General features: G+C 68.1%; 56 protein-coding genes and 9 pseudogenes. 24 read left to right on the forward strand and 41 right to left on the reverse strand.

All coding sequences use genetic code 11. The features are described from left to right. Nucleotides 1-409 precede the first annotated feature (409 nt). The 5 genes from C5N14_RS28320 (at nt 410) to C5N14_RS28340 (ending at nt 5007) form a co-directional block, all read left to right on the forward strand. Nucleotides 410-1012 (forward strand): hypothetical protein, encoded by a 603-nt coding sequence (locus tag C5N14_RS28320; RefSeq protein ID WP_165878257.1) that lies wholly within the window; start codon nt 410-412, stop codon nt 1010-1012. A 2-nt stretch (nt 1013-1014) separates the two neighbouring features. Beyond that, nucleotides 1015-1356: a nuclear transport factor 2 family protein gene (locus C5N14_RS28325; protein WP_165878258.1), complete on the forward strand. Its 342-nt coding sequence runs from the start codon at nt 1015-1017 to the stop codon at nt 1354-1356. Nucleotides 1357-1548: 192 nt separating this feature from the next. Next, nucleotides 1549-2379 carry a TIGR02452 family protein gene (locus C5N14_RS28330; RefSeq protein ID WP_117672584.1) on the forward strand — a complete coding sequence of 277 codons (831 nt, stop codon included), beginning with the start codon at nt 1549-1551 and terminating at the stop codon, nt 2377-2379. 190 nt (nt 2380-2569) lie between these two features. Then, nucleotides 2570-4579 (forward strand): hypothetical protein, encoded by a 2010-nt coding sequence (locus C5N14_RS28335; protein ID WP_117672586.1) that lies wholly within the window; start codon nt 2570-2572, stop codon nt 4577-4579. A gap of 32 nt (nt 4580-4611) precedes the next feature. After that, complete coding sequence (locus C5N14_RS28340) at nt 4612-5007, forward strand: hypothetical protein (RefSeq protein WP_117672512.1); 396 nt, start codon at nt 4612-4614, stop codon at nt 5005-5007. A 297-nt stretch (nt 5008-5304) separates the two neighbouring features. Here C5N14_RS28340 and C5N14_RS32460 read toward each other — a convergent pair whose 3' ends face one another. Both C5N14_RS32460 and C5N14_RS33505 read right to left on the reverse strand, forming a co-directional pair. After that, complete coding sequence (locus tag C5N14_RS32460) at nt 5305-5463, reverse strand: IS110 family transposase (RefSeq protein WP_165878259.1); 159 nt, start codon at nt 5461-5463, stop codon at nt 5305-5307. Nucleotides 5464-5892: 429 nt separating this feature from the next. Further along, on the reverse strand, nt 5893-6084 hold the full coding sequence (locus C5N14_RS33505) for a hypothetical protein (protein ID WP_243640125.1): 192 nt from the start codon (nt 6082-6084) through the stop codon (nt 5893-5895). Here C5N14_RS33505 and C5N14_RS33510 point away from each other — a divergent pair. Together C5N14_RS33510 and C5N14_RS28350 are read left to right on the forward strand one after the other, a co-directional pair. Further along, entirely contained in the window at nt 6078-6746 is a 669-nt protein-coding gene (locus C5N14_RS33510; RefSeq protein WP_243640127.1) for a transposase, read from the forward strand. The genes C5N14_RS33505 and C5N14_RS33510 overlap by 7 nt on opposite strands. 237 nt (nt 6747-6983) lie before the next feature. Further along, complete coding sequence (locus C5N14_RS28350; protein ID WP_117672514.1) at nt 6984-7805, forward strand: ATP-grasp domain-containing protein; 822 nt, start codon at nt 6984-6986, stop codon at nt 7803-7805. Between the two features lie 134 nt (nt 7806-7939). Here C5N14_RS28350 and C5N14_RS28355 read toward each other — a convergent pair whose 3' ends face one another. The 4 genes and pseudogenes from C5N14_RS28355 to C5N14_RS28370 form a co-directional block, all read right to left on the reverse strand. Continuing rightward, nucleotides 7940-8320, reverse strand: coding sequence for a DDE-type integrase/transposase/recombinase (locus tag C5N14_RS28355; RefSeq protein ID WP_117672516.1), 381 nt, complete (start codon nt 8318-8320; stop codon nt 7940-7942). Continuing rightward, a pseudogene (locus C5N14_RS28360) lies at nt 8302-8607 on the reverse strand (transposase); the annotation flags it as partial. The pseudogene C5N14_RS28360 and the gene C5N14_RS28355, both read right to left, overlap by 19 nt. Nucleotides 8608-8805: 198 nt before the next feature. Further along, complete coding sequence (locus C5N14_RS33515) at nt 8806-9267, reverse strand: DUF5956 family protein (RefSeq protein ID WP_243640130.1); 462 nt, start codon at nt 9265-9267, stop codon at nt 8806-8808. A 99-nt stretch (nt 9268-9366) separates the two neighbouring features. Further along, a complete protein-coding gene (locus C5N14_RS28370; protein WP_165878260.1) occupies nt 9367-9630 on the reverse strand; it encodes a hypothetical protein in 264 nt (87 codons plus the stop codon). Nucleotides 9631-10146: 516 nt separating this feature from the next. On the opposite strand from C5N14_RS28370, the gene C5N14_RS28380 reads away from it, so the two are divergent. Then, nucleotides 10147-11493, forward strand: coding sequence for a helix-turn-helix transcriptional regulator (locus tag C5N14_RS28380; protein ID WP_117672522.1), 1347 nt, complete (start codon nt 10147-10149; stop codon nt 11491-11493). Between the two features lie 866 nt (nt 11494-12359). Here the strand turns inward: C5N14_RS28380 and C5N14_RS28390 are convergent. The 3 genes and pseudogenes from C5N14_RS28390 to C5N14_RS28400 form a co-directional block, all read right to left on the reverse strand. Continuing rightward, complete coding sequence (locus C5N14_RS28390) at nt 12360-12932, reverse strand: hypothetical protein (RefSeq protein WP_117672524.1); 573 nt, start codon at nt 12930-12932, stop codon at nt 12360-12362. A gap of 204 nt (nt 12933-13136) precedes the next feature. Then, nucleotides 13137-13796 (reverse strand): annotated as a pseudogene (locus C5N14_RS28395) (IS5 family transposase); the annotation flags it as partial. Between the two features lie 49 nt (nt 13797-13845). After that, nucleotides 13846-14286, reverse strand: coding sequence for a hypothetical protein (locus C5N14_RS28400; protein WP_117672525.1), 441 nt, complete (start codon nt 14284-14286; stop codon nt 13846-13848). A gap of 285 nt (nt 14287-14571) precedes the next feature. On the opposite strand from C5N14_RS28400, the pseudogene C5N14_RS28405 reads away from it, so the two are divergent. Then, nucleotides 14572-16081 (forward strand): annotated as a pseudogene (locus C5N14_RS28405) (ISL3 family transposase). A gap of 228 nt (nt 16082-16309) precedes the next feature. On the opposite strand, the gene C5N14_RS28410 reads toward C5N14_RS28405, so the two are convergent. Next, nucleotides 16310-17029 carry an IS6 family transposase gene (locus C5N14_RS28410; protein ID WP_117672527.1) on the reverse strand — a complete coding sequence of 240 codons (720 nt, stop codon included), beginning with the start codon at nt 17027-17029 and terminating at the stop codon, nt 16310-16312. Nucleotides 17030-17067: 38 nt separating this feature from the next. Between C5N14_RS28410 and C5N14_RS28415 the strand changes: the two genes are divergently transcribed. Next, nucleotides 17068-17580, forward strand: coding sequence for a phosphotransferase family protein (locus tag C5N14_RS28415; RefSeq protein WP_117672529.1), 513 nt, complete (start codon nt 17068-17070; stop codon nt 17578-17580). Nucleotides 17581-17932: 352 nt separating this feature from the next. Here the strand turns inward: C5N14_RS28415 and C5N14_RS32465 are convergent, their stop codons facing one another. Then, nucleotides 17933-18151, reverse strand: coding sequence for a hypothetical protein (locus C5N14_RS32465; protein WP_165878261.1), 219 nt, complete (start codon nt 18149-18151; stop codon nt 17933-17935). Between the two features lie 21 nt (nt 18152-18172). Then, a complete protein-coding gene (locus C5N14_RS28420) occupies nt 18173-19186 on the reverse strand; it encodes a hypothetical protein (RefSeq protein ID WP_117672531.1) in 1014 nt (337 codons plus the stop codon). Nucleotides 19187-19253: 67 nt separating this feature from the next. On the opposite strand from C5N14_RS28420, the gene C5N14_RS28425 reads away from it, so the two are divergent. Continuing rightward, on the forward strand, nt 19254-19835 hold the full coding sequence (locus C5N14_RS28425) for a TetR/AcrR family transcriptional regulator (RefSeq protein ID WP_117672533.1): 582 nt from the start codon (nt 19254-19256) through the stop codon (nt 19833-19835). A gap of 470 nt (nt 19836-20305) precedes the next feature. Continuing rightward, nucleotides 20306-21358 carry an IS701 family transposase gene (locus tag C5N14_RS28435; RefSeq protein WP_243640132.1) on the forward strand — a complete coding sequence of 351 codons (1053 nt, stop codon included), beginning with the start codon at nt 20306-20308 and terminating at the stop codon, nt 21356-21358. Nucleotides 21359-21513: 155 nt separating this feature from the next. Here C5N14_RS28435 and C5N14_RS28440 read toward each other — a convergent pair whose 3' ends face one another. The 4 genes from C5N14_RS28440 to C5N14_RS28455 all read right to left on the reverse strand — a co-directional run bounded on the left by C5N14_RS28440 (nt 21514) and on the right by C5N14_RS28455 (nt 24654). Continuing rightward, nucleotides 21514-22401: a response regulator transcription factor gene (locus C5N14_RS28440; protein ID WP_128763681.1), complete on the reverse strand. Its 888-nt coding sequence runs from the start codon at nt 22399-22401 to the stop codon at nt 21514-21516. Nucleotides 22402-22502: 101 nt separating this feature from the next. Then, the gene (locus C5N14_RS28445; RefSeq protein ID WP_165878262.1) at nt 22503-22736 is read right to left on the reverse strand and encodes a hypothetical protein; all 234 of its coding nucleotides are present in this window, start codon (nt 22734-22736) and stop codon (nt 22503-22505) included. A 381-nt stretch (nt 22737-23117) separates the two neighbouring features. After that, complete coding sequence (locus C5N14_RS33520) at nt 23118-23756, reverse strand: IS110 family transposase (RefSeq protein WP_243640133.1); 639 nt, start codon at nt 23754-23756, stop codon at nt 23118-23120. Then, nucleotides 23638-24654: a LuxR family transcriptional regulator gene (locus C5N14_RS28455; RefSeq protein WP_117672538.1), complete on the reverse strand. Its 1017-nt coding sequence runs from the start codon at nt 24652-24654 to the stop codon at nt 23638-23640. The genes C5N14_RS33520 and C5N14_RS28455 overlap by 119 nt, the downstream gene beginning before the upstream one ends. Nucleotides 24655-24846: 192 nt before the next feature. On the opposite strand from C5N14_RS28455, the gene C5N14_RS28460 reads away from it, so the two are divergent. Next, nucleotides 24847-28890, forward strand: a complete 4044-nt coding sequence (locus C5N14_RS28460) for a S8 family serine peptidase (protein ID WP_165878263.1) — start codon at nt 24847-24849, stop codon at nt 28888-28890. Between the two features lie 323 nt (nt 28891-29213). Here the strand turns inward: C5N14_RS28460 and C5N14_RS28465 are convergent, their stop codons facing one another. Both C5N14_RS28465 and C5N14_RS28470 read right to left on the reverse strand, forming a co-directional pair. Continuing rightward, nucleotides 29214-29393 (reverse strand): hypothetical protein, encoded by a 180-nt coding sequence (locus C5N14_RS28465; protein ID WP_117672542.1) that lies wholly within the window; start codon nt 29391-29393, stop codon nt 29214-29216. 78 nt (nt 29394-29471) lie between these two features. Beyond that, a complete protein-coding gene (locus tag C5N14_RS28470) occupies nt 29472-30275 on the reverse strand; it encodes a transposase family protein (RefSeq protein ID WP_117672544.1) in 804 nt (267 codons plus the stop codon). 175 nt (nt 30276-30450) lie between these two features. Between C5N14_RS28470 and C5N14_RS34335 the strand changes: the two are divergent. Further along, nucleotides 30451-30645, forward strand: a pseudogene (locus tag C5N14_RS34335) (ISAs1 family transposase); the annotation flags it as partial. Nucleotides 30646-32013: 1368 nt separating this feature from the next. Here C5N14_RS34335 and C5N14_RS28485 read toward each other — a convergent pair. From C5N14_RS28485 to C5N14_RS31860, 6 genes are all read right to left on the reverse strand, one after another. After that, on the reverse strand, nt 32014-42600 hold the full coding sequence (locus tag C5N14_RS28485) for a LamG-like jellyroll fold domain-containing protein (RefSeq protein ID WP_117672546.1): 10587 nt from the start codon (nt 42598-42600) through the stop codon (nt 32014-32016). Between the two features lie 348 nt (nt 42601-42948). Beyond that, a complete protein-coding gene (locus C5N14_RS28490) occupies nt 42949-43416 on the reverse strand; it encodes a BMP family ABC transporter substrate-binding protein (RefSeq protein WP_117672548.1) in 468 nt (155 codons plus the stop codon). Nucleotides 43417-43614: 198 nt separating this feature from the next. Then, complete coding sequence (locus C5N14_RS28495) at nt 43615-44712, reverse strand: IS630 family transposase (protein ID WP_117672550.1); 1098 nt, start codon at nt 44710-44712, stop codon at nt 43615-43617. 275 nt (nt 44713-44987) lie between these two features. Then, entirely contained in the window at nt 44988-47543 is a 2556-nt protein-coding gene (locus tag C5N14_RS32750; RefSeq protein WP_207892902.1) for a DUF2510 domain-containing protein, read from the reverse strand. Then, nucleotides 47536-49614 carry a DEAD/DEAH box helicase family protein gene (locus C5N14_RS28505; protein ID WP_117672552.1) on the reverse strand — a complete coding sequence of 693 codons (2079 nt, stop codon included), beginning with the start codon at nt 49612-49614 and terminating at the stop codon, nt 47536-47538. The genes C5N14_RS32750 and C5N14_RS28505 overlap by 8 nt, the downstream gene beginning before the upstream one ends. Next, on the reverse strand, nt 49614-50237 hold the full coding sequence (locus C5N14_RS31860; RefSeq protein WP_128763682.1) for a hypothetical protein: 624 nt from the start codon (nt 50235-50237) through the stop codon (nt 49614-49616). Before C5N14_RS31860 ends, C5N14_RS28505 begins: the two co-directional genes overlap by 1 nt. Nucleotides 50238-50823: 586 nt before the next feature. Between C5N14_RS31860 and C5N14_RS33865 the strand changes: the two are divergent. Together C5N14_RS33865 and C5N14_RS33530 are read left to right on the forward strand one after the other, a co-directional pair. Further along, a pseudogene (locus C5N14_RS33865) lies at nt 50824-51636 on the forward strand (recombinase family protein); the annotation flags it as partial. Between the two features lie 256 nt (nt 51637-51892). Then, nucleotides 51893-52045, forward strand: coding sequence for a recombinase family protein (locus tag C5N14_RS33530; protein ID WP_243640152.1), 153 nt, complete (start codon nt 51893-51895; stop codon nt 52043-52045). 193 nt (nt 52046-52238) lie between these two features. On the opposite strand, the gene C5N14_RS28525 is transcribed toward C5N14_RS33530, so the two are convergent. The 3 genes from C5N14_RS28525 to C5N14_RS28535 all read right to left on the reverse strand — a co-directional run bounded on the left by C5N14_RS28525 (nt 52239) and on the right by C5N14_RS28535 (nt 66604). Then, nucleotides 52239-58190, reverse strand: coding sequence for a hypothetical protein (locus C5N14_RS28525; protein WP_128763683.1), 5952 nt, complete (start codon nt 58188-58190; stop codon nt 52239-52241). 153 nt (nt 58191-58343) lie between these two features. Then, on the reverse strand, nt 58344-60758 hold the full coding sequence (locus tag C5N14_RS28530) for a hypothetical protein (RefSeq protein WP_243640135.1): 2415 nt from the start codon (nt 60756-60758) through the stop codon (nt 58344-58346). Then, nucleotides 60755-66604 carry a DEAD/DEAH box helicase gene (locus C5N14_RS28535; protein ID WP_243640137.1) on the reverse strand — a complete coding sequence of 1950 codons (5850 nt, stop codon included), beginning with the start codon at nt 66602-66604 and terminating at the stop codon, nt 60755-60757. Before C5N14_RS28535 ends, C5N14_RS28530 begins: the two co-directional genes overlap by 4 nt. Before the next feature lie 1109 nt (nt 66605-67713). Between C5N14_RS28535 and C5N14_RS33535 the strand changes: the two are divergent. Then, nucleotides 67714-68361, forward strand: a pseudogene (locus tag C5N14_RS33535) (SNF2-related protein); the annotation flags it as partial. Between the two features lie 307 nt (nt 68362-68668). Continuing rightward, nucleotides 68669-69307 carry a helicase-related protein gene (locus tag C5N14_RS33540; protein WP_243640139.1) on the forward strand — a complete coding sequence of 213 codons (639 nt, stop codon included), beginning with the start codon at nt 68669-68671 and terminating at the stop codon, nt 69305-69307. A gap of 511 nt (nt 69308-69818) precedes the next feature. Here the strand turns inward: C5N14_RS33540 and C5N14_RS28560 are convergent. From C5N14_RS28560 to C5N14_RS28570, 3 genes are read right to left on the reverse strand one after another with little or no spacing between them, the layout of a single operon-like run. Beyond that, on the reverse strand, nt 69819-70202 hold the full coding sequence (locus C5N14_RS28560; protein WP_128763684.1) for a hypothetical protein: 384 nt from the start codon (nt 70200-70202) through the stop codon (nt 69819-69821). Continuing rightward, the gene (locus C5N14_RS32760; RefSeq protein ID WP_117672562.1) at nt 70196-70390 is read right to left on the reverse strand and encodes a hypothetical protein; all 195 of its coding nucleotides are present in this window, start codon (nt 70388-70390) and stop codon (nt 70196-70198) included. The genes C5N14_RS28560 and C5N14_RS32760 overlap by 7 nt, the downstream gene beginning before the upstream one ends. 4 nt (nt 70391-70394) lie before the next feature. Continuing rightward, nucleotides 70395-71399: a hypothetical protein gene (locus C5N14_RS28570; RefSeq protein WP_117672564.1), complete on the reverse strand. Its 1005-nt coding sequence runs from the start codon at nt 71397-71399 to the stop codon at nt 70395-70397. A 283-nt stretch (nt 71400-71682) separates the two neighbouring features. On the opposite strand from C5N14_RS28570, the gene C5N14_RS33545 reads away from it, so the two are divergent. Together C5N14_RS33545 and C5N14_RS28580 are read left to right on the forward strand one after the other, a co-directional pair. Next, complete coding sequence (locus tag C5N14_RS33545; protein WP_243640141.1) at nt 71683-71985, forward strand: transposase; 303 nt, start codon at nt 71683-71685, stop codon at nt 71983-71985. Nucleotides 71986-71987: 2 nt separating this feature from the next. After that, nucleotides 71988-72578 (forward strand): annotated as a pseudogene (locus C5N14_RS28580) (IS3 family transposase); the annotation flags it as partial. A gap of 13 nt (nt 72579-72591) precedes the next feature. Here the strand turns inward: C5N14_RS28580 and C5N14_RS28585 are convergent. The 6 genes and pseudogenes from C5N14_RS28585 to C5N14_RS28605 form a co-directional block, all read right to left on the reverse strand. After that, a pseudogene (locus tag C5N14_RS28585) lies at nt 72592-73990 on the reverse strand (IS30 family transposase). A gap of 322 nt (nt 73991-74312) precedes the next feature. Continuing rightward, nucleotides 74313-74657, reverse strand: a complete 345-nt coding sequence (locus C5N14_RS28590) for a hypothetical protein (RefSeq protein ID WP_117672568.1) — start codon at nt 74655-74657, stop codon at nt 74313-74315. Nucleotides 74658-74741: 84 nt separating this feature from the next. Further along, nucleotides 74742-75374 carry a hypothetical protein gene (locus tag C5N14_RS28595; RefSeq protein WP_117672570.1) on the reverse strand — a complete coding sequence of 211 codons (633 nt, stop codon included), beginning with the start codon at nt 75372-75374 and terminating at the stop codon, nt 74742-74744. Next, on the reverse strand, nt 75371-75985 hold the full coding sequence (locus C5N14_RS28600) for a hypothetical protein (RefSeq protein WP_117672572.1): 615 nt from the start codon (nt 75983-75985) through the stop codon (nt 75371-75373). The genes C5N14_RS28595 and C5N14_RS28600 overlap by 4 nt, the downstream gene beginning before the upstream one ends. Next, nucleotides 75982-76179 carry a hypothetical protein gene (locus C5N14_RS31865; RefSeq protein ID WP_128763686.1) on the reverse strand — a complete coding sequence of 66 codons (198 nt, stop codon included), beginning with the start codon at nt 76177-76179 and terminating at the stop codon, nt 75982-75984. Before C5N14_RS31865 ends, C5N14_RS28600 begins: the two co-directional genes overlap by 4 nt. A gap of 161 nt (nt 76180-76340) precedes the next feature. Beyond that, a complete protein-coding gene (locus C5N14_RS28605) occupies nt 76341-76730 on the reverse strand; it encodes a hypothetical protein (RefSeq protein ID WP_128763687.1) in 390 nt (129 codons plus the stop codon). Nucleotides 76731-77090: 360 nt separating this feature from the next. Here C5N14_RS28605 and C5N14_RS28610 point away from each other — a divergent pair, with 360 nt between their 5' ends. Next, complete coding sequence (locus C5N14_RS28610; protein ID WP_243640143.1) at nt 77091-77543, forward strand: hypothetical protein; 453 nt, start codon at nt 77091-77093, stop codon at nt 77541-77543. Nucleotides 77544-77601: 58 nt separating this feature from the next. Beyond that, nucleotides 77602-77808 carry a hypothetical protein gene (locus C5N14_RS28615; RefSeq protein WP_117672578.1) on the forward strand — a complete coding sequence of 69 codons (207 nt, stop codon included), beginning with the start codon at nt 77602-77604 and terminating at the stop codon, nt 77806-77808. A gap of 221 nt (nt 77809-78029) precedes the next feature. Here C5N14_RS28615 and C5N14_RS28620 read toward each other — a convergent pair whose 3' ends face one another. Further along, nucleotides 78030-78872, reverse strand: coding sequence for a TRM11 family methyltransferase (locus C5N14_RS28620; protein ID WP_117672580.1), 843 nt, complete (start codon nt 78870-78872; stop codon nt 78030-78032). Then, complete coding sequence (locus C5N14_RS28625; RefSeq protein WP_243640144.1) at nt 78865-79440, reverse strand: hypothetical protein; 576 nt, start codon at nt 79438-79440, stop codon at nt 78865-78867. Before C5N14_RS28625 ends, C5N14_RS28620 begins: the two co-directional genes overlap by 8 nt. A 284-nt stretch (nt 79441-79724) precedes the next feature. On the opposite strand from C5N14_RS28625, the gene C5N14_RS28630 reads away from it, so the two are divergent. After that, nucleotides 79725-80060 (forward strand): hypothetical protein, encoded by a 336-nt coding sequence (locus tag C5N14_RS28630; RefSeq protein ID WP_243640146.1) that lies wholly within the window; start codon nt 79725-79727, stop codon nt 80058-80060. A 127-nt stretch (nt 80061-80187) separates the two neighbouring features. Here the strand turns inward: C5N14_RS28630 and C5N14_RS28635 are convergent, their stop codons facing one another. After that, complete coding sequence (locus tag C5N14_RS28635) at nt 80188-82080, reverse strand: exonuclease domain-containing protein (protein WP_243640148.1); 1893 nt, start codon at nt 82078-82080, stop codon at nt 80188-80190. 1 nt (nt 82081) lies between these two features. Then, the gene (locus tag C5N14_RS28640; protein ID WP_243640150.1) at nt 82082-83452 is read right to left on the reverse strand and encodes a DUF4041 domain-containing protein; all 1371 of its coding nucleotides are present in this window, start codon (nt 83450-83452) and stop codon (nt 82082-82084) included. Between the two features lie 416 nt (nt 83453-83868). Here C5N14_RS28640 and C5N14_RS28645 point away from each other — a divergent pair. Then, nucleotides 83869-84640, forward strand: a pseudogene (locus C5N14_RS28645) (hypothetical protein). Nucleotides 84641-85300: 660 nt separating this feature from the next. On the opposite strand, the gene C5N14_RS28650 reads toward C5N14_RS28645, so the two are convergent. Beyond that, complete coding sequence (locus C5N14_RS28650) at nt 85301-86341, reverse strand: serine hydrolase (RefSeq protein WP_207892904.1); 1041 nt, start codon at nt 86339-86341, stop codon at nt 85301-85303. Nucleotides 86342-86560 lie beyond the last annotated feature (219 nt).

The raw sequence follows: 86560 nt of genomic DNA on the forward strand, positions 1-86560 counted from the left end.
TACCAACGCCGTTCAGTTAGGCGGTTGGTGTGGGCGTCAAGGGTCGGGGATGACGACGTCGATGTTGGTGGTGGCTTGATACAGTAACGGCGGTTGATCTTCGCAAACAACTGGGGACGATCACCCGCCGATAGAACGCGCGGGGCCGATCGATGTCCCGGACGATCAGCAGGTGCGTGAGCACCCGCCCCGCCCTCGGGCTCGAAGTAGTCAGGTGTCTCGTCTGCCATCACCGCTCCCCTGGGTAGAAGCATCGGTTACGCGGGTGGCGGGCGGCGAACCGCGGGCGCCGCAACGAACGGCGGACCATACTGGCACGGTGGAGGAGGACCTCGTCGAACTACTGGCCTCGACCGGAGTCACCTGCCGGTTGTTTGTCGAGCAGACGCGAGGCCCATACCACCGAGCTGTGCATCCCGAGCGTCGGGAGATCACCGAGGACCGCGATGGTCTCCCACTGCGCCTCGGACTACGCCTACTGGCGGCGGACGCCACCACCCCCCTCGCGGACGTCCTCGTCGAGGTCTGGCAGGCCGACCACGTGGGCCGATACTCCGGCTTCCAGCCATTTGAAGCGAGGCCGGGACAGGTGGTCACCTCGGAGTCGGTGCCGCACGATGTGATCGCCGCCGGTGAGACGTACCTGCGGGGCAGCCAGCGCACCGACGAGCGCGGGATGTGCGCGTTCAACACGATCTACCCGGGCTGGTACGCCAGCCGCACCGTGCACATCCACCTCATCGCACACCTCGACGACCGCTCGGTGACCACGCAGCTCTACTTTCCCGACACGGTCACCGACGAGGCTTTCAGTCGCCCGCCCTATCAGGGCCGGCCGCAGCGCGACACCATCAACGCCACCGACAGCATCTTCGCCGACGGCGGTGAGCAGATGATCCTGGACCTGCGAGGAGATCCGACGACCGGCTACACCGGGGTCCTCTGCGTCGTCCTCGACAGGCAAGCGCGACCTGCCTCGGCTGCGGGTCCTTCGGCGGAAAGCGACGGTTGATCGTGGCCAGCACGGAGCAGATCAGGGCCACCATCGAGGCTCACCTTGCCGCCGTCGGCGCCGCCGACGCTACCGCGCTGGCAGATCTCTACACACCGGATGCCCGCCTGCATGACCCCGCTGGCGGACCCCCAGTCACCGGCCGAACGGCCATCGAGCAGCACTTTGCCGGCGTGCTCACCGAGCAACGGACAATGGAACTCGTTATGGTGGCGATCGCCGACCGCCACGCCGCGTTCCACTTCCGCGCCACACCAGCCGACGGCCCCACCAGAGAGGTCATCGACACCATGACCTTCGACGACCAGGCCATGATCACTTCAATGCAGGCGTACGCGAGCTAAACCACGTACTCAACTTGGCATGTCCGGACACTCCGAGGGCTGCTGCTGGATGGTCACGCTTTGCAGCACTCGGATCGCGGCATGACCGGATGCTCTTGTGCATCCTGCACCGCAACGGCGGGTGTTGTTCCCGGAGCCGAGCCGTGGCAATACCGGTCGCGGAAAGTTGGACTCACCGCGATGATGCCGGTCGTGAGTAGTCGACTGCGGGCGATCGCCCGCGACACGGTGGCCATTGTCGGGCGTGGCGCCTACCGTAGCGCTGACGGCGAGGTGGCCATCGGATCGCAGGTCGCGCGGGCGGTGGCCAGCACCCGGTTATACCTACCCGACGACGCCATGGCGGCGTCCTCGCCAATCGACGCCGCACCCGCCATCGAAGTGACCAACGAATCGACCCTGGAAGCGACCCGCCGGCTCGGCGGCAACCTCGCATGCCTGGTCTTCGCCTCGGCACGCAACCCCGGTGGTGGCTTCCTCAACGGCGCCCAGGCACAGGAGGAGAGCCTGGCCCGCGGTTCAGCGCTGTACCCCTGCCTGCGCGCGGCCGGCGACTTCTACGCCCACCACCGCACCCACCCAGAGCTGATTTACAGCGATCGGGTGATCTACTCGCCGGCCGTGCCGGTGTTCCGCGACGACAAGGGGGCTCTGCTGCCGGCGCCCTACCCGGTGTCGTTTCTGACCGCCGCCGCACCCAATCGCTCGGCGATCGTGCGCAGCCAGCCGCAACATCTGCCCGACCTACCAGTGGTGTTGACCCGCCGGGCGATGCGGATCCTTCAGGTAGCCGCCACCAACGGCCACCGCAGGCTCGTGCTCGGCGCATGGGGCTGCGGCGTGTTCGGCAACGATCCGGTCACCGTCGCCAGCGCGTTCGCCACCGCCCTGCACCACAGCCCCTGGTTCGACACGGTGGTGTTCGCCATCCTGGACCGCCAGCCCGCCACTCCGACCCACGCCGCGTTCGCCGGCGCCCTGCATCATCCGACGCCCGGCCAGCCGCCCCCCACGACACCCTGATGCACCAGCCACCCGAGAACACCACGCACCCCAGGCAGTCGACGCCTTCGGACCCCTACCGCCGTACGCGAATCCGGTCGACTGACCGCCGGCCACCGGCGCCCGTCCGTGACCGTGCGGACAGCCGGAAATGCGTTTGTCCGATTGCAGGCACTCCATAGGATCTCTGGTGATCAAGGAGGATGACACGGTGGGCGATTTCCAGCAGTTCGTGACGGATGTGACTATACGTCTGTCCGCGATGTCCAAGGGCGAGTTGTACGTCGTCGGCGACGGTCTCGACGGGGACTCACTCTGGCTCACCTTTCTCGATTCCTTCCCCGCCGGCACCAATCTCCGGTTCCGTGAGCGGTCCGAGTACGACTGCTCGACCTGCCGCGGGTTCATCAAGAGCTTCGGTAACATCGTCGAGATCCACAACGGACAGGTTCGCTCCGTCTGGTCCGGGGTGTCTGCGTCCGACCCGGTCTTCTCCGTCGTCGCCGCCGCAATGGACGAATTCGTCAGCACGCTGCCGTTGTCCACCATTTTCCGGTCCACCGAGGCGCAGTACGGGACGAGGACGACCCGGACGCTGCGCGACGGCCAGGTCGAGGTGTGGCACCACCTGCATGGCCGGGTGGAGAAGCGGCATCGCATCAAAGACGTCGGCGCGGCACGGGGCACCTTCGACGCCGCGGTGCAGGTGTTCCAGCGTGGCCTGGCCGAGCTGACCCAGCACGCTCTGGACACCGTCGTCGACCTCATCGACGACAACGCCCTCTACCGCGGCACTGAGCATCGTCGGGCGGTGACCGAGTTCCGGTCACTGCAGAACCGGTGGACGAAGGCGACCGACGGACAGGCCTTCATTTTCGCCAACGCCATGAATCCGGCGGCCCGGTTCCGCAACACGGTGATCGGCACCCTCGTCCAGGATCTCTCCGCGGGCGTCGACCTAAAGCAGGCGGTCCGGTCGTTCGAGACGAAGGTGGCACCGCAGAATTACCAGCGCCCCACGGCGTTGATCACCCCGGCCATGGTCAAGGCTGCCATGAAGACCATCGACGAGTTGGGCATCGAGGAGTCGTTGCAGCGACGGTTCGCCCGGCTGTCCGACGTGTCGGTCACCAACGTGCTATGGGTCGACAACGACACACAGTCGCGAATGAAGGACGGCATCGAAGGGCTGCTCATGCAGGCGGCCACCATGAGGTCGGCAGGTGCACGCCTTCGTGACGCGAAGCCGGAGGAGATCCCCGTGGTCACCTTCATGAAAGACATCCTGCCTGGCGCCGCGACCATCGACCTGTGGGTCGCCAACAGCCACGAACCGCACTTCGTCAGTCTCACCACCGGCCGGCACCCGGCCGCCCCGCGGCTGTTCACCTGGGACAACGATTTCGGCTGGTCCTACAACGGCAACGTCACCGACTCGATCAAGGAGAAGGTCAAGCGGGCCGGCGGCAACGTCACCGGCAAGCTGCGGGTGAGCCTGTCCTGGTTCAACCACGACGACCTCGACCTGCACGTGTTCGAACCCAACGGCGACCACATCTGGTACAAGGACAAACGCAACAAGCTGGACGTCGACATGAACGCGGGCGGGACGTTCTCGCGCGAGCCGGTGGAGAACGTTACCTGGACCGACAACGTCCCCGACGGCGAGTACCGGATCGAGGTGAACCAGTTCAACAAGCGGGAAAGCACCGAGTTCGGCTTCGTGATCGAGACCGAGAGCAACGGGAAGATCGAGCATTACAGCCACGAGCGGGCGGTCGGCCACAAGGAGACCGTCGAGGTGGGCCGGATGACGGTCGCCGACGAGGTGATCACCGCTTTCCGGCCGGGTAAGGACATGCAGCCGGGCAGCGCAGGCAAGGACCTGTGGGGAATCACCACCGAACAGTTCGTGCCGGTGTCCACCATCATGTACTCGCCGAACTACTTCGACGACGGCGAGGTCGGCAACCGCCACTACCTCTTCATGCTGAAAGGGTGCGTGAACGACCAGCCGACCCGGGGAATCTACAACGAGTTCCTCCGCGGCGACCTGCAACCGCACCGCAAGGTGTTCGAGGTTCTCGGCGATCGCACCAAGTGCGAGCCGTCCCCGGATCAGCTGTCCGGCCTCGGCTTCAGCTCCACGGTCCGCAGCTCGGTGGTCGCCAAGGTGACCATGACCGACGGCCGGCGCCACCTCATCAGTATCCAGTTCTGATTTCCTACCCAGAAAATCTGAGAGAGGCCATCGTGACCATTTTTGAAAAGGCCACGCGGGAGAAATTCCGCTACCCGTCGGCCAAGGGACTGCTGACCACGGAACAGCTGTGGGAGCTTCCGCTGACCGCCAAGTCCGGCTTCAGCCTCGATGACGTGGCCAAGGCGGTCAACGCCGAACTCAAGGCCATCGACACCGAGTCGTTCGTGGCCACCGAGACCAATCCGGCCAAGGCAACCTTGGAGACCAAGTTGGAGGTCGTCAAGCACGTCATCGCCATCCGCCTCGCGGAGGACCAGTCGGCGAAGGCAGCGGCAGCCAAGAAACTGGAGAAGGAAAAGCTGCTGGCAGTCCTGGGCCGCAAGCAGGACGCGGTCCTGGAAAACCTGACCGAGGCAGAGCTGCTGGCCCGAATCAACAACCTGTAGCCCGCTGACAATCAGCGTCTGCCAGCAGGCCCGCACATCGCCGAGAAGTACGGTCGCCATGCAAGACTTGCGCGACCAGGCCGGCGCCCACGGCCACTTCTCGGCGAACTCACATCGGTACGACAGCGAGCGCGACGCCCTCTCATCGGCTACTTGTTTCATTGACCTGCGACCGTGGCCCGGCCAGGCTTCGGTCGAGGCGCCCGGGCTGTCGCTCTCACATCGGCTGCCCACGTTGGTCGTGTGGCTCTCATCTGGCCTGCGCGGCCCGGGCGTCGCTGCAGGGCGGGGAGAGGCTCAAGAGCGGCGTTGCGGCCAGCGGGCGGCCCAGTCGGTCAGCGTCTTGTATGCGGCGGTGTTGACGGTGATCCGCCTTGTCGCCAGCAGGTGACCGGTCTCGTCGAGGGCGACAGCGGTCAAGGCGGACTTGTGCGGGTCGATACCGACCGTGATCACGGAGAGCCGGGTTCCTCCCGTCAAAGCGAACGAGGATCACCGTGGCGGGCAGCCTGACTTGGGGAATCCTTGAGCACGCCTCTGTTGAGCCACGCCACGGCCGGTCGCCGGCCAGCGGCGGCACGCTCTTGAAGCGCCAACCCGAGGGCGGCAAGGGGTATGCGAGCCAGTGCCGATCGGCGCCCTGACGCTACGGGCTGCAGACCCGCGCATCTGACTCCAGTAGACAAGTCAGGGTTTTGCTCGGCTCGAAGTAGCGTTGCCCTCCCGGCTCGACAACCCAGGTGGATCGAGCATCGGAGGACCCATTGAGCGGCACGTCGACCGTGTGGTCATCGGTATGGATCCGCACAAGCGCTCTGCCACTATCGAGGTCATGGCCCGCGACGAGACCGTCGCCGGCGGCCGGTTCGACACCGACTGCGACGGCTACACGGCGATGAGGAAGTACGCCAGACAGTGGCCGAACCGGGTCTGGGCGATCGAGGGCTGCCAGGGCATCGGCCGGCACATCGCCAACCGGCTACTCGCCGACGGCGAGCAGATCGTCGACGTGCCACCGAAGCTGTCCGCCAGGGCGCGGATGTTCGCCACCGGGCAGGGCCGCAAGACCGATGCCACCCGGCGCCCACTCCATCGCGCTGGTCGGCACCCGCATGGCCGGGCTGCGCCCGGTGGTCAACGACGAGCAGCTGGCCCTGCTGCGGATTCTGGTCGACCGGCGCCGTTCCCTCGGCGAGGACCACACCCGGATGGTGTCCCAGCTGCATCAACTGCTGCTGGAACTGATTCCGGGTGGGGCGATGAAGAGTCTGTCCGCCGCCCAGGCCAAGGTACTGCTGGCCACTGTCCGGCCCCGTGACGCGGTCGGCAAGGCCCGCCGCCGGGTCGCCGCGGAGCTGATCGGTGACCTCGAACGGGTCTACCGGCGCTCCAAGGACGCAGACAAGGAACTGACCGAACTGGTCGCCTCTACCGGCACCACGTTGATGGACCTGCACGGCATCGGGCCGTCCGGCGTCGCCCGGCTGCTGGTCGAGGTCAGCGACATCACCCGGTTCCCGAACCGGGCCCACTTCGCCTCCTGGAACGGCACCGCCCCCATCGACGCGTCCTCGGGCGAGCAGGTACGACACCGGCTCTCCGTGCCGGGAACCGGCAGATCAACCGGATGCTGCACATCATGGCCACCGTCCAGCTGCGCAATCCCACCGAAGGACGCGCCTACTTCGACCGCAAGAAGGCCTCCGGCAAGACATCGATGGAAGCGATGCACGCCCTGAAACGACGCCTGTCCGACATCGTCTACCGGCGCATGATCAACGACGCGGTGGCCACGGCGACGGGCCCGAGAGGACAACAGGGAACGGCAACTGGCTCCAGCGTGACCGGCTCGCATCCCCAAGCCGGCTCTTCGGAGAAGTCACTTCCCGGACCCGCCGAGACCCAGGATAGAACTCTACGGGCGGCGGTAGAATAACAGTTCGAGGCCGAACGGCCGCGCGTAGCAGGATGTAAGCGTGATCCTGTTGGTTCCCGCGGACCCTCTACGGCCGCGCCACCCGGACGAGCACTTCGCGGCGGAGGCGCAGGCCGCACGTGCTGCCGGTCTCGATGTGGCGGTGGTCGACCACGACGCGTTGGCGCGGGGCGGAGATGTGCGTCGGGCGGTCGCATTGGTCTCGGGCAGCGGTATGGCCGTGTACCGCGGCTGGATGTTGCGTAGCGAGCAGTACGCTACGTTCGCCGAGTTGCTCGCTGAGCGCGGTGTGGTGTTGCGGACTGGTGGTGAGCAGTACCGGCGGGCACATGAGCTGCCTGGCTGGTATGCCGCTCTGGCTGCGGTCACCCCGCCGTCGGTGTGGACCACGGGCTCGGAGCAGGCGGACTTCGACCGCGCGCGTGTCGAACTGGGCGCGGGACCTGCGGTGCTGCGTGACTACAGCAAGTCGATGAAGCACTACTGGGACGAGGCCGCGTTCATCCCCGACCTCGAGGACGGCGCGGCTGCGTGGAGCGTGGCGAGCCGGTTTCTGGAACTGCGCGAGGACGACTTCGTGGGCGGGTTCGTGCTGCGCCGCTTCGAGCGGTTCGCCTCGACCGAGATACGCACGTGGTGGGTCGACGGCGTATGCGTCCTGATCGGACCGCATCCCGACAGCCCGAACGATTCCGCGCCGGTCGAGGTCGACCTGGCCCCGATCGCACCGTTGATCGCCGGGCTCGGCCTGCCCTTCGTCACCGTGGACCTCGCTCTCCGCACGGAGGGCGTATGGCGGGTCATCGAACTCGGCGACGGGCAGGTTAGCGACCGACAACCACCATCGAACCCCAAACGATGATCACAGCCCTGCTTGCTCAAGCCCGCTGATCGGCAACACTGTCTGCCTGAACATTCGCTCTTGCGGCTCTGTTGCATTGGCGGGTCGGTGGGCACACCGAGCCGCGTCAGCGGGCATTGGTCAGATCGCTCGCGTCAGTTCGGTGAAGGCGGCGACCACCCGTAGCGCGGGTGGGACGTCGGGTCCGAGTTCGTAGTGTCCGCGTCGGAGGTTCTGCACGAAGGCGCGTGGCCGGTGATGATCGTCTGGGCGGTGCGGTCGGTGCGGAGCCCGCGCTTCGGTCTGAGCCGGTGCGTGAGCTGGCTGTGATCAGTCTCGATCGGATTGTTGGCATGCCGCTCGACGTGGTGCCACGCCGACGGAACCAGCTCGTCGAGCACCCTCGGGTAGACCGGGTTCGCGTCGGTGACAACCTCGCTGGGCGAGACCTTCAGCGAGTTCAGCGCTCGATGGAAGAACCGCCGGGCCGCGGCGGCGTCCCGACGTGCCGAGACGAGCGGCGGCCTTCGGTCCATTCGTCGGTCTGTTCGGCGAGGACGGCGCCGACGAGGCGGATGATCGACGGCCGGTTGGGAAAGATCCCGACAACGTCGGTGCGGCGGCGGATCTCCTTGTTCAACCGTTCCTGCGGATTGTTCGACCAGATCTGGCGCCAGATCTCGCGGGGGAAGCCGGCGAAGGCGAGCAGGTCGTCGCGGGCGGTGTCGAGATGGTCGGCCGCGGCAGGGAACTTCGCCTCGATCGTGGCCACGACTCGGTCGAACTGGGCTCGGACGGCGTCGGCGTCAGGCTGATCGAAAAGGCGCTGAGGTCTCGTCCGGGGTAGAGCTGCGTGAGGGCGGAGTTGATGACGTCAGCCAGCTCAGCCCGAGACATGGGCTGCTCGGGTCGCTGCGGGGGTGGAAGCTGTTCGCGGGCCTTGATGAGCAGCGTGTTGGGCGTGATGATGGTGTCGGGGTGGCGGGCCATCCCGTACCTCCCTCCGAAGCCTGGGGCGCAACTACCGCCCGGCGTCGGCGTAGATCCCGCGCACGATGTCGTCGACCCGGGGGGCGATGTCGGCCGGGTGGATCGCCGATGAGGGTAGGCCCCCGATCAGGTCGGACCACAGCCGGTCCTCGCTGTAGCCGGCGGGTAGGCGCAGGAACCACCGGTAGCCGGTCGGGCGGGCGGGAGCACCGCAGGCGTGCAGGTAGTCGTTGATGTCGGCGTCGGCGATGGCCTGCTCGTCGTAGGTGCGCGGCCGGCTGTACTGCTCGTCGCCGGCCGGGCTGCTACGGGTCACAGTCGTAATGTGCGCCTCAACTTGGTCGGGGACACGAATGAGCCTGGCCGGGCCTGCGCACCAGCCCACCAGCCCGCCCCAGCCGCTCTCGGGCAGTTCGATGTACTCGTCGCCTATGGGGGGCGCGGGTGACAGCGGCACGTCGTCCCAACGGCCGGCGTTCGGATGGCTGTTCATGATCACCTCTTGGCACGAGGGCTGGGGCCGCCATGTGGCGGCCCCAGCCCCAGTGTGACCGCGCGGACTGCGAGGGTTACGGGAAAACGCAGATGAGGGTTACGGGAACACGCACCCCACGTTGCCGGTGCCGCAGTGCCAGGACTGCGACCGGAGCTCCGCCGCCGTGTAGGACGGGTACCCCTGGGGGGTGAACTGCCCGGTCACGGTCGCGAAGTAGTCGTTGGCGTCGACCAGCTTGTTGCCGTAGGTGAGGCCGCTGTCCCATCGCGGGGTGGACGGGCTGATCACCGGCCCGCCGACGGGGTGCTGGCCGCAGTCGGCGTCGGGGCCGACCTGGTCCTCACGGCAGTTGACCCTCATGTTGTTGAAGTCGAGGTTGGGGCCGCTGTCGTAGATCAGGGTGACGCGCCACTGGGCCTGCCGGCCGTTGAGGTTGGTGCGGATGACGACGTCGTAAGTGCCGAGGACGCCGGAGCTGTTGCCGTAGGCGGCGTTTCCCTTCGTCTCGGCGATGTAGTCGGTGATGGTGCGGCGGCAGATGGAGCCGGTCTCGCACCAGGTGTCGTAGTCGTCGTTGGGGGCGTGGTCGGTGGCGACGGGGGTGGCGGGGGCGACGGGGGGTGAAGGTGGTGGTGGTCAGGCCGTCGGGGGTGTGGGTGGTGGTGGTCAGGCCGTCGGCGGTGCAGACCCACTGGGTGGGCCTGCTCCTTCGTGGCGAGGGTGATGCACGGCGCGAGCGCCGTTGTGGTGCTGTCGGGCTTCGGGGGTGCTGCGGTGGCCGCAGTAGGGGCGGTGAGTAATCCGGCGGTGATCAGGATGGCGGGCGAGCATCGTTGTAGCCGCCTTGTGCATGTTGATCCCTTCTCGTGAGGGAAAGTGCTGATCAAGGGGGTTTTCTGGCTGGCCGGCCGTAAGATGAGCATCAATCAATTTGGCGGGGAGGTCCATGTGTTGCCTGCTGCCAAAACCCCGGCAACCGGTGGCAACCAGCCCGTCGTCAGCGACACGCTCGGCGAGGAAGTGCGGCGGCTCCGCACCGTGAAAGGGTGGGGGCTGGCGGCCCTCGCGGCGGCGGCGCACTGCGACCGCGGCTACCTCAGCCGGGTGGAGCGCGGGCTCCGGCGGCCGTCGCAGACCGTGGTTGCGGCGCTGGACACGGCGCTGGACGTCAACGGTCGGCTACTGGCGCTGGCGAGAGAGGGAGACGACATGCGGCGACGAACAGTCCTCACCGGAGCGTCGGCGGTGGCCGCCGCCGTGCTGGTGCCCTCGCCGGCGGCGGCCACCGCCGGCGGCTTGGGTGAGGTGCTGTTCGCCTCGAGGCCCGAGGTAGGGCCGGTAGGTGTTGGTCAGCTCCGCGCGGCGGTGACCGCGGCCACCGCTGAGTTCCATCAGGTGCGGTATGGGGAACTCGCCCGCCGCCTGCCCGGGCTGGTACGCGCCGTTGAGGCAACCCGCGACGCGGCGGTGTCAGATGATCCGGCCCAGGTGGAGGGCGTGCTGGCCACCGTGTACGGGGTAGCGGCCAACCTAGCCGTGAAGCTTCACGAGACCGGCCTCGCATGGTCGATGACGGACCGGGCCGTGCAGACCGCGCGGGCCGCCGGCAATCCCCGGGCGCTCGCCGAAGCCCACCGGACCGCCGCCGTGGTGCTGCGCCGGTCAGGGCAGCACGACGAGGCCCGGCGGGTGATCGTCACCGCCGCGACGGGCCTACGCGCCGACACCCGGCTTGCCGACGGCCGGGACAGGTCGCTGTACGCGTCGATGCTGGCGACGGCCGCGTACACCGCCGCTCTGGCCGACCGGCGAGACGACGCCTGGACGCTGGCGGGCGAGGCCGGCGCGGCGCTGGCATCCGGCCGGCAGATCGGATTCGGACGCAACGACTTGGAGCTTTACCGGTCGGGCATCGCCCGGGCCCTGGGCGACTACGGCCAAGCCGTCGACCACGCCAGGCAGGTACGCCTCGACCTGTGCGCCACTCCGGAACGGAGGGCCCGCTACTGGGAAGACACGGCGCTCGCGTGGATGGGGCGCGGCCGGCCGACGCAGGCGTGGGAGGCGCTTCGGGAAGCCGAGGCCGCCGCCCCGCAGGAAGTGCTGTACCGGCCATGGGCGCAGCAGCTCACGGCCACGCTGCTCGCCGCCGACGTACGCGGCGGGCTACCGGGCCTACGCTCGTTCGCAGCCCGCGTCGGCGTGCCCGGCGCCGCCCGCTGACCTCCGGCCTCTCCGGCTGTCGCCCATGCGACACCCTCCCGCCGCCGAGGGGCGCCCGATGAGTCACAGAGTGCCGGAACCGCCCATCGGCCTCTGTTGCCAGCGTGGTACTTACGGCGACGTCGTAGAGCGCGTGGGCCGTGTCTCCGTGGTGTTGGGCGTCGTCATAGAAGCGCATCCAAGGAGGGTCTTCACTTGGCTGCGAGTGGGCGAATGCCTCATCGGCGGCCCCGACGGCGGCAAAGACCTCCTGAGCCCGGGTTGGCCCGAACTTGGCCAAGGCTCGAGCCCGCACGGTGTGAAGCATCGCCCGTTCCGTCGGCGTTAGTCGGTCAGCCCGGTCGGCCAGCAGCACAGCACGTTGGTGCCAGTTCCCGCCGATCTCAGCGCACTGCAACGCGAAGGCAAACCGCCGCCGGGCATCGGCGTGCTCATAGGCGTCGAAGAGCATGAAGGCCACCACGCCAGCAAGTTGCGCCATCGCCGTATGAAGATCCGCTTGTAGCGATGGAGGGCACGGCCGGTCGAAGGCGGGTGGGCGGCCGCCTTTGGAGCCTTTGGCCTTGCGACCGGCAGTCATCGAACTACGGCAGTTATTAACCGAAAAGATGCACGCCGGTGGTACTACGGGGTGCACCAGCGAGCGGCAACCAGGCGCAGCGCATCGCTGCCGCCGGCTGGCGCAGGTTGACGCCCCGCCGTGGAAGTCGGCCTGCACCTCGACCGCTTTTGTACTGCTCAGACGCCGCAGATGTATGCGGTTGGGGGCGCGTCGGCCGCGCCGAGGCAGTGGGCGTCGGGCACCAACCTGCTCCCCCACCCAGGACTCCCGGCCTCTGTGGGCAACGGCCTCTGCTGTGGCACGGTCAACGGTGGACCGTCGTTCCGCGGGCCTCCAAGCGGGTCAGGACATCGGGGTCGTCGAGGTGCGCCAGCGAGACGTCGAGGGTGTGTAGCGCAGGCAGCGACTCCAGCGCCGCCGCTCCCGTGCATTTCCCGGTCAGTACCAGTTCCGACAGGGCCGGGTGGCCGGTCAGCGGGGTCAGCTCCAACGGCCCTCGACGGTAGCCGTGGCCGTCCAGGTCCAGGGACCGCAGGCTGGACAGTGCGCGAATGCCCTCCAGCGACGTCACGTTGTAGTCGTCGGACTCGCCGCCGGTGTCGATGTCCAGGGTCTGCTCGATCAGCATGTAGATGTCGCTGCCGCCGTCGAACTGCAAGTGGGTGATCGCTGCAGCCTCGGCCGACGGCACCGCGACGGCATGTAACAGCTCTAGTGACGCCTCCAGGCGCGGGCCTGGACCTGGGTAGCCGTCCTCCGGGCCATCGGGGCCGGTCGACTCGATGAGCGCCTTGAGGTCGTCGGCAGCGATCGCGTCATCCAGCAGGGCGTCCAGGACGCCCAGGTGCAGGCCGAGGTCGGCGAAGATGAGGGTCATGATCCCGACCGTATCTTGTTACCCGGCTTGGCTTAGGCGGAGCGGGTCGTCGTTCGAGTCAGGCGGGGCTGGTGACAGTTCGGAGGCGGCCGGTGCGGTGGAAGCGGACCAGCCGTCGGGTCAGGACGACGACCATGGCCCACTGCGCCATCGCGGCGGTGCACCCGATGACGTTGTCACCGTGGTGTCGCCACCCGCTACAACAGGGCTGAAGGCAGGTGGCCGGCCGCCACGGGAGCCTTTCGCGAGGCGGTGGGCGTCTTGGTCGCTCTTGCTCGGGATGCAGGCCTTGATTCCTCGGCGGCGCAGGTAGGCGCGGTTGGCCCTGGACGTGTAGGCCCGGTCCGCCAAAACCTGCAGCGGGCGGGTCCGGGGCCGACCGGGCCCGCAGCGGGCAACCCGGATGCGGTCGAGGACCGTGGTGAATTGCGGGCTGTCACCACGGTGCCCGGCCGTGACGACGGTGGCCAGGACCTTACGGCCCTGTTCACAGGCAAGATGCGTCTTGGTGCTCCACCCGCCCCGCGAACGGCCCAGCGCGTGATCGGCAGGTTCGGCATGGATCCCGCCCGGTGGTTCTTTCTGCCGGTCGCCGTCACGACGGGCACCGGCCGCGTAATGATGGGCACGGCTGATCGTGGAGTCGACGCTGACACTCCAGTCGATGCGCCCGGCAGCATCGGCAGCGGCCTGCAGCCCCGCCAAGACGCGAGCCCATGTGCCATCACGCTGCCAACGGCGGAACCATCGATACAGCGACTGCCACGGGGCGTAGTTCGCGGGCACGTCACGCCATGGCGCACCGGTGCGTACCCGCCACCGTATGCCGTCGATGATCTGTCGTCTGGTCCACTTGCACGGTCTTCAACCTGTGCCGGACACGCCCTAGCCGCACCCGGCCAATGGCTTCGGGTCAGGCCCGCTTGCGGCTCGCGATCTCGTCAGAGAGCTGCTGCACATGGGCGGGGTCCGCGTCCCGGGCAAGGGCGACGTAGTGGTCCATGACGGTCGGCCGGTAGCGCACGGGCAACGTCTGTCCTGGGGCGAGTCGGGTGAGCTCGGTGATCGTGAGGTCTTCGTCTGCGATACCGCGGAACGAGACGCCGTCGGCGGTCTCCACGTCGAACATCAGGACCACGCGTGGACTGCCGTCGCTGCTGACCTCCCGCCAGTCGACGAGAACGCCGAGCGCAAGCGCCCCCGCACGCAGTTCCGCATTGCGCTTCCATGCATCACTGCTCAGGAGCGGGTTCGGGGCGACGCCCGGGAAGTCGGGCCCGACGCCGAGCGATTCCCGACTCAGGTCGGGCCTGAGCTGCGCCATCAGATCGTTGAGCTTCTTCGAACCGAACATCCTGACCCCCCCTCACAGCGGCGCCGGAATCTCGGCCTGGCGCTTCGCCCTCACCGCGATTGTACGTCGCGGCCATTCCTTTCCGGCCCGGGCGTCCCGTCGGTTCCGGGAGCATCCCTCGATCAACGACCACTGGGCATCCGAGAGCAACTGAAAACGCGACACGGGACCAGAGCTCCAGCCAGAACGCTCAACCTTTGGCCCTGTCTCACATTCGGTGGTGACGGAGGGTGATGGGGTGTCGTTGCCTCCTATGTGGAGAATGTCAACAAGCTTGTGCAGGCGGTGTTCTCGGGGCTGTCTCCGCTGGTCATCGAGGACGTGGCAGTCGAGGGTGAGCGGATCGTGGTGCTGGCCCGGACGCCGCAGGACACTGCGGTCTGCCCGATGTGCGGGGCCTCGTCGGGACGGGTCCACGGCTATCACTGGCGGACGGTGGCCGACGTTCCGATCGACGGGCGTCGGGTGGTGGTCCGCGTGCGGGTACGGCGTCTGGTGTGCCCCACGCGCGGCTGCCGTCGTCACACCTTCCGCGAACAGGTTCCTGGGGTGCTGGAGCGATACCAGCGCCGCACGGCCCGTTTGAACAGGCAGGTCAAAGCCGTCGTTAAGGAGTTAGCGGGCCGGGCAGGGTCGCGTTTGCTGGCGATACTGGCCATGGGCCTGTCCCGTCACACGGCCCTGCGCGCCCTGCTGCGCATCCCGTTGCCCACCGGGCGGACGGCCCGTGTGATCGGCGTTGACGATTTCGCTCTGCGCCGGCGGCACCGCTACGCCACCGTGGTGATCGACGTCGAGACACATGAGCGGATCGACGTAACTACCCGACCGCACCGCCGACATCCTGGAAGCGTGGCTGCGCGAGCATCCCGGCGTCGAGGTCGTGTGCCGCGACGGCTCGGCCACCTACGCCGAGGCCATCCGCCGCGCTTTGCCCGCCGCGGTGCAGGTCGCGGACCGATGGCACCTATGGCACAACCTATGCGAAGCGGCCCTCAGCGAGGTAAAGGCGCACAGCACCTGCTGGGCCCCCGTACTGGACGCACCCATCTACGACGGGTCCCGCGCGCAGACGACCCTGCAACGCTGGCACCAGGTCCACAGTCTGCTCGACCAGGGCGTGGGCCTGCTGGAGTGCGCCCGCCGCCTGCAGTTGGCCCTGAACACCGTCAAACGCTACGCACGAGCCGACCGGCCCGAACGGATGCTCCGCGTCCCCAAGTACCGTGCCAGCCTCGTCGACCCCTACCGTGAACACCTGCGCAAACATCGGGCCGAAGACCCCGGCGTCCCCGTCAAGCACCTCTTCAAAGAAATCAAGGCCCTCGGCTACACCGGCTGCCTGAACCTGCTGCACAAGTACATCAACCAAGGCCGCGCGGACGCCGACCGCAGCCACATCTCCCCACGCCGGCTCGCCCGAATGATCCTCACCAAGCCCGACAACCTCAAGCCCGAGCATCGAGATCTGCTGGCACGGCTCACCGCAGCCTGCCCCGAGATGACCCAACTGGCCGCCATTGTCGGGCGCTTCGCCGAACTCCTGAAGCCTCAGCCGGGAAACGCCGACCGGCTCTCACTCTGGATCGTCCAGGTCCGCGCGGCCGATCTGCCTCACCTACACGCCTTCACCCGGGGTCTGGAACGCGATCGCGACGCCGTGAACGCCGCGCTCACGCTTCCCTACAGCAACGGCCCCACCGAAGGCGTCAACACCAAGACCAAACGGATCGCACGCCAGATGCACGGACGAGCAGGCTTCACCCTGCTCCGCCACCGCATCCTCCTCGGATAGCAGCACCCTACGTCACCACCGAATATGAGACAGGGCCGTTGGCGAGATAGGCCCTGCATCAAAGGACACGGTTCTGCCGGGTAGACGAGTCCCTCGCGGTTCCAGGCCAGGCCGATGGGTAGCTGGCCTGTGATGCCGTCGGGTGGTGACGTTCTGGCCGGGCAAGGCTGCTGGGCGCAGTTGCGTTGTTCGGTTGGTGGCCATGCGGAACTCGGCGGGGAGCTGCGGTCAGATCGCTTGGGCGAGTCCGGTGAACGCGGCGGCCACCCGCAGCGCGGGCGGGACGTCGGTGGCGAGTTCGTAGTGTCCGCGTCGGAGGTTCTGCACGAACGCGTGGCCGGTGATGATCGTCTGCGCGGTGCGGTCGGCGCGGAGTCCGCGCATCGGTCTGAGCCGGTGCTTGAGCTGGCTGTGATCGGCCTCGATCGGATTGTTGGCGTGCCGTTCGACGCGGTGCCACGCCGACGGGACCAGGTCCTCCAGCACTCTGGCGTAGGCGGGGGCGGCGTCGGTCACGACTTCGCTGGGCGTGACCTTCAGCGTGGTCAGCGCTCGGTGGAAGAACCGCCGGGCCGCAGCGGCATCCCGGCGCGTCGAGACGAGCACGTCGATGATCTGACCATGCTGGTCGACGGCCCGGTAGACGTACCGCCAAATGTCGTTGACCTTGACGTAGGTCTCGTCAACGTGCCAGCGGTCACCAGGTGAGTGGCGGGAGAACCGGGCGGCGTCGGCCAGCAGCGGGGTGAACCGCTGCACCCACCGGTAGACCGTGACGTGATCCACCTCGACACCGCGTTCGACCAGCAGTTCCTCCACGTCTCGGTAGGAGAGGTTGAACCGCAGGTACCAGCGGACCGCCAGAACGATCACCTCAGGCGGGAACCGGAACCCGACGAACGCCGACGACGGCGGGGACCAGGGCCGGACACGAGACGACGACCTCACCGGGCAAGCAGACCACACCAGGCAAGCTGAAGTCGATCATGCTTTCGCCCAACGCAACAGACCCCTACATAGTCCGCCTGACGCAAGCGTGGCCGGAGCTGCTGGCCAGCCGGCCCGACGACCCGCTCACCCCCGTCATGCAGCAGCTGCTCGCGGCATGGCAGCGCAGCGGGGACGCGGACCTGGTCACCGCGCCAGCCACGCCGGTACTGTCCCGCGGTGATGCGAACCTGCTCAACTGGATGACGACCGACGACAGCGCCGCCTGTGTCGACTTCGAGTACGCCGGCTTCAGCAACCTAGCCTTCGACGCCGCCGACCTCATCGAACACATCTCCGGCCGCGCGGTCCCGGACAGCAAGTGGACCCAGCTCCTGCCCGACCTCGGCGTCACCGATGCCAACCGACACCTGTTCGCCGCGAACCAGCGCACCTGCGCCCTACGATGGCTGGCGGTCTTGTGGAAACAGCGCGACCGCCGCCGCGAGGAGTTCACCATCCAGCACGAGCGGGTCGGCATGCTCTACAGCAGCGCCAACCCCTACGCCTGACCGCCAACCTCAAGACCCGGCCAACCGGGTTCACGCGGACCCCAAAGTCCCCTGCGAACGCCTCCTCCCAGGTAGGCAGCACGTGCGCACAATCGTGAGTCGCCGCCAGGTCACGAGCCGCCTGCGCCATCCTCTCCAGACACGAAGGATCCTCGCGCAGCAACACGACCCGGTCGGCAAAGCGCCGGGCCACCGCAGGGACCGCCGGGTCCCCGTCGATCAGAAAACCCGTCACGTCGTCCACGACCCGGTCCGACAGCGCGCCCGCCGGCGAGCACACACATCGGGTGCGGGTGGCGGCGAGTGGGCCGATATGCCATCCTTGTCCCGGTTGTGATGGGTCTAGCTCGGGTCAGTGTGTGTATTCCAGGGTGGTGCGGGACAGGTGGCGGAGCGTGTCGGCGAATTCCGTCGGGTTGAGGTTCTGCAGGTGGGCGAGAAGGTCGTTGCGGGTCTTCTCGGCTAACGTGCTCGAACTTGAGAACCACGAACTGCGTACCGGCACCGCCAGATCGGGCCGCTTGGTCGCCCTACCTTCTGGCAGGAACCAGCTCCCGGACTGAGGCGTCACCGAAATGCTGGAGTCCGATGTCTAGGAGGCAGACCGGCTCAGCGTGCGGGAACGACCGTACTCGGCGAGGGCGCGAAAAGCGGCCTTGGGTGTCCATGAGCCGTCCGGCAGCACTCGCACAATCCCACGCGCAGCCAAGTCGTAGTCGTGCTCAGGATCGCCGGTGGTCGGCAGGTGCCGATTCGCGAAGGTGTACACGAACGCCGCTTCCACTCCGCCAACCTCGTAGTCGCGCAGCAGGTCGACGATGTAGCGCGCTTGGCCTTCCTCGTCGCGCTCCAACTCCGCAGTCAGCTTCACGGCACGGCCATGCTCGTCGAAGGTCACCGGCTCGGCCCCGCCCGCCACGTCGGGGGCGCCGCGGAACGTGCAGCAGCCGAACTCGGTCGCAGCGTACGGCTTGCCCTGCCCCACCGCCGCCGCCAGGGTCTGCGGGAACACCGAGGAGTTGGTCGCGTCGCGGTAGCCGGCGTCGCTGGCGATGATGTCGAACTGGGCCCAGTCGACGTCCTCGAGCGGGATCGAGGCGTATCCGACCAGGCCACCGAACCGCTCGCGCACCGCGGGCACCGCCTCGGCGAAGAAGTCGCGCACGGCGGCCCGGGCGGCCGGGATCGCCTCCCTCATCCGCATCGGATCGGTGAACAGCGCCATCCGCTCCGCCAGGTCCCGGCCGGGCAGGAAACCGTCGGTGAACATCGAGATCTCCGAACCGGCGAGATACACGACCGAGGCGCCGCCGCGCCGCAGCCGTTCGGCCCGCTCGGCGCCGTCGAGCACGAACGCCATGAGCCCGTCGCGGTCGAGGCCGTTGGTGAACGGGCAGTACCACACCTCAAGCCCAATCTCGGCCGCGAGCCGCGCAGTCAGCTCCAGCCGGTCTTGGACACCGCCGGTGATACGGACCGCGTCGCAGTGCAACTCGTCGCGGATGACACGCAGGTCGTTCCGCACCGTGTCGGGGTCGAACGGCTCATGAGTGGTGGATCCGGCGCTCACGAAGCCGGTGTCGTAGTTCATGCCGAAGACGCGCATCAAGAGTTCCTCTCCCTCTTACGGTACGTCGCGTACCCTATAGGGTACGTCCAGTACCCTACAAGGCATGAGCACGAGGCGCCGGGGCGAAGAACTGGAACGGGCGATCCTGCACGCCGCAGCGGACGAACTACGCGAGTCCGGCTACACGGGCATGACGATGGACCGGGTCGCCGCCCGCGCCGGGACCAACAAAAACGCCATCTACCGCCGATGGCCGCACCGGGCAGCCCTCGGCATCGCGGCGTATCGCCACCTGTCCGACGCCGCCATGCCAAACCCCGACACGGGCACCCTGCGAGGCGACGCACTCGAGATGCTCCGACAGGCCAACCAGACATGGTCGTCGCCACACGGAACAATCCTGCGCGGTCTGCTCGCCGCCGCAGCCGACGACCCCGAGCTACTCACCCTCATGCGCGAACGGTCCGGCGCAGACACCATGGACCGCGCTTGGCTCGGAATGCTCGAACGGGCCGCAGCCCGCGGCGAGGCGCCGGCAGCGGCCGCCCATCACCGGGTGGCGACGACACCGATAATGCTGCTACGCGCCGAGTACGCGATGCGCGGTATCCCCTCGGTCCCCGACGAGGTGCTCGTCGAGATCGTGGACGAGGTGTTCCTCCCCCTGGTACGCGGCCGCGGCTAACGCAGCACCTCGGCCGCATCGGCACGGCGAATGACGAATCGAACTTCGCCAAGGTCGCGCTGCTACCACCGGTGCACACTCCACGCCGGACAAACGGCGCTGGAACAGCACTTGACGTCAGAACCCGCCGGGAAAGGCGATCGGCCGGAGCGCCGACGCAACACGCTGGAACTTGACAGGGAAGTGGGATGCCCGTTTCACGACGAGGGCTTCTGGGCCGACCTGCGGGCGGACAGCCCTGCGGAGTGGACTGACGCGGTCGCCTTCGACCGCGCGATCCGCATCGGCTCCGCGAAGGCCAACGTGGAGGGGCACCCGCTGCGTGGGCAGTTCTTCTTGCACAGCGCCCGGGTGCCGCTAGACGAGGTGGTACTGCGCCCACGCCCTCCGGTGGATGCGCCTGGCTGTGGGCCGTGGACCTGCCCGCACGACGCGGCGGCACCCGCCGCCGCGGGGCCTGGGGAGGTGGCGTGAACGTTGCACACGCCGCCGCACCACGAGTCGGCTCGGTCTGCACCGGCTACGGAGGACTTGACCTGGCCGTCGAGCTGGTGCTCGGCGGCCAGCTCGCCTGGTACGCCGAGACCGACCGGCACGCCGGCACCGTCCTCGCCCATCACTGGCCCGGCATCCCGAACCTCGGCGACATTCCGCACCGTCGACTGGGCCCAGGCCGAACCGGTCGACAGCCCGACCGCCTCGCCGCCGCCGGCGGCCCCGACCAGGTCGAGTTCGCCACGAAACCGGCCCTGGCCCGGCAGATGATCGCCGCCGCGCTCGACGCCGGTGTCCCCGCCGCATTCGTGACCGGCGACGAGGTTTACGGCGCCGACCCCGGCCTACGCGCTGACCTCGAGCACCGCAGGATCGGCTACGTCCTGGCCGTCGGCAGTGACCGACGCGTGGCGGTCAACGACGGCCGCACCCTCGTGCGTGTCGACGAGGTCGCTGGGCGGATCCCCACCCGTGAGTGGCAGCTGCACAGTTGCGGGCCGGGTGCGAAAGGTCCCCGCGACTACCTGTGGGCCTGGGTCACCACCGCCACCAGCCGGGGTGAGTATCGGTGGCTGCTCATCCGCCGCAACCGCACCACCGGCGAACTGGCCTTCTACCTGTGCTGGTCACCCCGGCAGGTGCCGTTGCACACCCTCGTGACCGTGGCCGGTGCCCGCTGGAGCATCGAGGAACTGTTCCAGACCGGCAAGGGCCAGGTCGGCCTGGACCACTACCAGGTCCGCGGCTGGACCGGCTGGCACCGATTCATCACCCTGGCCATGCTCGCCCTGGCCGTCCTGACCATCCTCGCCGCCACCACCGCCCAGCAGCCCAACGCCGACCCGGAGATCATCGCGTTGACCGTCGCCGAAATCCGCCGACTCCTCAACGCCTTCGTCCTCACCCAACCGTTCCCGCCAGCGCACACCCTGCACTGGTCAACCTGGCGCCGAACATCCCAAGCCCGAGCCCGACGGTCCCACTACCAGCGCAGACTCGGTCACCACAGCAGACCAAAGATCAAGTGACGTTGGAGTATTAGGAAGCGTTCAGGACCAGGGATCTCTTCAAGATGTGCGCGAAACTGCGCGCGAAGGCAGGCATCAGATCGCGACGCCGCAGCTTGGCCGCACGGTGTGCAGTTCTCTACAACCAGTCCCACTGACTCGCGCTCTGGCCCGGTTTACGCTGAGCCCAATCCCAGGTTTCGACGAGACAACGCCTCGGCGTTGTCCTCGTCGCCGGTTCGGCGCTGGCGGAGGGCGGCCTGGACCCCGGCCTGGAAGCGGGTGTGCGCGCCAAGTTCGCTCATCAGGACGGCGATGCGGCGCTGGACGGTCCGGGCGCCCACGCCGATCTGCCGGGCGATGGCCTCGTCGGTGAGCCCGGAAAGCAACAGCATGATCAGGCGATCTTCGTCGAGGACGGTGGCGGTGCGCTGCCGTCCGTTGGGCAGGTGCAGCGGGACGGCCCTGTCCCAGAGGGTGTCGAACAGCTTGCGCAGCGCATCGAGCAGCGAGCACGGGTGCACGATGATGGCCCGCTCCCCGCCACCGCTTTCGCCACCGTCCGGCAGCGGCAGGACTGCCAGCTGGTCGGCAAGGTAGAGCCGCACGGGCAGTTCGGAGACCACCCGGACCTGCTCGCCGGCCCGGATCAGGTCCTCGATGGCGGCCAGGCCACCGGACTCCTCGACTGCCGCCCGGTCGTAGACGCGGCGGCACGGCACCGCGGCGGAGACCGGATCGATCCCGTCGACACCGGCCCGATGGGAGAACGGCCCAGTTTCGAAGCAGCACAGCTCCTGGTGTGCTGACCGGTGGACGTGGGTAACGGCCTGCCGGACCGCCAGCCTGCCGGTGATCAGCTCCACGACGTGCGATTTCCCACCAGCGCGGGCATTTCGGTAGGCGTCGGTGAGGTGGCCGATGTGCTCGTGGACCCGTTCCAGCGCGGCCTCGCGGTCGTCGAGCAGCTGCACGGCGGTGTCGGTGGCGTTGGCCGCATAACGGGCCGGCGAACCGGGCAGGACACTGGCCAGCCCGGCCGCTTCGAGCCGGGCCAGCGCCACCGCCAGCGGAGCCGGTCCTGGCCAGAGCGGGGCAAGCTCGGCCAGGGTCGCGCCCGGCCGTCCGACCAGGATCTCGTACGCCCGCTCCTCGGCCGGGCCGATCACGCCGCCCTCGGCAGGGCCGGCCCGTCCGCGGTCAGCCAGTCGCGCTGCACCGCCTGGTATCCGGCCTTAAAGCGGGTGGTGGCGCGGGCCACGAGACCGAGCTCTGCCAGGCGGCCGAAGTCGGCCCCGGCGATGAATTCCTCCGGAATATCGCCGGGACGCACAACAAGAGATTCATAAAGCATTTCCTGGGCGCCGGAGAGGCCTAGCATCGATAAATGAGCTTTCACTCTCGTGTTTACCCTCCAGCAATGAGCTCGTAATCGCGATGATGCTAGGTATACAACTACCGGCCGCGTGGCGCCAGCCCTGGTCCACCAAGTGAGAGGGCAGGACTTCCGCAAGGTAGTCATATGACCGTCTTAGGTAACTCTGAGGAGTTGTAGGGATCGCTGGGGTTGGCGGTTGTTGCGGCGTAGAACGTGGGCGATGGTGGTGGTTGCCGGTCAGGCGGAGCAGGCTGATCGCGGTGTTGGAGAGCCGAACAACATCGGCGGTAACGCGCTCGTGGAGTCGATTACGCCCACCGGCAAAAGTTGGACGCCTTTTATGATCTTGAATATCTCACGAGCCAGGTATCGCTTCACGTAGCGCAGGATCTCGCGTTTGGTTCACCCCTCGGACGTTCGTTTCTCCACGTAGGCCCGGGTGCGCGGGTCGGCTCGTAGCCTGGTCAATGCGATGCGGAACAGAGCGGCGTTGGCCTGTCTGTTGCCGCCACAGTCGAGGCGGCGGCGCTGGGTCCTGCGCCACGAGCGTTCGACCGGGCTGACGCCGCAGCGGGCGGCGAAGGAGGCTTCTGCGGTCAGCCGCTCGGGGTTGTCGCCGGCGGCGATGAGCAGGACGGCGGCACGGTCGTGGCCGACACCGAAGAGGTCGAGCAGCCCCGGGTGCTGTGTCGGTGACCGCCGCGGGCGGGAGCCGCTCCAACTCGCGGATCTCAGCGGACAGGTGCCGAAGGTGGATATCGGCGATCGCGTCGTGTGCTCGACGCCACGCTGCGGCGGTCGGCTATGCCGGTGCTCGCCGTACTGGGCAGGCAGGACGTCATGCTCGACGCCGAAGGGTCGGCGGCTGCTGGGCGCCGTGCCGCACGCCGACGTCCGGCTGCTCCCGGAAGCCGGGCACCCGCTACCCGACCAGACGGCTGCGGTGCTGGACTTCCTGCGGAAGTGAGGCGGTCCGGTCGTCGGCAGCGATCCAGCCGCGCTGAACTGCCTGGTAGCCGGCCTGGAAGCGGGTCGTGGCACCGAGGCGGGTGAGCAGCTGACGGATGTGGCGGCGCGTGGTGCCGACGTGGTAGTCGAGGTGTTTGGCGATGGCCTCGTCGGTCAACCCGGACATCATCAGGGCCAACAGGTCGCGTTCGAGACCGGACGGCGCGTCGGCGTCGGGCAGTTCATCCAGTCTGATCCCCACGCTCAGTGGGACCGCCTGTTCCCAAAAGCTCTCGAACAGTGCCGTCAGCGCCGCGAGCAGCACCAGGTCGTGTACCAGCAGGAATCTGTCCATCTCGAGGGGACGCAGTCGCAGCGGTACCATGGCGCGCCGTCCGTCGCAGATCATGAGTTTCATCGGTACGTCGGTGACCCGGACCTCCTCGCTGGCTTCGATCGAGGCGGCGATGTAGGCGAGCGAGCCGGGGAGGGCGAGGCTCTCCCGGTCGTAGAGGGTGCGGACACGCACGCCCCGTCGCGGGGACACGAAGTTGGCGGGTTGTTTGCGAAGGCCGTTGAGATACGGCGGCGCGTCGCAGATCAGCACCTCCCGTTCGGTGTGTCGCACCAGGTCTTCGAACATGGCGCGGGAGGTTTCCGGGCTGTGGGTCACCTCGACCAACGCGGTGCTGTCGCTGGCGGTGACCCGCTTCTGTCCGGTCATCTGGTCCAGCCGTTGCCGCAGTTCGTAAAGGCGCAGGCGGTGGCGGGCGATGTGGGGTCCGAACGCGGCGTCGGGCGGCGTCACCCACCAGCCCGGTGGTTGCCCGGGTAGCCGGGTGACCAGGCCGAGCTCCAACAAACGCGCGAAGTCATCCGTCCCCGTGACCTCCGCCGGCACGCTGACCGGGCCGGCCACGAGTGTCTCGTAGAGCGCCTGCTCGGTTTGCGACAGACCGAGTCCCGGTAACGGGTACCGCACCTCCTGCATGCCCTCATCATGCCGTTGACCAGCCGGTCTGCAAAGGCGAGGCGTTCGCGGTGGCCCGGTTCACTTCCCGCCATGTCGACAAGTGCATTGGGCAGATTCCTTCCCCGAGACCAAGACCTTTTGCGAGACTGCCCGCGGACGTGCACCCCTCGTACGTCTTTGCCATCCTCATCCCCCTTCGGAGGAATTGGTATGCATAGCGTAATCCGCTGGCGAACATGGCGCGGCCCGGCCGTAAGCGGTCTGGCCGTCGTCGCTGTCGCCGCCACCACCGTCGGTGTGACGCCGCTGGCAAACGCCGCCCCGACGGCGGCCACCACGACGACGCCCAGCGAGACCGCGACCCCGACACCGGGCGGACCCGGCGGGACCAGCGCCGTGATCACGTTGATCTCCGGTGACAAGGTGCGCTACACCGAGGGTCCGGACGGTCGTGGTACGGCCACCGTAGTCGGTGGGTCGACCGGTCCGAACGCGTCCCGGTCGTTCCAGGCGTACTCGGACCCGACCGGCGTGTACGTGATCCCGCAGTCGGCTCAGGGCCTGGTGGCTTCCGGTGTGCTGGATCGGGAGTTGTTCGATGTGCAGTATCTGGCCCGTAACGGGTACGGCGACGACAAGGCGACCTCGACGCCGGTGATCGTGAGTTACACGGCGGGCGCGGGCACGTCGGCTCGGGCGGCGGCGAGCCCGTCGCCTGCGGCGTTGCCGGGTGCGGTCAAGCGTCGTGACCTGCCCAGCGTTTCGGGTGCGGGGATGGCGGTGGACAAGGCCAAGGCCGCCGACTTCTGGTCGACGCTGACCGGCACCGCCACCGCCACCGCGAAGACCAGCGCGCCCAGTGCCACGGCTGCGGGGCCGAAAACGTTGGGTGCCGGGGTCAGCAAGGTGTGGCTGGACCAGCGGGTGCAGGCTGACCTGTCCGAGAGTGTGCCGCTGATCGGCGCTCCAGAGGCATGGGCCGCCGGGTTCGACGGCACCGGGGTGAAGGTCGCGGTGCTGGACACCGGGTTCGACGCCACCCACCCGGACCTGCAGGGCAAGGTGGTGGGGTCGAAGAGCTTCGTGCCGGGTGCATCGGCGGTGACCGATGGGCATGGGCATGGCACGCATGTGGCGGCCACGGTCGCCGGCACCGGTGCGGGTTCCGGCGGTACGCGTAAGGGTGTAGCTCCGGGTGCGGACCTGATGATCGGCAAGGTGCTCGCCGACGACGGGTTCGGCGACATGTCCTGGATCATCGACGGGATGGAGTGGGCCGCGACCAACGGCGCCAAGATCGTCAGCCTGAGCCTGGGCGGCGGGCGCAGCGACGGTACGGACCCGGGCAGCCAGGCGGTCAACCGGCTCACCGCTGAGACCGGGGCGCTGTTCGTCATCGCCGCCGGTAACGACGGTAGGGCGTCCACCATCGGCTCGCCGGGCGCGGCGGATGCCGCGCTGACCGTGGCCGCGACCGACAACAACGACCGGCTGGCCTCCTTCTCCAGCCGTGGCCCGCGGAGCGGGGACCGGGCGCTCAAGCCGGACATCGCCGCCCCGGGTGTCGCCATCGTCGCCGCCCGGGCGGCGGGTACCACGATGGGCACCCCGGTGGACGACCTGTACACCTCGGCGAACGGCACGTCGATGGCGACCCCGCACGTGGCGGGCGCCGCCGCCGTCCTGGCGCAGCGGCATCCGGACTGGACCGCCAGCCAGCTCAAGCCGACGCTGATGAGCACCAGCAAGGACGCCGGGTACACCGCCTACGAGCAGGGTGCCGGCCGGGTCGACCTAGCCCGCGCCATCCGCCAGCAGGTCACCACCAACACGGTGAACCTCGACTACGGCCTGGTCACCCCCGACGCCCAGCCGCGGGTGGACAAGCAGCTCACCTTCAGCAACCCCACCACGGCGCCGGTGACCCTGACCCTGGCCCTCAAGCTGCGCCGGGCCAACGGTGACGACGCGAGCAGCGGGCTCACCGCGCCGGCCACGGTCACCGTCCCGGCGGGCGGCAGTGCCCAGGCGACCGTCACGCTGGACACCAGCGTGGTCGACGACGGCAGCTACACCGGATCGGTCGTGGCGGTCGAGGAGAGCACCGGCACCAGGCTGACCCTGCCGGTCAGCGCGACGCGCCGGGGGCCCTCGCGCCAGATCACCGTGACCATCACCGAAGGTCCGCAGCTGCGCCTCGGCGGGCAGGTCATCTGCAGTTTCGGCAAGCTGAACGACGAGGGCGGCGGCGGCCGGGAAAGCTACACGCAGGTTCTGTTCTCGAGCAACGGCGTGGCCACCGGCACCGTAGACGTCCCCGAGGGCGACTACCACTTCTACTGCAACGCGCCGGGGGCGTTCGCCACGGGCTCGTTGGAGGCCGCGGTCTGGATCGAGGAGCCGCAGTACACCGTCGCCGGGGACGCCACCATCGAGTACAACCTCGACACCGACGTGGTGCCGATCAACAAGATCAACACGCCGCAACCCAGCGAGGTCGTACACAACCTCATAGCCAGCAGCTACACCACCGCCGCCGGCCTCACCTACGCCAACTACTTCGTCACCACGACCGGCTTCGGCTACGGCCTCCGCCTCTTCGCGACACCCACCAAGACCACGGCGACCATCGGTAAGTACCGATTCTGGTACGAACAGGTGCTCGCCGCACCCGAGGCGGCCATGACCGTGAACGGCAACGGGAAGGCCCAGGTCAACCCGCTGTACAACAACGACAGCGAGCTGGTCGAACCGTGGAATCTGACCTCGCCGAGGCTGCTGAAGTTCGAAACCGACCAACGACTCAAACTGGCCAGCTACGACGACGTGCTCGGCGGTAAGGACGTGCGCGGCAAGCTGATCCTGCTCGAAACCGCCAACGCCACCACCGCAGACGAGTACTGCGCGGCGCAGGAGCGCAGCGCCGACGCCGGTGCGGCTGGAATCCTCAACCACAACAAGGATCCGCTCTATAGTCGAATGATCGGGAGCTGGTTCACCCAGTACTGCGGACAGCGCCTGCCGTTCCTCTGGCTGGACGGGCAGCAGTGGAAGCAGGTCGCCGACGTCCTCGCCGGCGCGAGCGCGCCCTACGTGGACATCAAGGCGCAGATCGCCAGCCCGTACGAGTACAAGTTGCGCCCGTTCTACACCGACAAGATCCCCAGCACGTTGGTCACCAAGGTGCGGCACAAGGACCTGGTCCGGGTGAACACCGAGCAGCACGTGCAGTTCCCGGTGGAGAAGAACCTGCCGGTCATGTCCGAGGTCAACCACACCTTCGGCCCAGACGACACCTTCAGCTTCAACGCGGGCCACGTCTACCAGGCACCCATCAACCGGGTTGACTACTACAACGTGGTCGGGCCCGACATTCTCTGGAAGCGCAACTTCGTCCTCACCAATCCGGCCACCGGCATCACGCGGACCATCAACGCACGCAACAACGGGTTCCTCAAGCCCGAGACGCGGGTCGAGAAGATCAACCAGGCACCGTACGTGTTCGGGCAGCCCGACTTCGGCTACCGTCCGTTCGAACACCAGTGGGCTGGGTTCTGCACGGTGTGCCGCCAGACCGACACGCTCGGCATCTACCAGTGGGCGGTGTCCGCAGCCGATCCGGGGCTGGCCACCGGTGACGTGCCGCTGCGCCGGATGGAGGTCTCGCTCACCCGCGACGCGGTCCCGATCACACCGATGCCGTCGTCGTTCCCGGCATACACGCAGTACGCCCTGCCCGCCGAAGCCGGCACTTACCAACTGAAGACCGTCTCCTACGACGACTTCTCCGGACAGCACCTGGCCGAGCGGGTGACCACGGACTGGACGTTCCGCTCGCAACGTGCCGCGGTCCAGACCGTCAAGAAGCCGGTCTACTGCTCGTCAGCCGAGCTCGGTCAGGCCACCGGCCCGTGTGAGTGGCAACCGCTGATCCAGCTCAGCCACGACTTCGACCTAGCCCTCAACGACACCACGAAGGCCAACCAGCTCTACCGGTTCGACGTCACCGCACGGCACGTCATGCCGAACGCACCCGGGATCACCGGACTGCGCAGTTGGGTCTCCTACGACGACGGCAAGACCTGGGTCGCGGCGCAGGTGAAGAAGAACCGCGACGGCAGCTGGCAGGTGCAGGTCAAGCACCCGAAGCTGGAGAAGACCACCGGCGCGGTCTCGGTACGCACCGAGGCGTGGGACAGCGCGGGCAACCGCGTGGTCCAGACCATCGACCGGGCGTACGGCCTCACCGCCTGACACTCGCGCAACTGGTCCGCCCCTTCCCGAACCCTGCACACCAGGCCGCCCTTCACGCCGCCGGCGCGGAGGGCGGCCTCCTGCCTGCCCACGGTGCACGTCCGGTGGGTCGATCCGTACCCACCGGACAACCCACCGAGCGCCCGAGGCCGATACCACCGCCCCGGCATGGGGCGATGGCCTTCATGACGCGCTGCTGGCCCTGGTCCGAGCGGGTGTGCCACATCGACACGATCCTGCCGCGACGCCTGTACCTGCTGGTGGTCATGGAAGTAGCCACCCGACATGTCCACTTCCTCTGCATCACCGCGCACCCCACCGGCCTACGCGGGCTGGCGGTCGGCCGGGACGCCCAGGCGCAGCAGCGGCAGGCAGGAGAGGAGCAGGCCGACCGCACCCACCCACAGGGCCACCCGGGCGCCGGCGGCGGCCCCCAGCACGGTGCCCAGCAGCGCGCCCAGCGGCATCGCCCCGCCGAGCAGGAACCGCATGGTGGCGTTCATCCGGCCGAGCAGTTCGGGCGGGCACAGCTGCTGGCGCAGACTGAGCCATTCTCGGTAACGTCCCGTGACGGTGGGTGATTATGTGGTTCGGCTCTGATCGACGTGCAGGAGCACGAGTGCGGCGGCGGCGATTTTGCCGATCTGGCTGGGGTCGAGGCTGACGCGGCGCAGGGCTTTAAAGGTCATCTTGAGCAGGGCGTTGGCTTGTTCGGCGCGGGCTCGGGCGTGGGCCTGTAGCCAGTTGAGCTGCTTCTGGGCGTCGGTTAGTTCGACGCCCTTCGTCTTCTTGATCGGGACGGTGACGATGGTGGCTTCGCCTTCGTAGCCCAGGTCGGCCAGGGCGTGCAGGCCGTCGCCGGTCCAAGCCGTCAAATCGGGCAAGATCTGCGGGTGGGCGCGTGCGCAGGTCGTGTCGTGTTCACGTCCTGGGCGGACGTCGGAGGTCCACAGCGGCCACCCGTCCGGTGACGACACGACCTGGATGTTGCCGCCGTGGTGGTGATGTTTGCCTGACCACCAGAGATCCACGCCGGGGGTCGGTCCGGGCGCCGCGCACCGGTCGGTGTAGATGAGCGTGCCGTCGATGTTGACGTGAGGATGTCCGGCGATCTTCGCCGCCAGCAGGGCCGCGTGCAGGGACGGCTTGAGGCCGGCCAACACGTCGATGCCCTCGTGGAGGCAGCGATAGACGTTCGGGACCGAGATCGCGTTGTCGACCGCCAGCTGCCGCACTCGGGTGCCGTCGAGAAACCACCGCATGACCAGGACCGCCTGTTGGAAGCACGTCAACGCCCGACGGCCACGGCGGGTTCCCAGACGCTGGCGCCGGGCGTGGATCAAGGCCGACACGAACAGGACGGTCTCCTGCCGTGCAGGAAGCACACAGCTATATGTGACACTGGCAGACACGTGAGGCCTCTGTGGAGTTGATCAGTGAGATGACCACTTCCTACAGGGGCTTCACTCCTTTTCTGGCGCAGCGCGACACCGTCGGCGTGTCATCCACCGCCTACAACCGCCAGTCACACACCGTCACGCCTGGCTACCGAGAACAGCTCACTGGGTACGCGACGTCACCTACGACGAAGACCGATCCCAGATCCGCACCGGCACCGGACCCCAAGTCATGGCCGCCCTGCGCAACGCCGCCATCGGCGCACTACGCACCGCCGGCGTCACCAACATCGCCGCCGCCAACCGACACCACGCCCGCGACAGCAACCGGCCACTGGCCCTACTCGGCATCAACTGAGGACTTTGCCGAGGCCCTGCGAGGTTAATATCCAGTTATTTACTTACCTTGCAATTGCTTGACGGCAACGCTGACGGCAACCCACGCGCACGAGCACGCCCGACGACGCACCCCGATGCACACAGTTGCGACACCAACACACCGAACTCACTCACGGCTCCTGCCGCGATTGAATTCACTCGGCCCCGAAGACACCACTGACGAGTTCCGCGATAGACAATGCAAGCCCGGCATTCGTCAGGACCTCGTCAGGACAAACTCGCTAGTGGCGACTAGGATGCCACTGGCCTACGAATCCCAACCATCGAAAAAGTAGTGCTCATCCAGGTAGGGACCGAACGGCCCCAACCTGTCGCCCTGCGTCACTCTCTCGTCGAGTCTTTCGAGGAACTGTTGAAGGTCCGGCCCCGCAATAGCCTTCGCACTACTCCAACAGCCCGACCAGCTGCTATGAACAGGTGCGTGGTCTCCTCTGACGCAGACCCACAGCCATTCAGGGGCAGCGGCGTCGCCGCACAACACCACGGCGACAAACCGCTGCTAGAGGAAAGAACGGGGAGCAAAAGTCTACTTAGCCGCCCAGCTCGTGGCGCGACATCCCTATCCCGTAGTTCCGCGACAATCACTTCCCCACATCGCCTACCGACGACGTCCCGGCGCAGGTCGGAGCCTTCCCGGCATGTGGCGGATAATTTCGGTGACATGGTCTGCCGCAAACCCAGCCACAGCGGCTCCGGCACCCGAGATCGCGAGCTACCGCAGACCATCGCCGTACGACTCCAAAAACCCCGCTTTAGTCCGTACTCACCTTCCGGCACAGCCCTTCCAGCACACCGCGCGGGGAAGCTTCATCATGCCCGCGTAACCGGCCTCGATCTCGACTGGATACGCCTACTTCAAATCCTCCACACGTCCGTCGACTGGCCGCGCTCGTCGACGCGCCCTCAGCCCACAGAACACCCCCACCTGCGGCAACATCACCGCATCAAGGCTGCCGATACGGCTTGGTTCAGATCGTCGGACAATGCGTCATGAACCGCAGTAGCGGGCGACGGACGGAAGCAAGGCGCTTCATGTCGTTCCGGTAGCTCATCGACCGTCACGGACCATGAGCATCACCGAGCACCTCTGGCACTGCTGCATGCAATTCTTCATCCGTTACCTCGCCAGCTAGCCAACCCGCCACGTAATGCGCCTGCCGCATAGTGAGCCCAAATGCCTTTTTGGCACTGAGTGAAGCCCGCACATGAAACGAGTCGAACCGAGGATCGACAGAGCGAGCCTTTCGTAGGATATTAACAATGTCATCGCTACCGCGAGACGAGTGCTCTAGAAGTCGCACCCAACTCTCACTCCATTGATCCAACTTCAAGGTCTCCTGAATAGTGCTTCGACGGGTTTATAAGCCCCCCGCGCGCCCTGGGTAGTTACAGATGCAACTTGCGAGAAGCCGTACTTGGCTGCCTGCCGCCCCGTCCAGGTTCCAGCAGCCGCCTCCGCATGGCTTGCACCGGCAGAAGCTAGCTCGTTGAATTTCTCAAGATTGGACCCAAATGCCCAATGTCCACGGATCGCAGTAACGCGATCTCCGAAATGTCCCATCACACTGGACATTACGCTTGACCCCCGCAATTTTGACCTAACCACGGCTCCAGTGGCGGTCTCTTCCCACTGGGTTTGGATTCCTAGTTCAACCACGCCATCTCTATCGATGGTACCCTGACCGATGCCACCGTCCGCATGCTCAATGGTGATTTCATCAGCGGATCTCGTAACCGTCACATCACAGTCGTTATTGTGTACGAGTACCGACGTCGTACCGGCGAGCACATAGTACGTGTGGATGTCGGCGACGGTGAGGTCGTGCATCCGCTTGTCGCCGGTGTAGTTGCGTACCTTGACGACGGTGAGTTGGTGTCCGGGGCCGCCGCCGCCCATGCCGGCGCCGGTGCCGTCGCCCTCCAGGCGCTTGTCGTCGTGCACGAGCAGTCGGTGACCGACCGTCAGCTTGGCGGCGTCAACCCACCTGCCGTCCGTGGCATCCCAGAACGGGTGGTGCTGGGTCGTTTTCAACACCGTCGTCTTGCCGGTCTTGGCGTCGCGGACGGTGACGTCGGTCAGGTCACGGTCCTGATTGACGTGTAGCTGGGTGACCGGCTTCGCCTCGCTGCGCCCGGTCTCGGGGTCGGTCGCGGTGACCTCGTCACCGTGCTTCAGATCCTCGATCGGCTTGCTGCTGCCATCGGCCAGCAGCACCCGGGTCGACGGATCGAAGCTGTGCGTCGTGCAGCCCGACGAGCCGTCATCCTGGCGGTTCCGCCCCTGGTAGCCGGAGCCACCGGACGATCCATCCGCGGAAGCAGCCCTGGACCCGCCACCGCCGGCGGCCTTCGATCCCCCGCCGCTGGCCCTCGCCCCGTCACCGCCCGCCGCGCGCCCGCCCAGTTTCGGCAGCCGGCTCCCGGCGGCGGCAGCGGCCTTCGCCCCACCGGCCGCTGCGCGGAGGCCACCGCCGAGCCGGCTGAGGCCCGCCGACAGCGCGCCGTCCAAGCCACCCTCGATCATCGTGCCGGCCAGACCGCTCCAGGAGAACTCCTGGTCGCCTCGGGAAACGTCGACCATGAACCCGGCACCGGCCGCCATCGCACCGGCTGCGGCTCCGGCCAGGATGAGGCAGCCCACTCCGGTGGCGCACAACGCGCCGATGGCAACCGTCGCGACGAGCCCCGCCGCGGCGGTCGCGACGAACTTCCAGGGGTCCTTCTTTATCGCGTCGACTGTCGCCTTGGCACTGTCGACGACTTTCTTCACCGCCTTTTTCGCGGTTTCCTTGACGCACTTACCGACGCCCCCGGACAGGCATTTCTTGGCCGACCGCATGGCGTCCTTGACCGAGTTGGCCTTCTTCTTGGCCCAGCGGACCGTGGACTTCTTCACCACGTTCCACGCCTTGGAAGCCTTGCTCGCGGCCTTCTTCGCCCCGGCTTTGATGTCCTTCCACGCCCGCCCCGAAGCGACATGCTTGAACGCCGACGTCGCGGCACTCGTGGCCGCCCGGAACGTCGACACCGGGTTCGTGACAACCTTGACGGCACTCGACACGGACTTCTTGAAGCTGGACCAGCCCCAGTGTCCGGTCGGGTCGACCGTGGTCAGGGGGTTGCCGTCGCCGTACTGGAAACGGTTGGCCGCGACCGAGTCGGGCACTGGAGACACCTCGGCGCTGTCTCGGGTGTCGAACTGCCCGGTGGCCGGGTTGTACCAACGCGACAGCATGTTGACCCGACCGCTGAGCCCGTCCGTCCACTCCGACTGGTAGCCCAGGTTGCCGACCATCCCGCTGGTGGTCAGCACATTGCCCAACGGATCGTAGGTGGCGGACCCGGACAGCGCCGTCCCGGCGGCGGAGAACTGACCCACCACGTCCCAGTGCTGGTCGGTCCAGGCGTACCCGGAACCGGCGCCGGTCCCGGACCCCTCACCGAACAACTCTCCGGCCGGGCCACGCGTGTAGGTCGCGGTGCCGTCACTGGCCAGCTGGTTACTCAGGCCGGTGTACCTGAAGCCCGGCTTGATCGCCCGCCCCAGCGCGTCGTAGTCGTAGCTGGTTGTGGTACCCCCGGCAGCCTGCTGGGCTCGCACCTGGCCGAAGGCGTCGGTCTGGGTGTCGTACGCGACCGACCCGGAGATCGTGCGCTTCAACGTGCCGCGTGCGGTGTAGAGGTACGACGAGCCGTCGTTCTGGGTCAGTAACTGGTTGCGGGCGTCGTAGGTGAAGATCTTGGACCCGTTCTGGGTGCGGTTGCCCGAGGCGTCGTACGCGTACGTGGTCGACGTCGTCCCGTTGCTCCACGAGGTCAACCGGTCGGCCAAGTCGTAGGTGTAGGTGTTGGACGAGGACCCGGCGAAGCCGGTGGTCACCTTGGACGTCTCGTTGCCGTTGGCGTCGTACCCGTAGGTGATCGAGCCGAGGGTGAGCGTCCCGGCGGCGTTCTTCAGGGTGTCGGTCTTCAGACGGTGCAGGTCGTCGTAGGTGAGGGTGCGGGCGTTGTTGTTGGTGCCGTAGGTGATCGTCCCCGGCTGGGAGAGCTTGTTGTAGGCCAGGGTGACGTTGATGGAGGTCGTCGGGTTCGTCGCGGTCCGCAACCGGCCGACGTTGTCGTAGGTGTAGCTGGTCGTCCCTGCGGCGTCGGTCCGCGACGCCATCCGTCCGTCCCGGTTGTACGAGAACGAGTTGTTGTCGGCCGGCCCGGTGACGGTGAGTGGCAGACCACGGTCGTCGTAGGAGATCGTGTTGGTGCCCGACGGGGCGGACAGTTCGGTCAGCCGGCCCGCGTCGTCGTAGTCGAAGATCCGGTCGGCGGTAGCGACCTCCGCACCCATGCCGGTGATCTGCCGGATCTGGCCAAGGTCGTCGTAGGTGTTGGTGACGCTCACCCCGCCCGGGGAGTCCTGCCGTATCGGGCGACCTGCCGCGTCGTAGGCGACGGTGAAGGTACGGTCCGCCACGTTCGGGTACGCAGCCGTCACCGGTTCGATGCGTGACTCGGGCAGCCCCCACGAGTTGTACGTGGTCCAGAAGGGGTTTCCCCGGCCGTCAGTGAACCGGGTCCGGTTGCCGGCCAGGTCGTAGCCGAACGAGGTCGCGATGGCGGTCGACGCGGTGACCGGCTGCGTCTCCCCGGTGAGGTTGCCCAGCGCGTCGTAGGCAAAGCTGGTCGTGGTGCCGCGGGCGTCCCGGACCGTGGTCAGGTTGCTGTTGTCGTCGTAGCCCAGGGTCTCGGTGGTGAGCAGCGCGTTGGTCGCGCTGTAGTTCTGCACCCGAGTGACCCGGCCGGCCCCGTCGTAGGCGACCGTCCGGTTCGTCAGGTCCGGCATCGTCGTCTTGACGACCCGGCCGAGCCCGTCGTATTCGGTCCTGGTGACGTTGTTGGCTCCGTCGGTTTCGGTCAGCGGCTCACCCACCCAGTTGTAGGTGGTGTTCCGCACCACACCTTCCGGCGTGGTCACCTTCTGCAGCCACGGGCCGGCGGCCGGGGTGTTGCCGTACGCCCCCGTGCCGTACTCATAGGTGGTGGTGTTGGTGACCGGGGTCGGTTGGCGGACCACCTGGCTGGAGGTCAGCGTCCGGCCGAGGTAGTCGTAGGTCGCAGTGGTCTTGGCCCCGGTGGGGTCCACCGTCTCCAGCAGGTCACCCACCTTGTCGTACTTGGCGGTGGTCACCTTTCCGGCCGGATTGGTCACCTTGACCGGGTTACTGAGCGAGTCGTACTCGAAGGTCGTGGTCTTGCCGCGCCGGTCGGTGGTCGACGCGACCTGGCCGAGCAGGTCGTAGACGGTGCTGGTCTCCGCCGCGGCGATCGGGCTGCCACCGGGTGGGGTGTAGGCGGGCATGATCGTCTTGATCGGTCGCCCTACCGCGTCGTAGCGGGTGGTGAGGACGTTGGTCAGCGGATCCTGGGTTTCGGTCGCCTCGCCGAAGGTGTTGTAGCCGGTCCGGGAGACCGGTACCGCCGGCACCGGGGCGCCCCCACCGAAGGTCTCCGTCGACACCGACGGCGAGACCACCTTGGCCAGTTGCCCGGCCGCGTCGTACTCGAAGGAGGTCAGGTTGCCCATCGGATCGGTCATCGCGGTGACCAGGCCGCGCTTGTCGACGGTGTAGGAGGTGGTCAGCTTCTTCGGCGTGACGGTCGTGGTGGCGTTACGCCCGTTGCCGCCGCCGTAGAGGGTGGCCGCCTCGTCGGTGCTGAGCGCCTCCTGGAAGATCTGCACGTTGTCGATCGAGCCATTGACAAGGTTGGTCTGGTTGGGGCCGATGAGAATGCCACCGACCGACAACGGGGTGACGGAGTTCCACGGGGTGGCGTTCGTCGCGGTCCCCGCCTGGGCACCGTTGACGTACAGCGTCAACGCCTTGGTCTGGGCGTCGAAAACCCCGACGAGGTGGGTCCAGGTGTTCAACGCCGGAGCAGTGGCTGATCGCGCTGCATTGGAGGTGGCGGACGCGCTGTCCGATGCCGGGGAGAGGAATTCCCACCTGTTGACCGACTGGTTGTACCGGAGGAAGAACGCCCCGGTGTTGTTGCCGCCCTGGCCGACGACGGTCTGATGCTGGTTGAGGTCAGCCAGTTTCACCCAGGCCGACACCGAGTACGACTGGGTGGTGACCAATGCTGGTTGCGCGGTCTCGTACACGGTGGTCCGGTTGAACACCGCAGCGCCGTCGGAACGGCCGACGGTACCGTTGAAGGAAAACAGATTCCGTACCGACGGTGACGAGTCGGCAGCCTCGTAACTGGCTGCGGTCTCCCCCATCCGCCACCAGCCCACCGGCAGAGCGGCGCTCTTGACACTGACGCTCTCCGAGGTCACCCGACCCATCCGATCGTAGGTGTTCTCCACGGTCTCCAACGGCGTCTGGAGCTGGCCGGCGGCTTGGCGGGTGGTCAGCACATGGTCGTCGGCGTCGTACGTGTACTTCGTGGTCCGTTCCAGGTCGAAGGGCTGTTCGGTGGAGGAGACCAGCCGGCCGGCGGCGTCGTACTCGTAGATGGTCCAGTTGGCCCCGTTGTCGGCCCGACGCATGTACAGGTTGCCGATCGGGTCGTAGCTGTTCTCCTCCCGCACGAACCGCTTGACCCCGTCGGTGCGGGTCACCTTCTTGACGTTGTCGTTGGCGTCGTACTCGTACTCGGTCACCCAGTTCATCGCGTCGATTTCCGAGGCGAGGTTGCCGTTGGCGAAGTACGCCTTCGACGAAACCTGGGTGCTGGTGCCGTCGGTGCCGGTGACGGTGGTGGTGAGTTGCTGACCGGCGGCATCGTACGTGTCGACCATGTCACGCAACACGTCCCCACCGGGGCAGGGGCTGCCCGGCGCCGGGCTGCTTTCGCAGCCCACCGTCCGGGTCCGGTTGCCGTAGAGGTCGTACTCGAAGAGAGTGACCGCGCCGACCGCGTCGACGGTCTTGACGACTCGGCCGTGGGAGTCGTAGTAGCTGCTTGCGTCCCGATGGCTGTCCCCGCCCGTGGTGTCGGAGACCTTGCGGTACGTGACGTTGCCGTCGGCGTCATAGGTGGTCTCGGTCTTCGCGGTGTGCACCGCACCGGTCACCTGGTTGAGCACCGGCGGGTCGAGTTGCTCGACGACCTGGTCGGCTGCGTCATAGGTGTAGGTGGTGGTCAGGTCCCCGAGCGGCGCATCCGCCTTGACCGTCTTGGTGCGGGTACGTCCGAGCCCGTCGTAGGTGAACTCGGTGACAAGACCGGTCGCGTCGGTGATCCGAACGGCGTCCCCCGCGGCGTTGTACGCGGTGCTCTGCTGTCCGCCGCCGGCCGACGTGGTGGTCAGCGGCAGACCCGGCGGAACCGTGCCACCACCGACCGCCGCAGTCGTCGCGGTCGAGTAGGTCATCGCCGTCGCCCGGCCCGACGGATAGCCGGGCACGGGTGGAGAGGTGACCGACAGCCGATTCCCGGCGGTGTCGTAGGCCAGCTTCGTCAGGTAGGTGTTGTCCGTGGCGCTCTGTGACCGGGCGTCGCGGACCTCGATGAGCTGATCGTTGCGGGCGTCCGGGGTGAGGTTCACGGTGGTCGAGTCGGGCCAGTACTTGTAGTAGGTGCTGTCACAGTTCGTCTGGTCCCGACAGACCGTGGAACGGATCGTGTTGCCGCGTACGTCCCGGGCGGAAACGTTCTTCATACCCAACGGATCGAACTCAACCGACTCGAACCCGCCGATGTCGTAGCCGTACGAGGTAGTCCGGCCGAGGACGTCGCTCGCGGAGATCAGCCGGTTGCCGTTGACAAGGTCGAAGACCTGCTTCGAATCCTTGTTGGTGGGATCGGTGACGGTCACCGTGGTGACCGGGGTCAACGTCGCGGTGGGCCCGGTCTGCGTAGCGCTCTTCGACGCCTTGTAGTGGACATCGACCTCGGTGGGCGGCAACTCCCGCTCGTAGTAGGCGAACTCGGCGATGTTGCCCTTGAAGTAGCTGACGTCCGCTGACGAGCTGGGCCACGACTTCGTGGTGCCGGCGCCGATGTACGCGTGCGAGGCGTTGGTGGCGACCATCGCACCGAGGTGGCCCACGATCTTGCTGTCGAGGTAGAGCGTCTGCCGGGTGGTGGACGCCGACAGCACCACGTGGTGCCAGTTGCCGTCGTTGACCTTCGTGGTGGAGGTGATCGGCGCGTTGTAGGTGCCGTTATAGAACTCGCCGCGCAGGTAACCGTCCGCGCCGATGTAGAGCGCTGGGGTCCAGTTCGAGGTCGCCGGAGCGTTGTGTAGTTCGTTGGCCTGGTAGGAGTAGAGCGTGCCGCTCACCGCGTGGTTGGCCGGCGTCTTGAACCACATCTCCACGGTCGCCGCCTCGGCCAGCGGAAAGTCGACGCCATACTCGGCGCCCATATTGGTCACCTCGAACGGCTTCACGTACGACGAGGTGCCGTTGAAGGACGCGCCATAGGTGTCCGAGAACGGGCTGGTGGCGTTCGGCTGACTGGTATCGAACGTGACCGCGTTGTAGCGCGCACGGTTGCTGTGCACGACGTTCACCGCCTCGGCCGGCGCCTCGATGTCACCAAGCCGCCAGTAGTCGGTCGGCTGGGAACCGAGCACCGACGAGACGTAGACCAGGCTCGACCCAGAGGTGGCGGGGGCGCCGATCTTCCACACCCCGCCGTTCTCGTCGGTGAGCTCGCTGACCCGACCGGTGACCGTGTGGTAGGCGACCTGCGCCTCAACCCGGCCCGCAGCGCTGGTAATCCGATGCAGTTGCGCCGTGCCGGTCCGCCCGGACTGGTACATGGCGGCCACGTCCACGCCGGTCAGTGCGCTGTTGTAATAGGCGACATCGGCGATCGAGCCGGAGAAGAAGGACGCGGTGGGCGCGGTGTGCGGCTGACTCGGCCAGGCACCACCCAGGAAACCGGCCCCGACATAGGCCCGGGTGGCGTCCAGACTGTGCAGATTGATCGTGCCGGTGAGGCTGCCGACCTGGACACCGTCGAGGTAGAGCTGCTGGCTACCGCCGTTTCCGGCGATCGCCACGTGATGCCACTGGCCGTCGGTCACCGGAGCCGGGGATGACATCGCGCCGGCGACGTTGACGGTGCCGAGTTCGCCGCGGAGCCGCCCGTCGGAGCCGACGTAGAGCGCCGGCACGTAGGTCGCTGTCGTGGTGGCGCCCGGCGTGACCGCGTCCTTGGCATAGCTGAACAGCACTCCGCCCGGGGTGCTGGTCCGGAACCACATGCCGACCGACTGGTACGAGCTTTCGGTCACCGCCTTGGTCGGCAGGGCGACCAGGGATGACGTGCCATTGAACGCCGCCGACGTGGAGGTGGAGTCGGGCAGGGCGGCGGCACCGCCGAGGGTGACGTCGGTGTAGGCGGCGGTGTCCGCGCCGTCGTTGGAGATGACCGCGCTGAGCGCGGCGGTGGCACCCGTTGCCTCGTTCAACCGCCAGAACGAGTACGGCCCGGTGTTGAGCACCGTGTTGGCGTGCTGCGACACCCAGGTGTAGTCGTAGGCCGTGCAGACGCTACCCGCGTCGGGCTCGCACACCGACTTGAGCAGATCGTTGTCGTAACCGTAGGTCCAGGTCTGCGCGGTCGTCGGGTCACTGGCGACCACCGGGTCGGTCGTCACTGTCGCGACATGCGGATGCGTCGAGTTGGGTGGCGTCGACCAGGTGACGTTCAGCCTGCGGTTGGACGACACGGAGGTCATCTGGTCAACCCGGCCGTTGGTTCCATAGCGGAACGTCAGGGCCCGCCCCGAAGAGTCGGTGATCTTCGTGATCCGGTAGACGCCGGTGCCACCTGCCTGGCTGAACTCGTACGCCGTCGCGTCCTTGTCGGTCAGCGAGTAGCCGCCTGTGATCGGCTTGAACACTGAGTAGCGGCCTAGTGGGGCCACCCAGGTGCCGTCGTTGTTGCGCCCGAAGGCGGCTTCCTGCCCGTCCGGGTAGCGCACCGACACGGTCTGCAGAGCGCCGGCTGCGTCCAGCGTTTCCCGTGCCTGCATGTCAAGGATCGATGACCACCCCCGGCCGAAGGCGCTGTCGACTCGGGTGTCCAGGCTGTTGTAGTCCCGGCTGATCGCCAGCGCCGGCCCGGCCGCGGTGATCTGCGCATCGGTGTCGGAGGTGGTGTAGTTGCCGACGCTCGCGTCGTATCCCTTGCCGCCGTTCTGCGCCAGGGCCGAGGTAACCGTCGGTTGCGGAACCTGGGTGGTGAAGGCGTACGTAGTCGGTGCGGACGGACCGGTGGACGACCAGTCGTTGACCTGCACCGCGTACAGGTAGGTCTTCTTCCACTCGAGCACGCCCGCGGGGACCTTCCAGACGCCGCTGGCGACCCAGCCCGAGCTGGTGAGCTGCGTTCCCTGGTCGTTGTAGATGATGAAGTTGTAACGCAGGCCCTTGGCCGGCCAGTTGTCCGGATCGTGCCCCTGGGCCACGAACTCCGGGGTGAGGGTGTCGAGGGTGACATTGTTAGACGGGTAGCGGACGTCGACCTGCGGGCCGACGTTGTCGGTGTAGGTCACGTCGATGAACGGAGCGCAACTGATCAGACCGTAGGTGCTGTTGTTGCAGTTCACCCCGGCGTCGGTAGAGGTAAACCGCTTCCACGCGTCACTGTCGCTCTCCGAAGCGGTCAGGGCCAGCCCGTAGGTGCTGGCGCCGGTCACCCACTCGTTGATCTCCGCCACGTTCATCGGCACCGAGACCCAGGTGCCGACGGTACGGTCGGCGGCGCTGTTGCCGCACGCGGCGGTGCTGCTCGGGGAGGCGTTGCCGATCGACTCCGTGTACGACGGGAAGGTGTCGTACTTGACCGAGGCCGTAGTCCAGTTGGCGGTCACCCGGTGCACGTCGAACCGACGGGCCACGCACGTGTCGTCGACTCCCTGGTAGGTGAGGAACACGTTGAGGTCGGCCGCGCTGAGCCGCTTGCCCGCATAGGCATTGCCGAAGGCAGGGTAGAAGGGCAACAGGGCCTTGGCCTTGCCGGTGCCGCCGTCGAAAGTGCCGACCGCGACGCTGTGCTCCTCGTAGCGTTGTGGTTCGGTGCTGCCCGACTGCACGTAGGTGTCATTGCTGGTCGTGGCGGTCCGGCCGGTGCTGGGGTCGAGCACCACCGGAAACTTGCGTGCCGGGTCCCGCAACCAGTTCCCGTCGACGGAGACCTTCAACGCCTGGCCACCGGCGACGGTCACGATCTCGAAGCGGACGCCATAGGAGATCGTCCTGGCACCTGTCTTGTCGACGGCGGAGTCCTCCATCCAGCCGACTGGCATACGTGCCGCTGCCTTGCCGGCGGCGTCGAGGAAGACAGCTCCGCCGTCATCGTCAATCTCAGGGGTCAGACCGGTCAGGTGCAGGGGATACAGGTACTCGGTCGCCACGTCAGGCGAATGGAAGATCAGGCTCTCCTTGACCGTGCCGCCACTCGCCCGCAGGGTCAGGTCAACGTTCGGGAACACGTTCGGGTAGGTGGCGGTCGCGTCGGCCAGGGTGGCCGTGCTCGCCGTGGCACCGCTCAGGTCGTAACCGAGGACATGGCCCTGGCCGAGGTCCATGCGCATGAGCGGTTGCGAGGTCCCCGCCGCCCGTACGGCGAAGGTGACATCGACGGGATTGGCACGGACCTGCAGCCGGTCGTCGATCTGCTGAAGGGTGTTGTCGATCTGCCGCCAGCGGCCCTGCTGGTCCTTGTAGTTGATCGGTTCGTGGTAGACCCGACGGGTGTAGGAGCCGTCGGCGTTCTCGAAAGTATCCGAATTGTCGGTAGCCGCTTCCGGGAGCCGCTTACTGGTCGCCCGGTCGAACCGCCCCTTGGAACCGGTGCTGCGGACACCACCTGCCGGCTGGTGCGAACGCTGAAGCTTCAGCTCACCCTTCGCCGGGGCCACCTCGCTCCGGTCCTCGAAGGCCGGGGACTGCACGTAGTGTCCCCGGTCGGGCGATCGGCCGCTTTGCTGCTTCGGCGTAGCCGGCTGCGCCCAGGAGACTCGCAACGAAAGCAGGGTAGAGACCCAGCCCAGCGGGAAGCCGGAGGAGCCCGGGTGAGACAAAGGCGCCTTCGGGGCGCCGAGTACCAACAGCAGTGCCAGGACCAGCACCGCGCTGAGACGGCCGCCCCTTCGCTGGCGAGACCGCCGTACAACTTCGGCCGCAATCCGCGCACGCTGCCGCTGACCGCCCATGGCAGTCTCCCCCGTGACGTGTCCAAATTTATCAGGGGGAAGCTTCCTGGACGTTGCCTAAAAAATCAAGCATGGAAGTTCATAAGATTAGTTTCCGCTGACCGCTGCGTATGCCGCAGCCACCTCCGCCCGCACATTAGTGCCCACGCCTGTCACCGGGCTCGAGTCAACCCGGGCGACGCCCGGCAGGGCGGCCGACCCACCGACCACTACGTAGCGTGCGGTCGGAAACCGCGACCTTCCCTCCGCCAGCGCCGCGACCGGCGCCTCCCCCACCGCGACCACCACGCCACACCTCTGCAGACCGAGGCTGTTGAAGTACGCGGAAGCGTTGGCCTCCGTCTGCGGCCCGGCGACCGCCAGGTACTGCACCTTGAACGATTCGGCGAGCGATGCCTGCTGCATGCCCTCCCATGTCGCCCGCGCCAACTCGCCAGCGAGCCCCTTGTCATCGGTCAACAGACAGGCGGTGAACGCTTGGTACGCCCGCTCCCGTGGCGCCGGATCCTGCGCACGCTCCGGCCAGAACAACCAGACCAACAAACCGAGCGCCACCGTTGCAACCACCGCAACGAGGACCCACCGCCGTCGAAGCCACGCCATTGCCACTCCACCCGCTTGATAGGAACCGGTCCTGTTCCAGCAGGCGGAGCGTAGTGGATCGGCCCAGCACCCCCGCAACGTCTACGTCGCGGAACGAGACATCACCCCCGCACTCGACAACTGGCTTCTCAAGGCGTCGCCCCGCACCGACTAGTATGCTGAGTCGTTAATTCGTTGGCAGTATGCGGCGATCGTTTCGAGGATGTCGTCAGCCGTCTTGGTCCACACGAACGGGTTGGGGTCGGCGTTCCACGCCTCGATCCAGGCGTTTACGTCGGCTTCCAGTGCGGCGACGCTGCGGTGGGCGGACCGACGGAGTTTGCGGTTGGTCAGTTCGGCGAACCAGCGTTCGACCAGGTTGAGCCACGACGAGTAGGTCGGGGTGAAGTGCAGGTGGAACCGGGGGTGCTTGAGCAGCCACTGCCCGATGGCGAGCGTCTTGTGGGTGGCGTAGTTGTCCAGCACCAGATGCAGCCCCAACTCGGGCGGGGTTGCCCGGTCGATGGTGCGCAGGAAGCGCAGGAACTCCTGGTGGCGGTGTTTACGCTGGGTCTGGCCGATCACCTTGCCGGTGGCCACGTCCAGCGCGGCGAACAGGCTGGTGGTGCCGTGGCGCACGTAGTCATGGGTCACCCGGCCGGGTACGCCGGGCATCATCGGCAGCATCGGCGCGGTCCGATCGAGGGCCTGGATCTGCGACTTCTCGTCCACGGCGAGGACCATGGCGGCCTCGGGCGGGTCCAGGTACAACCCGACGATGTCGCGGACCTCGTCCACGAACAGCGGGTCGGTCGACAGCTTCCAACTGTCGACCTGGTGCGGTTTGAGCCCGAACGCCCGCCAGATCCGCGAGACCGCGGTCTGGTTCAGCCCCACCGCCTTGGCCATCGACCGGGTCGACCAATGACTGTCCTGATCGGAAGGCAATTCTTCGAGCGTCTTCGTGATCACGACCTCGACCTGCTCGTCACCGATCTTGCGTGGCGCGCCCGGACGCGGCTCGTCCCGCAGCCCGTCCACCCGATCGGCCACGAACCGCTTGCGCCATTTGCCGACCGTCGGCAGCGACACCCCAAGCCGGCGAGACACCTCGCTGTTGGACAGCCCTTCCGCACACGCCAGCACGATCCGCGCCCGCACCGCCAACGCCTGCGCCGTCTTCGGCCGCCGAGCCAGCCCCTGCAATGCCTCCCGCTCCTCGACGGTCAGTTCCAGCGGCGCCAGCTTCGGACCACGGCCATCACCCATACCGCCAATCTATCAACGAATCAGCGACTCAGGACACTAGGGCCCCGGCATGCTTCGCGCGACGGCGCCTACGGCGCTTCTCCGCCTTCCTGCGCTTCTCGCCTGACACACCAAGATCGTACGACCGGTTGCGCTCGTTGGCGGGCCGCGCCGCGGTCGGGAATGAGCCCCATCTGGCGCCACGGATGCTCCTGGTGACCTTGCAGCACAGGATCCTGCCGGCCTGCCAGGCGGCGCAGTCGATCCCACCCTCTCACACACTGGGCAGCCAGTCGTCACGGTCTGTGGATGTGCTCCGTCCAGGCAGCACCGTCCCACCAGCGCAGCTGCCCCGGCGTCTGGGGGTCCGGGTACCAGCCGGCGCCCGGGGATTCCGGGGCCGACGCCTTCCGGTGGCCGAGGAGCCGCCCCATGACACCTGAGCGTCGCTCGGGGGCTGCGGTGCCTGCCGCCGGTGAGACCGCACGTGGCGGTGTGGACGATTGCCTTGGTGAGGCTGCTGCTGGCTGCGCCGCGGCAGTGGGCATCGACGGTTGAGCCGGGATTGGCCGTTGCTCCGGGGCGGGCCGGGCCGGTGCTGCCTGGCCGGTGGACTCCCATGACCGCCCGACCGAGGTGGTCGTCGGCTCCGTGCCGGCGACCCGGCTCGCCGCTTGCTCCGCGGTGGTCGCGGTCGGACGGACGGTGTCGAGTCCAGCACGGACCTGCCGGACGGCAGCCGCGTATCGGTCGAAGGTGACGGTGTCGGGCCAGGTGAGCCGGGCAGCGCCGAACTCCTTCGGAGTCGGCGGCCGGTCGAGCGCCTCCTCGAGCTGGATGAATCGGGGGGCCTCGGCGGCCAGCCTGCGGAGGTCCCACGAGAGGTGGTTCCCCTCGATGTCCTCAACCGCGCGGCTGTTGGGGACGTACCGGCCGCCAAGTGTGGTGAAGACCTGATTGCAGAACGCCGCCCGGTCATAGGGCATCAGCTGCATGCGAGTCGGCTCGACGGGTGCTCTTTCGCCGACGGCGGCGTAGAGCGCGGCGAGGTCCCCGCCGAACCAGGCATTGGCGATCGGTGCCCCGAGGGTGGCAAACTGCTTGAGGGTAGGGAGCTTGCCGCGGCGGGCGACGGCGAGGTTCACCTGGCGGGCGAGCTCGCGCAGCGGCTCCTCCCAGGCGCGGTTCAGCGCAGTCTCCAGGTTGTGGGCGGCCCATGCGCGGCGGTGCGTGGTGACGATGTCGCGGAGGATCTCGAATCCGTCGCGGCGAACGCCCCCGCCCATCGACATCGTGATGGTGACGCCGGGGCCTGCTTCATCGAGGACGCGGCGGTCTGCCCACAGTTCCTGCGGGGGTCCTAGCCGCTGCTGCGCGGCGCGCAGGTCAGCGAACAGTTGCTGGTCGACCGGTGTGTCGGCGGCGGCGAGGGCCTTGACATCCCGGCTGTGGTACTCGGCCGTGCCGTCGATGTCGGTGCGGGAGTAGGGGCCCTCGCAGTAGAACCAGCAGGTGAGCGCGATGTTGTTCCAGAAGGTCAGAGCGGGGCCGAACGCGGCGACCATCGCCGCTTGTGGGAACAGCGTCGAGACGATGCGGTCGGGGTAGCGCGGAACGCATGCGCCGCTCCACAGGGCGTCGATGTCGGCGAGCACGGCCGGGGGCAGAACCCGCTCGAGATCGGGGCGGGTGAACGGCACGTCCTCGCCGATGTCGAAGCCGCGGCCTGGCGTCAGGTCTGGTGGCGCCGGCATGCCGGAGGCCTGCCGCGCGTGGACGGTGTCGAACGCGGCCCAGTAGCGGCGCAGGACGTCGAGGCGGCGCTGGATGGGGGAACGGATTTCGTCGGTGCCGAGGTAGCTGGCAAGGATCTTCGCGACCTCCTCGACCGGCAGGTTCTTCTCGGCGGCGACCTGCTCGACCTTCGCTGAGGCCTGCACATACAGTCGCGGCTCGGGCAGAGCGGTGCTGATCTCCTCGCCTGCGGCCACGGCCTCGCCGAGGTAGTCCAGCAGCGCCAGCCAGTTGCCGCCGAAGTAGGCGGCGGTCGCTGGTTGCAGCGCCTTTGTCAGTACCGCGCGTGCGGTGGGCGCGTCCTTGTTCGCCTTCGCGTAGTACCGGCGCACCAGCGGCCGGAGCACCTCGGCGCGCCAACGGCGGACTGTCTGCCGGCCGACGACCTGGCGGAGCGCGTCGAGCAGCGCCACCTTCGTCGCGGTCTGCTCTGCGGTCGGCAGTTGTGACCAGCCGTTGCCCGGACGCATCCGGGTCAGCGCGGAGCGCACGTTCTCGCTCGCGAGTCCGAGCGCGGTATACAAGGCGTCGACGGCGGCCCAGGCGGCGTCCCGGGCGGCGGGCTCGAGCGCGCCGGCGTCGGGGCCGCGCAGGATTAGCGGTGCGTAGAGGGCGTTGGCGAACGGGATAAGCAGCGCCCAGCTGGCCAGCGCATCCGGGCTGCCGTCGAACTCGACGCGTACGGCGTCGGTCGCCGCGGTGTTCATCGCCCAACGCGGCTCGATGGCGTAGTACGCGGGCAGGTTGACCGTTCCTGGCTTGATCGGCGCTGACTCCGGCAGCCACCACGCGCCCGCGGCCTGTTGCGTGGCGAGGTCGAACCTCTGCTTGAGCGCCGCACGGGTCGAGGGGGGAACGTGCCGGAGCGTGAGTGCCCTGGTGGCTTCGGCGGCGGTCACCCACACGGGGGGCTTTCCGGCAAACGCCACAGAGGTCACCGCGGCCAGCAGATCGTCCACCGCGGCGAACCGCTTGCCAGCACCGGCCTCGTCCTCGACGGCCAGCCACTCCTCCGCATTATTGGTCGCGGCCAGTCGGCGCCCCAGGCTGTCAGTCACGCATGCCTCGCATCACCTCGACGTACTGATCGAACGTCACTGGGTTGACGGTGCTGGCCGCGTAGGCGGCGTATCGGGCGGCCAGTGCCTCCCGTTCGCGTTCCGCGCGGCGGGTCTCGATCCTGTCGGCGTCGTACACCACGCGGCTGGCGATCTCGCCGCGCTCGAACAGGACGAAGGCGTCCATCCGGGCGGCCTCGTCACCGCTGGTCGTTCCGGGCAACGGCGGCCGGGTGCCGCCCGGACGGGCATCGAGCGTCGCGTCCCCGGTGATCGGGTCCATGTCGTTTTCGGCGTAAAGCGTGTCCAGGTGCTCGTTGAGACCGAGCTCGGCGTGCAGCACGACGTCGAGGAACTGCTGCTCCGGGCCGACCCGGCCAATCAGCGCCGGGTGGAGCAGCACCCGGATCCCGCGTCCGATGAACTGGTAGAACTCGCTGAAGCTGCCGTAGGGGCGCATCGGGACGACGACGCAGATCGGCGGGAAGTCGTAGCCTTGGCCGAGCATCTTCAACTGCACGATCGCGTCCAGGTCTCCGGCATCGGACTCGAACCGCTCGCGGACCCGCTTGATCTGAGTGTCGGTCATCGAGTGGTGCAACACGTCGCAGGCGATGCCCTGCTCGTTGGCGATGCGGGAGATCTGCTCGGCGTGCGCCTGCCCCATCGCCGCGAACAACACCCTCGGTTTGACCGGGAACAGCAGCTCCCGCTGAGCGTCCAGCGCACCGGCCACGGCCCGCATGACCCGGCGGATGGGTTCGGTGGACCGCGCGGTGATCCGTGACAGCTTGCGTTCGTCTCCGAGGATGGCGAGCAGCGCGTCACGGCCAATGATTTCGTCCCGGCGGCCGTCGGGCCACACCAGTTCGTAGGTGGTCAGTGCGGTGTCGGGGACGAAAGGCAGCACCCGCAGGTTCTTGGCGTTGCCGTCGGCGATGGAGTCGATCAGCCGGTAGCGGTAGACGACGTCGGCGGCGATCGGTTTGCCGTCTAGGCGGGTGAAACAGGCACTCATCAGCAGCGACCGGGCGCTAGCGAAGTGCGCGAACAGTCGCTGGTAGGACTCTGCGGCGGCGATGTGCGCCTCGTCGACGACGATCATGTCCACGTCGTCGGGTGTGAGCTTGGTCAGCAGGTCGTCGGGATCGCCACCCGTGCCCAGGGAGTGGAAGTTGGTCACGATCACGTCGGCGGCGAGCAACTGTTCTCGCGTGACGCGCCGGATGCCGCCGGTGTCCCGGTCAAGTACCCGCACCACCGGCGGGCGGCGGCCGGGTATGAGCGGGCCGCCGGGGAGTCCGTAGAGAGCGTTGCCGGGTGCCTGGTGGTCGAAGGCGCGGTCGAACGTGCCTCGGATGACGTTGCCTGGCGTGACGACCAGCGCGCGCCGCCGGGTGAACGCTAGGGCCGCGGCCACGCCGAGGACGGTCTTGCCGGCACCGACGCTCATCACGCAGGCGGCCTTCGTGCCACGGGAGCCGTAGTAGTTGCCGAGCGCGGCGAACGCTTGCTTCTGACACTCCCGCAGGGTGCGGGCGTCGATGGCGGAACGGACGCCGACGAAGTACCCGGAGGACGTCGGCGATGCGGCACGCGGGGACGGTGCCAACGCCCATATCGGGTCGGGGGCCATGTCGGGCGCCTCCACATGGGGATCGGGAGAGACGAGGAGAGCAAGCGCGGGGTCGCGCGTGAGTACCGCTTGAAGCTGAGCAACGCAGCGGGCGGTGTCGGTGCGGATCGCATCGTAAGAGAATCGGACAACGGCACAGCCGGTGGCCATCAGGTCGTTCTGCCGGAGCCGGTCGTATGTGAATGCCGCACGGGTGCCATGCACGGTGAAGCCGTCGAGCTCGACAGCGACAGTCAGCTCATCCCCGCGGATCTCGTAGTCCAAGCGATAGGTGCGTCCGTCGACGGTGACCTCGGCCTGCGGGCGCAGGCGAGCGACGATCGCCTGCGATGCGGCCGGCGTGAGTACCCACCGCAGGAACGCCCACTCGAGGAACGAGTCGCTGGGCAGCACGTCCGCCAGCGACGTGACCTTGCCCGCCTGGGCGGGGATCATCAGCTCTTGTCCTCCGCGGCGAACGCAGCACACCGCTCCCGTGCCCGCCGGGCAGGTGGAGTGTCGCCGTTGTCGAACCGATCGGCGAGCTCAAGCACCTGAGCTGCGTCGCCGAGCGCCCCCTCGGTGAGATAAAGGTCCAAAAGCGTCCGAAATGCTGTGATGCTGACGAACCGCAGTCCGCCGTCACGGTGCTCATAGGTGACCGCACTCGGGCAAGCCCGGATCAGCTGAAGGTCTAGCCAGCACAGCCGTTCCAGCTCGACGAATGCCTGCGGCCCTTCGGCGCGACGTGACCACAGGAGAGAGATGACCTCCTGGATTGCGAAGTGATAGTCAGCGGGTTCACCGGGTAACTCGAGAGCTTCGGCGAGAGTGCGCAACACCCGGGTCGTTGTCGCCTTACGGGAATCATCGAGACGGTAGGCACCAGCAGGGGCCTGACTGGTGGTTCCGTTCGGCATCGGCCAACTAAGGGACGGCGGCATGTCCGGCCAGCGGTTCACGGTCGGGCGCACCTTGCGCTGCCTGAGCTTGGACACATCCAGCCCCGACGGCGAGGAATAGTGGACGCCTGGCACGTTTGCGAAGCGTGGGAACCACAGTGGCACCTGTGAGTTCATCTGACGCCCTTCCTTGCAACGGCGCCCGAACGCGGCGCCGCGTTGCTGAACCAGCACGTAACGTACCGACGGTCGGCTACGTTGTCACGCTGTGCCGCCCCGGCGGAGCCCTCATCCAGCAGCTGGGCTGGCCGTCAGACCGTGCCTAGATCGCTGTCCGTCAGCCGGCCGGCCGGAGGCCGGCGATACCACCCGAAAGGGTGACAGAGCTGCGCGGATTGAGCGTTCCTCCTACTCTGGACGTGGGAACCATGACGGGGTAGATGTGCCGATCGTGGAGGTCCTTATGGTGACGAGGACGACGGCAGAACCGGGACGGAGCACTCTTTCGTCCTGGGCCGCCGGGCAGTGGAAGCTACGGCCACAACGGTTCGCCCCGGCTGCGGATGGGCTGCGGTTCGCGTTCTATGGACGAATGTCCACCGTCGACTTTCAGGATCGGGCGTCGTCGTGCCGGTGGCAACGCGACTACGCCGGCGACCTGGTCGCCGGTCACGGCGGGATCGTGGTGGAGTTCTTCGACGAGGGCGTCTCCCGCCGGGTGCCCTGGCCGGACCGGCCGCAGGCGGCACGGCTGCTCGACGCCATGACTGATCCGGCACGCGGGTTCGACGCGATCGTCGTCGGTGAGTACGAGCGCGCCTTCCACGGCCAGCAGCTTGAACAGTTGACTCCCACCTTGCTCAGGCACGGCGTGCAGTTGTGGCTGCCGGAAACTTACGGGCCGGTGGACTTCGACAACCCCGACAGTTGGCGCTGCTGGACCTGCTGGGTGTGCACTCCCAGCGGGAGGTATCCCGGGCCCGGCATCGCACCACTGCGGCCATGCGCGCTCAGGCCGAGTTGCAGGGGCGACATCTCGGCGGCCGTCCGCCTTACGGCTATCGGCTTGTGGACGCAGGCCCTCATCCGAACCGCGCCCACGCCGCCTGGGGACGGCGCCTGCACCGCTTGGAGCCCCCACCGCAGCGGCCGCCAATGGATGCTCACCACTGTCGCGGCGATCCTGGCCAACCCCCGTTACACGGGGCGGCAGGTCTGGAACCGTCAACGCACCGACCGTGATGCCCTCCCTGACAAGGGAGCCTTCGATCGACACCACGAGATCCAGCGGTGGAGCGCCTCCACTGACTGGGTCATCTCCCGCGAGATCGCGCATACTCCGCTGGTCAGCGAAGAACACTTCGTCGCCGTCCAGGCAATCCACAGCGCACCGACCCCGGCCGACGGCATCTCCCGCCGCTATTTGTTGGCCGGAGTGATCTGCTGCGGCGTGTGCGGCCGGATCATGGACTCCCACTGGGTCCACGACCGTGCCGGCTACCGATGCCGACACGGCAACACCAGCACCCGACCCACCTCATCGAGGCGACAGAAGACCCTCTACGTCCGAGAGGACCATCTCCTGGACAGGATTCGACACGACAGCTACCTCCGTCGGCACCACCCCGCAATGCGCGACCAGGATCCAGACAGCGTCGCGGGCTACCTACGGCTCAACAACATGATCATCGTGTGCGACCACGACGCCTGGACCATCGAAACTGACACGGCGGTCTTCCCGCTCACCGCCCCGGCGAGCGTCCCGTTGGGCGGGGATTTTCGCTGTACGGGACAGGACGCTCGACCCTGCCTCCGCACCCCACGTCCGGTGGATCTTCGAGCAGCGGCTCGCCGGCCGGAGCGTGGCCAGCATCGCCCGCGCCCTCAACGACAACGGCGTCCCGTGCCCGTCCGGCGCCGCCGACCCAGCGCGTAACGGGGATCGCTCGAAACGCGAAGAGAAATCACGCTTCGTGGGGAAATAACGTGTCCGAAACCAAAACCCAACTGGGTCCGACGCTGGCGGCGGCGATCCCGTTGATCTACTGACTGACCGGGGCGACGTTCCGGCGCTCGACAACCTTTTCGGTGCAACAGCGCTTGGACGTCGCTCCCGTCCCTAGGGTCCGCTGCGCCGGTGGCGATATCTGAACGCCACCGGCGCCGCATTGACCTTCGCTATGCGCCGCTGTTAAGCCTCTGCCAGGACCGGGCGATCACCGGTTCCGGCCCCCACCGCCCGTCGACGTCGCTCTGGTCGATCACGTCTAGCATCTGAAGTATGCGGGCGGTCCGGTCCGGCTGGGAACCGGTGAGCGCGCACAGCTCGATCATCTCGTCGTAGGTGACCGGAGCGGCGTACTCGAGCAGAGCCTGGAACGCGGCTTCGGCACCGGTGTCGGTACTCAGCCCGGTCGACTCGACGAATTCGGTGGCTCCGTCGACGGTCGCCAAGTACGTGGCCACCTGCTCGCAGATCTTTCTGGTGCTGGTGTGTTCCCGTGCCTTCTCCGCGGCCAGGTCCAGCAGATACGGCCATCCGCCGGTTGCCGTCATCAGCTGGGCCTGGCTGGTCGCGTCGGTGAACACCTTCATCCGCTCGTTGTCCGACAGCCATGTGCGTAGGCCGATGTCGGTGGCCCGGCGCAGGGCGATCACATCATCGCTGCCGAGTCCGAGGTCCGGGCTGGTCAGCAAATCCAAAATGCCGGAGGCTTGAACGTCGACAAGGACGGCGACGGTGCGGGTCGTGCCGGAGGCCGGCTGGATCTGCATCGCGTTGACGATCGTGGAGGTGACCGTTTCCGGTTTGGCGGTGAGCAGTGGGCTCAGAACCACGTGGTGCCGGCCGCCGATGTCCCCGCCTCGCAGCGCCTTGCCGTACGCCTGTGGCCGGGTGGTGACCGTCAGGTCGAACCGGGCCCCGAAACTCTTGCGTGACTGCTCTAGCAGTTCCTGCACCCGATCGACGGCTGTGGCCCTGGCCCCGGCGATAACCCTGATGGTGCTGCCGGCGGTACGGGTGACGACTTTGGACAGCTGCTGATCGGTACAGGGGGAGATCCGGCCGTCGGCGAGGTGGCCACGAGCCTGTTCGGTGGACAGCTTCGTTGGCGTCTTACGCCACTGGGAGCTGCACAACTCCTCCCAGATCTCGTCGGCGGTACCGAGCAGCCGCAGCACGTTCGTCGACCGCAGCCGCCAGCGGGTGCCGCCCACGGTGGCCGCAAGAACTCCGAGTTCACGCATCTCGTCGAGCAAAGACCGGAACTCGCCGGGCTCCTGCCGGGCGAAGCCCGCCGGCCACCACCGGTGGCATTCGTTGCGCAACTGCGAGGTCGTCATGGTGTGGTCGGCGCCGTTCTCCAAGGCGAAGTAGGCGACGACGAGGGCGATGAGTTTGTACCGGGAGTCCAGGTCCAGGGTGAGATGGACGGTCTGGCGGATCCGCTGCTTCAGCGACTCGGACCCGAGGACCTGATCCAGCAGGTTCTCGTCGATCAGGTAGACAGGGCCGCCGTCACGGCGGTTCAGAACCGAGCTGACCAGGGCTTTGCCGGCCATCTGCAACAGCTTGGGCTGGTAAGTGCAGTAGGCGAGAACCCGGTGGACCAGTTCGTCGGACGCGAAGCGGATGCCGAGCGCCTCCATGGGGGTGAACAGCAACTGGTACGCCGGTTCGGGGCTGAGCGGGCCGATCGCTACCTGGTCACCGAGGTGAGCGTTGGCCAGCGGCTGGTTCGGCAGGTTGGCGAACCGCTGTACCTGATGCAGGCCGGCGAAGACTGGTTTGAAACGCCGGCCGGGGTACTTGTCCCGCAGGTTACGCAGGTGCGTAACGTGCTCGAAGCCGCGTTCGGCATCCGCGTCGAAGAATCCGTCACATTCGTCGATAAGCAGTAGCATCCGGCGGGCCGGGTTCTGGTCCAGCCATGTGGTGATCGCGGCGATGACGTCCTTGACGGGGTCGCGGGTCCTCTTTGGCAACGCGATCTTGTTCTCGGTGAGCTTCTCGGCCAGTTTGTCCCACAGCGTGAGCGGGTTGACCTTAGTGCCGATGACGTTGGGCAGCGTCACGTAGATCGGCAGGTTCGTGGGCACCCGCCCGAACGCCCGGGCGGCCTCCTGCAACAGGGCCGTCTTGCCGAGCTGCCGGCCGCCGTAGAGCAGGTTCGGGCCGTTCGGGTCGATGATGTCGGCACGTTCTGACCGCCGGCCGAAGAACATCTCCAGCGGCAGGGCCGCCTGCCCGTCGGGGGCGTACGGGTTCGTGGCCGCGAACGGCAGCAGAGTCCGAGCGGTGGTGATGAACTGACCGCTGCCGTGTAGCGCCAGGTGCAGGATCGCGATGTCGTCAATCACGATCACGGGCTTCTCGCTGTGCTGGGCGCACATCCGGGCGAGTTCTTCACGCTGGCCGGTGGTCATCGCGGCGAACAGCAGCACGATGACCGGCAGGTCGGTCCCGGGGTCCTGGCCGATCCAGCCGAACATGGCCCGTACATCGGGTTCCCCCCAGCACAACATGATTCGTTGCTGGCCGCCGGGCGGCGGGCTGTACTGCGGTACGCCCTGGGTCTCGCCGACACGGCGTACGCCGGTCAGATCCCACCAGGCACGGCGGGAACTTCCCTTGGGCTTCATATCCCGTACCGGCTGCATGCTGGCGAACTCGATACCTGCCAGCAGCAGCGCCGCCGCCAGACTGCTGCGCTGCACCCGGTCGTGCCGGATGTCGCGCATGTCTAGCCACGTCTGCAACAGGTCGGCGGTGGTCCGCTGTGCGGGAGTCAGTTCGTGGACGTCCAGCGCCGGATGGGGTTTGCCGTAGCGGACCGCGTCGATCAAGTCCCGGGTGAGGCCGCCGGGGACCCGCTCGGTCAGCCGCAGGAAACGGGTCAGGTCCTCCGAGGGCTCCGCAGACGGCAGAGTCTCGCCGAGCACCGCGGCAAGCAGGTACTCCTCAGCGGTCGCCAGGTCGCCGGCGGCGATACGGTCCTGGATCTGGTTTAGGCGCTGACTGCGGTCCGCTCCGGGTGGTACTTCGCTGTCCGCGCGGCGCCGCAACGCCGCTTGAGCCTCGTGCCGGCACATCGGCAGCTGTTCCTGAACGTCGATCAGCCGGCGGCGGTAGTCGCTCAGGTTGACCTGCTCCGGCGCGGCGGCGAGTCGGGAGACGTCCCCGGCCGCCAGAACACTGGTGACGGCGGTGCCGGCGTTCTCGTCAAGCTGACCGAGACGGGTGGCGCGGGCCACGTCCTCGGCAACGCTGTGATGCAGGGCCTTCAGCTCCAACAGCGACTGTGCGGCAGCAGCCGTGAGCTGCTGGCTCATCTCCCGGGACTTCTCCGGCTCCGTGACCGCACTAATGAGCAACCCGGCGGTGGCGTACTGCTCCGCCCGAAGCCGCTGCGCGAACGCATCGGACCAGCCGGTGGAAGCCGCGACGGCGATCTCCTCGATAGTGGCTGGCCGCTCAGGAATGCCCTCGGCAGTGAACGGTAGCTGCGGGCAGAGCAGCAACTCCTGGTAGATGACGGCATCGGGATCACGGTCGGAGCCAGTCAGTTTGCGCCCGTCGAGCAGACCGACGCTACCGTGCAGGCTGGTCAGGCACACCTGTGCCGCCTCAGCCTTCAGCAGCCAGGGCGTGCCCGCGGACGAGGCGATCAGGTTCTGTAGCTCATCCTCGGCAGCCGGCCACTGGGCAATCACGTCCACACGCAGACGAGCTAGTTCGGCCGGTACGGGGCCGTGTTCGGTGGCCTGGTTCACCCGGACCGCGTCAGCCCAGGCCCGGACGGCGGCTACGGACCGTCCGGCCATCTCCTTGAGCTTGCGGCGCTGGCGGCCCTGCAGAGGGCGAGTGCTACCGGAGCGAATCTCGGCATCCTCGCGGTCGAGCAGGTCATCGACGTACTGACGCTTGGCGAACAGGCGCAGGCTCTCGGTTACCGCGTCGATCTCGATACGCTGGTCGGTTGCCGCGAGGGTCAGGAGCCGGCCGATGGCCCCGTTCGGGGACCACCACAGGGTGGCGATCTGATCAGCGCGGTCGAAAGCGAGGTTTCGGGGCTTGTTGAGCTCGGTCTGGGCAGCCTCGACGGTCACTGCTATGTCGTTGTCCGCTCCGGCGATTGGGGCGAGCGCCGCCAGCAGGTCCGGGCTGTACAGTAGGCGCTTCTCCGTGGCGGTGCCGATCGTGCCAGCGATCGAGGACACCGCCGGCAGCTCGCGCAGGGATTCGGCCACCGACCGGGCGACCTGGCCGGCACCCGCGTCGGCGGTGACGAGGCAGGCCCGGACGGCACCGGCCAGCAGCAGCATCTGCGCCGTGGTGTCGCTGGACGGCGCGGCGCCCTGCTCGGCTTCCAGAGCGACCCGTAGGGCGTCGGCGGTCGGGGAAGTCTCGCTCCGAACCGCGGTGGCCAGGGTGAGGACCCGCAGCGCATCAGCACGGCGCCGGTCCCCGCACGCGGTCGCGGCGTGATAGGTCAGGCTGAGCCGGCCCGCGCCGAGCAGCTTCCGGACCAGCTCACGGCCGGCGGCGGGGTCGGTAGAACTCGTGTCATCGGCTTGGCCCCGGCCAGCATCGTCGCCGGCCGGGTCGTCCTCGGGAACATCGATGGTCACGTCCTCACCAACGGCCGAACCGTCGGTTGCCGCGGCCGGCTGCTCCCCGCCGAGCGGAGCAGGGTCGGTGAGTGCCTCGTTGGTCGGCGGAGGCACCGTGACGACCGGCTGCGGAGCGGTAGCCGGCTCCGGTTCCTCGGTAGCGGTCGGCTGCGGTTCGGGAGAGGCGACCACCGCCGTTTCAGGACCGGTCGCGGCGGCCTGCGGCGCAGGCTCGGAGACCGGCGTGTGGCTGGTCTCCTCTTCGCTGGGTCCTGTAATCCGCAACTGCCCGGTAATGGCAGCGGTGCGCAGGGCGGCGAGGTCGGCGGGCAGATGCGATTCGAAGGTGGTCAGGGCCGCGGACAGGGCCTGCATGTCTTTGGTCTCGGAGGCGATGATCAGGTCCAGCAAAGCGACCAGGCCAGCCGCCTGCCGCTGCTGGTCCGCGTCCCAGAGCGGGTTGTGCTGCAAATCGGCAGCGAGCTGTATCGCCGCAGTGATTCGGTCCTGTTCGCTGGTCGGTCCGGTGAGCCGGCTGATGTCGGCGAGCCGGTCGTGATGACCGCACTGACCGGCGGTCGCGGTTAGTGCGGTGAGCAGGTCCTCGACGGTTACGTCAGCGGGTGTGTCCCGACCCAACTGGGTGAGCAGGTCACGAGCTGCGTCGGCCGCGTCGAGGAACTCGATAACCGGGTCCAGGTCGTTTCGGCCCGGGATCTGACCACGGTGCAGCACGTCAGTAAGGGCCTCCACAGCTTCCCGGGCCGCCGTGTGGCGGGTGGTCAGGTTCGTCGCGGCATCCGCAACGTCACCAGCGGGCATGGAGGTGCCGGGTTCGGCAGGCATGATGTCAGATCCTTCTGTTATCGGGTCGTTGCCGAGACCGGGCGGTCGGAATGTTTCGATACCGGCTGGCTCGATGCTGCCGCCGTCGTCGACTTCATCGTCGTCACAAGGCGCGGCTCCGCCTTCATTGTCATCAGTCTCGTAAGCATCGATGATGGCCTGTTCTATCTCTCGGCAGGCATGCATGATGTCGTTTACGGCCTTCTGCGGCCAGCCAGGAAGACCGAGAGCGGCGTCCAGGCCGACCCGCAGAGCGATGGTCATGATCGGGGAGACCGGGCCGTGGCACACCAGCGCCAACCGCAGGATCGCGGTCTGTGCCGGGTCCTTGGTCAACGCTTGCCGTAGCGCCTCCTCCGCCTCCAGAAATCCGGCATCAGCATTGTGACGCCACAGCGTTCCGAGTCGTTCGGCTACCGAGACAGTGAGAAAAAGGGCTGCGTCGTAGCGCTTATGTGTCGGCCACGCCCGAAGTTTCGTCAGGCCCCAACCCGCCGAGACCGTGGTTGGCCGTTTGGCGGGCGGGACACCTAAGTCATTGAGGAAGTTTGTTCTACTTGGCTGAGGTAACTGCCACGCGAGAGCGGCGAACTGCTCGCTGGTCAGACATTCCAAAGAGTCCGTTACCGGATCGCCGAGCTCTGCCAGGCTTGCCCGCAGTGCCGTCACCGCTTCGGAGTCGGACTCGGCTTGTAATGGGGTGAATGGGCTGCAGCAAAGGCAGGCTTGTGCATGCCTGCGCCGATGCCGGCGGGACGGGTAGGCCATCGTAGGGGGATACTCACTTCCGGAAGGTCGCGCTCGGCCAAGGGTTGGTGCGGGTCAGTGCCGGGGCTGCTGAGGCACGGCGAGATGTAGCAGTGGGGCGGATTCACCGGAGCCACGCAGCTGCCCACGAACCCAGGTGTATCCATCTGGAAGTCGGGTGTCGGCGCCCGGTCCGTGCACCTTGAGGACCCAGGCGGCGTACTCCCGGCGGGCGGTGTCACTGGCCTGATGTCCGGGCTGCAGCCGTCGCTTGAAAGCAGGCACCCAGTGTTCGCGGACCTGGCCGGCAAGGATCTCCGCCCGAGTCGGCGGTCGGTGGCCGTTACGGCGGGCGGTGCCGTCGGGCCACCAGACGAACGTCTCGAGCCTGCCGGGTTTACCGTCTTCCGCTGGTTTGCCGGGCTCCTTCGTCAGGGTGCCAGCGTCAACGAGACGGTCGCACGTGTACACGACCTGCCACATCAGCGGCGGCGCGACCAGATCGGGTCCGAACAGGGCGGCGAGCAGCTGCGGGCCGGTGAGCCGCCGGGCACCGAACGCTCCTTGCTCTCCGTGCCGATGCAGCGCGGAGATGATCAGGGGCTGCAGTTGCGGTACGCCGCGCTGGCGTTCGGAAACCGCCGGCGGCAACGGTTCGGGAGACGGCGGCACGGCGGCCGCGTCCGCAGCGGGAGGTTCGGCACCGATTGACGCGGCGAGGATCGCGGTGTCTGCGTCCCAACGGTACTGGTCGCCATACGGCAACGGCTGATTTAGCAGCGTCGTGGTGACGCTGATCCGGGTCGCGTTACGGGCCGCAGCGACGGTGATCTTGATTCCGGCGTAGAAGCTCCACGGCCAGCTGACACCGGTCAGGGTAGCGCCGCTTCGGTTGATCTGTTGAACCTGTTCGCTGTCATCGAGGGTGTCCCCGTCGTGGTGCAGCTGCATGATCAGCGATCCCGCGCCGAGCACGCCGGTGGCGGCAGGCGGTAGGGCCAGATCTCCGGCTTCCCAGTGACTCTCGCGCAGCGCGACGGTGAACACGACCAGGCTGTCCGCGACGACGACGAGATCCGTCTCGCCCTCATCTGCGGTGCTGGTGTCAGCCGGGGTCGGTCCGGGCGGGACCTCGTCTATGCCCGGCCCCGCCGGCCCGTGTTGCTTCTCGCCGGGATTGTCGTCGTCGACGGGTGCGTCTGGCTCCACGGGTTCGGGTTGGGGCTCGGCAGACCCGTCGCTGTCGCCGAGTGTGTCCGGCCCGGCGGGTTCGATGGCGGGGGCCACCGTTCCGATGGTGTCAACGGCAGGGCTGTGACCAAGGCCGAGAGGGATCCTTGGGTCGGCGGCCACCACCAGCGCCGAGACGGGCTCCCGCTGGGTACGCCACACACCGCCGGCCTGCCAGGCATCGTCGACGCGCAGGTGCACCCGTTCGGGCAGCAGTCCGTCGACAGCGGTGCCAGCCAGGTCCGCGGCGACGAGGTTGGTGTGCACGACGATTTCAGCGGCGCTGGTGAGCCCGAGCGGGTCGGGGGTGCCGCCGGCGGGAATCCGGCTGGACAGCAGCGGCCAGACGGCGGTGTAGCGGGGGTTCAGCGCGCTGCGGCGGACCGTCGCGACGACATCGTCGATGTCTGCGGCGGGCAGGCCGGGCCAGCCTTCGTGGGACCGCCGCGTGAACCGGTCCCCGCAGACGGCGTATCCGTTCCATCGCCGTAACCCGGCTGCGCCGTCCAGCAACTGGCCGATGGTGTCGAACGCCTGGTACAGAGCCGCAGCGAGAACCTGCTCATCGCCGGGATCGGTGAGCAACTGGGCGAGCGGTCCGCCGAGCAACAGCGGGCGGGCCGGCCCGAGCAGGTACGCGGCGTACAGGGCGACATCGTCACGGTCATCGGTCCCGGCCAGGTACTGCACCGGGCCGGTCAGATGCCCGCGATTGTCGAGGACCTGGCGGCGTAGCCGACTCAGTTCGCTGTAGTCGGCGGCGTTCAGGGCACCGAACGCCTGCACGTCCAAGATCACCCGTTCGATACCGGTTCGGGTGCCGTCAGACTGCTCGACGCCGGCCGGGGCGCCAGACAGCTCGGCCGGTGTCCAGCCGTCGACGTCAACCTCCGGGTCGGCGCCGTACCTAGCGACGACCTCGGCCAGCAGCGACCGGCGGCCACCCCGGTCAAGGTGCACGAACGTGCCGACTGGCAGCACTCGCCGGGCTTGCGGTTGTACGGCGACCGGAACGAACAGGTCCGGGGTGAGCACCTCCGCCCGGTAGCCGTGGGTTTCGACGTCGAACCCGAAATGCAGGGCGTTGAACGCGGTGCAGGTGTGCAAAGGTGCGGTGCGGGTCTGCGCGACTGCGGTTAAGTACCCGACTATCCAATGGGTCAGGTCGGTCGGGATTGCGGCCGGGCCCAGCAGCAGCTCTGGGACGAACAACGGCTCGTCGTCGAATGGCCGCCACACGGGGGCCACGGTCACGGTCATCCGGTTGCCTCCGGTGTGTTCGCACCGGCTTTCACGCGGGCGCGGGCGGCGTCACGTACGGCGTAGCGGCGCAACCGCCACACCCGGCCGTCACCGACGATCTCTCCGTTGGTGGTGAGAACGGTGACGGCTTCCTGCACTTGGGTGATCTTGATGCCGGGGTCGACACCGCGTAGGCGGTGATACAGCAGCTTCGGCCACAGCGGTCGCCGTCGCCCGTCCGCAGCTTGGTACGTCTCGTCGCCATGCAGGACCCGGTGGATCATTCCGGCGGTCAGGCCGCGGTAGTTGTCCCACAGCAGCGACCGGACGTAACGCTGGATGGCGGCCTGGTACGGGGCAGCGTCCCGCCGGGTCTCGGGTTTCGGCCGGGGTGTGTTCAGCGCGGTGAGCAGCAGCGGCAGCGGGGACCGGTCACTGCTGGTCGACCAGCAGCTGGAGCACCGGCACGCCGTGGTGGAGCAGACCCCGTCGGGTAGCGTCACCTTCCCTGTCAAGGAGAAGTAGCTCGCAAACCCGGCGTTCGCGCACCCGTCGGCGTCGTACCAGGCCCGTAGTTCCCGCAGGTCATCGGTCAGCCGGGCCCGGTGCCCGATCATCTTCTGCAGGTAGTCGCCCGGCAGGGTGGCGTTCCCGCGCGGACCGACCGCTATAAGGGTTCGGTTGTTGCCGGCCTGGGACAGATCAATGACACCGAGGTCGTGCAGGGTCGCCAGGACCGCCCAGGTCTGTGCCGGGTCGTCGGCGATCATCCGGTAGCCGCGTACCTGCTTGGTGAGGGTCTTGTGCAGTTCGGTCAGTCGGTGCCGGCCCGGCGCGGTGGTGGCGAGCGTGGCGACCGCACCGGCGACGGCGGTGAGAGTATGGTCGTCGCAGCGGGCCGGGTCGTCCAGAGGTGTGATCGTCACCGTCGCTGGGAAGTCTCCATGATCGTCAACCGTTCCCGTTTCGGCGAGCACAGCCAGGGCTCGCACGACCGTCGACCGGTACTGCGACACGGTGCCCGAGCGGCGGGCATCGTTGCGGGACAGCCTCCCGGCGGTGAGGTCGGCGGTCATGCACGTGTCAGTGATCCGGTCAGGGTCCAGGACCCCACCGTTGCGGGCCGCCGTCAGGACGGCCTGCCCGATCGTGCGCAACGTCTCCGGTGGCAGGCCTTGGGCAGCCATCCACATCACGGTCCGGAACCCTCGACCGGAGCCGAGCGCCAGTCCCGCCGACGGTGTGGTCACCTCGCCAGGTGGCCGGCCGGCCTGATCCCGGCCAGCTCGGCCGAGCTGCTGATACAGGGCGGCCAGGTCCGTCGGCGGGGACACCACGAACACGCATCGGATGTCGCCGCGGTTGACGCCGAGACCGAACGCGCTGGTTGCCACGATCAGTAGCGGTGCGTATCCATCCTCGCCCTTGGCTGGCGCGTCCCGGAACTCGGTGAGCACGCCGGTCTTCTCCGCCTCCGACAGCCGGCCGTGGAATCGCCGCACGCGCTGGGCGCCGTCACCGACGAACTCGCGCAGGTGGGCGTAGACCGCGTCGACCTGCTTGACAGTCAGGCAATAGAAGATTGCGTGGTCGTCGCAGGCGGCGGCGATCTGCTCGGTCAGCCCGGCGATGGCGTTCGGGCCGGCGGCTCTCATCGTCCGCCGGTAGATCGCCAGTTCCGGGCGCAGCGGGTCCGCAGCGACCGTCACCAGCGGTTCACCGGCCGTCGTGGTGGCGGGCAGCCCGAACAGGCCGGTTCGCAGCCCTTCGCGGACAGCCCGGTTCGCGGTCGCGGTCACCGCAGTAACCCGCACCCCGTACCTGGACCGTAGTTCTGCCAGCAGCCGGCCGGCGCGGCGGAAGCTGGGCCGGAAGTCGTCGCCCCACTGCACGAACGTGTGTGCCTCGTCAACGGCGACCCGCCGCAGGATCCCCGCTGCGGCCGCGGCGCGCAGGAGATCCTGGAAGCGGCGGTTGGCGAGCCGTTCCGGGGACACGTACACCAGCTTGATGCCGTGTTCGAACGTGCCGGTGAACTGCTCGGCGACCTCGGTCTTGCCGCGGCGGCTGTTCGACTCGGCCATCGGCCCCACCAGCGCCCGGACCGCCCCGCCGACGGTCGCGTTGAGTTCCAGGGCCTGGTCGGCCATCAACGCGATCAACGGTGACACGACCACGGTCACCCCCGGCAGCGCCAACGCCGGCAATTGGAACGTGTACGACTTCCCGAACCCGGTCGGCAGCAGCGCCAACACATCCGTGCCGTCGGCGACCGCAGCGATCACCCGCTCCTGCTGCGGTTTCAACGCCAGCGGCGTGTCTGAGAACCGCAGATTGCCCGCGATCGCCGCGCATCGGTCGGTCAGCAACCGTGCCAGGGTGCCGTCGGCGCGGGCTGCGTACTCCTGCTCGGGGGTCAGCTGCGCCTGCCGGATCTTGCGGGTCGCCGGCAGCAGGGTCTGTTCGGCCAGCGCCTGCGGTGTGCACAGCTGCTCGACTCGGCCGGCGTCGACCAGCCCGGTCTCGCCGAAAAACCGCCAGATCCGCTCCCACCCGTCGGCCATCGTGGTCAGGTTTCCGCCCGCCGGTTCGCCGGTGTCATCGTCGGCGACCAGCAGGCCCGGCTCCAGGGATTCCAGGAACACCCGTCGGGACGCGCGCCGCAACGCGGTGCGGCCGGCGAGTTTGCGGTCGCTGATCACGACTACACCTCGGTGATCGCGCGAGCGGATCAGTCGTCCGACCGCCTGCCGCAGATCCATCGCCGCCAGCGGCAGGTAGTACGACTCGGTCGCGACCCGGTCGGGGTCCGCCGCCCCGCCCAGTTCGGCGCGGCGGGCGACCGCCGCCCGGCGGGCAGCCACGACCGGGTCCGCGAACGGCGCGAACGGCAGCTTGTTGATCCATACCATCGACAGCCGGTCGGCGGGGAAATCGACGCCCTGCCACATGCCCCGCGTCGCGACGCAGAACCCGCCGGTGTCGGTGAACGCCCGCGCGGCGCGGGCGTTGCCCAACAGCGGTGCCGACGCGACCGGCACCCCGACCACCTGCTGCTGCAATCGTTCGGTGATCGCAGCCGCAGCCTTCGTCGCCGTGGTCAGCACCAGCGCCCCACCAGTGAACCCCACCTGCTCCGAGTCGGGGCGGATCGCCTCGCGGGCGTACCCGGCGAGCTGGTGGGCGACCGTGCGGATCGCACCGTCGGTCTGCTCGGCCCAGCTCGGGAAGTCGGTGAAACAGACCAGGCGGGCCTGGGTAGCCAGGTCGAACGGGCCCGGCAGGGTGTGCGCGTCGACCGTCGCTCCGAGGCCAAGCCGTCCACGGATATATTCCCACCGGCCGGACACCTGCAGCGTCGCGGACACGTAGAAGATCCGGGCGAACCGGTGTCGGACGTCCAGCCACTGCGGCTCGCGAGCCAGGTCGATCGGAGCGGACGCCAGCGAGAATCCGTATCGGCGGGCGGACACGCTGACACCGGCCAGGTCATGCTCGACGGCGTACACCACCCGGTTACCCAGGTCCGGGCCCGTCAGCGGGAACAACCCGTCCGGGCCGAGGTCGTCGCCGTCGGCACCGAGATCCTCCTCGTCCGCACCGACCGGCCCGGTCACCTCGCCCTCGTCGTCGCTGTCGTCGCCCGGGTCACCGGTGCCGGGCGCGCTGCTGCCATCCACGTCGGCGGGATCGGGTGCGTTGCCGAGGACGGCGCTGGCATCACCGATGATCCGGCCACCCGCGTCAGCGAGCTGTGCGACGCGGGTGGCCAACGAACCGGCCCGTTCCTGCTCCCACCACGACTCCGCCTGCATGCGCGGCGTCTGCAGATATGCGGCCAACTGCCGGTGAACCTGGGCGGCAACGACCGCAATCGCGTCGAGCCGCGACAGCAGCTGCCGTGCCGACCGGTCCCCTCCGAGGCCACCGAACGGGCTGGCCAGCGTCGCCGGCCGGCTCCCCGGCTCGCCGCCGGCGGTGTCGAACACCGCCTGAGCCGACCGCGGTAGGACTTCCGTGTCGAGGTGCCCCTCAAGGTCCGCAATTGCCGTCCGCAGACCGGGCGGGATGTCCGCGTGCTGGGCGGCCCATCGCCGCAGTTCACCGGTCAGATTCTCCAGCAGTCGATACTCCACGACTGCGCTGGCCGCGCCGGTGATCGCCTGCTCAAGCGCGTGCGCCTCGTCAACTATCAGTAGCGTGTCGTCACCGAACACGTCCGGGCGGCTCACCAGCAGCGCATGGTTCGCGATCACCAACCGGTGCCCGGCCAGCGCTTCGGCAACCGAGTCGGTCATCGCCGCCAGCGGCGAGCCGGACCGGCGGCCGTAGTCGTCGGTGTCCTGACTGATGCTGCGCAGCCAGGACCCCACGACCGGCCCGCACCCGGCGGCAAGATACTCGGCCAGAAAGATCGGCAGGTCGACCGGGTCGGCGCTCCGGGCCAGCCATCCCTGCGGTGCAGTGACCGCAGTGACTAGCCTGCGGGTCACATAGATCAACAGTTCCCGGAACCCCTGCACAGCCGCGAACCGGGCCCGGACGGACCGGCCAAGACCCACACCCGCCTGCGCGGCATCGGCCGCGTCGGCGAGCGAGGCGACCAGTGCCCGCAGCGACAACCGATTCGCCGCCCCCTTGACCAGGTCCGCCGACTGCTCCAGACCCGGAATCCCGGCGGCGAGCCGGTCGATGTCGGCGCCCAGCTGGGTCTGCAATGCCTTGGTGTACGTCGCGATCACCGCCCGGCGCCGGGGGCCACCGTCGAGCCACTGCAACGCGACCGCCAGCACCGCAAAGCTCTTACCAGTGCCGGTCGGCGCCTCACACAACGCATCCCGGCCGGCACGGATCTGCGCGTTCAGCAGCGCCACCATCTGCTGTTGCGCCACCCGGCGTTCCACCTGCCGGGTCGATGCCGCCTGCGCCAGCGCGTGCGGGTCGACGTCACCGTCCGGACCCCGGACCGCAGCCGGCAGGCGCAGCACCGGCCGGGACCGGCCACGCCGGACCGGCTCATACCCGCCCGGGGTGCCGAGGTTGTCGAGGGCGTCGGCGAGGATCTGCGCGACCGTCACATCGTCGACAGCCGTCCGGGAAATTGGTACCGGCAACAGCGACGCCACCAGATCCCAGACCGGGCTGCCGGCGCCGACCGTGCACACCAACTCCCGCATCTCGGCGTCCCACCCCGCGACGGTGGCGGCGGCGTGCCGCAGCAGTCGGCCGGTCAGTTCCGCGTCGTCGGCAGCGTCATGCCACACCAGCCCGGACCGGTCGACACCGACTGTGTCGGCCAACTCAGCAAGTCGGTGCGAACCGGCGTGCGGCCACACCGCGTAGGCCACGTAGAGCGCGTCGACGCGTCGCGGGCCGTGCAACGGCTGCTGCCCGGCCCGGACCGCCGCATCGTCGAGCACCGGGAAGTCGGCACTGACACCGTTGTAGGCCACCAGCACGTCCGCGTCGGCAATGAAGCGGCGCAGCCTGTTCAGAACCTCAGCAGGATCGGCCGCGTGGTGAGAATACTGCTCACGAACCGCCGGCGATCGTAGCTGCTGCTCCCACTCCAGGGCCGGAAGCCTGACCCAAGAAACGAACGACGGCTCCTCAGCGCACCATCGCGTGTCGGCCGACAGACGGACCGCCCCGATCTGGAAGATCCGCCGATCACCCTGCGGCCGGTCAGCGCTGGCCCGGACCACCGCCTCCACGTCCACGATCACCGCCCGCAGCGGTCCCGGCCGCCGCTCACCTTTCGGTGCCGGCTGGCTTGGCTCGGTCGAATCTTCAACCACGGAGAGAATCCCCTGCTCGTCGCGGATCAGACCGGCGGTGATCGCCTTGACCACGACAGCCCGCACGCGGGCATCGGGAGTTCCGGGCCACCGCTGTTTGACCACTGCCACGAGAGTGTCGCCGTCACACGGACCGGCCTCCTTCAGCAGTCGCTGAATCTGCACCTCGCGGGAACCTTCTGTGCTCGTAACACCACCCCCTTCGTCACCGTCTTTGTCGCTGGCCCCGAGAGTGCCGGTCATTGCGGCGGCAGGGTCTGGAACTTTCTCGTCGTGTCGTCCCGAAGTCCGACCTCGTTCAGGCGATTGACACAGTAGACGAGGAGTGCATTGCCGCGCTGAAGGAGGGGGCGGCAAGACCACTGCCCCGAATCATGCGATGTCTCGCGTCGGGTCGGTCGGATGTCCCTTTGTGGTGATCAGCAATGCGCGGAGCCGTGATCGAATCGCGACAGGAATCGGAAAGGGCCTCGACCGCCGGTGTCGAGGCCCTTTCCTCAGCGAGCCCCCTGGTCAGGCCAATAGATGAGGTTCGCCGGTCAGGGCCGCCAGGACGGCGGCCATCTCGTGCACGGTCGCGCGGACGTAGGTGGCCGCAGCTGTGCAGCTGCCACCCGCGGTGGGGTATCCAGTCGGCTACCTCGTCGACGCGCACGAGGGTGCGGCCGTCGTTGACGTGCACGCGTCGGTCGCAGCCGACGGCCAGGACGTAGCCGATCTCACGGTGTTGGAGGGGGCTGGTCCATTTCCGTCCGTACATGTAGGACACACCTGGATTCAGTCCATCATTCGACAGACGCATGAGTTTGTGCCGCCCTCGTGTCCACTAAGGTCTCCGCATGGCTCCCTCGATCGCCAATGCGGCTCGCTCGTCAGCAGCTGACATCCGTCTGGTCCCTGATCAGGGACAAGTGGTCGAGGTGCGCGGCTCAACGTGGGCGGTTGCCCGCGTACACCAGCAGGGCCTGCCGCGGAGCCCAGCCGACGAAGCCGTGGCCTCGCTGAACCACGCGGTGACCCTTCAGGCGCTCGACGAGGACCGGTTGGGCGAGGAGCTGACGGTCGTCTGGGAGCTGGAGGTCGGCCACACCGTCACGCCCGCCCAGGGACTACCGGCGCAGGTCAACCCGGAGGCGTTCGACGACCCGAACACTCTCGCCGGCTTCGTTGACGCGATGAGATGGGGCGCGGTGACCTCGGCGGACGACCGGAGCGTGCAGGCGCCTTTCCACAGCGGTGTGGTGGTGGAGGCCTACCAGCTGGAGCCGCTGCGGCGGGCGCTGTCCTCTCCGCGGACGAACCTGCTACTGGCCGACGACGTGGGTTTGGGTAAGACCATCCAGGCCGGTTTGGTGGTGCAGGAGTTGTTGCTGCGGCACCGGGCGCGAACCGCGATCGTGGTGTGCCCGCCGAGCCTTGCGCTAAAATGGCAGGACGAGATGCGGGACAAGTTCGGTCTCGACTTCACGATTATCAACAGCGAGATGATGCGGGAAGTGCGGCGCCGCTACGGATTGCACGCGAACCCGTTCCAGCTCTTTCCCCGAGTGATCGTGAGTATGGCGTGGTTGCCGCAGATGCGCGCCCAGCGGATGCTGCGTGACGTGTACGCCCAGGCGGCGAGCACGAAGACCGCTCGCCGGTACGCGTTCGACATCCTGATCGTGGACGAGGCGCACCACGTGGCGCCGGCCAGCCCGTCGGCGATCGGGGGTGGGCGCGGCTACGCCGTAGACACGCAGCGCACGATCACGGTCCGGGATCTGGCTGACAAGTGTGAGCATCGCCTGTTCCTCAGCGCCACCCCGCACAACGGGCATCCGGAGTCGTTCACGGCGCTGTTGGAGATGATTGATTCGCGCCGATTCAGCCGTGGTGCGCTGCTGGACGAGCGGGCGTTGCGGGAGGTGACGGTTCGGCGGTTGAAGTCGGACCTGCCGGAGAAGGGCTTCCGTCCTCGGGAGCTGCGGATCATCCCGTTCAATCCGTCCGCCGGTGAGGAGGAGATGTTCGCTCTGCTGGATCGGATTCTCGCCGAGAGTGCGAAGGCGAACGGGACCGGCGAGTCCGGTGACATCACGGCGATGTTGTTCAAGAAGCGGTTCTTGTCGAGCCCCGTGGGCGTTCGGCATGACCTTGCAGTCGTACCTCGCCGCGCGGTCGGTGGGCCAGGCGCCGACGGACTGGGACTACGACGACATCCTCGGCGAGGGGCAGGCCGACGAGGAGGAAGGCCTGTGGGAGCAGGACGAGGCGACGGCCCTGCGCCACAGCAAGTCCACCGATCCGCTGGTCGCCGCCGCGCCGGGCAAGTTGCAGCGGCTGGCCGAGTGGGGGCTGAGTTTCGAGAAACGGCCCGATTCCCGCCTCAACAAGCTGATCACGGCCCTGGACGCAATCTGCCAACCGGGCGGGCTATGGTCCAACGAGCGCGTCGTGGTGTTCACCGAGTACGCCCACACTCTGGAGTGGGTGCACCGGGTGCTGGTCCAGCAGGGCTACGGCGACGTGCTGGAGGTCATCCAGGGGCAGACGCCAACCGACGAGCGGGAGCTGATCCGCGAGCACTTCACCACCGAGCCGTCGGCAAAGAACCCCGTGCGGGTGCTGCTGGCCACCGACGCAGCCGGTGAAGGAATCGACCTGCAAGACCACTGCCACCGGCTACAGCGCGCCAGCATCGCGGCGGCCCGTGGGGTGGCCCCTTGGGCACCCTCGTGGGCACTGCGGGCCAGCTCCAACGCCTCTCGGGGGTGGTCGAAGTCGTAGCACTGCAGGCTCATCGATTTGAGGATGTTAGCCCCCAGCAGGCGGTCGTCGGCGGCGTCGGCGGCGTGTAGCGCGGCGAGCCAGTAGCGCTGCGCCGCAGCGTGCAGGCCAGCATCGAAGGACGCCCAACCGGCCATCCGACCGAGTTCGACCGCCAGGGCGTACAGTCGCCGACCCACTGCGGTCGTGTAGGCGGATCGGTCGAGGACGTCCACCACCATGCCGAGTTCGGCGTGGATGAGGGTCCGGGCTCGGTCACCACCTCGGGTTGCTTCCAGGAACCGCAGCCGCGGAAGGCCCTCCTCCATTCGTTCGACCAGGTCGGTGCTGACCTGGCCACCGCGCAGGACGGCGACGAGTTCCTGGGGTTCGATGGTCAGCCACGCTTCGGCGATGCCAGCCAGGGGCATACCCGTGATCTTCATCTTACCGACGCAGGTACGCGTCGATCTCGTCCCACACCGGTGCGTCCAAGTCGGCCAGCGCGGAGGCGCGTAGCGCGGCATCTGCCTCACGCTCTGCCCAGCCCCGCTGCCGGCGCAGCCGCTGCTGGTGCCGCGAGCGCCTGCACCGCCATACCTGCTCCGGTGGTGAGGTGGCGTACCACTTCCTCCGGTAGTTCACCGAGCCCGAGGCCCGCCGTGGTGGCGATGCGGCGCAGGGCCGCGTGCTGGTCGGCGGTGATGCCTTTCAGGGGTTCGCGGAAGCCGAGGATGTCGCGGGCGGCGTAACCGTCGGCGGTGTCGATGGCCTGTCGCGCGGTGTGGTGCAGAAGTCGGGCCGCCAGTTCGGGCTGGGTCGCGTTGGCCAGGATGGCGCCCGCGAGTCCGAGCAGCGCGCGGTAGGACGCGTAGCTCGGTGCCGCGATGGGAAGGGCGAGCCGCTCCATCAGCACGGTGAGGTGTTGGGGCTTGGCGGGGCGGGCCAGCGTTGCACACATGAGGCTGAGGCAGGCGGCGCGTTCGGCATGGCCGTTCCGTACTTCGCGATCTCGGCCAGCAGCGGGGCGACGACCGCGGGCTGGGTGTTGTCGGCATCGATGAGAACCGCCATACGGATGGTTCTCTGCTCGCCATTGTCCATGCTTTCACCTGCTGGTTGAGGGTGAGGTCGCGGCAGTTGCGGCCGGCGACTGGGCGGCGCTGATCGGCTGGAGGAAGCTCACGGTAGTCAGTGCCGAGGCGCCGAACCGGAAGTACGCGAAGAGGACCGCGTGCAGCCAGGCGGCTGGCCCGGTCAGGCGCAGCGGCTCGGTGTCGGCGAACAGGAGCACCACGCCGTGCGGGTCGAGGTGGTACTCCATGACGGCGGTGTGGTCGAACGACAGCCAGCGTCCGAAGGAGTAGCACCAGGTTCGGGTGGGGGTGAGCACGACCCGGGTGAGTTCGTGGTCGCGCCACTGCGGGCTGGCGAGGCGTGCGGCCCGGGAACGGGCGTTGCTGTTACCGACGGCGTTGGCGAGCAGGGCGCCGGTGACGAAGGCCGCTGACCCGAATGCCAGCGCGGAGGTCTGCTGGTAGGTGACCGTCGTGCCGTAGTGCCGCGCGTAGTGCAGCCGGGCGTCCAGGTGAACCGGTTCGTCGGTGAGGAATCCCGGGGCGGGCACGGTGCCGAGATGTCCGCCCTGGGCGAGGAATCCGAGGGTACGACGCGCGGCGTCACGACCGTCCGTCCACGACGTGTCGGCGGCGGGGGGTCGTAGTAGCCGGCCGATGCCGTGGCCGACGGCGTAGGTGGCCAGTGCCCATGGGGCGGCGACGCCGACGACGATCACGGTGAACCAGCGACGGTGGCCGAAGCCGCGCCGGCGGCGTCCCTCCGTCACCCCCACACACAACCCGGTGATCGCCGTCGCCGCGACGTAGGCACCAGCGATCAGTGCCAGCATGCCCAGGAGCGCGCTGATCTCCGAGCACGCGTCCGGGATATCGGCCTCTGAATCACCGATCCATGATCCGTGGGCCCGCAGGCACCGATCCGTGGAGCGGTACGACCGGTCGATGCCCCACACCAACGCCGGTGTGACGACCGCGGTGGCGGCGGCGGTGAAGGTCCAGTGCCGGCTCTTCGGCGGCGGGGGCACGAAGGACATGACGGATCGTTGCTCCCTATGTCACCGCATCAGTACGCTCCGGCACGCGATGCTACCGCTCGGTCGATACGCTGTGGGGCCCGCATAGGAGTCGTCGCTCCCTGGGATCAGCCGAGTCCGCCCCGGTCAAGCCGGTCGACCGCCAGAACTCGTAGTACTGGTATTCACGACCCTTCGCAGATGCTCATCAGTTCGGGGACAGATTGGGCCTGCCCCGTTTTGACGGACATCCAAGATCAGGGGACCTGTGGTCTCCGGGAGGATGTCCATCATCATGGAGAGCATGGGAAAGAAGCGGCCGCGGCCTCGCCGGTCGTTCACGCCGGAGTTCAAGGCCGAGATCGTCGAGTTGTGCCAGCGCGGTGATCGCACGCTTCGGCAGGTCAGCCAGGATTTCGACCTGACCGAAACCGCGGTGCGTGACTGGGTCGAGCAGGCCGACCTCGACGCCGGCACCCGCACCGACGGGCTGACCAGCAGCGAACGAGACGAACTCGCGCAGTTGAGGCGGGAGAACCGCAGGCTGCGCGAGGACGTGGACATCCTCAAGCGGGCGACGGCTTTCTTCGCGAAGGAGACCCGGTGAACGTGCATCCGTTCATCGAGGCGGAGCAAGCCGGCAGGCACAACGTCAAGCGTGCGTGCGAACTGCTTGAGGTCTCCAGGTCCGCCTACTACCAGCGCACCTCCGGTGTCCAGTCCGTCCGCGGGCGCGTGGATGCCCAACTCACCAAGAAGATCACCCACATTCATGCGGTGTCGAGGGGCACCTACGGGGCGCCACGGATCCACGCTGACCTCGCCGACGCCGGCATGCGGCACGGCCGTAAACGCGTCGCCCGGCTGATGCGCGCCGCTGAACTGGCCGGCAAGAGCCCTCGCCGGTGGCGGGCCACGACGATCCCGGACCCGACCGCCGGCAGACGCCCTGACCTGGTCGGGCGTGACTTCACCACCGATCCGGCAGCGGTCGATTCCCGCTGGTGCGGGGATATCACCTACATCAACACCTGGCAGGGCTGGCTCTACCTGGCCACCGTCATCGACCTGGCCTCCCGCCGCATCGTCGGCTGGGCCGTCGCCGACCACCTGAAGACCGACCTGATCGACGCCGCTCTCACCGACGCCCTCGTGCGGCGCCGGCCCAAGGCGGGGCTGGTCTTCCACTCAGATCGCGGCTGTCAACTTAGGTTCAAGGAGTCGTTGCAACACCGGCTACCTGGGCCGATTCTAGGTGTTCGGCCAAGGCTTCAGCGGGAGTCTTCCATCCGAGCGTTTTGCGGCCGGCTGTTGAGGGCAGCGGCGATGGCATCGAGGTCGTTTACCGAGTGTCGTGATAGGTCGGTGCCCTTAGGGAAGTACTGGCGTAGCAGCCCGTTGGTGTTCTCATTCGTGCCGCGCTGCCAAGGGCTGTGCGGGTCGCAGAAGTAGATGGCGAGGCTGGTGTCCAGTCGCAGTTGGACATGTTGGGCCATCTCGGCGCCCTGGTCCCAGGTCAGCGAGCGTCGTAGCTGTTCGGGCAGGGTGGCGATCTGTTCGGCGATCGCGTCGCGGACCGCTGCGGCGCCGTGCCCCGCCAGCGGCGGGCCGTTCTTCACGACGGGCTGCTGACCGTGTCCTTCCATGCGGGGCAGATGCAGCAGCATCGTGTACCGGGTGGTGCGCTCGACCAGCGTGCCGATCGCGGACCGTTCGAGTCCGATGATCAGATCGCCCTCCCAGTGCCCGGGCACCGCTCGGTCGGCGACCTCAGGGGGCCGTTGGCTGATCATCACGTCTGGGCTGACGAAGTGCTTGCCGCGGCGGCGGGTGCGGGCCTGCGGCACCCGTAGCGCGCGGCCGGTCCGCAGGCACGCCGTCAGCTCCCGGCGCAACGCGCCTCGGCCTTGGACGTAGAGCGCCTGGTAGATCGCTTCGTGCGAGATCCGCATCGAGTCATCATCCGGGAAGTCCAGCCGCAGTCGCCTGCTGATCTGCTCGGGACTCCACGCCGTCCCCCATCGCCGGTCCGCGCGACGCCCGTGGCGGCGTCCCTTCCAGGGGACATTCGGCCCCGGGATCGGCCGACCCTGGCCATCGGTGATGGCGCCGGCGATCCGGTCCTGCACGTAATTGTGCAGCCGCTGATTCGTGGCCAGCTTGGCGGTCTTCGGACGCCGGCCACGGCGCTCGGCGTGCCACTGCGCCGTCACGGCTCGGTATTCCAGGCGCCCACCCCGTGTAGCAGCGTTGCGGCGCAGTTCCCGCGAGATCGTCGATGCGTCACGGCCCACCGCCCGGCCGATCTCCCGCACGCCTCTGCCCTGGGCTTTGAGCAGGGCGATCTCCTCGCGTTCGGCGATGGACAGATACCGGCCCGACAGAGATCTCAGCGACAAAGGCGACATACCGCCACCCTGACGAAACCAGCGGCCACCCACCGGCTGCGACACACCACACGCCGCCGCGGCCTCCTCGCTCGACAGGCCCTCAGCGATTCGCCGCCAGAACTGCCGCCGCACCTCCCGATGCTCGTTCACTCCCGGCCGACCCGGCGACCGCATCGCCGACCTGCCCGTCACCGTCGTCACCCAACCCGCAGGTCTTCCCATCACACACCCCTCGATCAGGGTGTTGCGACGACCACTGGAATCCGCCCTGGGTTCCTCCATCTCGATGGAGAACCCGGGACGCGTACGTTTCGTAGGCGCTCTGCGTCCCGGGTCCTGAAACGACGACGGCCCGCCTTCTGGCGGGCCGCTTTCTGTGCTCGGTGTCCCGGCAGCGGGGCACCGTGGGGCGGGCTCGCGTTGCTGCCGGATGGCGCTGCCCGCCCGGTCGGGGGCTGGTGGTCACCGGGCCCGGCGCTCTGCTCGGTCCGGTCGCCGGCAGCCTGCGCCTGCGCCTGCGCCGAGAATGGTCGGCGGTCAGCTGCTACGGCAGGTCGCGCAGGAGGTGGTGGACCAGCCAGGAGGAGGCGGTGGGCAGGACGATGACGTATGTCGCACCGACGCGCTCGGCGTGCACCCAGACCCTCGCGTCGGGCGGGTTCACCGAGGCCACGACGACGATGCCGCGGCAGGCCAGCCGGTTGCGGACCCGGGCGACCAGGTCGTAGCCGATGACGATCAGCGGGCGGCGGCTGGCGTAGCGGCGGCCCTGGGGAACGGAGTCGGCGTACTCGAACTCGTATCCGGCCTGCTGTTCGACGGTGCGCAGCTCGGCGCGCAGCAGACGGCTACCGGTGACGGCGATGACGGGGAACGGTCTGGCTGTCATGAGGAACCTCCGGGGGTGACGTGTCTGCTCGGCGTGGCCGGCGGACGATGAGGGTGGCCGTACGGGGGTGATCCCCGGGCACGGTCAGGTGGCCGGGCTGGCGCCGGGTTGGGCGCAGGAGCGGCAGATGGGGCCGAGGTCGGGGTGGTAGCCGGCGTCGCATGCCTCGCAGACGAGGAGCAGGCAGGAGCGGCATTCGCCGGAGGCGATGAGCTGGAGGCTGGTGCCGCAGTATCCGCACGGGCCGGTCAGGCAGGCATCGGTGTGCCGGCCCTGCGGGTGGTGGTGGCAGGGGTGCTCACGCACGGCGGTCTCGCCGCAGGTGCTGGTGGATGTGCCGGCGGTGAACGGTTCCCCGGTGATGTTGTTCGGCGGGTCGATGCGCTTCCATCCGTTGGATTCGCAGGCCAGCCAGGTGGTGCGGTCGTTGGCGGTGATGGCGATGACGTCTCCGGTGGACATCGAACGCAGCCGCAGCAGCCGGTAGGTGCAGGCGATGAGGAAGTCGGCTTCTCCGCTCAGCGTCGCGCGGCAGGTCTCCAGTTGGTCGAGGTCGACGTTGAACAGGCCGTAGATCCAGCTGGCGGTCCGCTCCGGTTTGGCGGAGGCGGGCAGGCGCCGCCAGTAGGAGATGACCTGGGTGAGGGCGTGGCCCGGCTGGTACGGGAGGAACCGGCTTTCGGTGTTGTGGTAGACGGCGATGACATGCAGGGTCATGACGAACTCCGTTCGGGGCCAGGGGTGGACTCGGGACCGGTCTCGCTGTCCGGGGCGTGATCGGCGGGGCACAGCGGTGGAGGTGGGCCGATCGGGCGGATGCGCAGAATCTGATCGGGCAGCACCATCGCGGCCCGTTGGCCGGTGAGGGGATTCGTGAAGGCCCGGTAGCCGGTGGCCCAGAGCAGGTGCCAGCGTTCGGCGGGTGCTGCCGGGCGGGTTCCAGTGGGATCGCCGTGGAAGGTCGCGTCGGCCTCGGTCAGCTGCGCGGCCAGCGGTGTCGTGCGGTAGTGGCTCATCCGGCCGGCCAGCATGGGGCAGCCGCTGGCGGAGTAGGCGGCGCAGACGGGGTGCATGCCCGGCTCGGGGCTGACGAGCAGCGGCAGGTCGCTGTCGCGCATCGCGAAGACGATCCGCGCGGTGTCGAGTTCGTCGCCGCAGGTCTGGCAGAGCCGGTCCTGCAGCGCGCGGACGTGGCGGTGGTGGTCGACGGCGCCGAAGCGGTACCGGCCCTCGGGGGTGCGGGCGGTGATCCATGGGACGACCAGTCCTCCGACGATGGGCCGTCGGGCCAGGCGTACCGGGACGGCGGGAATCTCGGGCGCGGTCATGCGAGCACCACCGGGGCGGGTACCGGGCCGGTGGGGGCGTTGCGCATCCGTCGCAGCGCGGGAAGTTCCCGGCAACGAACGGCCTCGGTACGGCGGCCAAGGTGCGCGGCGAAGGTGTTGCCGGGGCGGTCGTTGAGGTGGTGCGGCTGGATCCGGCGGCGAGGGCCGGAGAGTGTGGAGCGGTGGCGTTGCACGGGATTCCTCCATCTGCTGGTGGATGGAATCCGGGCACGCCTACCGGCCGTGCCCGGATGCTGCGCGGGTGTGCGCGGTCGGCCGGGCATCGGCCGGGATGGTGCGGGTCGAGACAGCTGCGTGTCCGGCGCCGGATCACGCGTGCCGGTGCAGGTTGGGCCTACGAGACGGCGACGGAGCGCAGGATCAGGTGCGCGTCCTTGAGGTGACCGGCGAGGATCTCGCCGTTGATGCCGGCGGTGCTGAGGCTGATGCGCTGGATCGTCTGGGTCAGGTGCGCCTGGACGAGGTTGAGGCCGCACAGCAGCCGGGCCAGTTCGGTCAGGTCGTGGCATTCGGCGGCGTGGGTCATGGCCTCGCCGAGCTGCTCGACGGCCAGCAGGGCCACGCGCATCACGGCGGCGGTCTCCGCCGGGCCAACGGGAGGCTCGTCGTGGAGCACTCGTGCGAACTGGCTGATCACGGTCTGGCCGTCGTCGCCGAGGCGGGACGCGTCGGGCAGCTCGGCGAACCAGTCGGGGGCAGTCAGGTACCAGCGGGACATGAGCATGTCGTCCTCCATCGGACAGCGCGAAGGCGGCCACCGGATGGTGACCGCCTAACGGAACGGGAACCTTGCCCTCCGTACGTGGGCAGGGGGCCGAGGGACTTGTGGCTGCCGGATCAGACGCGGGCGACGGCGGCCGACCGGAGCCGGTGGGCGCGATGCCGTCGCGAGAAGAGGCCAGATCAGGGGCACAAGAGGAAAGAGAGCCTTCAGGTTAACCCCGGCCGGGAGTCCCACTAGCCGTGCTGTCAGGACGGCCCGGCTGGCAGAAGCTGACAGCCCGCCGAGGACCGCGATCCTGTCAGATTGGCCCCCGTGCAGCGGGACTCGACGTTCGGGCCACCGTCACCGGACAATTCAGCTGTGGAGGTCGTGAGCACGGTGCAGGCAGGGGTGACCAGGCCACACCACGATCCGGTTGCTCGTGCCTTGTGGCTTGTTGCGGCGCACAACAGCATGCGCGCGTCCGGTGGGACCGTCACCACCCCGGTCGAGGAGCCCTCCGTCGGCCGGAACTACTACTGGGTGGGTGTGAGGCTCCGTGATGGTGTGGAGGTGAGCCTGCTGTTCAACGCTGCGGCGTCGTTGGTCGCTGCGGCCGAGCCGCAAGATCGTCACTCGGCGACGCTGATGTTCGTGGACGTGCCAGCCGGCAACTCGTTCTCCGAGGCAGGGTTGCGGGTCGCCACGGCCGCAGAGCTGATCCAGCCGCTCAGCGACAGTGACCTGCGGTTCCTCACCGAGGACGAACGCCGTGATGTCGCCTACCACCGGCCGGACCGGCTCGGAGATCTGTTGTTCAACTGGTTCGACTGAATGCATCGCCGGGTTGGGTGCCGATTCACCCGGTGGGGGCCGTGCGACAGTCACGGGTATGACGTTTCCTCTGGAGGCGCTGTCGGTCGCCGTTAGGGCCCGAGCAGAGACGTGGGCGAGGCTGGGGATGCGGTGGCACACGCACCCGATCCAGTCGAACTACGGCAAGGCGGAGCTGACGACAGTCCGCCTCGCCGATGGCAGGATGGTCAACAAGCACTACGACCTCGAGAGCCGCGACGATCTCGAGCGACCTACTCGATGAGCTGTCCGCTCTGATCGCCGACGACCGCGTCCCCGAGGCCGCACTCATCGCCCAGGCGCCGGGGACACCGGCCTGACCGTGGTGATCTCCGATCATCGCTCGGGCGTTGGCGGTGACCCGCCGCTTCCCTTGAAGGCCGCCCCTGCCCGCTGGCTCTCACGGACGCCCAGGATCCCGGTGAGGTCCCTTCATCTGAGCTGATGAGCTGAGCCTGCGGACGTTCAACAGCGACGTAGGACCAGCACGTCCTCGTGTGCGATCAGGTGCACGGGGATGCCTTCGTCCCTGGCGCGGCGGACGGCCAGGAGCCCGAACATGTTCGCCCGGTGCACGATCTGTCCGTCGCGGACGGCGGCGAGCATCGCCGCGCACCGCTGCACCGGCACGAGCCCCACCGACCGGGCGACAGCGAGCAGCTGCCCGGGCAGGTCGATGAGATCGTCGCGCTGGCGGCGTACCGGGCGGCAGGTGATCACCACGGTCCCGCCGGGACGCAGCAGCCGGTAGCTGGCGGCCAGGATCGCGGCGAACCCGTCGAACAGGCGGGACCATCCGCCGTAGGCGAGATTGCCGCGTTCCCGGTCCCCGTACACGTGGTCCCGTTTGCGGACCCCGGCACTCGTCGTTCGCACGAGACCGTGCGTTCCGCGCCCGTACGGCGGTGAGGTGAGCACCAGTCCCACCCGGCCGACCACCGACGCCGGCACCAGGTCCAGCAGACCCGTGGCGTCACCAGTGAACACCTGCGCCGATCCGGTCGCGCCCTGCGATGCGGCCAGAGCAACGTTGGAGGCGGCCAGTGCGGTGAACCGGGGCTCGATGTCGATCCCGATCCCCAGCCGGCCGAGGTGCATGGCCTCGACCAGAGTGGTCCCGGATCCGCACATCGGGTCGAACACCAGATCCCCCGGCGCCGTGTACAAGCTGATCGCATGCGCGGCCAGGTGGGGCAGCATCTTTCCCGGATGGCTGGAGGTCTCCGGCACGTAGCGGCCTCGCCGCTGGTCCCGGGCCGGCTGCTGGCAGGTCAGCCACACCGACGTGATCGGCATGGACTCACCCATCGACGCCTCCGGGCTGCGTTGCGCTGCGGGTCAGGATCAGCACGTCGGTGTGGATGTCCAGCTGCGCCCGCTGGCCACGTCGTGGCGGCCGATCGGCCGCCACGACGTGCTGCAGGTACGCCAGCCCGGCCCGCTTGGCGGCGATGACCACATCGACCGGAAGGATCACGTCCCCGTGTGGCAGCAGCACCGCCACGCAGCCGCCCGGTAGGAGGCTCGCGTGACAGCGCAGGAAGAACTCCACCGCCGAGACGCCGCCGTCGGGGGGCCAGCCGGTGACGATCAGCGTCGCCGCTTCCCGGTCCCAGCCGAGCAGCCGGGTCGACTGCAGGTGGCTGCGGCGGTGGGCGGCGATGACCGCGCGGGCCAGCTGCGGGCCCACGGCCAGGTCGATGACCAGGTCGGACGGGTGGGTGAGGTTGTGGACCAGCCGTACGCCCATGGCGTTGGACATGGTCTCGCCCTGTGGTGGGGCCGGGACCGGCCAGACGGTGATCGGCACGGGCGCGTCGCCGGGCACCACGTCCCCCACGGGGACCGGTGCGTGGTGCGGGTTTCTGTCGGTCATGGGTGCGGTGGCCCCCGGACCGGCGCGACGTACTGACGAACCCCAGTGCGTGGCTGCCAGGTCGATCGAACCCACCCGCGACCTGACCGAACCGGTCAGGTCGGACGCCCCGCCGCCCCGTCGGTGGACACGCCGACAGTCGGCACCGCCGCGAACCTGACCGGCGCGGACACGGCCTGTCCCGCTCTGACAACTCCTTTTGGTGTCAGGTGGAGCTGTCCCAATCGGGGGTCTCGAAGCCTTCGCAGTCGGGCGAAGCGCTTCCGCCGAGGGGGACGATCACGATGGCAACGACCATCCGCACCAGAACGGCCGTCACGGCCCTGAGCACCGCCGAGCAGGCATTCAGCTTGCTGACCTGCGAACCCGCGCCGCTGGTGTTCGACGCCCGCCCGGTGCCGGGCCTGCCGGACACGACGATGCCGCTGGACGAGCTACGCACCCTGCTCATGTTCAACCGCTACGACAGTGACACCACCGACGAGCTGTGGCGGCAACTCGCCCACCACGCCCGCCACTGGGGGCCGGCCTGGGTCGTCGGCGCGATCGGCGTGGCCCTGCCCGCGCTGACGCACCTCGAGTGCCGGCTCCGAGGTGGCCGCTGGCGGCGTCGCCGCTGACCGGGGGCAGGTCCCGGGTCGCTGCCACAGCCGGTGACAGCGAGTGCGATGGTGAGGGCGAGCCCCGCGAGGGCGGCGTTAAGGAAATTCACCCGGGCACATCACGGGTCATGGACGGTTGTGGCGGCTACGCGTGGGCCGTGGCCTGGTGCTGTCTGAGACGCTCGAGGAGCCGAGCCGGTGTGGCCCCGGGAGCATGTCTCTGTCGGGCGAATCGTTCGAGCACAGCGACCTCGGCGACTGGGTCACCCAGTCGGGCAAAGATGATGGCGGCCCTTTCGTAGTACCAGGGAGCCACCCCGTGTCCGTTGATTCGTGAGTTGTTCTCCACCGCGTCGATGCATCGGACGGTCAGGAGCAGCGCCGCGTGGACGTCGGTCTTCTGCATGGTCATGATTTGGTCTGTGAGGGTCTGCGGCTGCTGGCCGTCGACCCGTCCGTCCGTCGTAGGCGCACACCACAGTGGTAGGCCGGTACTGTCCGACCAGGTGCGGCCGTCTCCGGCGCTGGCCCTCTCGGTCCAGCTCTTGCCGTCCCAGAAGCGGTAGGTCCACCGCCCGGACGGGTCCAGGTACCAGCCGGCGATGACCTGCGGTATGCGTTGGGTGGGCACGGGCACTGCGGCGGCCGGTGTCGGCTCGGTGCGGGACTCGTTCTGTTCCACGCCCACCGCGGCGGCTCCAGGCTGGTGGGGTGCCGGGGAAGGCGTGGCGGTGGTGCCCAGCATGTCGTCGAGGGCCAGGTCGGAGCGGATCGGTATGGCGAGTTCGCGTGCCCGCGCGACCTTCGCATCGTCCTGGTCTGCAGCGGTGACGATGGCGGCGACGACGTTGCGGGTCAGGTTCAACGCCAGGACGAAACCGGCCTGAGTGAGGCGGTCACGGGCATCGGCGGACACGGACGGGCTGCACCAGACGCGTTGTCCCTTCTGTTTGACGGCCTGGGTGCGGTGCGTGGTTTCCGCCTCGGGCGCGGTGAGGTCCGCGAAGTAGTCCGGTTCCCCGAGAAGTCGCGCGGCCGTGACGAGTTGCCGGTACTCGGTGCTGGTCAGGATGTCATCGGCGAGCGCGGCGTCCCGCAGCCCGTCGAGGTAGCGGTGGTGCAGGTCCCGCACCTGCTGGGCGCCCATACCGGACTGCCCGGCCAGCCGGGCCAGTGCCTTGGCCTCGATGCCGGTCAGCTTGCCGTCGCTGAGGGCGCCCCCCACGGCGGCGAGGTACGCCTCGGCGGACGCCGGGTCGGCGTCGCTGGTGGAGTAAGGCAACTTGCCGAGCAGCGACTGGATCCACCCGTCCGTGCCCTTGCGTAGGCCGGTAACCCGGGTGCGGGGCTGGGCGTGGCGTGGGTACCGCGGCAGCGGTACAGGAGCGGACGGGAACCGTAGGGCAGGTGCCTCCGCCAGGAGCCGGGTGAGGAGCTGGGCGGTCGCCCGGGTATCACCGAGAGCGGTGTGGGCGTCGTGCAGCTCGATGCCGTACGCGGCGCAGCAGGACACGAGCTGGAAGTTCGGCGCGGCCAGGACCTGTCGGGCCAACCGCAGGGTGCATACCGCCGGCAGGGGCGCGGTGTTGATGCCGGCGCGGGCGAACTCCTGCGCGATGAAGCCCTCCTCGAAACGGGCGTTGTGCGCCACCGCCACGGCACCGTCGAGTCTGGACAGGACCTCCCCCGTTACGTCCTCGAACGTCGGCGCTCCGGACAGCATGTCCGCCGTGATGTGGTGAACGAACGTCGGGCCAGGGTCACGGCCGGCGTCGATGAGGGTGGCCCACTCGTCGACCACCCGGCCTCCCTCGACGCGAACCAGGGCGATCTCCACGATCCGGTCGGACTTCGACGACAGCCCGGTTGTCTCCACGTCCACCACCACGAACGGCACCTCGCCCAGGTCGACACCTCCCCTTCCGCCCGCTGACCCGAAAGCGAACAATCCGACCGACGACATATGCACCTCTCCAAATCGGCAATTTTGCTGGCCCGACCGGCCCGCAACGGCCCCGGCTGTCCACGATCCCGCCACGTCAGGTGATCGCGACCGCTTGCTCCTGTGCCTGGGTGAGGCTCTGCCGGTACTCCAGGGCCTCCGGGACCTCCTCGTACTGCAGCAAGCTGCCGGTCAACGCCAGCAGGTGCTCCTTGGCCTCCTCCGGGGTGGCGTAGAAGAACTCGCGACGGTGGTTGACCAGGTTGACCCGCCGGTCGGCCAGCCGTGCATGCATCTGCGCCTCGATGCCGACAGCGTCTTCGGAGAAGAAGAGGGCATGGACGTCGAAGTTGAAGGGCACCGAGGCGTCGCTGAGTTCACGCACCCGGTCCAGCGGGTCCAGCCGGCGGGTCATACCGACCTTGACCATCTTCTCGCCGAAAGCGCCGAGGTTGGAGATCACATACACGTATCCGGCCCGGACGTTCGCGGCCCGGTGGTCGACGTCCTGGATCGCGGTGTCGATCTGGGTCAACCGGTCCTGCATCTGGGCGACGCCGTCGGCATCGCCCTTGGCCTGCAAAGCGGCCAGGGCGTTGGCGTAGTGCTGGCGTTCCTTGTCGAGCCGGGCGCGTTCGCGTTCGATCTCCTGCTGCGCGCGTCGCTCCTCGCGCAGCCGGGCCTTCTCCTCTCGCTCCCGTTCCTTCTCCTCGGCCAGCTTCTCCTGGTAGTCGGCGGTGAGCTCCAACTCCTTGACCCGTAGCCGGTGGTACTCCTCGGCGATCCGGATCTGCATCGTCTTGCCGAGCTTGGCGATCGTGGCCGCTACCTTCCCCAGCCGGTCGACGGCCGAGTCGACCTTGTACGGCTTCAACCCGCGTACCAGGTTGTCCGCCTCGGCGTTGTAGGCGCGGAGCATCAGCTTGGAGAAGTCCCGGACCATCACCCGACCCTCCGTGACCGAGCCGTTGACCGTCCATCCGGCAGCGGCCTTGACCGCGCCCCCGTCCATCCTGGCCATGGCCTTGATCTGGTCCTGGATCCGGCTGAGCTGGCTCTGGTAGGCAACCGCGTCCGACAGGGGATGCCGGTACTGGTAGACACCAGCCTCCTGCAGCAGCGCGGTCTCCTCGGTGACCACGATCTGCTGCCGAAGCCCACGAAGGCGGCGGTCGAGCTCGACCTTCTGAGCTTTGCCCTTCGCCGTCAGGTCGGCGAGCTCACGACTGAGCCTGTCCCGCTGCTGTTCCAGCTCCATCACGGACAGCATGCCGAGGCGCGACATCTCCGCCCGCAGTCCCGCCAGTTCGGCGCGCGCCTGGTCCAGCTCGCCGCGCAGCCGCGTACCCTCCGCGGCCAGTTCACGCGCTTTGCCCCGGGCACCGAACAAGGGAATATCCGGATCACTGACGCTGCGCTGCTGCGGGACGACGGCGGGAGCACCGGCAGTCTGCGTGGCGGTCGTCATGGGCGACACCAGAGCCGGAGCCGGAGTATCCGGAAGCCACAACTGCCACCCCGGCGGAGGAGGTCCCCAGGCGGGATCCGGTGTCCAACCCGACGGTGGCACCCATCCAGCAGGAGGCGTCGGCCAGTTCGGTGGTGCGTTGAATCGGTATCCCATTGCTCCCCCCAGGCATCACAACGGCCCGACGAAAGTAGCGCCGCAGCCCACGAGCGGACATCGACGACTCAGATCGGCGGTTCAGCCCGTCCAGACAGCCACGGATACCCATGCGGAGACTTCAGTCCGGTTGCCGACAGAAACGAGCATTGCTGCGGAACGGGCAGGCCAGCGAGGAAGGACACGTGGGCAGCTGTCCTTTCGCAGTCAATCTGCTCCGGCCGTGGCGGGCTCACCTGTACGGATCAGCTTGGTTGAGAATCCGACTCGCCAGCTGTTCTCGGTTGATCTGCTCCGCAGGCGCGTCTACGCCAGTGTTACGCGACTGGCTGCTGACCCACTCGCGGGCCTACACGGCGCGTGACGCCGTGTGGCGGGAGCTAATTCTGCGGGCGCGGCTGGACGGGCCGGCGTGGGTGGTCGCGGCGGCGGGCATGGCGTTGCCGGCGCTGCGCCGCTGCGCCGGCCAGTTGCGCGTCGGCTGGTCCGGCGACGCCCACGACATCGACGCGGAGATTCTGACCGCGTTTCTGGCGGCACTGCGCGACGGGTGGACCTGTCCAAGCCAGCGCCATACGCGTCGCTGTGCATGGCCGCGTGGCGGGCTGGGTTCGAGCTGCGTCAGAGTGTCGGTGAGGCGGTGCCCGTCAACGATGTGGAGCACGTGGTCGGGCCTCGCACTCCCACCGTTCCCTACGGCCATCCTGACCTGCTGGTGCAGCGGGCGGTCGGGCTGGGGCTGCTCGACGCCAGCGATGAGCAGCCCTACATCGATCTGCGGCTGGGCCGGCGGGCGATCGAGCAATCGCCGCCGGTATGGGCATATCCGTCGGCGCGCTGCGCATGCGGGTGCGACGCATCGACGAGCGCATCGCCCGTGCTCTGGCCAGCGGGCTGCTCACCGGTGTGGCGTCCCCACAGGCCGCTGCGGAACTCGCCGCGAGCGCCACCCACCGGGAACGGACCCGCGCCGCGGTCGTCATCGCCGCTGCGGGCCAAGCAACCGCGACTGCGGCGGGTGTGGCCGCCTGACCATCGGATACTGCCGCGGGCCCGACCTGACGGTCGGGCCCGCAGTCGTTCGCGACCGCTGCGTGGCGTCACCCACCAGGCCGCCACACACCCGGGCTCGACATCGCCAGCGCGGGCGCGGGCGTCACCCCATGCCCGGCGGGGTGGCTTCGTGGTCCAGAGCCTCCCGTCAGGCCACCTGCGTGCCGCCACCCGGGGCGTATAGCGGCTGAGCCGGTGTTGGCGTTCGCTGCGGACTTTGGCGCGTTCGCGGCGTTAGGCTGACAGGACGTCGGGGTGGCGGGCGTTGGTGTTGGTGTTGGTCAACGCCTGGCCGAGGGGCTCAGACGGTGCGCCCGACGCCTACCCGGCCTACGTCTAATACGCGAAGTTTGTGTGTCACGCAGGGCGCGTAACCGGATGGCGCACTACGAACCGATGTTCAACTGGCCGATCACCGAGCTGCGGACAGCGACGCTTCAGGTCGCTGGTTGGATCTGCCCGGTATCCCGCCAGTGGATCGGCATTCGGTGCCGAGTGTCGCAGTTACTTGCCAGTAAGCCCGGCCGCCCGGTGTGAGCTGACCTCTGTCCGAAGTCTGGCTTTCATCCAACTTCCTCCGTGTTGGCGGCCACCAAGAATTCCCCGCAGACGGCCAGTTAGTGGGGAGCCATCTGGCCGTTATTGATCACGGTCCTTGTTGGTGGTGCCAGCGGCCCGGGTTGGCTGTGTCGGGGGCGTCTGGATGGTGTCGCCGAGGGTGAGTGCGGTGTTCAGCATGGCCATCATGGCGGGTGTGGGGTCGCCCTCCCATGGTGCGGTGGTGAGGGTGATCTGGTGGGTGCCGTCGAGCGAGGTGAACGACAGTCCGAGGAAGCCAGGGCCCCCGCCGCCGTGCCCGACCACGGTGGTGCCGTCGAGTTCGGCAACCTCCAGGCCGAGTCCGAAGCCGGTGCCACGTGGGTTCAGCATGTCCCGCAGCTCGCTGGGGCGTAGCAGTCGCCCGCCGATCAGTGCCCGGTAGAACCGGTTGAGTTCGGCTGTCGTGGAAATGATTTCGCCGGCGGCCCCAGCCATGGAGGGGTTCATCGCGGTCACGTCGACAGGCACGATGCGGCCCTGCCGTTTGACGGGGATGTACAGGTTGGCGTGCGGGCCGGTGACCAGGGGGAAAGTGCCGGGCAGTTGGGTGTGTCGCAGGCCGAGTGGGTCGAGGAGGCGTAGCCGGATCTCGTCCCGGTAGGGCCGGCCGGTGACTCGTTCGATGAGCATGCCGAGCAGGATGTAGTCGGTGTTCGAGTACGCCTGTCCGGTGCCTGGTGGGAACGCGGCTGGGTGGGCGGCGGCGACCGCCACGAGTTGGCTGGGGGTGAAGGTGGTGAACCGGATGCGTAGGAAGCTGTCGTTGTCGGGAAGCAGGGCGGCGGTGTAGTCGTACAGGCCGCTGGTGTGTTGGAGCAGGTTACGCACGGTGATGGCAGCGTCGCCTGGTACCAAGCCGGGCAGCCAATGCTGGAGGTTGTCGTCCAGGCCGAGCCGGCCCTCGCCGACCAGTTGCACGACCACCGTGGCGACGAACGTCTTGGTGACGCTGCCCGCCCGGTACCGGCCACCGACCGGGGCCGGGCGGGTACCGCCTAGTTCTGCGGTGCCGCTGGCGCCGCGCCAGACCGAGGAGTTGGTGCGTACCTCGGCGATCGCCCACACGGCGCCGGCGGCCACCACCGCGTCCAGCGCGGACCGTAGGTCAGGGCGGGCTTCCTGGCCGGACCGGCCGAATGCGGCCGCCCCCGGGCGGCCAGCCGCCAACGCAGCCCCACATCCGGCTATCCCGGCCAGTGCCGCGCGTCGTGTGAGTCCCACGTGTCGTCCCCTTTCGACAACGGATCTACCGGCGCTGATCATGCCCATGCCGCCGGGGCAGCCGCATCCGGTTGCCGA

Source organism: Micromonospora sp. MW-13 (assembly GCF_003434305.1).
Classification (GTDB): domain Bacteria; phylum Actinomycetota; class Actinomycetes; order Mycobacteriales; family Micromonosporaceae; genus Micromonospora.

What these genes read in the sequence shown, in the direction of transcription:
- C5N14_RS33510 (WP_243640127.1), top strand. Translation starts at nt 6,078, where the DNA reads ATGCCACCCGGCGCCCACTCCATCGCGCTGGTCGGCACCCGCATGGCC.
- C5N14_RS28355 (WP_117672516.1), bottom strand. Translation starts at nt 8,320, where the DNA reads ATGGACCGAAGGCCGCCGCTCGTCTCGGCACGTCGGGACGCCGCCGCG.
- C5N14_RS33515 (WP_243640130.1), bottom strand. Translation starts at nt 9,267, where the DNA reads ATGAACAGCCATCCGAACGCCGGCCGTTGGGACGACGTGCCGCTGTCA.
- C5N14_RS28370 (WP_165878260.1), bottom strand. Translation starts at nt 9,630, where the DNA reads ATGAGGGTCAACTGCCGTGAGGACCAGGTCGGCCCCGACGCCGACTGC.
- C5N14_RS28390 (WP_117672524.1), bottom strand. Translation starts at nt 12,932, where the DNA reads ATGACCCTCATCTTCGCCGACCTCGGCCTGCACCTGGGCGTCCTGGAC.
- C5N14_RS28400 (WP_117672525.1), bottom strand. Translation starts at nt 14,286, where the DNA reads ATGTTCGGTTCGAAGAAGCTCAACGATCTGATGGCGCAGCTCAGGCCC.
- C5N14_RS28415 (WP_117672529.1), top strand. Translation starts at nt 17,068, where the DNA reads ATGCTTTCGCCCAACGCAACAGACCCCTACATAGTCCGCCTGACGCAA.
- C5N14_RS28420 (WP_117672531.1), bottom strand. Translation starts at nt 19,186, where the DNA reads ATGCGCGTCTTCGGCATGAACTACGACACCGGCTTCGTGAGCGCCGGA.
- C5N14_RS28425 (WP_117672533.1), top strand. Translation starts at nt 19,254, where the DNA reads ATGAGCACGAGGCGCCGGGGCGAAGAACTGGAACGGGCGATCCTGCAC.
- C5N14_RS28455 (WP_117672538.1), bottom strand. Translation starts at nt 24,654, where the DNA reads ATGCAGGAGGTGCGGTACCCGTTACCGGGACTCGGTCTGTCGCAAACC.
- C5N14_RS28460 (WP_165878263.1), top strand. Translation starts at nt 24,847, where the DNA reads ATGCATAGCGTAATCCGCTGGCGAACATGGCGCGGCCCGGCCGTAAGC.
- C5N14_RS28465 (WP_117672542.1), bottom strand. Translation starts at nt 29,393, where the DNA reads ATGAACGCCACCATGCGGTTCCTGCTCGGCGGGGCGATGCCGCTGGGC.
- C5N14_RS28495 (WP_117672550.1), bottom strand. Translation starts at nt 44,712, where the DNA reads ATGGGTGATGGCCGTGGTCCGAAGCTGGCGCCGCTGGAACTGACCGTC.
- C5N14_RS28505 (WP_117672552.1), bottom strand. Translation starts at nt 49,614, where the DNA reads ATGATCCCCGCCCAGGCGGGCAAGGTCACGTCGCTGGCGGACGTGCTG.
- C5N14_RS31860 (WP_128763682.1), bottom strand. Translation starts at nt 50,237, where the DNA reads ATGAACTCACAGGTGCCACTGTGGTTCCCACGCTTCGCAAACGTGCCA.
- C5N14_RS28530 (WP_243640135.1), bottom strand. Translation starts at nt 60,758, where the DNA reads ATGACCGTGACCGTGGCCCCCGTGTGGCGGCCATTCGACGACGAGCCG.
- C5N14_RS33540 (WP_243640139.1), top strand. Translation starts at nt 68,669, where the DNA reads ATGACCTTGCAGTCGTACCTCGCCGCGCGGTCGGTGGGCCAGGCGCCG.
- C5N14_RS32760 (WP_117672562.1), bottom strand. Translation starts at nt 70,390, where the DNA reads ATGGACAATGGCGAGCAGAGAACCATCCGTATGGCGGTTCTCATCGAT.
- C5N14_RS28570 (WP_117672564.1), bottom strand. Translation starts at nt 71,399, where the DNA reads ATGTCCTTCGTGCCCCCGCCGCCGAAGAGCCGGCACTGGACCTTCACC.
- C5N14_RS33545 (WP_243640141.1), top strand. Translation starts at nt 71,683, where the DNA reads ATGGGAAAGAAGCGGCCGCGGCCTCGCCGGTCGTTCACGCCGGAGTTC.
- C5N14_RS28590 (WP_117672568.1), bottom strand. Translation starts at nt 74,657, where the DNA reads ATGACAGCCAGACCGTTCCCCGTCATCGCCGTCACCGGTAGCCGTCTG.
- C5N14_RS28595 (WP_117672570.1), bottom strand. Translation starts at nt 75,374, where the DNA reads ATGACCCTGCATGTCATCGCCGTCTACCACAACACCGAAAGCCGGTTC.
- C5N14_RS28600 (WP_117672572.1), bottom strand. Translation starts at nt 75,985, where the DNA reads ATGACCGCGCCCGAGATTCCCGCCGTCCCGGTACGCCTGGCCCGACGG.
- C5N14_RS28605 (WP_128763687.1), bottom strand. Translation starts at nt 76,730, where the DNA reads ATGCTCATGTCCCGCTGGTACCTGACTGCCCCCGACTGGTTCGCCGAG.
- C5N14_RS28615 (WP_117672578.1), top strand. Translation starts at nt 77,602, where the DNA reads ATGACGTTTCCTCTGGAGGCGCTGTCGGTCGCCGTTAGGGCCCGAGCA.
- C5N14_RS28620 (WP_117672580.1), bottom strand. Translation starts at nt 78,872, where the DNA reads ATGGGTGAGTCCATGCCGATCACGTCGGTGTGGCTGACCTGCCAGCAG.
- C5N14_RS28625 (WP_243640144.1), bottom strand. Translation starts at nt 79,440, where the DNA reads ATGACCGACAGAAACCCGCACCACGCACCGGTCCCCGTGGGGGACGTG.
- C5N14_RS28630 (WP_243640146.1), top strand. Translation starts at nt 79,725, where the DNA reads ATGGCAACGACCATCCGCACCAGAACGGCCGTCACGGCCCTGAGCACC.
- C5N14_RS28640 (WP_243640150.1), bottom strand. Translation starts at nt 83,452, where the DNA reads ATGACGACCGCCACGCAGACTGCCGGTGCTCCCGCCGTCGTCCCGCAG.